110 protein-coding genes (2 of these 110 cut by a window edge) are annotated in these 110,214 nt (G+C 69.2%); 50 read left to right on the top strand and 60 right to left on the bottom strand.

Annotated features, from left to right (window positions below):
* On the bottom strand, positions 1-457 hold the 5' portion of the coding sequence (locus tag AruCF_RS13110) for an ABC transporter ATP-binding protein (RefSeq protein WP_049073475.1). It extends 215 nt beyond the left edge of the window; 457 of the gene's 672 nt are visible here — the first part of the coding sequence; the start codon lies at positions 455-457; the stop codon falls past the left edge of the window.
* On the opposite strand from AruCF_RS13110, the gene AruCF_RS13105 reads away from it, so the two are divergent.
* On the top strand, positions 456-1,115 hold the full coding sequence (locus AruCF_RS13105; RefSeq protein ID WP_049073474.1) for an arylesterase: 660 nt from the start codon (positions 456-458) through the stop codon (positions 1,113-1,115). The genes AruCF_RS13110 and AruCF_RS13105 overlap by 2 nt on opposite strands.
* A 43-nt stretch (positions 1,116-1,158) precedes the next feature.
* Here AruCF_RS13105 and AruCF_RS13100 read toward each other — a convergent pair whose 3' ends face one another.
* On the bottom strand, positions 1,159-3,129 hold the full coding sequence (locus AruCF_RS13100; protein WP_049073473.1) for a SurA N-terminal domain-containing protein: 1,971 nt from the start codon (positions 3,127-3,129) through the stop codon (positions 1,159-1,161).
* A 329-nt stretch (positions 3,130-3,458) separates the two neighbouring features.
* On the opposite strand from AruCF_RS13100, the gene AruCF_RS13095 reads away from it, so the two are divergent.
* From AruCF_RS13095 to AruCF_RS13085, 3 genes are all read left to right on the top strand, one after another.
* Complete coding sequence (locus tag AruCF_RS13095; protein ID WP_049073472.1) at positions 3,459-4,754, top strand: M20/M25/M40 family metallo-hydrolase; 1,296 nt, start codon at positions 3,459-3,461, stop codon at positions 4,752-4,754.
* A 534-nt stretch (positions 4,755-5,288) separates the two neighbouring features.
* Positions 5,289-6,038 (top strand): glycerophosphodiester phosphodiesterase, encoded by a 750-nt coding sequence (gene ugpQ, locus AruCF_RS13090; RefSeq protein ID WP_006388171.1) that lies wholly within the window; start codon positions 5,289-5,291, stop codon positions 6,036-6,038.
* Between the two features lie 12 nt (positions 6,039-6,050).
* Entirely contained in the window at positions 6,051-6,941 is an 891-nt protein-coding gene (locus AruCF_RS13085; protein WP_006388170.1) for a 23S rRNA (adenine(2030)-N(6))-methyltransferase RlmJ, read from the top strand.
* Between the two features lie 63 nt (positions 6,942-7,004).
* Here AruCF_RS13085 and AruCF_RS13080 read toward each other — a convergent pair whose 3' ends face one another.
* From AruCF_RS13080 to AruCF_RS13070, 3 genes are all read right to left on the bottom strand, one after another.
* Positions 7,005-8,441 (bottom strand): dihydrolipoyl dehydrogenase, encoded by a 1,437-nt coding sequence (locus AruCF_RS13080; RefSeq protein ID WP_049073471.1) that lies wholly within the window; start codon positions 8,439-8,441, stop codon positions 7,005-7,007.
* 203 nt (positions 8,442-8,644) lie between these two features.
* Positions 8,645-9,373 (bottom strand): glutathione peroxidase, encoded by a 729-nt coding sequence (locus tag AruCF_RS13075; RefSeq protein ID WP_049073470.1) that lies wholly within the window; start codon positions 9,371-9,373, stop codon positions 8,645-8,647.
* Positions 9,374-9,543: 170 nt separating this feature from the next.
* Complete coding sequence (locus AruCF_RS13070) at positions 9,544-9,744, bottom strand: heavy-metal-associated domain-containing protein (protein WP_049073469.1); 201 nt, start codon at positions 9,742-9,744, stop codon at positions 9,544-9,546.
* 164 nt (positions 9,745-9,908) lie between these two features.
* Here AruCF_RS13070 and AruCF_RS13065 point away from each other — a divergent pair, with 164 nt between their 5' ends.
* Positions 9,909-12,185 (top strand): heavy metal translocating P-type ATPase, encoded by a 2,277-nt coding sequence (locus tag AruCF_RS13065; protein ID WP_049073468.1) that lies wholly within the window; start codon positions 9,909-9,911, stop codon positions 12,183-12,185.
* Between the two features lie 26 nt (positions 12,186-12,211).
* Positions 12,212-12,604 (top strand): Cu(I)-responsive transcriptional regulator, encoded by a 393-nt coding sequence (gene cueR, locus AruCF_RS13060; protein ID WP_020927477.1) that lies wholly within the window; start codon positions 12,212-12,214, stop codon positions 12,602-12,604.
* Between the two features lie 63 nt (positions 12,605-12,667).
* Here the strand turns inward: cueR and rlmD are convergent, their stop codons facing one another.
* The 7 genes from rlmD to surE form a co-directional block, all read right to left on the bottom strand.
* Complete coding sequence (rlmD, locus tag AruCF_RS13055; protein WP_049073467.1) at positions 12,668-14,173, bottom strand: 23S rRNA (uracil(1939)-C(5))-methyltransferase RlmD; 1,506 nt, start codon at positions 14,171-14,173, stop codon at positions 12,668-12,670.
* Between the two features lie 164 nt (positions 14,174-14,337).
* Positions 14,338-15,090 (bottom strand): TorF family putative porin, encoded by a 753-nt coding sequence (locus AruCF_RS13050; RefSeq protein WP_049073466.1) that lies wholly within the window; start codon positions 15,088-15,090, stop codon positions 14,338-14,340.
* 362 nt (positions 15,091-15,452) lie between these two features.
* Positions 15,453-16,061: a hypothetical protein gene (locus AruCF_RS13045; protein WP_049073465.1), complete on the bottom strand. Its 609-nt coding sequence runs from the start codon at positions 16,059-16,061 to the stop codon at positions 15,453-15,455.
* 169 nt (positions 16,062-16,230) lie between these two features.
* Positions 16,231-17,010, bottom strand: a complete 780-nt coding sequence (locus tag AruCF_RS13040; protein WP_049073464.1) for a 3'-5' exonuclease — start codon at positions 17,008-17,010, stop codon at positions 16,231-16,233.
* Complete coding sequence (locus tag AruCF_RS13035) at positions 17,007-17,867, bottom strand: peptidoglycan DD-metalloendopeptidase family protein (protein WP_049073463.1); 861 nt, start codon at positions 17,865-17,867, stop codon at positions 17,007-17,009. The genes AruCF_RS13040 and AruCF_RS13035 overlap by 4 nt, the downstream gene beginning before the upstream one ends.
* A gap of 17 nt (positions 17,868-17,884) precedes the next feature.
* Positions 17,885-18,709, bottom strand: a complete 825-nt coding sequence (locus tag AruCF_RS13030) for a protein-L-isoaspartate(D-aspartate) O-methyltransferase (protein ID WP_049073462.1) — start codon at positions 18,707-18,709, stop codon at positions 17,885-17,887.
* Positions 18,694-19,452 (bottom strand): 5'/3'-nucleotidase SurE, encoded by a 759-nt coding sequence (gene surE / locus AruCF_RS13025; RefSeq protein WP_049073461.1) that lies wholly within the window; start codon positions 19,450-19,452, stop codon positions 18,694-18,696. The genes AruCF_RS13030 and surE overlap by 16 nt, the downstream gene beginning before the upstream one ends.
* A gap of 178 nt (positions 19,453-19,630) precedes the next feature.
* Between surE and plsY the strand changes: the two genes are divergently transcribed.
* On the top strand, positions 19,631-20,272 hold the full coding sequence (gene plsY / locus AruCF_RS13020) for a glycerol-3-phosphate 1-O-acyltransferase PlsY (RefSeq protein WP_049073460.1): 642 nt from the start codon (positions 19,631-19,633) through the stop codon (positions 20,270-20,272).
* 72 nt (positions 20,273-20,344) lie between these two features.
* Here plsY and tsaD read toward each other — a convergent pair whose 3' ends face one another.
* On the bottom strand, positions 20,345-21,376 hold the full coding sequence (tsaD, locus tag AruCF_RS13015) for a tRNA (adenosine(37)-N6)-threonylcarbamoyltransferase complex transferase subunit TsaD (RefSeq protein WP_049073459.1): 1,032 nt from the start codon (positions 21,374-21,376) through the stop codon (positions 20,345-20,347).
* 108 nt (positions 21,377-21,484) lie between these two features.
* On the opposite strand from tsaD, the gene AruCF_RS13010 reads away from it, so the two are divergent.
* A complete protein-coding gene (locus AruCF_RS13010) occupies positions 21,485-22,777 on the top strand; it encodes an NCS2 family permease (RefSeq protein WP_049073458.1) in 1,293 nt (430 codons plus the stop codon).
* An 84-nt stretch (positions 22,778-22,861) separates the two neighbouring features.
* On the opposite strand, the gene AruCF_RS13005 is transcribed toward AruCF_RS13010, so the two are convergent.
* The gene (locus AruCF_RS13005) at positions 22,862-23,218 is read right to left on the bottom strand and encodes a VOC family protein (protein ID WP_049073457.1); all 357 of its coding nucleotides are present in this window, start codon (positions 23,216-23,218) and stop codon (positions 22,862-22,864) included.
* Positions 23,219-23,532: 314 nt separating this feature from the next.
* Here AruCF_RS13005 and AruCF_RS13000 point away from each other — a divergent pair, with 314 nt between their 5' ends.
* Together AruCF_RS13000 and AruCF_RS12995 are read left to right on the top strand one after the other, a co-directional pair.
* Positions 23,533-24,555 (top strand): LLM class flavin-dependent oxidoreductase, encoded by a 1,023-nt coding sequence (locus AruCF_RS13000; RefSeq protein WP_049073456.1) that lies wholly within the window; start codon positions 23,533-23,535, stop codon positions 24,553-24,555.
* A gap of 192 nt (positions 24,556-24,747) precedes the next feature.
* The gene (locus AruCF_RS12995; RefSeq protein WP_049073455.1) at positions 24,748-25,122 is read left to right on the top strand and encodes a thioredoxin family protein; all 375 of its coding nucleotides are present in this window, start codon (positions 24,748-24,750) and stop codon (positions 25,120-25,122) included.
* Between the two features lie 32 nt (positions 25,123-25,154).
* On the opposite strand, the gene AruCF_RS12990 is transcribed toward AruCF_RS12995, so the two are convergent.
* The 7 genes from AruCF_RS12990 to AruCF_RS12960 all read right to left on the bottom strand — a co-directional run bounded on the left by AruCF_RS12990 (position 25,155) and on the right by AruCF_RS12960 (position 32,310).
* The gene (locus tag AruCF_RS12990) at positions 25,155-25,742 is read right to left on the bottom strand and encodes an IMPACT family protein (protein WP_049073454.1); all 588 of its coding nucleotides are present in this window, start codon (positions 25,740-25,742) and stop codon (positions 25,155-25,157) included.
* A 73-nt stretch (positions 25,743-25,815) separates the two neighbouring features.
* Complete coding sequence (locus tag AruCF_RS12985) at positions 25,816-26,631, bottom strand: type 2 periplasmic-binding domain-containing protein (RefSeq protein ID WP_049073453.1); 816 nt, start codon at positions 26,629-26,631, stop codon at positions 25,816-25,818.
* 8 nt (positions 26,632-26,639) lie between these two features.
* On the bottom strand, positions 26,640-27,413 hold the full coding sequence (locus tag AruCF_RS12980) for an ABC transporter permease (RefSeq protein ID WP_049073452.1): 774 nt from the start codon (positions 27,411-27,413) through the stop codon (positions 26,640-26,642).
* Positions 27,410-28,408, bottom strand: coding sequence for an ABC transporter substrate-binding protein (locus AruCF_RS12975; protein ID WP_049073451.1), 999 nt, complete (start codon positions 28,406-28,408; stop codon positions 27,410-27,412). The genes AruCF_RS12980 and AruCF_RS12975 overlap by 4 nt, the downstream gene beginning before the upstream one ends.
* 73 nt (positions 28,409-28,481) lie before the next feature.
* Positions 28,482-29,252 carry an ABC transporter ATP-binding protein gene (locus AruCF_RS12970; RefSeq protein WP_049073450.1) on the bottom strand — a complete coding sequence of 257 codons (771 nt, stop codon included), beginning with the start codon at positions 29,250-29,252 and terminating at the stop codon, positions 28,482-28,484.
* 112 nt (positions 29,253-29,364) lie between these two features.
* On the bottom strand, positions 29,365-30,582 hold the full coding sequence (locus AruCF_RS12965; RefSeq protein ID WP_049073449.1) for an MFS transporter: 1,218 nt from the start codon (positions 30,580-30,582) through the stop codon (positions 29,365-29,367).
* 123 nt (positions 30,583-30,705) lie between these two features.
* Positions 30,706-32,310, bottom strand: coding sequence for an ABC-F family ATPase (locus AruCF_RS12960; protein ID WP_049050954.1), 1,605 nt, complete (start codon positions 32,308-32,310; stop codon positions 30,706-30,708).
* A gap of 259 nt (positions 32,311-32,569) precedes the next feature.
* Here AruCF_RS12960 and AruCF_RS12955 point away from each other — a divergent pair, with 259 nt between their 5' ends.
* The 3 genes from AruCF_RS12955 to AruCF_RS12945 are packed head-to-tail and all read left to right on the top strand — an operon-like array spanning position 32,570 to position 36,110.
* Positions 32,570-34,165, top strand: coding sequence for a CHASE2 domain-containing protein (locus AruCF_RS12955; RefSeq protein ID WP_158324577.1), 1,596 nt, complete (start codon positions 32,570-32,572; stop codon positions 34,163-34,165).
* 6 nt (positions 34,166-34,171) lie between these two features.
* Positions 34,172-34,525: a hypothetical protein gene (locus AruCF_RS12950; protein WP_049073447.1), complete on the top strand. Its 354-nt coding sequence runs from the start codon at positions 34,172-34,174 to the stop codon at positions 34,523-34,525.
* On the top strand, positions 34,512-36,110 hold the full coding sequence (locus AruCF_RS12945; RefSeq protein WP_231133046.1) for a M48 family metalloprotease: 1,599 nt from the start codon (positions 34,512-34,514) through the stop codon (positions 36,108-36,110). Before AruCF_RS12950 ends, AruCF_RS12945 begins: the two co-directional genes overlap by 14 nt.
* Before the next feature lie 36 nt (positions 36,111-36,146).
* Here AruCF_RS12945 and AruCF_RS12940 read toward each other — a convergent pair whose 3' ends face one another.
* From AruCF_RS12940 to AruCF_RS12895, 10 genes are all read right to left on the bottom strand, one after another.
* Positions 36,147-37,196, bottom strand: a complete 1,050-nt coding sequence (locus tag AruCF_RS12940) for an LD-carboxypeptidase (RefSeq protein ID WP_063568983.1) — start codon at positions 37,194-37,196, stop codon at positions 36,147-36,149.
* Positions 37,193-37,684, bottom strand: a complete 492-nt coding sequence (tadA, locus tag AruCF_RS12935) for a tRNA adenosine(34) deaminase TadA (protein WP_049073444.1) — start codon at positions 37,682-37,684, stop codon at positions 37,193-37,195. Before tadA ends, AruCF_RS12940 begins: the two co-directional genes overlap by 4 nt.
* 10 nt (positions 37,685-37,694) lie before the next feature.
* The gene (locus tag AruCF_RS12930) at positions 37,695-38,543 is read right to left on the bottom strand and encodes an HAD family hydrolase (protein WP_063568984.1); all 849 of its coding nucleotides are present in this window, start codon (positions 38,541-38,543) and stop codon (positions 37,695-37,697) included.
* Between the two features lie 114 nt (positions 38,544-38,657).
* Positions 38,658-39,158, bottom strand: coding sequence for a hypothetical protein (locus AruCF_RS12925; RefSeq protein WP_080977571.1), 501 nt, complete (start codon positions 39,156-39,158; stop codon positions 38,658-38,660).
* Positions 39,159-39,373: 215 nt separating this feature from the next.
* Positions 39,374-39,712, bottom strand: a complete 339-nt coding sequence (gene mnhG, locus AruCF_RS12920; RefSeq protein WP_049073442.1) for a monovalent cation/H(+) antiporter subunit G — start codon at positions 39,710-39,712, stop codon at positions 39,374-39,376.
* Positions 39,709-39,990, bottom strand: a complete 282-nt coding sequence (locus AruCF_RS12915) for a K+/H+ antiporter subunit F (protein WP_049073441.1) — start codon at positions 39,988-39,990, stop codon at positions 39,709-39,711. The genes mnhG and AruCF_RS12915 overlap by 4 nt, the downstream gene beginning before the upstream one ends.
* The gene (locus tag AruCF_RS12910) at positions 39,987-40,469 is read right to left on the bottom strand and encodes a Na+/H+ antiporter subunit E (RefSeq protein ID WP_049073440.1); all 483 of its coding nucleotides are present in this window, start codon (positions 40,467-40,469) and stop codon (positions 39,987-39,989) included. Before AruCF_RS12910 ends, AruCF_RS12915 begins: the two co-directional genes overlap by 4 nt.
* Positions 40,469-42,100, bottom strand: a complete 1,632-nt coding sequence (locus tag AruCF_RS12905) for a monovalent cation/H+ antiporter subunit D (RefSeq protein WP_049073439.1) — start codon at positions 42,098-42,100, stop codon at positions 40,469-40,471. The genes AruCF_RS12910 and AruCF_RS12905 overlap by 1 nt, the downstream gene beginning before the upstream one ends.
* Positions 42,097-42,441 (bottom strand): Na+/H+ antiporter subunit C, encoded by a 345-nt coding sequence (locus tag AruCF_RS12900; protein WP_006227452.1) that lies wholly within the window; start codon positions 42,439-42,441, stop codon positions 42,097-42,099. The genes AruCF_RS12905 and AruCF_RS12900 overlap by 4 nt, the downstream gene beginning before the upstream one ends.
* Positions 42,441-45,356: a monovalent cation/H+ antiporter subunit A gene (locus AruCF_RS12895; RefSeq protein ID WP_049073438.1), complete on the bottom strand. Its 2,916-nt coding sequence runs from the start codon at positions 45,354-45,356 to the stop codon at positions 42,441-42,443. The genes AruCF_RS12900 and AruCF_RS12895 overlap by 1 nt, the downstream gene beginning before the upstream one ends.
* 552 nt (positions 45,357-45,908) lie before the next feature.
* On the opposite strand from AruCF_RS12895, the gene AruCF_RS12890 reads away from it, so the two are divergent.
* Positions 45,909-46,895 carry a Bug family tripartite tricarboxylate transporter substrate binding protein gene (locus AruCF_RS12890; RefSeq protein ID WP_049073437.1) on the top strand — a complete coding sequence of 329 codons (987 nt, stop codon included), beginning with the start codon at positions 45,909-45,911 and terminating at the stop codon, positions 46,893-46,895.
* A gap of 517 nt (positions 46,896-47,412) precedes the next feature.
* A complete protein-coding gene (locus AruCF_RS12885; protein ID WP_049073436.1) occupies positions 47,413-48,294 on the top strand; it encodes a hypothetical protein in 882 nt (293 codons plus the stop codon).
* A 120-nt stretch (positions 48,295-48,414) separates the two neighbouring features.
* Here AruCF_RS12885 and AruCF_RS12880 read toward each other — a convergent pair whose 3' ends face one another.
* The 6 genes from AruCF_RS12880 to AruCF_RS12865 all read right to left on the bottom strand — a co-directional run bounded on the left by AruCF_RS12880 (position 48,415) and on the right by AruCF_RS12865 (position 55,072).
* Complete coding sequence (locus AruCF_RS12880; protein WP_049073435.1) at positions 48,415-49,287, bottom strand: DMT family transporter; 873 nt, start codon at positions 49,285-49,287, stop codon at positions 48,415-48,417.
* A gap of 170 nt (positions 49,288-49,457) precedes the next feature.
* Positions 49,458-49,667, bottom strand: a complete 210-nt coding sequence (locus AruCF_RS29145) for a hypothetical protein (RefSeq protein WP_144419126.1) — start codon at positions 49,665-49,667, stop codon at positions 49,458-49,460.
* A gap of 168 nt (positions 49,668-49,835) precedes the next feature.
* Positions 49,836-51,191 carry an ATP-binding protein gene (locus AruCF_RS29910; RefSeq protein WP_254431205.1) on the bottom strand — a complete coding sequence of 452 codons (1,356 nt, stop codon included), beginning with the start codon at positions 51,189-51,191 and terminating at the stop codon, positions 49,836-49,838.
* Entirely contained in the window at positions 51,088-52,464 is a 1,377-nt protein-coding gene (locus AruCF_RS29905) for an AAA family ATPase (protein ID WP_254431198.1), read from the bottom strand. The genes AruCF_RS29910 and AruCF_RS29905 overlap by 104 nt, the downstream gene beginning before the upstream one ends.
* Positions 52,461-53,588 carry a metallophosphoesterase family protein gene (locus tag AruCF_RS12870; RefSeq protein WP_049073433.1) on the bottom strand — a complete coding sequence of 376 codons (1,128 nt, stop codon included), beginning with the start codon at positions 53,586-53,588 and terminating at the stop codon, positions 52,461-52,463. Before AruCF_RS12870 ends, AruCF_RS29905 begins: the two co-directional genes overlap by 4 nt.
* A gap of 182 nt (positions 53,589-53,770) precedes the next feature.
* A complete protein-coding gene (locus AruCF_RS12865) occupies positions 53,771-55,072 on the bottom strand; it encodes a D-amino acid dehydrogenase (protein WP_049073432.1) in 1,302 nt (433 codons plus the stop codon).
* A gap of 135 nt (positions 55,073-55,207) precedes the next feature.
* Here AruCF_RS12865 and AruCF_RS12860 point away from each other — a divergent pair, with 135 nt between their 5' ends.
* The 6 genes from AruCF_RS12860 (at position 55,208) to AruCF_RS29635 (ending at position 59,718) form a co-directional block, all read left to right on the top strand.
* Positions 55,208-55,675 (top strand): Lrp/AsnC ligand binding domain-containing protein, encoded by a 468-nt coding sequence (locus AruCF_RS12860; RefSeq protein ID WP_049073431.1) that lies wholly within the window; start codon positions 55,208-55,210, stop codon positions 55,673-55,675.
* A gap of 108 nt (positions 55,676-55,783) precedes the next feature.
* On the top strand, positions 55,784-56,467 hold the full coding sequence (locus AruCF_RS12855; RefSeq protein WP_054417496.1) for a DUF502 domain-containing protein: 684 nt from the start codon (positions 55,784-55,786) through the stop codon (positions 56,465-56,467).
* 34 nt (positions 56,468-56,501) lie between these two features.
* The gene (locus AruCF_RS12850; RefSeq protein ID WP_049073430.1) at positions 56,502-56,726 is read left to right on the top strand and encodes an RNA-binding S4 domain-containing protein; all 225 of its coding nucleotides are present in this window, start codon (positions 56,502-56,504) and stop codon (positions 56,724-56,726) included.
* Positions 56,723-57,298, top strand: a complete 576-nt coding sequence (locus tag AruCF_RS12845; RefSeq protein ID WP_049073429.1) for a restriction endonuclease — start codon at positions 56,723-56,725, stop codon at positions 57,296-57,298. The genes AruCF_RS12850 and AruCF_RS12845 overlap by 4 nt, the downstream gene beginning before the upstream one ends.
* Before the next feature lie 108 nt (positions 57,299-57,406).
* The gene (locus AruCF_RS12840; RefSeq protein ID WP_049073428.1) at positions 57,407-57,799 is read left to right on the top strand and encodes a DUF2784 domain-containing protein; all 393 of its coding nucleotides are present in this window, start codon (positions 57,407-57,409) and stop codon (positions 57,797-57,799) included.
* An 11-nt stretch (positions 57,800-57,810) separates the two neighbouring features.
* Complete coding sequence (locus tag AruCF_RS29635; RefSeq protein WP_174655157.1) at positions 57,811-59,718, top strand: tetratricopeptide repeat protein; 1,908 nt, start codon at positions 57,811-57,813, stop codon at positions 59,716-59,718.
* Positions 59,719-59,814: 96 nt separating this feature from the next.
* On the opposite strand, the gene AruCF_RS12830 is transcribed toward AruCF_RS29635, so the two are convergent.
* Together AruCF_RS12830 and AruCF_RS12825 are read right to left on the bottom strand one after the other, a co-directional pair.
* The gene (locus AruCF_RS12830; RefSeq protein WP_006385295.1) at positions 59,815-60,942 is read right to left on the bottom strand and encodes an acyl-CoA dehydrogenase family protein; all 1,128 of its coding nucleotides are present in this window, start codon (positions 60,940-60,942) and stop codon (positions 59,815-59,817) included.
* Positions 60,943-61,069: 127 nt separating this feature from the next.
* Entirely contained in the window at positions 61,070-61,516 is a 447-nt protein-coding gene (locus AruCF_RS12825; RefSeq protein WP_049073427.1) for an Rrf2 family transcriptional regulator, read from the bottom strand.
* Between the two features lie 93 nt (positions 61,517-61,609).
* Here AruCF_RS12825 and AruCF_RS12820 point away from each other — a divergent pair, with 93 nt between their 5' ends.
* Positions 61,610-62,569 (top strand): NAD(P)/FAD-dependent oxidoreductase, encoded by a 960-nt coding sequence (locus AruCF_RS12820; protein ID WP_049073426.1) that lies wholly within the window; start codon positions 61,610-61,612, stop codon positions 62,567-62,569.
* A 75-nt stretch (positions 62,570-62,644) separates the two neighbouring features.
* On the opposite strand, the gene AruCF_RS12815 is transcribed toward AruCF_RS12820, so the two are convergent.
* Positions 62,645-64,000: a hypothetical protein gene (locus AruCF_RS12815; RefSeq protein ID WP_080977406.1), complete on the bottom strand. Its 1,356-nt coding sequence runs from the start codon at positions 63,998-64,000 to the stop codon at positions 62,645-62,647.
* Positions 63,997-64,632, bottom strand: a complete 636-nt coding sequence (locus tag AruCF_RS12810; protein ID WP_211485586.1) for a DUF2971 domain-containing protein — start codon at positions 64,630-64,632, stop codon at positions 63,997-63,999. Before AruCF_RS12810 ends, AruCF_RS12815 begins: the two co-directional genes overlap by 4 nt.
* A 90-nt stretch (positions 64,633-64,722) precedes the next feature.
* Here AruCF_RS12810 and AruCF_RS12805 point away from each other — a divergent pair, with 90 nt between their 5' ends.
* Complete coding sequence (locus tag AruCF_RS12805; protein ID WP_049073424.1) at positions 64,723-65,175, top strand: hypothetical protein; 453 nt, start codon at positions 64,723-64,725, stop codon at positions 65,173-65,175.
* Positions 65,176-65,242: 67 nt separating this feature from the next.
* Here AruCF_RS12805 and AruCF_RS12800 read toward each other — a convergent pair whose 3' ends face one another.
* On the bottom strand, positions 65,243-66,256 hold the full coding sequence (locus AruCF_RS12800; protein WP_144419125.1) for an alpha/beta hydrolase family protein: 1,014 nt from the start codon (positions 66,254-66,256) through the stop codon (positions 65,243-65,245).
* A 241-nt stretch (positions 66,257-66,497) separates the two neighbouring features.
* Here AruCF_RS12800 and AruCF_RS12795 point away from each other — a divergent pair, with 241 nt between their 5' ends.
* On the top strand, positions 66,498-67,652 hold the full coding sequence (locus AruCF_RS12795) for a porin (RefSeq protein ID WP_049073423.1): 1,155 nt from the start codon (positions 66,498-66,500) through the stop codon (positions 67,650-67,652).
* 159 nt (positions 67,653-67,811) lie between these two features.
* Here the strand turns inward: AruCF_RS12795 and AruCF_RS12790 are convergent, their stop codons facing one another.
* Entirely contained in the window at positions 67,812-69,056 is a 1,245-nt protein-coding gene (locus AruCF_RS12790; protein ID WP_049077745.1) for a hypothetical protein, read from the bottom strand.
* A gap of 283 nt (positions 69,057-69,339) precedes the next feature.
* Here AruCF_RS12790 and catB point away from each other — a divergent pair, with 283 nt between their 5' ends.
* Entirely contained in the window at positions 69,340-69,990 is a 651-nt protein-coding gene (gene catB, locus AruCF_RS12785; RefSeq protein ID WP_049073422.1) for a type B chloramphenicol O-acetyltransferase, read from the top strand.
* On the opposite strand, the gene AruCF_RS12780 is transcribed toward catB, so the two are convergent.
* From AruCF_RS12780 to AruCF_RS12745, 8 genes are all read right to left on the bottom strand, one after another.
* On the bottom strand, positions 69,965-70,327 hold the full coding sequence (locus AruCF_RS12780) for a winged helix-turn-helix domain-containing protein (RefSeq protein WP_049073421.1): 363 nt from the start codon (positions 70,325-70,327) through the stop codon (positions 69,965-69,967). The two genes, catB and AruCF_RS12780, sit on opposite strands and share 26 nt — an antisense overlap.
* A 21-nt stretch (positions 70,328-70,348) precedes the next feature.
* Positions 70,349-70,654: a DUF4148 domain-containing protein gene (locus AruCF_RS12775; protein ID WP_049073420.1), complete on the bottom strand. Its 306-nt coding sequence runs from the start codon at positions 70,652-70,654 to the stop codon at positions 70,349-70,351.
* A 152-nt stretch (positions 70,655-70,806) separates the two neighbouring features.
* Positions 70,807-72,537 carry an ABC transporter substrate-binding protein gene (locus tag AruCF_RS12770; RefSeq protein WP_049073419.1) on the bottom strand — a complete coding sequence of 577 codons (1,731 nt, stop codon included), beginning with the start codon at positions 72,535-72,537 and terminating at the stop codon, positions 70,807-70,809.
* Between the two features lie 111 nt (positions 72,538-72,648).
* The gene (locus tag AruCF_RS12765) at positions 72,649-72,957 is read right to left on the bottom strand and encodes a DUF2160 domain-containing protein (RefSeq protein WP_047992707.1); all 309 of its coding nucleotides are present in this window, start codon (positions 72,955-72,957) and stop codon (positions 72,649-72,651) included.
* Between the two features lie 16 nt (positions 72,958-72,973).
* Positions 72,974-73,786 (bottom strand): carbohydrate ABC transporter permease, encoded by an 813-nt coding sequence (locus tag AruCF_RS12760; RefSeq protein ID WP_020927431.1) that lies wholly within the window; start codon positions 73,784-73,786, stop codon positions 72,974-72,976.
* On the bottom strand, positions 73,779-74,669 hold the full coding sequence (locus AruCF_RS12755; protein ID WP_006385278.1) for a carbohydrate ABC transporter permease: 891 nt from the start codon (positions 74,667-74,669) through the stop codon (positions 73,779-73,781). Before AruCF_RS12755 ends, AruCF_RS12760 begins: the two co-directional genes overlap by 8 nt.
* The gene (locus AruCF_RS12750) at positions 74,666-75,754 is read right to left on the bottom strand and encodes an ABC transporter ATP-binding protein (RefSeq protein WP_049073418.1); all 1,089 of its coding nucleotides are present in this window, start codon (positions 75,752-75,754) and stop codon (positions 74,666-74,668) included. The genes AruCF_RS12755 and AruCF_RS12750 overlap by 4 nt, the downstream gene beginning before the upstream one ends.
* The gene (locus tag AruCF_RS12745; protein WP_049073417.1) at positions 75,754-76,839 is read right to left on the bottom strand and encodes an ABC transporter ATP-binding protein; all 1,086 of its coding nucleotides are present in this window, start codon (positions 76,837-76,839) and stop codon (positions 75,754-75,756) included. Before AruCF_RS12745 ends, AruCF_RS12750 begins: the two co-directional genes overlap by 1 nt.
* 230 nt (positions 76,840-77,069) lie before the next feature.
* Here AruCF_RS12745 and AruCF_RS12740 point away from each other — a divergent pair, with 230 nt between their 5' ends.
* Positions 77,070-77,861 carry a DeoR/GlpR family DNA-binding transcription regulator gene (locus AruCF_RS12740; RefSeq protein WP_049073416.1) on the top strand — a complete coding sequence of 264 codons (792 nt, stop codon included), beginning with the start codon at positions 77,070-77,072 and terminating at the stop codon, positions 77,859-77,861.
* A 103-nt stretch (positions 77,862-77,964) separates the two neighbouring features.
* Positions 77,965-79,563, top strand: a complete 1,599-nt coding sequence (locus AruCF_RS12735; protein WP_049073415.1) for a glycerol-3-phosphate dehydrogenase/oxidase — start codon at positions 77,965-77,967, stop codon at positions 79,561-79,563.
* Positions 79,564-79,739: 176 nt separating this feature from the next.
* Here the strand turns inward: AruCF_RS12735 and AruCF_RS12730 are convergent, their stop codons facing one another.
* The 3 genes from AruCF_RS12730 to curA form a co-directional block, all read right to left on the bottom strand.
* Positions 79,740-80,354 carry an HD-GYP domain-containing protein gene (locus AruCF_RS12730; RefSeq protein ID WP_049073414.1) on the bottom strand — a complete coding sequence of 205 codons (615 nt, stop codon included), beginning with the start codon at positions 80,352-80,354 and terminating at the stop codon, positions 79,740-79,742.
* A gap of 129 nt (positions 80,355-80,483) precedes the next feature.
* Complete coding sequence (locus AruCF_RS12725) at positions 80,484-81,164, bottom strand: type 1 glutamine amidotransferase domain-containing protein (RefSeq protein WP_049073413.1); 681 nt, start codon at positions 81,162-81,164, stop codon at positions 80,484-80,486.
* 23 nt (positions 81,165-81,187) lie between these two features.
* A complete protein-coding gene (gene curA, locus AruCF_RS12720) occupies positions 81,188-82,225 on the bottom strand; it encodes an NADPH-dependent curcumin/dihydrocurcumin reductase (RefSeq protein WP_049073412.1) in 1,038 nt (345 codons plus the stop codon).
* 121 nt (positions 82,226-82,346) lie between these two features.
* Between curA and AruCF_RS12715 the strand changes: the two genes are divergently transcribed.
* The 10 genes from AruCF_RS12715 to AruCF_RS12670 all read left to right on the top strand — a co-directional run bounded on the left by AruCF_RS12715 (position 82,347) and on the right by AruCF_RS12670 (position 92,455).
* A complete protein-coding gene (locus tag AruCF_RS12715; protein WP_049073411.1) occupies positions 82,347-83,132 on the top strand; it encodes a TetR/AcrR family transcriptional regulator in 786 nt (261 codons plus the stop codon).
* A gap of 2 nt (positions 83,133-83,134) precedes the next feature.
* Entirely contained in the window at positions 83,135-84,106 is a 972-nt protein-coding gene (locus tag AruCF_RS12710) for an HlyD family secretion protein (protein ID WP_049073410.1), read from the top strand.
* Positions 84,103-85,065: an ABC transporter ATP-binding protein gene (locus AruCF_RS12705; protein WP_049073409.1), complete on the top strand. Its 963-nt coding sequence runs from the start codon at positions 84,103-84,105 to the stop codon at positions 85,063-85,065. The genes AruCF_RS12710 and AruCF_RS12705 overlap by 4 nt, the downstream gene beginning before the upstream one ends.
* On the top strand, positions 85,062-86,207 hold the full coding sequence (locus AruCF_RS12700) for an ABC transporter permease (protein ID WP_049073408.1): 1,146 nt from the start codon (positions 85,062-85,064) through the stop codon (positions 86,205-86,207). The genes AruCF_RS12705 and AruCF_RS12700 overlap by 4 nt, the downstream gene beginning before the upstream one ends.
* Positions 86,208-86,215: 8 nt before the next feature.
* Positions 86,216-87,697, top strand: a complete 1,482-nt coding sequence (locus tag AruCF_RS12695) for an efflux transporter outer membrane subunit (RefSeq protein ID WP_083036768.1) — start codon at positions 86,216-86,218, stop codon at positions 87,695-87,697.
* Between the two features lie 143 nt (positions 87,698-87,840).
* On the top strand, positions 87,841-88,560 hold the full coding sequence (locus tag AruCF_RS12690; RefSeq protein WP_049073406.1) for a response regulator transcription factor: 720 nt from the start codon (positions 87,841-87,843) through the stop codon (positions 88,558-88,560).
* Between the two features lie 73 nt (positions 88,561-88,633).
* Positions 88,634-89,122, top strand: coding sequence for a YbaK/prolyl-tRNA synthetase associated domain-containing protein (locus tag AruCF_RS12685; protein WP_049073405.1), 489 nt, complete (start codon positions 88,634-88,636; stop codon positions 89,120-89,122).
* A gap of 79 nt (positions 89,123-89,201) precedes the next feature.
* Positions 89,202-91,130: an FUSC family protein gene (locus tag AruCF_RS12680; RefSeq protein ID WP_235432649.1), complete on the top strand. Its 1,929-nt coding sequence runs from the start codon at positions 89,202-89,204 to the stop codon at positions 91,128-91,130.
* 3 nt (positions 91,131-91,133) lie between these two features.
* Positions 91,134-91,943 carry an NRDE family protein gene (locus AruCF_RS12675; protein WP_049073403.1) on the top strand — a complete coding sequence of 270 codons (810 nt, stop codon included), beginning with the start codon at positions 91,134-91,136 and terminating at the stop codon, positions 91,941-91,943.
* A 77-nt stretch (positions 91,944-92,020) separates the two neighbouring features.
* Positions 92,021-92,455: a peptidase associated/transthyretin-like domain-containing protein gene (locus AruCF_RS12670; protein WP_049073402.1), complete on the top strand. Its 435-nt coding sequence runs from the start codon at positions 92,021-92,023 to the stop codon at positions 92,453-92,455.
* Between the two features lie 71 nt (positions 92,456-92,526).
* On the opposite strand, the gene AruCF_RS12665 is transcribed toward AruCF_RS12670, so the two are convergent.
* Complete coding sequence (locus AruCF_RS12665; protein WP_049073401.1) at positions 92,527-92,901, bottom strand: MAPEG family protein; 375 nt, start codon at positions 92,899-92,901, stop codon at positions 92,527-92,529.
* Positions 92,902-93,128: 227 nt separating this feature from the next.
* On the opposite strand from AruCF_RS12665, the gene AruCF_RS12660 reads away from it, so the two are divergent.
* Positions 93,129-93,980, top strand: coding sequence for a CPBP family intramembrane glutamic endopeptidase (locus tag AruCF_RS12660; protein WP_049073400.1), 852 nt, complete (start codon positions 93,129-93,131; stop codon positions 93,978-93,980).
* 49 nt (positions 93,981-94,029) lie between these two features.
* Here AruCF_RS12660 and AruCF_RS12655 read toward each other — a convergent pair whose 3' ends face one another.
* The 3 genes from AruCF_RS12655 to arfB form a co-directional block, all read right to left on the bottom strand.
* On the bottom strand, positions 94,030-95,088 hold the full coding sequence (locus AruCF_RS12655; protein ID WP_049073399.1) for an alkene reductase: 1,059 nt from the start codon (positions 95,086-95,088) through the stop codon (positions 94,030-94,032).
* A gap of 45 nt (positions 95,089-95,133) precedes the next feature.
* Positions 95,134-95,475, bottom strand: a complete 342-nt coding sequence (locus AruCF_RS12650) for an ArsR/SmtB family transcription factor (protein WP_049073398.1) — start codon at positions 95,473-95,475, stop codon at positions 95,134-95,136.
* A gap of 99 nt (positions 95,476-95,574) precedes the next feature.
* Complete coding sequence (gene arfB / locus AruCF_RS12645; RefSeq protein WP_049073397.1) at positions 95,575-95,991, bottom strand: alternative ribosome rescue aminoacyl-tRNA hydrolase ArfB; 417 nt, start codon at positions 95,989-95,991, stop codon at positions 95,575-95,577.
* 620 nt (positions 95,992-96,611) lie between these two features.
* Between arfB and queE the strand changes: the two genes are divergently transcribed.
* From queE to AruCF_RS12590, 11 genes are all read left to right on the top strand, one after another.
* Positions 96,612-97,244: a 7-carboxy-7-deazaguanine synthase gene (gene queE / locus AruCF_RS12640; RefSeq protein ID WP_049073396.1), complete on the top strand. Its 633-nt coding sequence runs from the start codon at positions 96,612-96,614 to the stop codon at positions 97,242-97,244.
* Complete coding sequence (gene queD, locus AruCF_RS12635) at positions 97,241-97,684, top strand: 6-carboxytetrahydropterin synthase QueD (RefSeq protein ID WP_049073395.1); 444 nt, start codon at positions 97,241-97,243, stop codon at positions 97,682-97,684. The genes queE and queD overlap by 4 nt, the downstream gene beginning before the upstream one ends.
* Before the next feature lie 312 nt (positions 97,685-97,996).
* Positions 97,997-98,470 carry a MarR family winged helix-turn-helix transcriptional regulator gene (locus AruCF_RS12630; RefSeq protein WP_006387237.1) on the top strand — a complete coding sequence of 158 codons (474 nt, stop codon included), beginning with the start codon at positions 97,997-97,999 and terminating at the stop codon, positions 98,468-98,470.
* Positions 98,467-100,518: an FUSC family protein gene (locus AruCF_RS12625; protein ID WP_049073394.1), complete on the top strand. Its 2,052-nt coding sequence runs from the start codon at positions 98,467-98,469 to the stop codon at positions 100,516-100,518. Before AruCF_RS12630 ends, AruCF_RS12625 begins: the two co-directional genes overlap by 4 nt.
* A complete protein-coding gene (locus AruCF_RS12620) occupies positions 100,515-100,727 on the top strand; it encodes a DUF1656 domain-containing protein (RefSeq protein WP_020927916.1) in 213 nt (70 codons plus the stop codon). The genes AruCF_RS12625 and AruCF_RS12620 overlap by 4 nt, the downstream gene beginning before the upstream one ends.
* 2 nt (positions 100,728-100,729) lie before the next feature.
* On the top strand, positions 100,730-101,650 hold the full coding sequence (locus AruCF_RS12615) for an efflux RND transporter periplasmic adaptor subunit (protein WP_049073393.1): 921 nt from the start codon (positions 100,730-100,732) through the stop codon (positions 101,648-101,650).
* Between the two features lie 55 nt (positions 101,651-101,705).
* Positions 101,706-103,127, top strand: a complete 1,422-nt coding sequence (locus AruCF_RS12610; protein ID WP_049073392.1) for an efflux transporter outer membrane subunit — start codon at positions 101,706-101,708, stop codon at positions 103,125-103,127.
* 372 nt (positions 103,128-103,499) lie between these two features.
* Positions 103,500-104,363 (top strand): hypothetical protein, encoded by an 864-nt coding sequence (locus tag AruCF_RS12605; RefSeq protein ID WP_049073391.1) that lies wholly within the window; start codon positions 103,500-103,502, stop codon positions 104,361-104,363.
* Entirely contained in the window at positions 104,347-106,080 is a 1,734-nt protein-coding gene (locus tag AruCF_RS12600) for a thiamine pyrophosphate-binding protein (protein ID WP_049073390.1), read from the top strand. Before AruCF_RS12605 ends, AruCF_RS12600 begins: the two co-directional genes overlap by 17 nt.
* Before the next feature lie 42 nt (positions 106,081-106,122).
* Positions 106,123-107,100, top strand: a complete 978-nt coding sequence (locus AruCF_RS12595; protein ID WP_047990922.1) for a Bug family tripartite tricarboxylate transporter substrate binding protein — start codon at positions 106,123-106,125, stop codon at positions 107,098-107,100.
* A 1-nt stretch (position 107,101) separates the two neighbouring features.
* Complete coding sequence (locus AruCF_RS12590; protein WP_049073389.1) at positions 107,102-107,896, top strand: SDR family NAD(P)-dependent oxidoreductase; 795 nt, start codon at positions 107,102-107,104, stop codon at positions 107,894-107,896.
* A 71-nt stretch (positions 107,897-107,967) separates the two neighbouring features.
* Here the strand turns inward: AruCF_RS12590 and AruCF_RS12585 are convergent, their stop codons facing one another.
* Entirely contained in the window at positions 107,968-108,774 is an 807-nt protein-coding gene (locus AruCF_RS12585) for an IclR family transcriptional regulator (protein WP_020927921.1), read from the bottom strand.
* Positions 108,775-108,856: 82 nt separating this feature from the next.
* Positions 108,857-109,576 (bottom strand): esterase, encoded by a 720-nt coding sequence (gene ypfH, locus AruCF_RS12580; RefSeq protein WP_049073388.1) that lies wholly within the window; start codon positions 109,574-109,576, stop codon positions 108,857-108,859.
* 161 nt (positions 109,577-109,737) lie between these two features.
* Between ypfH and AruCF_RS12575 the strand changes: the two genes are divergently transcribed.
* Positions 109,738-110,214, top strand: the 5' end (the start) of a protein-coding gene (locus AruCF_RS12575) for an amino acid permease (RefSeq protein ID WP_049073387.1). Its footprint extends 1,065 nt past the window's final position; 477 of the gene's 1,542 nt are visible here — the first part of the coding sequence; it begins with the start codon at positions 109,738-109,740; its stop codon lies beyond the right edge, outside the window.

Below are 110,214 nucleotides of genomic sequence, written 5' to 3'. Positions count from 1 at the left end.
ACACGCGCTGCTGCTCGCCGCCGGACAGGGTGCGCGGATAATGATGCAGGCGCGCCCCCAGCCCGACGCGCTCGAGCATGGCCTGGGCCGCCTCGCGCGCCGGCTGACCCGCCAGTTCCAGCGGCAGCATGACGTTTTCCAGCGCGGTCAGGTTCGGCAGCAGCTGAAATGACTGGAACACAAACCCCACGTGATTGGCCCGCAGGCGCGCGCGGCCGTCCTCGTCCAGGGCGAACAGGTCCTGCCCGGCCAGGCGCACGCTGCCCGCGCTGGGAACATCCAGCCCGGCCAGCAGTCCCAACAGGGTGGACTTGCCCGACCCGGAGCTGCCGGTGATGGCCACGGCGCTGCCCGCCGCCACCGTAAAATCGATGTCTTCCAGGATAGACAGCGTCCCGCCGGCATCGGCCACCCGCTTGCCCAGCCCTTTCACCTCGATCGAATTCTTGCTATCCATGCGCCTGATTCCCCTGATTCGCCGTTCACTACTGATATCCACGCTGGCCACGGCCACCCTGATGGCGCCCGCCCACGCTCAGACCGCGCCGGCAGCCCAGGGTTCCGCGCAACGCACCGTGCTGGTGGTGGGCGACAGCCTGGCCGCCGAGTACGGCATCAAGCGCGGCACCGGCTGGGTGCCGCTGCTGTCCGCGCGGCTTTCCGAACAATACCCGAAGTACAAGGTCGTCAACGCCAGCATCAGCGGCGACACCACCAGCGGCGGCGTCGCGCGCCTGCCGGCGCTGCTGCGCCAGCATGAACCGGCGGTGGTGGTGCTGGAGCTGGGCTCGAACGACGCCCTGCGCGGGCTGCCGCTGAACATGACGGAGCAGAACCTGCGCACCATGGCGCAGGCGGCGCGTAAGGCCGAGGCCGAGGTGGTCATCGTCGGCATGCAGATCCCGCCCAACTACGGCCGCGACTACACCCAACGCTTCGCCCAGGTGTTTCCCACCGTCGCCAAAGACGAAAACGCCCGGCTCGTGCCCTTCCTGATGGAAGGTATCGCAACGAACCGGGCGATGTTCCAGGCCGACGGCATCCATCCCAACGAGGATGCCCAGGCCCAACTGCTGGACAATGTCTGGCCGACGCTGCGACCCTTGCTGCGGTGACTTGACGCGGGCCTGGGCGGCCCGCGATCCGCCTCGCGAAAGATCAGCCCGCCGCCTGCTGCGAGGCGTCGCCGCCGCGGATGGCGTCGGCGGCCGCCGGCAGCACCTGCACCTTGTATTCCTCGCGCAGCATGCGCACCAGCGCTTCGTTCTCGGCCTGGCCCCACGCGCCCGCCAATTGCTGCGCCAGGCGTTCCTTGTCGGCGGCCTCGACCGTGCCGGCCTCGACCTTTTCCAGGCGCACCAGCGTGTAATCGGCGCCCGACTGCACGCCGGTGTAGGCCGGCAGCTTGGCGGCCGGCAGGCGCATCACGGCGTCCAGCACCGAGCGCGGCAGGTTCTTGGGATCCTGGCGCGACACCACCAGCGGACCACCGAAGCCTTCCGGCGCCGCGGCGGGGTTGGCCTGATCGGCCGCCAGCGCGGCTTCACCGGCCTTCTTGGCGGCTTCGGCCGAACGCTCGTCCAGCAGCTTGGCGCGGATCGAATCGCTGACTTTCTCCAGCGCCGGCACGTGGGCCGGTTCCACGGCGGCCACGCGCACCGCCAGCATGGTGTCGGGCGACAGCTCGATCACGCCGGAGTTCTGCTTTTCACGCAGCACGTCGGGCGAGAACAGCACCTGGCGCACGCGCGGGTTGTCCAGCAACGCCGCGTCCGGGCTGTCCACGGCGGAACCGGGGCCGGCCTGGTCGGCGGGCAACAGACCTTCGCGCGTCACGCCCGAGGCGGTGCGCAGCTTCAGGCCCACCGCGTCGGCGGCCGGTTGCAGGCTGTCGCGCTGGTCGTAGACCTGCTTGTTCAGCTGGCTGGCCATCTCCGAAAAACGCACGGCGGCCAGTTGCTTGCGCACTTCGGCGGTGATCTGGTCCTTCACCTCGGCCAGCGGCTTGATCGCGGCGGGCTGAATCTCGGTGACCTTGACCACGTGGAAACCCGACGGGCTTTCGACCACGCCCGACACCTGGTCCTTGGACTGACTGAAGATCGCCTTTTCCAGCGGGCCGGACAGCATGCCCGGCGCCAGCCAGCCCAGGTCGCCGCCATTGGCGGCCGAGCCGGCGTCCTGCGAATTCTTGCGGGCCAGCTCGGCGAATTGCGCCGGGTTGGCGGCGGCCTGCGTGGCCAGGGCCTCGGCCTTGGCGCGGGCGGCCTTGCGCGCATCTTCCGAGGCGCCGGCGGGCACTTCGATCATGATGTGGCTGGCGCGGCGGCGCTCGGGCTGGCCGAAGCGGTTCTTGTTCTGTTCGTAATACGAAGCCAGGTCCTCGTCCTTGACCTGCACGCCCTCGGTGGCGGCGGCTTCGTTCAGCACCAGGTACTGCACCTGGACCTGTTCGGGAATCTGCAATTGCTGCTTGTTGGCGTCGTACCAGGCCTGGATGTCGGCCGGGGTGACGGTGACTTGCGAGCGGAAATCGGCGGCGGCGAAGCGGCGCAGTTGCACCGTGCGCTGCTGCGTCAGGGCGGTTTCCAGCGACGCCACCACTTCGGCGGGCGCGCGGGCCGACTGCCCGACCGGTTCCAGCACGCGGGCCACGGCCAGGTCACGGCGCAGGCCGGCCTCGAACGAGGTGGGCGACATGCCCTGCGCCGCCAGCACCTGGCGATAGCGCTCGGGCGAGAAGCGGCCGTTGTCCTGCACTTCCGGAATCGCGGCGATGGTGTTGCGCAGCGTTTCGTCGGACACCGAGAAACGGTTGTCCACGGCCACGTTCGCCAGCAGGCGCTGGTTGATCAGCTGGTTCAGCAGCGCTTCGCGCAGCTGCGGCGTGTCGATCACGGCCGGGTCGAACTGCGCGCCCAGGCGCTGGCGGTATTGCTCCAGCTGGTTGCGGTGCGCCTGGTCGAACTCCGCGCGGGAAATCGGCTGGCCGGCGACCGTCGCCAGTTCCGGCTCCTTGCGCATGAAGCTCTCATAGCCCTGGATCCCGACGAGGAAGAAGGACGGCACAATCAGAAGCAGCAGGATGAACTGCATCCAGCGCCGGTGGCTGCGAATAAATTCGAACATGGAATCCCTGTTGCCGCACTCGGGAGGAAACTTCCGCCCGGGGCGCACGAAAACGCATAAAAAAAGGCGAATCTCATTCGCCCTATTCCCATACCGGTCAAACCGGGTCAGCGGGCGGATTTTAGCATTTCTCATTCGTCCCGCAGCGTCTGCTTACATCGGCCCGCCCGTCGCCTGCGGCGAGGGCTTTTCCCCGCATGGAAGCGGGCCCCGGTCAACCGGGGAAACCCCGGTTCCCGCCTTCCGTCCCCGCTCGTATCGTCAAAGCCGGACCCGACGCCGCGCCGCCGGCTCCCTCCTTCCCCCCTTCCATGCAGAGGTGACTTTCGATGCCGTTCCCGCTCCCACGTCCGCTTGTCCTGCGTGCCGCGCTCGCCCTGGCCTTCCTGGGCGGCGCCTCCTGCGCCGCGCTGGCCGCCCCGGTCGCCGCCGTGCACGACGCCGCCGAGCAACAGAAGCAGGCCATGCTCGACACCATGCGCGACCTGGTCAATATCGAATCGGGCAGCCGGGACGTGGAAGGCGTGGAACGCATTGCCGCCCTCATCGGCGAGCGTCTCAAGGCCCTGGGCGGCAAGGTCGAAATCCTGCAGGCCACCGACATCTCCCGCCTGGACGACACCCCCGAGCGCGTCGGTCCCATGGTGCACGCCGAATTCAAGGGCAGCGGGCAGAAAAAGATCATGCTGATCGCGCACATGGACACCGTCTACCGCAACGGCATGCTCAAGGACCAGCCTTTCCGCATCGACGGCGACCGCGCCTATGGCCTGGGCATCGCCGATGACAAGCACGGCGTCGCCCTCATCCTGCACACCGTGGCCCTGCTGCAAAAACTGGACTTCAAGGATTACGGCACCCTGACCGTGCTGATCAACGGCGACGAGGAAATCAGCTCGCCGGGCGCCCGCGCCACCATCACCCGCCTGGGCGCCGACCAGGACGCCGTATTCTCCTTTGAAGGCGGCGGCGCCGAGGGCCGCCTGACCCTGGCCACCAGCGGCATCGGCGCCGCCTACCTGACCGTGCAGGGCAAAACCTCGCACGCCGGCGCCCGTCCCGAGGGCGGCGTCAACGCCCTGACCGAGCTGTCCCACCAGATCCTGCAACTGAAAGACCTGTCCAAACCCGAGGAAGGCCTGAAACTGAACTGGACCGTGGCCCAGGCCGGCACCAACCGCAACGTCATCCCCGGCCAGGCCACCGCCCAGGCCGACGCCCGCGCCCTCAAGGTGTCCGACTTCGACGCCCTTGAACGCACCCTGCAGGAACGCATCCAGAAGAAACTGCTGCCCGAGGCCAAAGTCAGCGTCAAATTCGAAGTGCGCCGCCCACCGCTGGAAGCCACCCCCGCCTCGCGCGCCCTCGCCAACCACGGCGTCGCCATCTACCAGGAACTCGGCCTGCCCATGAAAGTCATCGACCGCGCCAGCGGCGGCGGCACCGACGCCGCCTTCGCCGCCCTCAAGGCCCGCGGCCCCGTCATCGAAGGCATGGGCCTGAGCGGCTTCGGCGCCCACTCCAACGACGCCGAGTACATCCAGATCCCCTCCATCGTCCCCCGCCTCTACCTGGCCGCCCGCATGATCATGGACGTCTCCCAGGACAAGGCCCCGATGAAATAAGCGCCAGGCGCCTGCGGCTGCGCAACCCTACGAAGGCCGTCCCTGTCCCACCCAAGCAACAGGCTCCCCGCCCGCAAATCCCACCTCCCACGCCAGGGATGCGCCCCGCGAGCAACCACCACGTATGTCCGACAAGGCCGCGCAGGGCGGCCTTGTCGGACGGGCGCCAGCAGATCTTTCCAGCCCCGCCCACTCCTTCCAACGAAGCCCAAGCACACCCCCCACCCCCGCGACGCCCCGAACTTTCCCCACCGCGAGCGGCTGCGGGGCCGTGGCGCGGGGCCGGGGCGTGTAGAGGCGCGCGCGACGGAATCCGAAGGAGCCGCAGGCGACGAGGATGAGCACGCGCTGTCCAGCGCGCAGGCGCCGGACAAGCCTCGTAGCCCCGGCCCCGCGCCACGGCCCCGCAGCCGCGCCAAAAGAACCGAACCCGCGACACAGGCACGAAGCAAGCCCCCAGCACGACAGGAAAGGAACCCCCAGAACAGAGTATCCTTCCACCCTGTCCCAAAGAACCCCAAAAGCATCAAAGAAATGACCGCATCCCTCCCCACCTGGCCCTATTCCCGCCACATCGCCCACCGCGGCGGCGGCCGCCTGGCCCCGGAGAACACCCTCGCCGCCATGCGCGTCGGCGCCGAACACGGCTTCACCATGTTCGAATACGACGTCAAGCTCAGCCGCGACAACGTCCTCGTCCTGATGCACGACGACGACGTCGACCGCACCTCCAACGGCCACGGTCCCGCCGCCGCCAAGACCTTCAGCGAACTGGCGCAACTGGACTTCGGCAGCTGGCACTCCGCCGCCTACGCCGGCGAACCCCTGCCCACCTTTGCCGCCGTGGCCCGCTACACCGTCGCCAACGGCATCGCCAGCAACGTCGAGATCAAGCCCTGCCCTGGCCGCGAAGCCGAGACCGGCGCCGCCGTCGCCCTGGCCGCCCGTGAACTCTGGAAAGGCGCCGCCGTGGCCCCGCTGCTGTCCTCCTTCGCTGAGGAAGCCCTGCAGGCCGCCAAGGACGCCGCGCCCGAACTGCCGCGCGCCCTGCTGGTCGAGAAGGTGCCCGCCGACTGGCTCGACCGCCTGGTCAAATACGACTGCGTCGCCCTGAACATCAACCAGAAGGACGCCACGCGCGAACTGATCGACGCCGTGCACGCCGCCGGCTACCGCATTGCCGCCTGGACCGTCAACGACCCCGAGCGCGCCCGCCTGCTGCTGGACTGGGGCATCGACGGCATCTTCACCGACGAACTGGCCGCCATCCGGCCGGCCGCCTGAGGCCCCCGCCCCGTGTTCAGCTATCGCCACGCCTTCCACGCCGGCAACCATGCCGACGTGCTCAAGCACGCCATCCTGGTCCACACTCTGGACTACTTCAACCGCAAGGACGCGCCCTACTGGGTCATCGACACCCACGCCGGCGCCGGCCTCTACAGCCTGGACAGCGACTGGGCCGCCAAGACCTCGGAATTCGCCGACGGCATCGGCCGCCTGTGGGAACGCGACGACCTGCCGCCCCTGCTGGCCGACTACGTCGCCCGCATCCGCGCCTTCAACACCAACGGCCGCCTTAAGCGCTACCCCGGCTCGCCCTGGCTGACGCTGGACGCGCTGCGCCCGTCCGACCGCCTGCGCCTGTTCGAAATGCACCCGACCGAGATCGACACCCTGGTCGGCAACCTCGAACACATGGACCGCACCGCGCAGCGCCAGACCACCATCTACGGCGACGACGGCTTCGAGGGCGTCAAGGCCCTGCTGCCGCCGCCGACGCGCCGCGGCATGGTGCTGATCGACCCGTCCTACGAGGACAAGAACGACTACCGCCGCACGCTGATCACCGTCAAGGAATGCGTCAAGCGCTTCGCCACCGGCACCATCGCCGTCTGGTACCCGCTGGTGCAGCGGCGCGAGGCCAGCGAAATGGCGCGCCACTTCGAGAACCTCAAGGTCAAGAGCTGGCTGCACGCCACGTTGACGGTCAAGAAGGCCACCATCGACGGCTACGGCCTGCACGGCAGCGGCATGTTCCTGATCAACCCGCCGTGGACGCTGCACGACGCCCTCAAGCAGACCATGCCCTACCTGGCGCGTGAGCTGGGCCAGGACGAACGCGCCGGCTTCACGCTGCAATTCCGCGAGAATCCGTTCCCCGCGCCCAAGAAGCAGTCCGACGACTGATTCCAGGCAGGAACGAAAAAAAGGGCTGCCCCGAGGGGCAGCCCTTTTTCTTGGCAACGGCGTTCAGGCCGCGGCGTCTTCCGCCTCCACCTGGCGCAGCGCCTCCTGCGCCCGCGCCAGCTTGGCTGCCGCGTCGCGCAGCGCCGTGCGCAGGCCTTCCTCGATGACCGGATGGTAGAACGGCATTTCCAGCATGCGCGCCACGGTCAGCTCCTGCTGCACGGCCCAGGCCAGCAGATGACCGATGTGCTCGGCGCTGGGGCCGACCATCTCCGCGCCCAGGAAGCGGCCGCTGGCGATATCGGCGTACACGTGCAGCAGGCCGCGATTCTTCAGCATCACCCGCGAACGGCCCTGGTCGCCGAAGTCGACCTCGCCCGTCACGAAGGTGCCCGGCGTCAGGCGGGCGTGGCCCTGCCCGGCCAGCGCGATCTGCGGATCCGAGAACACCACCGCCAGCGGCGCGCGGCGCAGGCCCTGGCGCACCTCCGGATAACGCGCCGCGTTCTCGCCGGCGATGCGGCCTTCGTCGGCCGCCTCGTGCAACAAGGGCGCGTCGGCGTTGGCGTCACCGGCGATGAAGATCGCCGAATCGCCCGCCTGCATGGTGTCGCGGTCGAACAGTGGTACGCCCTGCGCGTTCAGTTGCAGGGAGGTGTTCTCCAGGCCCAGGCCATCCACGTTGGGGCGGCGGCCGGTGGCCACCAGCGCGTAGTCGAAACGCTCGGTGCGTTCGGTGTTGTCCAGCGCCACGTAGCGCACCTCGACCTCGTCGCCCACTCGCTGGGTTTCCAGCACGCGCGCATCCGGGTCCAGGTAGAACTCCTGCTGGAAGATCTTGCGGGCGCTGTGGCGCACCTGCGGATCGCTGATGCCGCCCAGGCTGCCGCTGACGCCGAACACGCGCACCTCGACGCCCAGCCGCGCCAGCGCCTGGCCCAGTTCCAGCCCGATCACGCCGGGGCCGAACACCGCCACCCGGCGCGGCAGGTCATCCCACGCGAACACATCGTCGTTGAGCACCAGGCGGTCGCCCAGCGCGCGGAATGGCGGCGGCACCGACGGCCGCGAGCCGGTCGCGATCACCACGCGGGACGCATGGATCTCGGTGTGGTCATCGACCCGCAGCACCGTGTCCGATTCAAAGCGGGCGTAGCCGCGGATCTTGTCTTCGGCCGGGATGTTCTCCACGCCCTCCAGCACGAAGCCGACGAAACGGTCGCGCTCGCGCTTGACGCGGTCCATCACCTCTTCGCCGTTGACCGTGACCTCGCCCTCGACGTGCACGCCGAACGGCGCGGTATGCGCCGCCTGATGGGCGGCTTCGGCGGCCGCGATCAGCAGCTTGGACGGCATGCAGCCGACGCGGGCGCAGGTGGTGCCATAAGGACCGCCTTCAATCAGCAGCGCGCGCTTGCCCGCGGCCTTGGCGGCGCGATAAGCGGCCAGGCCGGCGGTGCCGGCGCCCAGGACGGCGATATCGGTGTGCAGAGTCTTCATGAGTGGGATCCCCCGGTGTAGCGTCGAGCAAACATTGTCAAAGGCGGATTCCGCCTTGTTGCGCATCCTCCGGACGAAGCCCGTCCCGCGGCGCCCGCCGGGGCCGCGCGAAGATGCGGAAAAAGGGAAACCGGCGCGCCGGACCGCTCCTTGCGGGAGCGGCCGCGGCAAGGGAAAGGGACCCTGTCCCCTTCCCGCCAGCATCAGGCGAAGTGCGCCTTCAGGTCGTCCAGGCCGCCGATCAGCGAACCGTTGATGAACACCTGCGGAGCGGTGCCCTTGCCCGACACGGCGCCGATCACGCGGCCGCGCACCTTGTTCTCCAGCGGGATCTCGATCGGGGCATAGCCCTTGTCTTCGAGCAGCGCCTTGGCTTCCACGCAGAACGGGCAGCCGGGCTTGGAGAACACCACCACCTGGTCGGGCTTCTTGGCCGTCGGGGCGACGTGGGCCAGCATGGTGTCGGCGTCCGACACTTCAAACGGGTCGCCTTCCTTCTCGGGCTCGATGAACATCTTCTGCACCACGCCGTCCTTGACGAGCATGGAGTAGCGCCAGCTGCGCTTGCCAAAGCCCAGGTCGCTTTTGTCGACCAGCATGCCCATGCCTTCGGTGAATTCACCGTTGCCGTCGGGCAGCAGCGTGATGTTGGACGATTCCTGGTCCTTGGCCCATTCGTTCATGACGAAGGTGTCGTTGACCGACACGCAGACGATGCTGTCGACGCCGGCGGCGGCGAAGGCCGGAGCCAGTTCGTTGTAGCGCGGCAGGTGGGTCGACGAGCAGGTCGGCGTGAAAGCGCCGGGAAGCGAAAAGACCACGACCGTCTTATTCTTGAACAGGTCGTCGGTCGTGACCTTTTTCCAGGTGTTGCCCTCGCGGACGGGGAACGTTACGTTGGGAACACGTTGGCCTTCACGGTTTTGCAGCATGCAATCTCTCCTTGGGGTAGCGGGGTCTTGTTCAACCACCATGGAAAGAATGATAAACGGCAGCTATCAATTATTCAAATTTAATTAACTTAATTGATTGATAGCTTAAATCAATAACCTAATAACCACCGCCAGGCTTCTTCTATCATACGCCTGGCGGCGGCGCGCCCTCACACGCGCTGCGGCTCGTAGCCGGCGTCACGGATCGCGGCCTCGACCTTGTCGGCCTGGTCGGTGCCGCTGATGGTGACGCGATGCGTGGGCAGGTCCACCGCCACGCTGGCGCCCGGCGCCGCCGCCGTCACCGCGCCGGTGATGGTCTTGACGCAATGGCCGCAGGTCATGTCGGGGACTTGGAATTCGATGCTCATGGTGTTCTCCGTGGGGATCAGGGGGATTGCCGCACCGCTTCCGGTGCCAGCTCAACCCCAGCTTAGACCTTCCCATTATAGGAAGGTCAAGCGTAGAATAGTCCTTGACCTTCCCATCATGGGAAGGATGAAACTGAGGCCTTCCCACCTCAATCGAGACTGCCATGAGCGTTGCCAACCCTTCCGTCGAGCTCGAACTTGCCATCGAAGGCATGACCTGCGCGTCCTGCGTGAAGCGCGTGGAAAAGGCCCTGACGCGCGTGCCGGGCGTGGCCCAGGCCCAGGTCAACCTGGCCACCGAACGCGCCCTGGTGGCCTATGATCCGGCCGCGGCCCAGCCCGATGCCCTGGTCGAGGCCGTGGTCAAGATGGGCTACGAGGCCCGTCCGATCGCCGCCCAGGACGACCACGCCGAACGCCAGTCCGAAGCGCGCGACGCCGAGGCGCGGCGCCTGCAGCGCGCCTTCATCGCCGCCCTGGTGCTGACGCTGCCGGTGTTCGCGCTGGAAATGGGCTCGCACCTGATTCCCGCCATGCATCACTGGGTCATGGCGACCATCGGCCAGCAGAACAGCTGGCTGTTGCAGTTCGTGCTGACCACGGCGGTGCTGGCCTGGCCTGGCCGCCATTTCTTCAGCAAGGGGCTGGTGGCCTTGTGGCGGCGCGCGCCCGAGATGAACTCGCTCGTCGCGTTGGGCGCCGGCGCGGCCTGGGGCTACTCGGTGGTGGCGACCTTCGCGCCCGAGTGGCTGCCGGAGGCGGCCCGCAACGTCTATTACGAAGCGGCGGCGGTGATCGTCACGCTGATCCTGCTGGGGCGCACGCTGGAAGCGCGCGCCAAGGGCAAGACCGGCGCGGCCATCAAGCGCCTCATCGGCCTGCAGCCCCGCACCGCGCGCGTCATGCGCGACGGCCAGCCTCGGGACATCGCCATCGAGCAGGTGCGCAAGGGCGATATCGTGATGGTGCGCCCCGGCGAAAAGATCCCGCTGGACGGCGAGATCATCGAGGGTGGCTCGTACGTCGATGAATCGATGCTGACCGGCGAACCGGTGCCCGTGGAAAAGCAGCCGGGCATGCAGGCGACCGGCGGCACGCTCAATACATCCGGCAGCTTCACGCTGCGCGTCACCCACACCGGCGCCGACACCATGCTGGCCCGCATCATCCGCATGGTCGAGGCCGCCCAGGGCGCGCGCCTGCCGATCCAGGCGCTGGTGGACCAGGTCACCGCCTGGTTCGTGCCGGCCGTCATGGGCATGGCGTTGCTGACCTTCCTGGCCTGGTTTTTCCTCGGCCCCACGCCGGCGCTGTCGCACGCGCTGGTCAACGCGGTGGCGGTGCTGATCATCGCCTGCCCCTGCGCCATGGGCCTGGCCACGCCGACCTCGATCATGGTCGGCACCGGCCGCGCCGCCGAGATGGGCGTGCTGTTCCGCCAGGGTGACGCGCTGCAGACGCTGCGCGACGTGCAGGTGGTGGCCTTCGACAAGACCGGCACCCTGACGCTGGGCAAGCCGACCCTGACCGAACTGGAGCCTGCCGCCGGCGTCGATGAACGCGAGGTGCTGCAATGGGTCGCCTCGGTGCAGGCGCGCTCCGAGCATCCGATCGCGCTGGCCATCGTGGCGGCCGCCGTCGAACGCAAGATCGACCTGTTGCCGGCGGAAGGCTTCGCCGCCATCACCGGCGCCGGGGTCGAAGCCAGCGTGGCCGGCAAGCGCGTGCTGGCCGGCGCCGACCGCCTGATGGCCGAGCGCGGCATCGACGTCAGCGCCTTCGGCCAGCGCGCCGAACAATGGGGCAACGAGGGCAAGACGCCGATCTACGTCGCCATCGACGGCCAGGCTGCCGCAATGATGGCCGTGACCGATCCGGTCAAGCCGTCGGCCGTGGACGCCATTGCCGCGCTGCATGCACAGGGCCTGAAGACCGCCATGATCACCGGCGACAACCGCCACACGGCGCAGGCCGTGGCGCGCCAATTGGGCATCGACGAAGTGCGCGCCGAGGTGCTGCCCGACGGCAAGGTCGAGGCCATCGCCGCGCTGCGCGCTGGCGGCCGCAAGCTGGCCTTCGTCGGCGACGGCATCAACGACGCGCCGGCGCTGGCCGCGGCCGACACCGGCATCGCCATCGGCACCGGCACCGACGTCGCCATCGAGGCCGCGTCCGTGGTGCTGATGGCCGACGATCTGCACGGCGTGCCCAACGCCATCGCGCTGAGCCGCGCCACGCTGGCCAACATACGCCAGAACCTGTTCTGGGCCTTCGCCTACAACGCCGCGCTGATCCCGCTGGCGGCGGGCGCCCTGTATCCGGCCTATGGCCTGTCGCTGTCACCGATCTTCGCGGCCGGCGCCATGGCGCTGTCCAGCGTGTTCGTGCTGGGCAACGCGCTGCGCCTGAAGACCTTCCGCCCCCCGCGCGCCGCGCACTGACGCGCCGTTCTTCCAGGAGACCGCATATGAATATCGGACAAGCCGCCCAGGAATCCGGCATCTCGGCCAAGATGATCCGTTACTACGAGAGCATCGGCCTGATCGGCCCGGCGCTGCGCAAGGACTCGGGCTACCGGGTCTACAGCGAGCACGACCTGCACACGCTGCGCTTCGTGCGGCGCGCGCGCGACCTGGGTTTCTCGGTCGAACAGATGAACGAGCTGCTGGCGCTGTGGCGCGACCGCAGCCGCGCCAGCGCCGACGTCAAGCGCATCGCGCTCGAACACGTGGCCGAACTGGAACGCAAGGCCTGCGCCCTGCGCGACATGGCGGCCACGCTCAAGCACCTGGCGCACAACTGCCACGGGGATGATCGACCCGATTGCCCCATCCTGGAAAACCTGGGGCGCTCCCAGTAAGACAAAAGGGCAAGCCAACCGGCTTGCCCTTCTTGCATGCGGCCCGGTCGACGCCGGGGCGGGTCACGCCTGGCTTTGCGCCGGCGTCTCGCCCTCGGCCGCGACGCGGGCGTGGTAGGCCTCGGTGGCCGCCTGCTTGGACGCGGCCTTCTCGGCGGCCGCGGCGGCCTTTTCCGCTTCCGCGGCGGCCGCATCGGCGGCCTGCTGCAAGGCGCGCTGGCGGGCGCGCTCCTGCACTTCGCGCACGCCCTCGGCATCCAGCGATTCGAACACCGCGATCGACTCCACGTGCCCGGTGTGCGGGAACATGTTGATGACCCCGGCGCTCTTGAGCAGGTAGCCGCCCTCGTGCACCATGATGGCGGCGTCGCGCGCCAGCGTGGCGGGATTACAGGACACGTAGACGATACGGCGCGGGCGCTCCTCGACCTTCAGTTGCGACAGCGCCTGTGCCACGGCCTGCGCGCCTTCGCGCGGCGGATCGATCAGCATGCGGTCGAAGAAGCCCAGGCCGCGCAGCCATTCGACGTCCACCTCGAACAGGTTGAGGGTGGCGAAACTGGTGCGCTCGCCCAGCCCGTGGCGCGCGGCGGCCTCGTGAGCGCGGTCGGTCAGCGCCTTGCTGCCCTCCACGCCCACGGCCTCGCGGCCCTGGGTGGCCAGCGGCAGCGTGAAGTTGCCCAGGCCACAGAACAGGTCGGCGACGCGGTCGGTCGGCTGCACTTCCAGCAGCGTGAGCGCGCGCGACACCATGGAACGGTTGATGGCGTGATTGACCTGGGTGAAGTCGGTCGGCCGGTACGGCATGCGCAGGCCGAATTCGGGCATGGTGTAGGTCAGCGCGTCGCGGTGCTCGGGCACCAGCGGATGCACCGTGTCCGGGCCCTTGGGCTGCAGCCACCATTGCACGTTGTGCTTGTCGGCGAAGGCGCGCAGCACGGCGATGTCGTTGTCGGTCAGCGGCAGCAGGTGGCGCAGCACCAGCGCGGTCACGCCGTCGCCCAGCGACACTTCCACCTGCGGCAGGCGGTCGGGCGCGGACATCGACGCGATCATGGCGCGCAGCGGCATCAGCAGGTCGCTGACGTGGCGCGGCAGCACATGGCATTCGCGCATGTCGGCCACGTAGCTGCTCTTGCGCTCGTGAAAGCCCACCAGTACCCCGCCCTTCTTGGGCACCACGCGCACCGACAGGCGGGCGCGGTAGCGGTAGCCCCAGGTCGGGCCATGCAGCGGCGCCAGGATGCGGGCCGGACGCAGCTTGCCGACATGCCAGAAGGTGTCTTCGAGCGACCGCTGCTTGATCGCCACCTGCGTGGACGGTTCGAGATGTTGCATGGCACAGCCGCCACAGACGCCGAAATGCGGGCAGCGCGGCGTCACGCGCTGCGACGAGGGGCGCATCACCTGGTCGACCCGCGCGATTTCGTAGGACGGCTTGCGGCGCACGGTGGTCGCCGTGACCCGCTCGCCGGGCAAGGCGCCTTCCACGAACACGACCTTGCCATCGCGGCGGGCAATGCCCCGGGCTTCCAGGTCCAGGGATTCGATACTCAAAACGTCAGACATCTCACGCAGTCCAGAAAATTCACGCAACCCGGCATTGTAAGAGGATTCGGCAGCGCCCCGCCCGCGTCCGAAAAAAAGGGGGACTTGCCGGAGACGGCCCGCCGGGCAGTCTCCATCAAGCCCCCCAAAGCCGGCGCCGGTGAGGGCGCCGCCACGGATGGGAATCAGAACGAACGCGACACCGAGAACACCGCGCCCAGGCGGCCCGACGGATGGCCGTACTTGGTCGGCAGCCAGTTGTCCTTGGTGGCGCCGACGGCGGCCAGGCCCAGCACCCAGCCCTTCAGGTCCTTGGTGACGCCGAGCTTGTAGTCGACGTAATGGCCGATGGAGTCGCCGTCCATGTTGACCTGGTTCTTGAGCTTCTGGTAACCCAGATGGCCCACCAGTCCCCAGCCGTCGCCCAGGTCGAAGTTGGCGGTGCCGTCCAGGTACCAGGTGCCCTTGCTGTCGGGCGTGCTGAAGAAGTCGCTGGGCGTGTACGAATACTTGAGGGTGTAGTTGGCGTAGGTCGCGGCCAGGTACAGGTCGGTGTTGTTGTAGTTGCCGCCCTTGGGCGAGCTGGAGCCGGGATAGTAGTAGTGCAGCACGCCGGCATCGAGCGTGAAGCCGCCGCCGACGTCGCCCTTCCAGCCGCCGTAGAAGTCCATTTCCAGATTGCCGTCGGTGAAGACGAAGCTGGACACATTGGAGTTCCAGTTGCCCAGGTAGAAGCCGGAGCTGTGGTTCAGATCGAAGCCCAGCTGGGCGGCCGGCCGGAAGTCGGTCTGCGAATAGCCGCGGAAACGGTAGTCGCTGGCGATCGTGGCATTGCCGCTGAGCGAAAAACCGCCGCCCAGGTCGGTGGGTTCGGCCTGTGCCGTTGCAACGAAACAAGCGGCGAGCGCAACGGGCAAGGCTAGCAACGTCTTCTTCATGGTGCGGTGTCCTGATCGGATTTAACGAGGAGGAGGAAGGGCCTTAGGCACATCCGTCGGACCGGTCTTGCAACGGCAGGTAACCGGCTCACCTTCCCTCAAGCAATGTCCGTGCCAGGTTTCATTTACGTGTCAGCCCACTGGCGATGCGCTGAACAGGCGCGCCGTGGCGCACCAGTACGGTGCGCGCCGCCACGCGGGCAGGCGGCGACGCCTCAAAATGGGGCTTGCGCGCCGTCGGGGCATGCGGCGCACAACAAAAACCCCGCCCGCGCGAGGCGGGGCGGGGTTGGACTGGCACCGCTGCCCTTGCCGGGGCGGCGTGGTCCGGCCGCGGACGGCTTGGCCGTCCGATCGGGCGGTCAGTTGGCGGCGGGCGCGGGCGGCGGCGGGGGCACGGCGCCCGGCGCGTTGCCCGGACCCTTGCCGTGGCGCCCTTCCATGCGGGCGTGGCGTTCCTGCATCTTGGCCTGACGCTCCTTGAGCATCTGGGTCACCTGGGCGCGCTGGGCGTCGTTCAGGCTGTCCCACACGGCCAGCCATTGATCGCGGACCTGCTTGGCCTGCGTGCCGAACTGGTCACGCGACTTGTCGGATTGCTCCAGCAGTGCGCGCGGATCGAGCTTGCCGCTATCCAGTTGCGCCTTGAGCAGATCGTGGCGCTGGCCGCCGGAAGCGCGCATGGCTTCGTGCAGGCTGCGCTGGCCGTCCTGCGCGGTCTTGACCAGGGCCTGCTGCTTGTCATCCAGCTTGAGCTGATCGAGCTGCGCCTTGGACACGGGGCCCAGGCCCGGGATCCACAGGCCGTCGCGCATGCCCTTGTGGAAACCGCCACCACGGTGGCCTTCGTGCATTGCGGCGGGACCACCGTCGGCAGGCGCCGCCGCCATGACGGGACCGGCCAGCAAGCCGCCGGTGGCGGCGACCATGGCCAGGGCAGCCAGGTTGGAGCGGAGTGCGAATCGGGACATGTAGGTCTCCTGAAAGTGAAGAAAGCGAGGCCATTGTGCGATCCGCCCGGTTTCATCCAGGTTTCGTCCCCGCAAGCTATGTTTCAGTCGATTGCGCCTGCGCCAGGCGTGAAAACGGGGCCCGGCGGGCCCCGTCTGTCGAGCATGCCGCGCCATCCGCGCGCGCCGCTCAGTTGGCGTCCCAGGCCGCCATGTACTCCTTCCAGTGCGGCGCGTCGCTGGCCGTCAGCGTGTCGCGCACCAGCGCGATCTCGGCCTCGTAGGCCGTGCGGTCGATTTCGCCGCGCAGGAAGCGGAAGCGGCAATACACCAGCCAGGTGTTGACCACGTCCGTTTCGCAATAAGCGCGGACCTCGTCGGCGCGGCCCTGGCTCCAGGCCTCCCACACCTTGCTGCCGTCCATGCCGAGCTTGCCGGGAAAGCCGCACAGCTTGGCCAGTTCGTCCAGCGGCGCGTTGGCGCGGCCGTTGTACTTGGCCAGCAGGTCCATCAGGTCGGTGTGGCGCGAGTGATAACGCGAAATGTAGTTGTTGAACTTGAAATCGCGGTCTTCCTCGCCCATGTCCCAGTAGCGCGGCGCGGGCACGCCCTGGATCAGGCTGCGGTAGTGCAGCACCGGCAGGTCAAAGCCCGAACCGTTCCAGCTGACCAGCTTGGGCGTGTAGCGCTCGATGGTCTTGAAGAAGCCGGCCAGCAGCGCGGCTTCGGGATCGTCGGGCTGGCCCAGCGTCTTGACGCGAAAGCCCTGGTCGTCGCGGAACACGCAGCCCACCACCGCCACCTTGTGCAGGTGCAGCGGCAGGAAATCGTGGCCCACGGCCTCGCGGCGCGCGGTGAGCGCGCGCTCGACCACTTCGGCATCGGGGACGTCGGCGCTCCAGCCGTTGAGCTTGCGCAGGCCTTCCGCGTCGGGAATGGTCTCGAGGTCGAATACCAGGGTGGGCGTCATTTGGCGGGCAGGTACTGCATCGGATCCACGGGAGTGCCCTGGCGGCGGATCTCGAAGTGCAGGCGCGGCGAGGTGGTGTCGCTCTGGCCGATCTCGGCGATCTTGGCGCCGCGCTTGACGTCCTGGCCGGTCTTGACCAGCAGCGTGCGGTTGTGCGCATACGCCGTGATGAAGCCGTTCTGGTGATTGACGATGATCAGGTTGCCCAGGCCACGCACGCCGTTGCCGCTGTACATGACCTTGCCATCCGCGGCGGCGGTGACCGGGTCGCCCAGCGCGCCGGCGATATCGATGCCCTTGCTGTTGTTGTTGAAGCCCTGCATGATCTGGCCACCGGCCGGCCAGGCCCAGTTGATCACGCCGGCATCGGCCGCGCGCGTGGCGGGCTTGGTTTCAGCCGGCGTGGGCGCGGGGGCCGGCGGCGGCAGCGAAGCCGTGGCGGTGCCCGAGGTATCGGCCGGCTGGTCCAGCGGGCGCGGCTGCGCCTTGTTGCTGGCGATGGGCGCCGGTTGCGCGACGCCACCCGACGAACCCGACATCTTCAGCACCTGCCCCACCGAAATCTGGTTGGGATCGCTGAGGTTGTTCCAGCGCTTGATGTTCTCGACATCGACGTTGTTGGCGCGCGCGATCTTGTAGAGCGTGTCGCCCGGCTTGACGACATAACTGCCACCCGGCTGGGCGGCGGCGGACGGCTGGCCGCCGGCCAGGTCGACGACCGGCGCGCGCGTGCCCTTGGATGCGCAGCCGGCCAGGATGGCCAGGCTGAGGACGCCGGCCACAAAAATCGGGCGGCGCAGGCGCGTCATGGACACGCCGAGGTTCATATCGGTCAGTTGCAACTGCCCGTTGAGCATACGTTTCTCCTGTTTGCTCAAGATTGTATTCCGGCACGCAGCGGCACAAAGCGCACGGCCTCTAATTCAGTTCGTTTCCAGCTGGCCGCGCCGGTGCGTTCGATGAGCACCAGGCGCTGGTTGGCGCCCCCTTCGGGAGCGATCAGGCGGCCGCCCGGCGCAAGCTGCTGCAGCAGCGCTTGCGGGATGGTCAGGCCGGCGGCAGCCACAACGATAGCATCGAACGGCGCCACGCCGGGCAGGCCCAGCATGCCATCGCCGTAGATCAAGCGGATGCGGGTGGTGAGCCGCAAGGCGCGCAGATGTTCGCGCGCCAGCTCGTACAGGCCGCGGATGCGTTCGATGGAATGCACCTCGCGCACGAACTGGGCCAGCACGGCGGCCTGGTAGCCGCAGCCGGCCCCCACTTCGAGCACGCGGGTGGGCGTGCGGTCTTCGCAGATGGTGGCGATCATGCGCGCCACCACCCACGGCTGCGAAATGGTCTGCGAATGGCCGATGGGCAGGGCCGCATCTTCGTAGGCGCGGCTGGCCAGCGCCTCGTCGACGAACAGATGGCGCGGCACCGCGGCCATGGCGTTGAGCACGCGCTCGTCGGTCACGCCCTGGACACGCAGGCGCTGCACCATCGCCTGGCGCAGCCGATCGGAGTTGAGCCCGAGGTTCCCGCCCGCCGACGGCGTGGGCGCCTTGGCCTGGCTTTGCAGCGTGGCGGCCGAGACGCGGGTGTTGCTGTTGGCCGGGGTGACGCCGGGGCTGAGCCGGCCGGAGTCGTAGCGCACCGGGCTGGGCCGCCCGGGCACCGCCTGGGAGACGTCCGGCTGGCTTATGCGTCGGCGCATAGCGGCTCCGCCCAGGTCCGGATTTCGTCGAGCTGGCTGTGCTGGGTCAGGTCCAGCCGCAGCGGCGTGACCGACACCATGCCTTGCGCCACCGCGTGGAAGTCGGTGCCGGGCGCGGCGTCGGCCGCCTGCCCCACCGGGCCGATCCAGTAGACCGGATCGCCATAGGGGGTGGTGGTGCGCACCACCGGCTGCGACGGATGGCGCTTGCCCAGGCGCGTGACCTGGAAGCCGTGCATGTCGTCGAAGCGGCGGCTGGGGATGTTGACGTTCAGCAGCACCGGCGCGGCCAGCGGCTGCGCCAGGTGGCGCTCGACCACCAGGCGCGCGGCGCGGGCGGCGGACTCGATGTGTTCCCAGCCCTTCTCGGCCAGCGAGAAGGCGATGGCCGGGATGCCGAACAGGTAGCCTTCGCTGGCGGCCGCCACGGTGCCTGAATAGAGCGTGTCGTCGCCCATGTTGGCGCCGTTGTTGATGCCCGACACCACCAGGTCCGGGCGCGTGTCCATCAGCCCGGTCAGGGCAACGTGGACGCAGTCGGACGGCGTGCCGTTGACGGCGATGAAGCCGTTGGAGGCGGTGCGCACCGACAGCGGACGGTTCAGCGTCAGGGAATTGGAGGCGCCGCTGTGGTTGGTCTCGGGCGCGACGACGGTCAGGTCGCCCAGGCCTTGCAGCGCCTTGACCAGCGCTTCGAGCCCGGGGGCCGAGTAACCATCATCGTTCGAAACCAGAATTCGCATTGTGCATCCGAAAGAAAATAAAACACGGGTGGACCGGCTGGATTGTACCGTCCGCGGAAGGCGCCGGCATGTCCGGCCGTCCCCCCGCCGCGCCAGGGGCCGCCCCCGGCCCGGGCGACCGGGGTAGAATCCGCAGCCACCGAGACAATTGCACTCATAACAACGGATATCCTTACCCATGGCGATCACCGAACCCTCCCTGGCGTTCTCCGCGGCGCTCATCCTGCTGGCCTACCTGATCGGCTCCGTGCCTTTCGCCGTGGTGGTCAGCAAGCTCATGGGGCTGCAGGACCCCCGCAGCTACGGCTCCAAGAACCCGGGCGCCACCAATGTGCTGCGCACCGGCAACAAGACCGCCGCCGCGCTGACCCTGCTGGGCGACGCCGCCAAGGGCTGGTTCGCGGTCTGGCTGGCGCAGCGCCTGGCGCCCGGCATCGCCCCTGGCCCGCTGGCCGCGGTGGCCGTGGCGGCCTTCCTGGGTCATCTGTACCCGATTTTCCTGGGATTCAAGGGCGGCAAGGGCGTGGCCACCGCGCTGGGCGTGCTGGTCGCCATCCAGCCGTGGCTGGCGGTCGCCACGGCGGCTACCTGGCTGATCATCGCGGTGTTCTTCCGCTATTCCTCGCTGGCCTCGCTGGTGGCCGCGTTCTTCGCGCCGGTCTACTACGTATTCGGCTCCGGCCTGGCCTGGTACGCCCAGCCGGCCATGGGCATCGCCCTGGCCATCATTGGCGTGCTGCTGTTCTACCGCCACCGCGCCAACATCACGCGCCTGGTGCAAGGCACCGAAAGCCGCATCGGCGGCGGCAAGAAGAAGTGATCCGCGCGCCGGCACGGGCGGCGCGCCCGGAATAACAAAAGGGGGCCGAGGCCCCCTTTTTCATTGTCCGTCTCAGGCGATATCGGCCAGGTCCCAGCGCGGCCGCACCGTGAAGCCGTGGGCGTCCGGGTCCAGCGTCACCAGCCCCGCCTTGACCCGCTCGGCCGCCGCGAAGGCGATCATGGCGCCGTTGTCCGTGCACAACGACAGCGGCGGGAAATACGCCTGCGCCTTCAAGGGCTTGAGCGCGGCGGCCAGCCTGGCGCGCAGCATCTGGTTGGCGCCGACCCCGCCGGCCACCACCAGGCGGCGCAGGCCGGTCTGCTTCAAGGCGCGGATCGACTTGGCGGCCAGCACCTCGACGATCGCGGCCTGGGTCGCCGCGGCCAGGTCGGCACGGGTCTGTTCGTCCAGCCCGCCGTCCTGCTCGGCGGCCTTGACCCGGGTCAGCACGGCGGTCTTCAGGCCGCTGAAGCTGAAATCCAGGTCGCCGCTGTGCAGCATGGGACGCGGCAGGTCGAAACGCGCGGCATCGCCCTGCTCCGCCAGCCGCGCCAGCGCGGGGCCACCCGGGTAGCCCAGCCCCATCAGCTTGGCGGACTTATCGAAGGCTTCGCCGGCGGCGTCGTCCAGGGTTTCGCCCAGCAATTCGTAGCGCCCTACCCCGTCCACCCGCATCAATTGCGTATGGCCGCCGGACACCAGCAGGGCCACGAAGGGGAAATCGGGCCGCGGGTCGGCCAGCATCGGCGACAGCAGGTGGCCTTCCAGGTGATGAATGGCGATGGCGGGCAGGCGGCGCGACCAGGCGAACGATTGCGCCACGCTGGCGCCCACCAGCAGCGCGCCCGCCAGCCCGGGCCCGGCCGTATACGCCACCGCGCCAATGTCCGACATTTCCAGGCCCGCCTCCTGCAGCACCTGGCGGGTCAGCGGCACCACGCGCCGGATATGGTCGCGCGAGGCGAGTTCGGGCACCACGCCCCCGTATTCCTGGTGCATGGCGATCTGGGTGTGCAGCGCGTGCGCGAGCAGGCCGCGTTCCGTACAGACGGCTGCGACGCCCGTTTCGTCGCAGGAGCTTTCAAAGCCGAGAATAATCATGGCGGCAGAGTTTACAACTGATGCGAAAATACGCCCGTTTACAAAATGACCGGGGGCGCCCAAGCCCCCTTCTCACCAACCAAGCCTGCAAGCACCCTGGGGACAAGAATGCTGGAGAAGCTATTCAACCTGCGTGAACACGGCACGACCGCGAGAACCGAGATCGTGGCCGGCCTGACGACATTCCTGACGATGTCGTACATCATCTTCGTGAACCCGGACATCCTGTCGTCCACCGGCATGGACCGCAGCGCCGTGTTCGTCGCCACCTGCCTGGCGGCCGCGCTGGGCTCGCTGGTGATGGCGCTGATCGCCAACTGGCCGATCGGCATGGCGCCCGGCATGGGGCTGAACGCCTTCTTCGCCTTCACCGTGGTCAAGACCATGGGCTACACCTGGGAGCAGGCGCTGGGCGCCGTGTTCATCTCGGGCGTGATCTTCCTGATCCTGACCATCTCGGGCATCCGTGTCTGGCTGGTCAAGGGCATCCCGCATTCGCTGCGCAGCGCCATCGCCGCCGGTATCGGCCTGTTCCTGGCCATTATCGCGCTGTCCAGCGCCGGCATCGTGGTGGCGCATCCCGCGACCAAGGTGACGCTGGGCGACCTGACCACGCCGGGGCCGCTGTTCGCCATCCTCGGCTTTTTCATCATCGCCTCGCTGGACGCGCTGCGCGTGCGCGGCGCCATCCTGATCGGCATCCTGGTGGTCACGGTGCTGTCGATGGCGCTGGGCTACAACGAATTCAAGGGCGTGTTCGCCGCGCCGCCGAGCCTGGCGCCGACGCTGTTCAAGATGGACATCCTGGGCGCGCTGCACACCGGCTTCGTGCACGTCATCCTGGTGTTCGTGCTGGTCGAAGTGTTCGACGCCACCGGCACGCTGGTGGGCGTGGCCAAGCGCGCCGGCCTGATGCCGGAGGGCCGTCCCAACCGCCTGGGCCGCGCGCTGTTCGCCGACAGCACCGCCATCGTCGCCGGCTCGATGCTGGGCACCAGCAGCACCACCGCCTACGTCGAAAGCGCCTCGGGCGTGCAGGCCGGCGGCCGCACCGGCCTGACCGCGCTGGTGGTGGCCCTGCTGTTCCTGGCCGCGCTGTTCATCTCGCCCCTGGCCGGCGCCGTGCCCGCCTACGCCACCGCGCCCGCCCTGCTCTACGTGGCCGGCCTGATGATGCGCGAGCTGATCGACATCGACTGGAACGACGTCTGCGAAGCCACCCCGGCCGCGTTGACCGCGCTGGTGATGCCGTTCACCTATTCCATCGCCAACGGCATCGCCTTCGGCTTCATCAGCTACGTGGTGCTCAAGACCGCCACGGGCCGCGTGCGCGACGTGCATCCGGCCACCTGGCTGGTGGCGATCCTGTTCGTGATCCGCTACGCGTTCTTCCCGGAATAACGCCGGCAAGGCATGCATGCAAAACCGCCGCGCTTCCGGTCCGGAAGGCGGCGGTTTTTTCATTGCCGGCGCTCGTGCCTGCCGTCAGGCCGTGGCCGTCCAGACCGCCAGCTCATAACCGTCCAGGTCGGTGAAGTGGAAGCGGCGGCCGCCGGGGAAATCGAAGGCCTCGCGGCTGATGCGGCCGCCCGCCGCCGTCACCCGGCGCTGCGCGTCGCCCAGGTCGTCGGCGTACAGGATCACCAGCGGCCCGCCCGGGCGCACCGGCTCTCCGGTGGTGAGGCCGCCCTTCAGCCGGCCGTCGGTGAATTCCGTGTAGGTTGGCCCGTAGTCGGTGAACGACCAGCCGAAGGCCTCGCCGTAGAAGCGCTTGCTGCGCGCGATGTCCGCGACGTTGAATTCGATGTTGTCGATCTGGTGGTTGTTGCCGGTGGCGCCCATGCGTGTCTCCCGCGGATATTGAAGAAAACCGCATCATCCCCGATTCGCGGGGCCATGTCTTGGGGCGGGCGTGGGGCCATGGGAACAATGCTTGCGGAGTCGAAATGACCACCATACCGGCACCACCGCCAGGGTGCCGGGCCGTCCGGCGAATCGTCGTCATTGAGCCCGGCTATCAACCCGCCGGCCCGCATGGTTGCTGGCGGGAGCGGTTGAATTCGCCGATACACTCCCCATGTATATAAGACCATGGAGCCGACCTTGTCCCACCACCACCCGCATTCCTGCCTCCGCGGCCACCGCGAGCCCCGCGTATGAGCACCCTCGCCCGCATCCCCTTCTCGGTGCTGGACCTGGCGCCGATCGTGCAAGGCCGCGACGCCGCCGACGCCTTCCGCAACAGCGTGGCGGTGGCGCAGCATGTCGAACGCCTGGGCTACAAGCGCTTCTGGCTGGCCGAGCACCACAACATCAACGGCGTGGCCAGCAGCGCCACGGCGGTGCTGATCGGCCACATCGCCGGGCACACCTCGACCCTGCGCGTCGGCTCGGGCGGCGTGATGCTGCCGAACCATGCGCCGCTGATCATCGCCGAGCAGTTCGGCACTCTCGAAACGCTTTACCCCGGCCGCATCGACCTGGGCCTGGGCCGCGCGCCCGGCAGCGATGGCGCCACCCAGCACGCGCTGCGCCGCGGCCCGCGCAGCGGCCTGGAATTCCCGGCGCTGGTCGAGGAGCTGCGCGGCTTTCTCGCGCCCTCGCGTCCCGGCCAGCCGGTGCGCGCGATTCCCGGCGAAGGCCTGGATATCCCCATCTGGCTGCTGGGTTCGAGCGATTTCAGCGCGCGGCTGGCGGCCGAACTGGGCCTGCCGTTTTCCTTCGCCGGCCACTTCTCGCCGGAAGGCATGGCGGCCATGCGCCTGTACCGTCACCTGTTCAAGCCGTCCGAGACCCTGACCCGTCCCTACGCCATGATCGGCGTGCCGGTCGTGGCCGCCCCCACCGACGAAGAGGCGCAGCGCCTGTCCACCACGCAGCAGCTCAAGTTCCTGTCGCTGGTGCGCGGCAACCGCCTGCAACTGCAGCCGCCGGTCGACAGCATGGACGGGCTGTGGAACGAATGGGAGCGCGAGGCGGTCAATCAAAGACTGGGCGCCGCGATCGTTGGCGGCCCCGAAACCGTCAAGCGCCGCCTGGAGGCCCTGGTGGCCGAGACGGAAGCCGACGAAGTCATGATCGTGTCGGATTTTTACGATATTGCCGACCGCCTGCGTTCCTTCGAGATCGTTGCGGCCCTCAAACAGGGCGAAGGCGTACCCACGACAACCGCGGCCTGAGGCCGGCGGCCGCGCGCCGCCAGCCTTGCCCAGCCGCAGACTGCGCTCACCATGGCGCCAACCATTGCGACCCGGCCGGTCCCCGCTCTACTATGGACTGGCAATACCGCGTCGCCACCTCCGGTGCGAGCCTGACCGCCCCCGCGCCGCCGATACCGACACTTTGCGCCGCGCCTGCGGCAAGGATCCAAAATGAGTATTGTTGAACTCACCAAAGACAGCTTCCAGGAAGCCATTACGCCGGACGGCACCCTGATCGTGGACTTCTGGGCGCCCTGGTGTGGCCCCTGCCGCGGCTTCGCGCCGGTTTTCGAGCAGGCCGCCAACGAGCATCCCGACGTCACCTTTGCCAAGGTCAACACCGACGTCGAACAGGAACTGGCCGGCGCGCTGGGCATCCGCTCGATCCCCACGCTGATGGTGTTCCGCGAAAAAGTGCTGCTGTTCTCGCAGCCGGGCGCCCTGTCGGGCGGCCAGCTCAACGAGCTGCTTGCCAAGATCAAGGAGGTGGACATGGAAAAGGTCCACCAGGAAATCGCGGCCGCCCAGGACAGCCAGGACGCGTGATGGACAAGGGCCCTGCGGGGCCCTTGTGCGTTTTACGCCAGTTGTTCCCAGGCCGAGCGGCCGCGCGTGATGTTGGCCGCCGTCCTCTCCAGATCGGCGACCGCATCGCGCGGCGCCGTGAAGCGCAACGCGACGCCGTCGGCGCCGAAATCCTCCTGCACGATCACCGCGCCGGCCTGCGCCAGCCGCGACTTCAAGAGCGGCAGCTCGGCAAAACCGCAGGCGCACGCCACCGTGGCCAGGTCCACGATCTCGGCGCGCGGCCCGTTGCGCAGGCAGTTGGCGGCGCAACCGCCATAGGCCCGCACCAGTCCGCCGGCGCCCAGCTTGACGCCGCCGAACCAGCGCACCACCAGCACCGCCACGCGGTCCATGCCCTGCCCTTCGATCGCCTGCAGGATCGGGCGTCCGGCCGTGCCGCCGGGCTCGCCATCGTCATTGAAGCGGTACTCCTGGCCGATGCGGTAGGCCCAGCAGTTATGGGTGGCCTCGGGGTCGCTGTGCGCGGCGAAGAACGCCATGGCCTCGTCGATGCTGGAGACGGGCGCGGCGTGCGCGACAAAGCGGCTTTTCTTGATGTCTTCCTCGTGCGAGCAGACGGCGGTCAAGGTGGTGGTCATAGCGCGCCATTGTAAAGGCCGCGCCTCCCGGACCCGCGCGGCCCGTGCGGACGAAGCCGGCGCCGCGCGCGCCTCAACCGTGGCAGTCGGCGACTTCCTGGTCCAGATAGACGTCGAAAGCCACGTCGCGCGCCCACTTGGCCGGCAGCGCTTTCCAGGCGCCGGCCCGCGCCCATTCGCGCATGCGCTCGGCCAGCCAGGCCTGGCCGGCCGTGTCGGCCGCCGGCAGCAGCCAGACGCGTTCATGGCGCGCGCCATCGGCGGCGAGCGTGGCCGAGAACTTTTTCCATTCGGGAAAGCGCATCAGCGGTTCCCAGACCACGTCATCGATCAGGCCGATGTCGCAGCTGCCTTCGCGCACCGCCACCAACGCATCCGACGGCGCCCGGTAGGTGCGCACCACCGCGCCCCAGCTTTGCGCCAGCGCCTGCGCGCCGACCGCGGCCTCGGCCATGCAGACGCTGCGGCCGCGCGCATCCCCGCCCTGTCGCATGTGCGTGTCACTGCGGATTACCGCCTTGGGCCGCGCGGCATAGCCGGTTGCCACCGTCGCCAGTTCGCTCGGCAGCCCCGGCGGCGGCTGCGCGCGGTCTGCCAGCACCACGTCCACGTCGCCCGCGGCCAGCAGGCGGGCCGCATCGGCGGCCGCCACTTGCCGCAGGCGGAATGGCACGCCCAGTTCCTGCGCCAGCTTCTCGGCCATGGCGTGATCCAGCCCTTCGGGCGTACGGATCTTGGCGCCGGCCTCGGGCGCGGGCGCCAGATACGGCACGCCCACCACCAATTCACCGCGCTGGCGCGCGGCGCCCAGGCCATCGGCCGGCGCCGCGCCGCTCGCCGCGCAGAGCAAGGCCGATACGCCGATCAGGAGACGAAGCGCGCGCCGCATCCCGAACCTCACACGTATTGGTAGCGCAGCAGCCGGTGCTTGAGGTTTTCAAGCACGAACTGGTCGATCAGCGCGGCCAGCACCGCGATGACCAGGATGTTGGTCATGACGCCGGTCATGTCGGCAATTTCGCCCGAATAGGCCAGCGAGCGGCCCAGGCCCTTGCCGAAGCCGATCAGCATCTCGGCCGAGATCAGCGCGCGCCACGCATTGCCGAACGCCAGCTGGGCGCCGGTGATCAGCTCGGGCATGACGGCCGGCAGGTACACGCGCTTGACCAGGCCCCAGGGCGTGGCGCCCATGACGCGGGCGGCCGAGACGTGCACGCGCTGCACCGACTCGGTGGCGTTCATCACGCTCAGGGCCGCCGGGAAGAACGCCGACAGCGCCACCACCACAATGATCGGCGTGCTGCCGAAACCCATCACGATCAGGAACAGCGGCACCCAGGCGATCGACGGAATCGATTGCAGGATGACGATGGCGCTGCGCAGCACTTCGCGAAAGAAGAACAGCACCGCCGCCACCAAGCCGAAACCGATGCCCGCCGCCAGCGCCAGGCCGTAGCCCGCGCCCAGCCGGCCCAGCGTGCCCATCAGGCTCTGGTGGAACGATTGCTTGCCCAGGTCTTCGAACAGGCGTTCGAGCACCGCCGGCACGCCCGGCATCAGGAAATCGGGCAAGGCGAACGCCGCCGCCTGCCACAGCGCCAGGATGAACAGGACGCCCAGCACGCCCGCCAGATGCTTGCGGGCGCCGGTCACACGGGTCGATGCGCTCAAAGCTTGCGAGCCTCTTGCCAGGACAGGTCGACGATGCTGGAGACGTCATACGGCTTGCCGTCGCGCGTCTTGAGCGAGCCCTGGGCCTGCAGGATGTCGGCGATCTCCTGCATGCGCTTGGTGTCCTTCTCGGTCAGCTTGGGCGTGAACACCTGCGTGCTGATGGCCTCGGCAATCACGGTCTCGCGCGGCAGCTCGCCACGGTTCAGGGTCTTGAGCGTGGGCTCGGCGATAAAGTACGAGGCGATCAGCTTGGAGGCCTGGGCCGGCTCCTTTTGCAGCAGCGCGATGGCCTGGTTCTGCGCGTCCAGCGCCTTCCAGACGTCGTCCTTGCGCTTGGCCAGCGTCTCGCCCGAGGTGATCACCACCATGCACGGGAACGGCCAGGCCTGGCCCACTTCGTAGATCTGCTTGACCGGCGCCACCAGTTGGGCGATACGGTCGTAGGGTTCGAACAGGAAGGCCGCGTCGACGCGCTTGCCCACCAGCGACTGCACCGCCACCGCCGGGCTCACGCCCATCACGTTGACGTCGTCCGCGCCCAGGTTGCCCTGCTTGAGCACCACCCCCTTGAGCACCACGTCGGCGGTGCTGCCCTCGGCCTGCGAGGCCAGCGTCTTGCCCTTCAGGCCGGCGATGTCCTTGATGCCCGAGTCGTCGCGCACGATCAGCGAGTGGTAGCCCTGCTGCGCGCCGCCCACCACCTTCAGGTCCGCGCCCTTGGAGGCCCAGGCCACGGCATTGGTGAAGCCCAGCACGCCGATGTCCAGCTGGCCGCCGACGATGGCCTTGATCAGGTCGGTGCCCGACTTGAACTCGATCAGCTCGGCATCCAGGCCGGCCTTCTTGTAGTAGCCGCCCTCCTGCGCCACGATGGCCTGCGCGTCGTCCATCACGCGCAGGTAACCGACGCGGAATTTCTCGGCGGCCATGGCGGGCGCCGCGGCCAGGAGCGCCGCGGCCAGCGGCAGGGACAGCCATTGCTTGAATTTCATGGGAAAGGCTCCAGGGAATCGAGGGTGGCCGACGCCCAGCGGCGCCGCCCGTGAACCGGAAAATCGAAGGGGATCAGGCGGCTAGCGCCAGATCGGAATGCGGCGCCGCGCCGTCGACCGCGATGCCGAGCAGGCGCAGGATCTCGCGCTTCTCGGCGGCCAGATCGGACAGGTCGTGGCTCTTGGCGCGGTGCGCCAGGTTGAATTCGCGCAGCACGCGCGCCGGACGCGGGCTGAACACCACGATGCGGTCGGCCAGGAACAGCGCCTCGTCGACGTCGTGGGTCACCAGCAGCACGGTGGGTTTTTCCTGCGCAATCAGCTGGCGCAGCACGTCCTGCAGCGCCAGACGCGTCAGCGCGTCGAGCGCGCCGAAGGGTTCGTCCATCAACATGGTCTGCGGCTGCGCGATGAAGGCGCGGGCCAGCGCCGCGCGCTGGCGCATGCCGCCGGACACCTGGTGCGGGTAATAGTGTTCGAAGCCGGCCAGGCTGACACGCGCCAGCCACTCGCGCGCCGCCTCGCGGGCGCGCTTCTTCGGGGTCTTCTGGAATTCCAGCGCCAGCGCCACGTTGTCTTCCAACGTCAGCCACGGATACAGCGCATGTTCCTGGAACACCAGCGTGCGGCTGGGATGCGGGCCGGTCACGGCCTTGCCGTCGGCCAGCACCTGCCCTTGCGTGGGCTTTTCCAGACCGGCCGCCAGGTGCAGCAGGGTCGACTTGCCGCAGCCCGACGGGCCGACCAGCGCGACCAGCTCGCCGGTCTTGAATTCGCTGGTGAAGCCGTCAACGACCGACAGGTCGCCGAAGTGCTTGTGGACGTGGTCGAAAGTCAGGTTCATGGAACGAATCGTGGGCGCGCGTGGGGAACGGGCCTAATCTAACAATTCGTTATATGAATCCAAACGATCAATATAGAATGTTCTTAAGACTTGCGGTTATAAACAAAGCACATCAGGCCGCCGCCTGCGCGCGGCTGGCGTGGCGCTGCAGTCCGAATGCGATCAGGAAGCCGAGCAGCACCGCCACCGCCGCCGACAGGAAGATCGCCGGATAGCCGAAACCGCCGGAGATATAACCCGCCACCGGACCGGTCGTGCCCAGCGCCAGGTCCAGGAAGGCCGAATAGGCCCCCAACGCCGCGCCGCGGCTGCCGGCCGGCACGCGCGCCACGGCCTCGACGCCGATGGCCGGGAACACCAGCGCGAAGCCGCAGCCGGTCAGGGCCGCGCCCACCAGCGCGGCGCCGGGATTGGGCGCCAGCCACAGCAGCGCCAGGCCCGCCGCTTCCACCAGAAACGACACCTGCGCCACCTTGAAGCCGCCAAAGCGCGTGATGGTGCCGGCGAACAGCAGGCGCACCCCGATGAAGGCGCAGCCGAACGCGCTGAGCGCGTGCGCCGCCCCCTCCCACGAGAAGCTGGCGTAGTACAGCGCCACGAAGGCGGCCAGCGTGCCGAAGCCGACCGAGCCCAGCCCCAGCGCCATGCCGTGCGGGAACACCCGCAGCACCACGCTCTTGAAGGCCATGCGATGCCCGCCGACGATGGCCACCGCGGCCCGCGCCAGCGCCAGCCCCAGGCCGGCCAGGCCCAGCAGCAGCACCGCGCCGCCCAACGCGCCCATGCTCCATTCGGTTTCCAGGTAGACGCCCAGCGGCGCGCCCAGCGCCAGCCCGCCGTAGGTGCAGATGCCGTTCCAGGAGATCACCCGCGCCGTGTGCAGCGGACCGACCCGGGCAATCGCCCAGGTGGCCGAGCCGGTGCCGATCCAGCTTTCGCCAAAGCCCAGCGCCAGCCGGCTGACGATGATGGCGCCCAGGCTGAGCCAGGCGCTGCGTTCAAAGGCATAGGCCAGCAGCAGGAACACGCCGCTGGCGGCGCAGGCCGCCATGCCGATGACCACGGTCTGCTTGGGGCCGACGGTGTCGGCCATGCGGCCGGCGTGCGAGCGGCTCAGCAGCGTCGCCACGTACTGCACGCTGATGGCCAGCCCCGCCAGCACCGAGCCGTAGCCGAGCTGGCCGTGCACGTAGCCAGGCAACACCGCCAGCGGCAGGCCGATGGCGAGATAACAGATGAAGGTGAAAAAGGCGATCGCGACGATGCGCGCGGTCAAGGCGAACGTCCCGATGGGCTGGCCATCGGGCGTGGTATGCGGTGTGGGAGACATGTCGAACGGGGTGGAACCTGGCGCAACGGGCCAGGGTTTACCCGGATGATAGCCCAGCAGGATTGCGGCAGGCTGAACGCGCGCCAGCCCGCCGCGTGGGCGCGGGGCTCAAGGCCCCGGTTGTCAGGCTTCGATGCCGCGCGAAGACAGGTAGTCTTCGTAGCCGCCGCGGTAGTCGACGATCTCGCCCGAGGGCAGGATCTCGATCACGCGGGTGGCCAGGCCGGACACGAACTCGCGGTCGTGCGAGACGAACACCAGCGTGCCTTCGTACTTTTCCAGCGCGAACTGCAGCGATTCGATCGATTCCATGTCCAGGTGGTTGGTCGGCTCGTCGAGCAGCATGACGTTGTGGCGGCCCAGCATCAGGCGGCCGAAGGTCATGCGGTTCTTTTCGCCGCCGGACAGCACCTTGGGCGCCTTGGGCAGGTCGTCCGCCGAGAACAGCAGGCGGCCCAGCACCGAACGGATCGACTGGTCGTCATCGCCCGGCTGGCGATGGTCGCCCATCCAGTCGAGCAGGTTGATGTCGGTCTGCAGGAACTGATCCGACACGTCCTGGGCCATGTAGCCCAGGTCCGCGTTTTCCGACCACTTGACGCTGCCGGCGTCCGGCGCCAGGTCCGTGGCCAACAGGCGCAGCAAGGTGGTCTTGCCAACGCCGTTGGCGCCGATGATGGCGATCTTCTCGCCGGCATCGACCATGGCCGAGAAGTTGCGGATCACGGGCGCGTCGTAGGACTTGGACAGGTTCTCGACCGTGACCGCCAGGCGGTGCATGACCTTGTTCTGCTCGAAGCGGATGTACGGGTTCTGGCGCGACGACGGCTTGACCACGACCTGCTCGGCCTTGATGCGGTCGATCTGCTTCAGACGCGAGGTGGCCTGGCGCGACTTGGACTTGTTGGCGGCGAAGCGGCGCACGAAGTCCTGCAGTTCGGCCACGCGCTCCTTGGCCTTGGCGTTGTTGGCCACCAGGCGCTCGCGCGCCTGGGTCGAGGCCAGCATGTAGTCGTCGTAGTTGCCCGGGTAGATGCGGATCTCGCCATAGTCCAGGTCGGCCATGTGGGTGCAGACCTGGTTCAGGAAGTGGCGGTCGTGGCTGATGATGATCATCGTGCTCTGGTAGCTGTTGAGCACGTTTTCCAGCCAGCGGATGGTGTTGATGTCCAGGTTGTTGGTCGGTTCGTCCAGCAGCAGCACGTCCGGGTTCGAGAACAGCGCCTGCGCCAGCAGCACCCGCAGCTTCCAGCCCGGCGCCACTTCGCGCATCGGCAGGTTGTGCTGGTCCACAGCGATTTCCAGGCCCAGCAGCAGCTCGCCGGCGCGGGCTTCGGCGGTGTAGCCGTCATATTCGGCGAACTTGGCTTCCAGGTCGGCCGCGCGCATGTAGTCGTCTTCCGACGCTTCCGGGTTGGCGTAGATCGCGTCGCGCTCGGACATCGCGGCCCACATCTCGGTGTGGCCCATCATCACCACGTCCAGCACGCGCAGGTCCTCGAAGGCGAACTGGTCCTGGCGCAGCTTGCCCAGGCGCACGCCCGGCTCCAGCGAGACGTTGCCGGCCGACGACTCCAGGTCGCCGCCGATGATCTTCATGAACGTCGACTTGCCGGACCCGTTGGCCCCGATCAGCCCGTAGCGGTTGCCTTCCCCGAACTTGACGCTGACGTTCTCGAAAAGGGGCTTGGGACCGAACTGGATGGTGAGATTGGCGGTGGATATCACGGTGGTGTCTTGGGGGGAGTCTTGGTTTTGAGGTCGCGCAGCGGCCAAAGCGGATGCGGCGAAACCCGATAGTGTACCAAGCCCATCTATCCGGAGCTTGCCAGGCAAGCGCACGGGCGTGGCGCTCGGGCTCCCGCCGAGTGCCATTTATTATCTTAAAGTAAAAATTTGTATTAAATGAGGTACCATTGCGCCCTCGACACGCGCGCTTCCTGCCCGCCGGGCCATGGAGGCTGATTCAACCCCTCGCCGCCGTCCCGTGAACGATTCGCCCCCGCCTTCCGGAAACGTCAGGTTCTATTTCCGCTCATTGATCATTGCCGCGCTGGTCGCGATCACCATGCTGTGGGCGACGCCCCGACTGACGCCCAGTTCGGATCTGCTGACCTACGCCATTGCCCGCCTGCAGGCGCGGCTGGTGGGCGGCTATTACAGTCCCGCGCATCGCAACGACACCACCGTGGTGCTGATCGACGACGATTCGCTCGATCCACAGAAAGGCGCCTGGCCCGTCTCCTACCGCACCCACGCGCGCTGGCTGCGCAATATCGGCCTTATCCACAAGCCTCGCGCCATCTTCCTGGACATTACCTTCGGCCGCGAACGGGACGACCCGACCTTGCCGGAGCTGGTCTCCGCCCTGTGTGACCTGCGCGATGCCGGCGTGCCGGTATTCCTGGCCGCGCTGCCTGGCGACGATGGCGGCCTGCGGCTGCGCGATGGCCTGGCCACGCCGCCCGGTGAGCCGCCCTGCTTCACGATGGTGGACGTGCGCTACGCCGCCAGCAAGGTCGACCGGCTGGTCTGGAGCTATCCGCTCTGGTCCGAAGGCGGCACGCGCAGCGCGGCGCTGGCCATGGCCCAGGACGCCGCCGGTATCCCGCTGACCCGCGGTGGCGAAGCCATGGCTCTGACCTGGGGGGTGGACAACCTGGACCAGCGGCGTTTCTCGCCCGACTGCCGCCAGGCGCGCGGCGGCTATCCGGAAATGCTGCCGGGCTACGTGCGCCGGCTGCTCAATGGGTCCGAGGCGGACAAGCCGATCTGCCCCTACACGCGCACGCTGACGCTATCGGAACTGCGCGCCGCCGACGCCGACCAGGCACGCCTGCAGGATCTGCTCACCGGGCGCTACGTCATGATCGGCGCGGCGTTGAGCGGTTTCAACGATACCGTGCTGTCGCCGGTGCACGACGTGATCCCGGGCGTGTTCATGCATGCCATGGCGCTGGACAACTTGCTGACCTACCGCGACCACTACAAGCGCGCGCTGGAATGGGAAATCTGGCCGCCCAATGTCCTTTGGCTGCTGGGCATCCCCATCGTCATGGCCGCGCATTTCCTGCATTGGTTGGCGCAATGGCTGGTGCTGCGCCTGCGTGGGCTCACGCCCTGGACCCGCCGCTGGCTGGTGCCGCCGCAACAGTGGCGCTTCTCGGCGGCGCCGCTCGCCGATGGCGCCGCCGACCCGCCACCGCCGCTGCGCGCGCTGAGCACGGCCCACGGACCGCTGGCGCAGGGCCGCCTGCTCAGGTCCGTCTTCGCCGACCGCGCCTCCCGCCGCTGGCTGTCGCTCAAGACCGCTGAAAAACTGGTGATCGTGGCCGCCCTGACACTGCGCAAGGCGGCCACCATCCTGCTGTCCTCGATGGTCGTCATGTACATCGTGCTGGTCGCTCAGGAATGGGTGGACGTCGGCACCCTGCCCATTGTCGACCTGGCGGTCATGGCGCTGGCCGCGCACTGGCTCGGCTGGACCGATACCGTCACCAAGTTTCTCGGCGGCAAGCCCAAGGCGGACGCGACCACGCCGCCCCCGGCGCCCCCGCAACCTTCCGCCAAACCTCAGGAGTAGAACCGCATGATCCAGCCTTCCTCCATGATTGCCGCCGCCCTCGCGGCGCTGGCCCTGTACGGCGCGCCGGCCCTGGCGGCCGACCAGATCGTCGGCGCCAGCCTCAAGCCGCTGCCGCTCTATGCGCAGCCGGGCGGCGGAACGCCGGTCGCCAAATCCGATGGCCAGGGCATGCCGTGGCCGGTACTGGAAAGCCGCGAAGAGTTCTACCGGGTGACGGTGGACGGCGCCGACTACTGGGTGGACAGCATGCAGGTGCGCGTGGCGCGTAATTCGTCGGCGCAGTGCGGCCCGGTGGTCAAGCGCGTGCCCGGCCCCACCGGCTCCACCGCCGGCGCCGGCGAAAATGCCTGCCGCTGACATGGCGATGCCCTTCCATCACGCGCCCCGCCTCGCGGCCCTGACCCTGGCGATGGCTCTGGCCGGCTGCGCCAACATGCCCGGCGCCGGCCTGTCGTTCAAGACCGGGGAATTGCCGCCCGCCCCCACCGACCGCAAGTGGCCCGACGCCGACCGCGACGCCCGCAATCAGCGCGCGCAACACATGGGCCTGGTTGCCATGCCCGAGATGCAGGGCTACCTGAACGGCCTGCTCGGCCGCATCAAGGATGCCGCTGGCGTGCCCGGCTGGCCGGGTGCCGTGTACGTCACCGCGTCCCCAGCCCTGGAGGCCTACAGCACTGGCGCGGGCAATATCTACCTGTCGATCGGATGGCTCTCGTCTGCGGAGTCCGAGGACGAGATTGTCGCCATCCTGTCGCACGAATTTGGCCACATCTACCTGGACTATCACCAGCTGGAAGCGGCCAATACGACCAGCGACCAAGTCGCCACGCTGGCGGCGCTGGGCGTGGCCCTGGCGCAAAAGGCCGGCAGCGCGACGGGCTGGAGCCCGGTGGACAGCGTGATCGCTTCCTATGCCTTCGGCAAGGACGTGTTGGTCCCTGCCTGGAACCGGCAGCAGGAGGAAAACGCCGATCGCTTCGGCGCCACCGTCAGCCTGCGGCTGGGCTATTCCTACACGCAAGGGTTCAAGGCCTTCCTGGAGCGTCAGGCCACCTGGGAAACGGACAACGCCAGGATCCAGGAAGAAGACCGCAAGCGCATGGTCGAGCAGATCAAGCAGGCCGCCGCGCAGGATGCGCGCAAGCAGGCCACGGCCTCGGGCAACAAGGTCGCGCCGCTGACCGAGATGCAGGCGTCGCTGAGTTCCGGCCTCGCTGGCGCCAGCGAAGACCTGCGCAATGGCCTGGACGACATCTGGAAGAAGCTGACCGTCAGCCATCCCAGCACCGAAGCGCGGCTGACCTCGTTGACCGGGCAGGTCACGCCGCTGATGGCCGGCAAGCCTCGCCCCGCGGCCACCATCGCGCCGTGGAACAAGGCGCGCGCGCAACGTCGCAGCGCGACCGTGCTGAAGAACTATCAGAGCGCCAACGCCGCGCAACAGGCGCTGCAGGCGCAGGACTATGTCCAGGCGCGCAAGCTCGCGGCCCAGGCCGCCTCCGGCCCGACCGCACAGCAGGCGTTGCCGCTGCTGGCGCTAAGCATGGCGCAAGGCGAACCCGGCAAGCCGTCCGCCCGCGCCGCCGCCCTGCTGGACCGCAACCTGCAATCCGAGGGCGACCGCGCCTGGCGCATTTATGTCCTGCGCGCCAACAATCTGCTGGGCTCCGGCCAGCGCGCACCCGCCACCGCGGTCATGAACCAGGGCTTCGAGTACTTCAAGGATGCCGGCCTGGCCTGGCCGGAGGCCATTGCCTTCTACGGGCAGACCGACAGCTGGGACAGGGCGCGCAAGCTGGCGCAGGAATGCGCGTCGCGCTTTCCCAGCTATGCCGGCGCCTGCAACAAAGCCGCGCAGACACCCGCCGAGCAGGCCGAGGCCAAGCGCCGCGGCGAGCAGAAGGCGCAGTCGTTGGTCGACAGGCTGTTCAAGAAGTGAAGCACGCCACGCGGCGGGCCTTCCGGCCCGCCTGCGTCAGTGATGGTGTTCGTCCAGCACCAGGTGGGCCAGGCCCTTTTCGGTGGCGATGCCGACCTTCTGGCCGATCGGCAGCGTCGCCTTGGTGGCCACGTGGCCGTACGGCAGGCCGGTCACCACCGGCACCTTGACCGTCTTGCGCAGCCAGGCCACTACTTCGTGCAGGTCGTAGCCCTTGTCGTGCGGCGCCAGCTTGTAGTCCGAGAAGCGGCCCAGCACGATGGCCTTCTGCTTGCCCAGGATGCCCGCCTGCCACAGCTGGATCAGCATGCGCTCGATGCGGTACGGATGCTCGGCCACGTCTTCCAGGAACAGGATGCCGCCGCGCACCTTGGGCATGTAGGGGGTGCCCACCAGCGAGGTCAACATCGCCAGGTTGCCGCCCCACAGGATGCCGCGGCAATCGACCGGGTCGGCGTCCTGGGTCTCGAAGCTGAGGATTTCCAGTTCGCCGCGCATCACTTCACCGAACAGCGCTTCGGTCAGGTCGTCGACCTTCTTGCCGCCGAAGTCGTAGATGGCGGTGGCGCCGGTGTAGCTGACCGCGCCGGTCTGCGCCAGCAGCGCCAGGTTGAAGGCGGTGAAATCGCTCATGCCGACGAAGCGCTTGCCGCTGTCGGCCATGGCCTTCCAGTCGATCGCGTGCAGCAGCCGGCCCATACCATAGCCGCCGCGCGTCACCATGACGATCGGCAGTTTCTGCTTGGCGGCGCGCGTCAGGCTGGCCAGGCGCTGCGCGTCGGTGCCGGCAAAGCGCTGGTGCTCGGCCAGCGCGGTGCGGTCCAGCGCGGTCTTGAAGCCCTGCGCGGCCAGGCGCTCGCGCGCCAGTTCGACGGTCTGCGGATCACGCACCGCCGACGACGGCGAGATCAGGTAGATGCCGCGGGCGTCCGGGAAGCCGTGGACGTGGCCCGGCTCGTGGTCGTGGCTGTGGTCGTGGCCGCAGGCCTCGTCGCATTCGTGGTCGTGATCGTGGCTGGCGTGGTCATGCGCCGGGGCGGCGGCCGCCTTGGCGGCGCGCGCCTTGGCGCCTCGGGTGTTGCTCATGCGATGGATTCCTTGGCGCGGCGTTCGCGGAAGAACCGGCGCAGCAGCTCGCCGCAGGGTTCCGCCAGCACGCCGCCGGTGACTGAAGTGTGATGATTGAGTTTGGGCACCGAGCCCACGTCCAGCACGCTGCCGCAGGCGCCGGTCTTGGGGTCGTAGGCACCGAACACCACCCGCGCCAGGCGCGCGTGCAGCATGGCGCCGATGCACATGACGCAGGGCTCCAGCGTGACGTACACGGTGATGCCCGGCAGGCGGTAGTTTTCCAGCGCGCGCGCGGCGACGCGCAAGGCGACGATCTCGGCGTGCGCGGTGGGGTCGTGGTCGATGATGGTGCGGTTGTAGCCGCGCCCCAGGATGTCGCCCTGGGCCGAAACCACCAGCGCGCCCACCGGCACCTCGCCGATGTCATAGGCCGCCCGCGCCTGTTCCAGCGCCAGCGTCATGAACTCGGCATCCTGCGCGGTCCAGGGCGGCACGGCCGCCATGGCAAGCGGCTCAACCACGGTACACCCGCGATTTGAGCGCGATGCGGCCGGCCAGGCTGGTCACGGCCTCTTCCAGCCATTGGTAGAGTTCGGCGTTCTCGTCGTAGCGCGCCTGGTTCAGGTTCGACACCCGGCCTTCCTCGATGAAGCCCCAGGCGCGGCTGCGCTTGTCGCGGTGCTTCGGATCCCAGACGCCGAAGGCGTAGCCGCCGGCGCGCCGGATCAGCGAGAAGCACGGGATGTCGGTGTAGCCGTCGCCGACGAACACCATCTGGTCGAACGGCACCCGCAGGCGGTCCTCGGGCACCTTGCGGTTGACCTCGAACGGCTTGTTGCGGAAATCGCGGCCGATGATGCCCTTCTGGATGTGGAACAGGTAGCGCGTCTTGTCGGTGAAGCTGACGATGCGGCGCGGAAACTCGATGCCGCCGTCGGCGCCGTAGGTGAATTCGGAGGCCCAGATCTCGGTGAACTCGTGCGCGATGGGCGTGGAGCGGACCACGTCGCCGATGCCGCTGGAGATCAGGTAGAACTCCAGCTGCACCTGCGGCTGCGCCGCCCGCACCGCGGCGCGCAGGCGCTGGAACAGCGTGCCCACGCCATCGTGCAGTTCGAGTCGCGCGCCCCAGTCGCGCAGGCGCTGCTGCGTGATGAGGCCATGCGTGCCAGCGCGCGAGAGCTGGATCATCTGGTAGAGGTAGGCCGGGACCGGGTCCCAGTCCTGGTTGGACAGCAGCGGGTCGACCTGGTCTTTCCAGAAGGACGCCGTGTCCACCCCGATGCTGTCCAGGAAACCGGACGTGCTGTCCGAGGCCAGCGTGTCGTCGAAGTCGAAAATCAGGGCGATGACGTCGGACATGGATATGCGTAAGTAAGGGCGACAGCCGCCATTTTGCCTGATTGTGGCGGCGGCCGGGCCCCGTGGCCGCGGGGAAAGGACGCGCCGCGCCCTCCCCTGGCCCGCCCAGCGCGGTTACTGGCGCATCGGCGCGGGCGGCGGCGCCATGCCCGGGGCCGGCGCCATGCCGGGCGCGGTGGCCGGCGGCGGAGGCGGCGGCACCGTGCCGGCGGTGCCGGCCGGCACCTGGATCACGGTTTCACGCAGCACGCCGCCGCCCTGCACGCTGCCGCGCACCTGGGTCGGCGAGGTCATCTGCGTGATGCAATCCTGGCGCGAATCGGCCGGCAGGCGGTTGCAGCGATCCAGCATGTTCTGCTGGTGCTGGTCGGTGGTGCCATCGCTCAGTTGCTTGCGCATGGCTTCCTGGCGAGCGGCGCCAGCTTCGCGCATGCAGGCGGCGCGGTCCTGTCCGGTGCTGCCGTTCTTGCAAGCCGCCACATCCTGTTCGTATTGCGCCTGGATGCCGGCGCGACCGATCGGGTCGGCCGCCTGCGCCGCTCCCGCGGCCAGCATCAGGCCTGCCGCGTAAAGGGATGCCGCAAGGCGTTTGGTGTGCATGGGACGTACATTCATGGCCAGCTCCTTGAAGAAAAGAAGATTGAACCCGGACGGCGCGGCCTCGTGGACCGGCGCCATCTGCTTGATACAACTATCCCACGATGACGCGACGGGGACATGTCCAGCAACGTGCAATCGTAAGCCGAAGTTTCCGATGCTGCGACGCAATATTCATTGCGCCCGCGCAACTTGTCCCCAGATGGCCTGTGTTCTGTCCCTTTCTTGCCCGCCTAGCGCGCGTCCAGGTCGGCGTCGGCCTTGGTCAAACGGTTACGGTATACCGCGGCGCGCATCAGCAGCATCGCCGTCACCGGCGACGAGACGACCAGCAGCAGCGTGATGATCACTTCGTGGAACACCGGCCGCGCGGACAGCACCGAGAACACCAGGATCGAGGCGGCCAGCACGCAGCCGCAGCCCATCGTGTTGCCCAGCGTCGGCGCGTGGATGCGGGCGTAGAAGGTGCGAAAGCGCAGCAGGCCGGCCGAGCCGGTCAGGGCCAGCAGGCCCCCCAGCACCAGCAGGATGCTGGCCGGGATGCTCGCCCACAGCGGAAGGGTCTCGATCATGGCTCGATCACCTCGCCGCGCAGCAGGAAGCGGGCCATGGCCGTGGAGCCCACGAACCCGAACAGCGCGATCAGCAGCGCAATGTCGAAATACACCGACGTGCCCGAGCGGATGCCGAACACCAGCATGGTCAGCATGCCGTTGATGTACAGCGTGTCCAGCGCCAGCACGCGGTCCTGCGCGGTCGGGCCGCGCAACAGGCGAATGGTGGCGAACACCATGCCCAGCGCGAAGCACACCAGGGCAAAGGACGCCGCCCAATACAGTATGGCGTTCATTCGAATATCTCCATCAAGGGGCGCTCGTAGCGGTCTTGCACCAGGCGCACCCAGTCTTCCTCGTTCTGCAGGTCGAGCACGTGCAGCTTGAGGCGGTGGTCATCGCCCAGTTCGACCCAGACGGTGCCGGGCGTGTAGGTGACGATGCAGGCCAGCATGGCCAGGCCGTGCGGGTCGCGCATGGTCAGCGGGATCTTGATGAACCCGGGCGAAAAATCATTGGGCCGCGGGTTCAGGATCAGCTTGCCGACCGCGATGTTGGATTTGATGATGTCGGCCGTCACGTGCAGGAACAGCGGTATCGCTTTCCACAGGCGCCGCGGCCGCGCCTTCAATGGCCGCAGGCGCGAGGCGGCCCAGGTGAACCACAGGGCCAGCGCCACGCCCAGCGCGATCTGGCCGGCCGACAGGCTTTCGTTCAGCACCAGCCACAGGACGAACAGGAACACCGGCAGGAAGAGGAAATACAGTCGGCGCATCAGCTTCCTCCTTGCGCGGCGCGCACCGTCTGCGCGGACATGACGGCGTCGATATAGCTCTTGGGCTGGTCCAGCGAACGCGCGGCATCGTCCAGGTAGGCCGACACCGGGCCGGCGCCGGCCGCCAGGCCCACGCACAGCAGCAGCAGGACCGCGACCGGCCCCGCCTCGATCAGCCGCAGGCGCGGCGTGCTGCGGTCGTCGCTGGCCCAGAACACGCGGATGCCGGTGCGGCCCAGGCCGATCAGGCCCGCCAGACCGGACACCAGCACCGCGGCCACCAGGATCCAGGCATCCATCGGCGGCGCCGATTCGTTGGCCGCCGAGACCGCCGCCGACAACAGCGAGAACTTGGCCACGAAGCCCGACAGCGGCGGCAAGCCGGTCACCAGCAAGGCGCAGCAGATGAACGCCAGGCCAAGAAAGGCCATGGCCGCCGGAATGGCGACGCCAACCACGTCATCGGAACGATTCACCGAGGTCGGATCGTCCAGGTCGAAGGCGTCCAGCGTCACCGCCAGCACGTTGGCGCCGAAGCTGCGGGTGCGTTCGATCAGTTCGGCCAGCATGAAGAAAGCGCCCGTGGTCAGCACCGAACTGATCAGGTAGAACAGCGCCGGGCCGGTCAGCGTCACGCCGGGCATGCCCAGCGCCGTCAGCAGCGTGCCGGCCGAGACGATGACGCAATAGCCCACCATCTTCTCGAGCTGCTGCGTGGCCAGCAGGCCGAGGCCGCCGAACAGCAGCGTGGCCAGGCCGGCCGCGAACATCCAGTCCAGGCTGAACGCCGCCGGCGCGCCGCTCGGCAGCAGCAGCGAACCAATGCGCAGCAGCGCGTAGATGCCGACCTTGGTCATGATCGAGAACATGGCCGCGATTGGCGCGCCGGCCGAGCCGTAGCCCTTGACCAGCCAGAAGTTCAGCGGCCAGGCGCCCGCCTTCACCAGGAAGGCCACGCCGAGAATGGCGGCGCCGGCCTCGAACAGCATGCGGTCGGAACCGGTCAGATTGCCGGCGCGCAGGGCCAGGTCGGCCATGTTGAGCGTGCCGCTCACGCCATAGATCAGCGCGATGCTGATCAACAGCAGGAACGAGGCCACCAGGTTGACCGCGATGTACTGCAGGCCGGCGCTGACACGCGCCACGCCCGAGCCGTGCAGCAGCAGGCCGTAGGACGCGGCCAGCAGCACTTCGAAAAACACGAACAGGTTGAAGAGGTCGCCGGTCAGGAAGGCGCCATTCAGGCCCATCAGCAGGAACTGGAACAGCGAATGGAAATGCACCCCCGCACGGTCCCAGCGCGCCAGCGCATAGGTCAGCGTGGCCAGGCCCAGCACCGCGGTCAGGGTCAGCATGACCGCGGCCAGGCGGTCCACCACCAGCACGATGCCGAACGGCGCGGGCCAGTCGCCCACCAGGTACACGCCGACGCCGTCCGGCCAGACGCCCGGCACCCCGCCCCCGGCGACCGCCAGCAAGGCGATGGCCGCGGCCAGTTGCGCCAACGTGGACAGCACGGCGATGGTGCCGCGCGCATAGCGGCTGGTGTCGGCCAGCAGCAGCATCACCGCGCCGGCCAGCAGCGGCGTGATGATGGGCAGGATAGGAAGATGTTGCAGCCAGAAACTCAAGATTGGGACTCCCGTCCATCGACGTGGTCGGTGCCCGTCAAGCCGCGCGAAGCCAACAGCACCACCAAAAACAGCGCGGTGGTGGCAAAGCCGATCACGATGGCCGTCAGCACCAGGGCCTGCGGCAGCGGATCGGCATACCAGGAAGGATCATGGGCCATGGCCGGATCCACCACCGGCGGCCGGCCCGAGGTCAGGCGGCCCATGCCGAAGATGAACAGGTTGACCGCGTAGGAGACCAGCGACAGGCCCATGATGAACTGGAAGGTGCGCGGCCGCAGCAGCAGCCAGACCCCCGAGCCCGCCAGGACGCCGATCGCGACGGCGTAAATCAATTCCATCAGGCTTCCCCCGTTTGTGCGGCGGCCGCCTGGCTTTCGGCGACAGCCTTGCGTTGCGCGCGCAGCGATTGGTGAGCCAGCGCCACCAGCACCAGCACGGTGGATCCGACCACCAGCATATAGACGCCCAGGTCGAACAGCAGCACGCTGGACAGGTGCACGTGGCCGACCAGCGGCAAGGCGACGTCCCAGGCCAGCGCGGCCAGGAATGGCTTGTAGGCCAGCCAGGCGGCCACCGCCGCCGTGCCGGCGAACAGCAGGCCGATGCCGATCCAGTTCTGCGGGTTCAGGCGGCTGCGCGACTCGACCCAGTAGACCCCGCCCACCATGTACTGCAGGATCACGGCGGTGGCGAAGACCAGGCCGCCGACGAATCCGCCGCCCGGCTGGTTGTGGCCGCGCAGCAGGAAATACACCGAGATCAGCGCCGCGGTCGGCAGCAGCAGGCGCACCAGCACCGTGGGCACCATCATCGGACCGGTCGGCACCACCGACTTGATGTCGGGCGCGGCCGGCACCGGGCCGTCCTGGTCGATCTGCTGGCGCGGCAGGTCGGCGCTCTCGGGCGCCGGACGGAAGCGGCGCAGCAGCGCGTATACCGTCAGCGCCACGATGCCCAGCACGGTGATTTCGCCGAAGGTATCGAAGCCGCGGAAGTCCACCAGGATCACGTTGACCACGTTGGTGCCGCCGCCGTCGGGCAGCGCGCGGTCGACGAAATACGAGGAGATGGTGTCGGTCTGCGGCCGCACCAGCACCGCATAGGCCAGCGCCGCCATGCCGGTGCCGGCGGCGGTGGCCAGCAGCAGGTCGCGCAGGCGGCGGCCACGGGCCCGCAGCGTGGCGCCCAGGCCCTCATCCTCGTCCTGCGCGATACGGCGCGGCAGCCAGCGCAGGCCCAGCAGCAACAGCACCACGGTCACCACTTCGACCGACAACTGCGTCAGGGCCAGGTCGGGCGCGGAGAACCAGACGAACGTGAGACAGGTCACCAGCCCCGCGCCGCCGGCAAGCGCCAGCGACGCCAGGCGGTGGTACTTGGCCTGGTAGGCGGCCGCCACGGCGCAGACGCAGCCCACCAGCCACAGCAAGGCGAACGCCGGGTCCACCGCGGCGGCGCGGCCGGTGCCGTCCAGCCAGCCGCCGGCGCGCAGCGGCAGCCAGGCCACGAACAGCGTGCCCAGCACGATCAGCACCATCTGCACCTGCAGGCGCGACGACGCCAGCCAGCGCAACAGCCATGCGGCGGCTACGCTGGAGCCGTCCAGCAGCGCTTCGAAAGAACGACGGCCGTCCAGGCGGTAGATGAACGGCACCCGGCCCGGATTGGCGCGCTGGTGCGCGCGCAACGCCAGGTACAGGATCACGCCAGCGGTCATGGCCACGAAGCTCATCACCAGCGGCAGGTTGACGCCATGCCACACCGCCAGGCTGTATTCGGGCATGTCGGCGCCCAGGATGCTTTGCGCGGCGGTGGCCAGGAACGGGCCGAGCGTCAGGCCCGGCAGGATGCCCACCACCAGGCACATCAGCACCAGCAGGCCGCTGGGCAGCAGCATCCAGCCGGGCGGCTCGTGCGGCGCCCGCGGCAGGTCGGTCGCCGGCGGGCCGAAGAACACCTGCAGGATGAAGCGCAGCGAATAGGCCACGCTGAAGGCGCCCGCCACCGTGGCCGCCAGGGGCAGGCCCACTTTCGTGATCATGTCGCCGCTGACGAAGGTCGTCTCGGCGAAGAACATTTCCTTGGAGATGAAGCCGTTGAGCAGCGGCACCCCGGCCATCGAGGCCGCCGCCACCATGGCCAGCGTGGCCGTGATCGGCATGGCCTTGTACAGACCGGACAGCCGGCTCAGGTCGCGCGTGCCGGTCTCGTGGTCGACAATGCCCGCCGCCATGAACAGCGAGGCCTTGAAGGTGGCGTGGTTGACCATGTGGAACACCGCCGCCACCAGCGCCAGCGAGCTGTTCAGCCCCAGCAGCAAGGTGATCAGGCCGAGGTGGCTGATGGTCGAATACGCCAGCACCCCTTTCATGTCCTGCTGGAAGATGGCGGCATAGCCGCCCAGCACCAGCGTGATCAGCCCGGCGCCGCCGATGATCCAGAACCACTCATCGGTGCCCGCCAGCACCGGCCAGAAGCGCGCCAGCAGGAACACCCCGGCCTTCACCATGGTGGCCGAATGCAGGTAGGCCGACACCGGCGTGGGCGCGGCCATGGCGTTGGGGAGCCAGAAATGGAACGGGAACTGCGCGCTCTTGGTCAGCGCGCCCAGCGCCACCAGCACCAGCACGGCGGGATACCAGGGGTCGGCGCGCACCAGGTCGCCGGCGGCCAGCACGCGGTCCATGTCGTAGCTGCCGACGATGTGGCCCAGGATCAGCACCCCGGCCAGCAGGCACAGGCCGCCCGCGCCGGTCACCGTCAGCGCCATGCGGGCGCCGCGGCGGGCATCCAGGCGGTGGTGCCAGTAGGCGATCAGCATGAACGAGGCCAGGCTGGTCATTTCCCAGAACATGACCAGCTGGATCAGGTTGCCCGACAGCACCACGCCCAGCATGGCGGCCATGAAGGCCTGGAAGAAGGAGAAGAAGCGCGGCACCGGGTCTTCCGGCGACATGTAGTAGCGCGCGTACAGCACCACCAGCGCCCCCATGCCGGAGACGATCAGCGCGAACAGCCAGGCGTAGCCGTCCATGCGCAAGGTGAACTGCAGCCCCAGGGCGGGCGCCCAGGGCATGTCGACGCGGATCACTCCGCCGCCGGCGACCTGTGGATAGAGACTGGCGACCAGAACCGCGCAAACCAGGGCGATGATGCCCGCCAACCAGGCCTCGGCATTGCGGGCGTTGGAAGGCAGCAGCGCGGCGCACAGGCTGCCGGCAAACGGCAGAGCGAGGATCAGTATCAGCGACATGGCGTTCCGAGAATGTCCGGGCCCCCTCCCGCCAGCGCGACAGCGAGAGACGAAACGAACCGGGGATTGAATAACGGACGGAACCCTGGCCCGGTGCGTCGCTGCACTACACGTTGCCCCGCGGGGACATCAACCAACGCCCCATTGAACGGCGCAGACAGAAACAAACGCAATAGCTTTCTTGCAAGACCGGCCAAGAATCTCATCCGAAAAATATCAGATTCTTGTAAGTTATGCAGAGATTTATGCGCGTACCGAGGGGATGACGACATGATCGCTGCGCAATCATTACGCAGCGATGACGACCCCATTTTCATTCAAGTTATTGTCAGCATACGTTTTTTTGCAACAACGCCGCTTATCGCCCCCGCATCCTGGCGGCGAAAAATACCCCCACGCGATGCAGGGGGAATCCCGATTGACCGGGCCACCGTAACTGTGTGGAATGGCGCCCACGAAGCGTCGGCCAGGCCAGCATCCGAGCCCGGCGCGCTTCACCGACGCCGGCCATCGTAGCCGGCCGGCTCGGATTCAATAATATGGAGAAGACTCTTGACCGTGCTGTCCCAAGCCAAGGCCGTCCTGGCCACCGCCCTCGCCGGCCTCTGTCTCAGCGGCGCCGCGCAAGCCGCTGACGCCTACCCGAACAAACCCATCCGCCTGATCGTGCCGTTCGCGGCCGGCGGCACCACCGATATCGTGGCCCGCGTGGTGGCCGAAGGCCTGGGCCGCGAACTCGGCCAGGCGGTGGTGGTGGAGAACCGCGGCGGCGGCGGCGGCTCGATCGGCGCCGACGCGCTGGTCCGCTCCGCCCCGGACGGCTATACCCTGGGCGTGGCCACTGTCAGCACCATGGCCACCAATCCGGCCACCAACCCCAAGAACCCGTACAACCCGCTCAAGGACTTCGCACCCATCACCAATATGGTGAACGTGCCCAATGTGCTGACGGTGAACCCGTCGGTGCCGGCCAAGAACATGGCCGAGTTCATCGCCCTGCTCAAGGCCAACCCCGGCAAGTACAGCTACGCCTCGTCCGGCGCTGGCGGCATCGGCCACCTGGATGGCGAACTGTTCAAGTCGCTCACCAAGACGGACATGGTGCACGTGCCCTATCGCGGCTCGGGTCCGGCACTCAATGACGTGATCGCCGGCCAGGTCAACGCCCAGTTCGACAACCTGCCCTCGTCCATGCCGCACATCCAGGCCGGCAAGCTGCGCGCCCTGGCCGTGGCGGCGCCCAAGCGCCTGCCCACCCTGCCGGACGTGCCGACCTTCTCGGAAGGCGGCCTGCCGGAAATGGACAACATGGCCTGGTACGGCCTGGTCGCGCCCGCCGGCACGCCCCAGGCGGTCATCGATCGCATCCACGACGCCACCGTCAAGGCGCTGAAGGATCCGAAGATCATCCAGCGCCTGGCCGACGGCGGCTCGCTGGTCGACGGCAACACGCCGGCGGAATACGCCGCGCAGATCAAGCGTGAACTGGAACTGCGCCAGCGCATCGCCAAGGAACGCAACATCCAGTCGACCAACTGAGGCTTGTCACGCGGCATCGCCGCGTGACCCGGGCGCCAGCCCGTCTGCCCGCCGCCACGCCGTGCCGGCGGGCCCTTTCCGAGGCCGCCGGCTCAACGCGCACCCTGCGCGGCGCCAGATTCGGACCGTCCCACGCCCCATCGGCGATCGCCGGGCAGATGACGCGCCCGCGCTCTGCTACCATTTCGCCCGTGCGAATCGATTTCTCCCATCCTTCCGACACCGCTTGCGTGCTTTGCGCCCTGCGCTCGACCCTGTTGAGCTCGCAGGAAGTCGCCGCGCGTTCCGCCTACGCGCGTTCCAAGCCCGGCTAATCGCCGGCATCCCCCCTTCCCGCTTTCCGTCACCGGCCCGCCGCCGGCCGCCCGCACGCCCGTACCCTTGTTGCGCGCGGCGCGGTTCGAGGCCGGCCGGCGCGACCGCCCTGCCGCATGGCCGGGCGGTCTTGCCACGTTTTCCGTCCGCGCGCCGACTATGACCGGCGGGCGGCGCCACGCCTTGATTGCCACCGAACGCCATGCAACTCACCAAGAAATTCGTCAAAGCCAAGAACCCCTGCGCGGGCGGCTACAAATGGTTCCTGCGCGACCACAACGGACAGGGGGACTATCAGGCCGTCCTCGATGCCCTGGTGGCCGACGGGCGGGTCGGTGACGCCTGCTGGCTGCTGGACCAGTTCGGGCCGACCGACGCGGTGTTGAAGCTGGACACGCTGGACGCCCACGCCATCGTCTTCGCCGGCACGCTGGAAGTGCGCATGGGCATCAACGTCGACAGCGTGGTGCGGGCCGGACGCAGCATCATCACCGGCGGCGGCATCCGTGCCGGGGAATCCATCGTGGCTGGCGAGAACATCACGGCCGGCGCCAACATCGCCAGCGCCGGCGATCTGCGCGCGGGCGGCGACGTGTCCGCCGAATGGGGCATCGAGGTCGCCGCCGCCTTCGACTGCCGCGGCAACCTGCGCGCCAAGTGGGACATCTGCGCCGGTCAGGACCTGGCCGTGACCGGTCACTTGCGGGCCGGCCAGGACGTGCAGGTGCAAGGCGCCCTCAAGTGCGGCCAGGGCATCAAGGCCGGCGGCGGCGTGCAGGCCGCCAAGGACATCGATGCCGCCTGCGGCATCCAGGCCGGCGCCAGCATCGTCTGCGGCGGCCACCTGGCCGCGGGCTGGGGATTGATCGCGGGCGAAGACATCCGCGCCGACGGCTCGATCCGCGCCGGCGAAGGCGTGCAAGCCGACGGCTGCATCGAAGCGGGCGACGGCCATGGCGTCTATGCCGGCCTGAACGTGCGCCTGGACGCCTGGGCGGTCTGCGCCCGGGTCCAGGCGCGCGAACGCCCGGCGCAGCTGGTCAGCGGCCACTGGGCTGGCCAGGAAGAAGCCGCGCACGCGTAGCCGGACGAAGCGGCAGGACGGCCACGCCCCGGCGCGCGCCGCCGCCCCGCCCACGGGCGCGATGCGCCCCGGGGTATGCGCCGCGCGGCGAACATCCCGCCACGCGACGGCAAACCGCGATCAGCCGCCCGAGCGCGCCGCCGGCGTGCGCAACACCAGCATCAGCCCCAGCAGGATCCCCGCCATGCCACCCAGGCTCAGCAGCGACAGGCGGTTGCCCAGCACCAGGTAATCCAGCGCCGCGGTGCCGGCCGGCACCAGGTAGAACAGGCTGGTGACGTTGACCAGGTTGCCGGACTGGATCATGCGGTAGAACAGCAGCGTCGCGCCGACCGAGATCACCAGCCCCATCCACAGCAGCGGCAGGATGAAACCCACGCTCCAATCCACGTGCAGCGGCTGGAACGGCGCGAACAGCAGGCACAGCGCCAGGCTGGCCACGTACTGCAGCGGCATCACGTCCGTCGGCGCCTGGCGCACGCGCTTTTGCAGGATGGCGCCGGCGGTCATGCTGAGCAGCGCCGCGAACGCGAAGGCCATGCCGGCGAGCGAGAAACGCGCCATGCCGATGCTCTGGAACATCACCATGCCCAATCCGCACAGGGCCAGCAGCAGCCCCGCCAGCCGCAGCGGCGGAAAGCGGCGCTCGAGCAGCGCCAGGGTCAGGATGGGTTGCGCCCCCAGCAGCGTGGCCAGCACGCCCGGCGTGATGCCGTGGTCCAGCGCCAGCAGATAGCAGATGGAATAACTGCCGATCAGCAGCAGCCCGGTCAGCGCGACGATGCCGCGCGTGCCCGGCGCCGGCAGCCAGCGCCGGCGCCCAACGCAGAGCGCCAGCAGGACGGCCAGCGCCAGGACGAAGCGCCACAGCAGGAAACCTAAGGCCGAGGCGTGCGCCAGGCCCCATTTGGCGAAGATCGCGCCGCCGCTCCACAGCAGCACGAACAAGGAAGTGGAGCCGTAGGCGGCCCACGCATTGCGATTGAAAGACATGAAGATTTCTACCTGTCGGGTATGGAACAGGCTCCCGCGGCGCGCACGCGTCTTGCGGCGCGCGAACGGATCAGGCGTGGACGCGCGGCGGGCGGGCGCGAACGCAAACGCGTCGGCGCATCAGCGCGGCGGATCCAGGCGATAAGGCGGGAGCGGGAAGTGTGCGGCGGTCAGCCGACGACGGCGACCACGGGCGGATAAGCGCCCGCGACACCGACGACGACATCGCACGGCGGCGACGCCACCGGCGGCGATACGACCGTCGAGACGACAGGAGAAACAACGGGGGGCGACACGGCATGCCGCCGGCTTGCGCGCAGGCCGGCGCCGGCTGCGCGGGCAGCGAAGGCGGATTCGGCGGAAGGCGTGAAGTCGGGCATGTGAAGCGCGTCGGGTTCGGTGATGAACCCGTGTAGGCTACCGGCGCCGCGCGCCAGCGTCAAGTTGCGGGGCGCCCGCACGCGTCCGGCGACGCGCTTGACGACACCGGTCCGCCCGTGCGGGGGCGGTTTGCACGTGCGGACGCGGCTCGCACCGCCGCCAAGGCGTCAAGCGCCGATGCGGCGCTGCTCGACGCCCAGGTCGCGCCAGGCCTCGCCGTGGCAGGTGAACATCAGGATCTGGTGGCGCGTGGCGGCATCGAACAGCGCGCGCTTCATCAGGTCGCGACGGTCGTCGTCGGTGTGCACCAGCGCATCGTCCAGCAACAGCAGCGTCGGCCGTCCGGCCTCGCGCAGCAGGTCGGCGTAGGCAAAGCGCGCCAGGATGCCCAATTGCTCGCGCGTGCCGAAGCTGAGCGCGTCCAGCGGGTCCTCGCCGCCCGCGCGCTGCAGGGCCGCGGGCAGCAGCGCCTCGTCCAGGCGCAGCGCGGACTCGGGGAACAGCAGCGCCAGATAGTGGCTCAGGCGGCGCGCCAGCGGCGCCTGCAGGCGCTGGGTGGCGGCGTCGCGCTTGCCGGCCAGCAAGGTGGACAGCAGTTCGAGCGCCTGCGCGCGGCGCTGGAATTCGTCGCGGCGGCGCTGCAGGCGCTCGCAGGCGGCCTCGGCCTCGGACAAGCGTTCGCCCAGGCCCTGCGCGCCGGCCTGCTCCAGCTTGCCCAACAACTGCTGGATCTCGCTGTGGCGTTTGTGCTGGGCGTCGCGTTCGATGGCGGCGGACCTTTCGTAGCGCTGCGCGTCCTGTTCCAGCAGTTCCGGCCGCAGCGCTTCCAGCGCGGCCTGCGCCTGGCGCAGGCGTTGTTCGAGCAGGTCGTGGCCGCTGCGGGCCTCGGCCAGCCGGCCGGCGCGGGCCTGGCGCTGCGCCGCGCGTTCGGGCGATTGCAGGTCGGCGCCGCGCGCGGCGGCCTGGGTTTCGAGTAGCTGGGCGCGGGCGCTGTCGGCATCCAGGGCGCGCTGCGCGGCCGCCAGGGCCTGCTCGGCCTGCGCCGCGCTGGCTTCGGCATCGCGCAGCGCCTGGCGCGCGGCGGGCGCATCGGCATCGCCCGCCTCAGCCGCCGGCGGCAGCAACGCCAACCGCTCGGCCAGTTGCGCGCGCCGCGCCTGGGCTTCGTTGCGTTGCCCGCGCAGTGCGTCCACGCCCTTGGGCGCATGGATCGCCAACGTCTTGCGCATGGCCTCCAGTTCGCGTTGCAAGTCGACGCCGCGCGCATGGCGTTCCTCGGCCTCGGCCACGTGCGCCACACCCAGGCGCGACAACAAAGCCGCGCTGGCCGCCTGTACGTCGGCCAGTTCCCGCTTGAGCGCCGGCAGGTCCTGGCCGCCCGGCTCGATGCGCAGCCGGCCCAGGCCGGGCAATTCAAGTTCAGCCGCCGCGGTCAGCAGCAACTCGCCGCTGCCGGCCAGCGCGGCGCCGTCCAGCCGGGCCTCGCGGCCCGCGTCCAGCGCATACGACAGGCGCGTGGCGATGGCCTGCTGGCGCAGTTGCAGGTCGCCCAGCGCGCGTTCGCGCTTGCGCAAGGCCTGGATGTCGGCGTCGGCGATTTCGATGCGCACGGCCTCGGCCTTCAGGATCGAGCCCTGCTCGATCAGGCGGGTGCGTTCTTGCGAGCGCGCCGTCCAGGCGCTCGATGTCGCGCGCCAGTTGGCCGAGCTGGTGTTCGAGGTCGCGGCGGTCGGCCACCGCCTGCACCGCGGCGACCCGCTGGCGCGCCTGTTCGGCGGCGGCAGCGTGCGTGTCGCGCAGCGCGCGGGCGCGGGCCAGCGGCTCCTGGGCCTGCTGGACCGCGGCGCGGGCGGCCCGCGCCTGCGCCACCAGGGCCTGCAATTCGGTTTCGTCCTGCTGGTCGCGGCGCACCTGTTCCTGCAGCACGGCCAAGGTTTCGGCCGCCTGGCGCTGTTCGCGTTGCAGCCCTTCGAGCGCCTCGCGTTCCTTGGCCACGGCCGCGAGCCGGGCGCGCGCCTCGGCGGCGCGGGCCTCGAAGTCCTTCCAGGGCTGGTCGGCCTCGGCGCGCGCGTGTTCGGCGCGCAGCGCGGCCAGCCGGTCGACATCGGCGTCGAGCTGGGCCTTGGCCTGGGCGCATTGGTCGCGCTCGGCCTGAGCGGCGGCGAGCGCGTCCTCGGCGTCCTTGTAGATGCCCTTGGGGCGGCCGTTGCGCGCATCCAGCAAGGCGGCGCGCTCGGCAGCGACGCGCTCGTAGAGCCGGTCGCCGTCGCCGGAGGCCAGCTCGCCCGACAACTGCGTCAGGGCCTCGCGCAGATGCCCGCCGGCGTGACCAGCGGCGGTTTGCAGATTCTGGCCGTCGCCCTGCTGGATCCAAAGCAGGCCCGGCACGCCGGCCAGATCGGGTTTGCTCTGGCCGCGCGCGGCCAGTTCGAAGCCCAGCAACGCGGCCAGTGCGTTCTCGGCTTCCTCGCCGTCCAGGCGCTGGGCGCCGTCGTCGATCAGCAGTTCGCAGCGGGCCCGCGACAGGAAGTGTTTTTTCAGCAGGTAGTCGTGTCCCGCATGGCTGAATGCCAGTTCGACGCCGGGCCGCGCGCCGCTCTCACCGCGCGGCGCCAGGTCGGACACGGTGCGGGTGCTGTAGCGTTCCAGGAACGCGGCGCGGATGGCCGCGGCCACGGTGCTCTTGCCGGCCTCATTCGGACCGACGAACAGGTTCAGGCCGTCCTGCAAGCCATCCAGCACCAGGGGCTGGCGGAACTTGCGGAATTCTTCCAGGGCGATGCGCGTGAGCTTCATTGCGCGCCTCCCGCCGCCGCGCCTTCGCGCTGGAACCGCAGCAGCAGCCGCAGGGCCTCGCCGGCCACCGCCGCCTGGTCGGGATCGGCCTGCATGGCCTGCAGTTGCGCGGCCACTTCGCCGACATAGCCGCTCGCGCCCAGTTGCGCCAGGTCGGCCTCGTCGGGTTCGAGCAGCAGGCCGGAGAAATCCGGCAGCACCGCCCTCGCCTGCGCCGCCGCCTGGTCCACGGCGCGTTGCAGCGCCTCCCAGGTCGGCACGTTGACGTGGCCCTGCAGTTCCAGCCGCAGCACGTCTTCGGCGCGCAGCGCCGCCAGGCGGTCGGCCAGCGCCTGGGCGTCGGTCGGCAGGCTCAGGGTTTCGGTCCAGGCGGACCAGCGGTATTTGCCGGTGGGCACGCGTTCGACGCGTGGCGGGGCCCCCGGCGCATCGATGCGCACGTCCAGCGCGTAGCCGGGTTCGTTGCCGCGAAAGCGGTCTTGCTCGGGCGTGCCGGCGTACCAGGTGCGTTCGTCGATGGCCAGGCAGCCGTGCCAATCGCCCAGCGCCAGGTAGTCGAGCCGCGCGCGGGCGGCGCGGTCGGGCGCGATGGGGTTGGTGGCGTCGATGGTGTCGGGCAGGCGGCCGGCCACGCTGCCATGGGCCAGGCCCACGCGGACGCGGCCGGGTTCGGATTCGAGCGCGTCGAAGGCCTGGGTGACGTCGTCGTAGGTATGGCGCTGGGTCAGCGGCGCGGCCAGCACCGCGAGGTTCTGCGCTGGCAGGTCGACCACGCCAGTACGCAACGGCACCCGCACGTTGGGCGGGATGCAGCCCAGTTGCGCGGCGCGGCTCCAGACGCTGTCGGCCAGCGCCGCGTCGTGGTTGCCGGCGATCATGACCCACGGCCCGGCGTAGGCGGCCAGCGCGGCGAACAGGCGGCGAATGGTGCGGTCGGACACGGCCTGGGTGTCGAACACGTCGCCGGCTACCAGCACCGCGTCGACCTGGCGCTCGGCGGCAAGCGCGGCGATGCGCGCGACGACATCGAAGCGGGCCTCGGCCAGCAAGGCGGCGTCATCGGTTTCGAATTGGCCGTACTGACGGCCGATCTGCCAATCGGCGGTATGCAGGAAATGGGTCATGCCGCCGATTGTAGAGGCCGGCGCCGTTTCCCTGTGGCGTCAACGGGCCTGAAAGTGTCGCGGCAATGTCGCGCCGCGCCCGATGGAACAACGGCCCGGCCGGCATCGTGCGCCGGGCGGGCCGTCGGGACGCCGGCTTGTGGCCGGCGCGGGAGGAAACGGGTTCGGAAAACAGGCCGGAATCAGGCGCCCTTGCCGTCCAGCACCAGCGGCCGCTCGGCCGAGGCCTGGCGGTCGTAGCGCGACAGCGCCAGGCCGTCGGTACGGATCTGCGGCCGCTGGCCCAGCACCTGGTCGGCCACCAGCTTGCCGGAGCCGCAGGCCATGGTCCAACCCAGCGTGCCGTGGCCGGTGTTCAGGAACAGGTTGCCGTAGCGGGTCGGGCCGACCACGGGCGTGCTGTCCGGCGTCATGGGGCGCAAGCCGGTCCAGAACTCGGCGCGGGCCACGTCGCCGCTGCCGGGGAACAGATCGTTGACCACCAGTTCCAGCGTCTTGCGGCGCGCGTCCTTCAGGCGCAGGTCGAAGCCCGACAGCTCGGCCATGCCGCCGACGCGGATGCGGTCGTCAAAGCGGGTGACGGCGATCTTGTAGGTCTCGTCCAGGATGGTGGAGACCGGCGCGGCGGCCTCGTCCTTCATAGGGATGGTCAGCGAATAGCCCTTGACCGGGTACACCGGCAGGTCCAGGCCGAGCGGCTCCAGGAAGCCGCGGGTGTAGCTGCCGAAGGCGGCGACGTAGCGGTCGGCCGTCAGCACCTCGTTGCCGACACGCACGCCGGTCACCTGCCCGCCGGCGGTGTTCAGGCCCGTGACGGACTGGTTGTAGCGGAACTCCACGCCCAGCGCCGCGGCCATCGCGGCCAGGCGGGTGGTGAACAGGCGGCAGTCGCCGGTCTCGTCGTTGGGCAGGCGCAGGCCGCCGGCCAGCTTGTGCAGCGAGCGCGCCAGCGCCGGCTCGGCGCTCACCAGGCGGTTGCGGTCCAGCAGCTCGTAGGGCACGCCGACCTCTTCCAGCACCGCGATGTCGCGGCGCGCGGCTTCCATCTGGGCCTCGGTGCGGAACAGTTGCAGCGTGCCGCGGGTGCGCTCTTCATAATGGATGCCGGTGTCGGCGCGCAGTTCGCGCAGGCAGTCGCGGCTGTATTCGGCCAGGCGCAGCATGCGTTCCTTGTTGACCGCGTAGCGCTCGGCCGAACAGTTGGCCAGCATCGCCGCCATCCACTTGAGCTGGTAAAGGCTGCCGTCCAGGCGGATCGCCAGCGGCGCGTGCTTCTTGAACAGCCACTTGATGGCCTTCAGCGGAATGCCGGGCGCGGCCCAGGGCGTGGAATAGCCCGGCGACACCTGGCCGGCGTTGGCGTAGCTGGTCTCCTGGGCGGCGCCGGGCTGGCGGTCCAGCACCGTCACTTTGGCCCCCTGGCGGGCCAGGTAATAAGCGGTGGTGGTGCCGATGACGCCGCTGCCGAGGACGATGACGTGCATGATTCGTTCCGAAGTTTGGATTTGGTCAGGAATTTCGGTAGTCTATGAGCCTCATCACAGTGAAAATCACTGAAGATTTTTATTCGGCAGTGGTTTTTCCCGGCCCAGCGCCTTTTTTCGACCGCCAGAAGTGAAATGCGCGATCTCGACCGTATCGACCTGAAAATCCTGGATATCCTGCAGCGGGAAGGCCGTATTTCCGTCACGGAACTGGCCGAGCGCGTCAACCTGTCGGCCACGCCCTGCTCCGACCGCATCAAGCGCATGGAGCGTGAAGGCGTGATCTCCGGTTACCATGCGCGCGTCAACCCGGCGGCGCTCGGCAAGAACCTGCTGGTGTTCCTGGAGATCAAGCTTTCGGCCAAGTCCGGCGACGTGTTCGACAAGGTCAAGAAAGAGCTGCTGTATGTGCCCGAGGTCATGGAGTGCCACCTGGTGTCGGGCGACTTCGACTACCTGGTCAAGGCCCGCCTGACCGAGATGAATGAATACCGCCGTCTTCTTGGCGAGATCCTCAAGCGCCTGCCCGCGTCGGCCGAATCGCGCAGTTATGTGGTGATGGAGGAGATCAAGGAGACGCTATACCTGCCCGTTGACCGGTAGCAATTCCCGCGTCTTGTTACCGGACTTTGCGCCGCCTGCTGCTATGCTTTCGGCCCTTCCGGTCCGCCGGCGCGCAGGACCCGACCCCGATTTCCTGGCTTCATGACTATGACCCGTCTCTACAAGTACTTCTTCCGCGGCCTGATCACCGTGCTGCCGCTGGCGCTGACGATCTACCTGCTCTACATCTTCCTGGCCTGGACCGAGGCGGTGGCGCTGACCTTCCTGCGCCCGTTCATCGGCGGCTTCTACTTTCCCGGCCTGGGGCTGCTGCTGGGCATCCTGGGCATCCTGGCGATCGGCTACCTGGTGTCCAAGGAGCGCGTCAAGCGCGTGATGGCGCTGTTGGAAATGCCATTCACCAACCTGCCGGTGGTCAAGAGCATCTACTCGTCGCTCAAGAGCTTCGCCGACTACTTCTCGCCCAGCTCCAAGGCCACCGCCCAGCAGGTCGTGATCCTGCGCATCCCGGGCCAGCAGCTGGAGCTGGTCGGGCTGGTGACGCGCCGCAACCTGGAAGGTCTGCCGGAGGGCTTCACGCAGGGCGACCGCGTGGCCGTGTACCTGCCGATGGGCTATATGATCGGGGGCTATACCGTGTTCGTGCCGCAGGAATGGGTGCAGCCGATCCAGATGTCGGTCGAGGAAGCCATGCGCTCGTCGCTGATTGCCTGGATGGCGCGCGCCGAAACCCCCAGCGACCGCCCCGTGGCGCCGGCCGACGTGCCGCCCATGCCCCCCGCGCCGCCGGCCCCGCCCGCTGGCGGCAACGCCCCCGGCGGCCAGGCCTGAACCACCCGATCTCCATTCAACGCCCGTCTGTTCCATGCCCATCATCGAATTCACGCTTGCCGAAGGCAGCCCTTTTATTGAAGTCAATCAGCTGCTCAAGGCCACCGGCGTCTGCGACAGCGGCGGCGCCGGCAAGATGCTGGTGGCCGAAGGCCACGTGAGCGTGGGCGGCGTGGTCGAAACGCGCAAGACGGCCAAGATCCGTCCCGGCCAGATCGTCACCTGCGGCGACGTGCGTATCGTGGTGCGCGCGTCATGAAGTTCAAGATGTCGCAGAACTCCATCTTCGCGGTGCTGCTGCGCTCGCCGTGGTGGATGAGCGCCGGCGTGGCGCTGCTGCTGTCGGTGGGCGGGTTCGCCGCGCTGCCGCTGGAGTATGCGGCCATGGGCGTGTTCGCCGCCGTGCCGTTCGCGGTGATCGCCATCATGGCGGCCTACAAGCAGTTGCGCGCGCCGTCGGGCGCCCGCGTCGAGGCCGTGGCGCAGGCCGCCGCGGCCATGTCGTGGCAGCAGTTCGCCGCCACGGTCGAGGCCGGCTTTCGCCGCGATGGCTGCGAGGTCGAACGGCTGCACGGCCCCGGCGCCGATTTCGCCTTGACCAAGGACGGCCACGTCGCCATGGTCAGCGCCAAGCGCTGGAAGGCCGCGCGGGTCGGCGTCGAGCCGCTGCGCGAACTGCAGGCGGCGCGGGAAAAGCGCGGCGCGCGCGAAGCCATCTACATCGCGTTGGGCGAAGTATCCGACAACGCCCTGCAATACGCCCGCGCCGAGGGCGTGTCGCTGATGACCGCGCCGGAACTGGCCAAGCTGCTGCGCGACCTGAAACCCTGACGACCGGCGCCGGCGCCATCCGCGCCCGGCGCCCCTTCCGCCCGTCGCCACGGACGCGTCGGCCCCGTCGCCCCGACAAGAGCGGATGCCCACCGGAGGAATGCCCGCATGATCCCTTGCCTGCTGGCCGACGCCGTCCTGATCATTCACGGCCTGTTCGTCGCCTTCGTGGTGTTCGGCGGCCTGCTGGCGCTGTGGCGCTGGCGCCTGGCCTACTTGCACCTGCCGGCGCTGGCCTGGGGCGCGATGGTCATCGGCATGGGCTGGATCTGCCCGCTGACGCCGCTGGAAGTGTCGCTGCGCCAGCAGGCGGGCCAGCAAGGCTATGCCGGCGGCTTCATCGAGCACTACATTCTGGCGCTGATCTACCCGGACGGCCTGACGCGCGGCGTCCAGGTCGCGCTGGCGCTGCTGCTGGTCGCCGGCAACCTCGTCATCTACACCCTCTGGGCGCGTCGCCGCCTTGCCCGCCGCGTCCGCGCGGCGGGCGCCCGAACCTAGGAACCGACCCGATGAGCTTTCTGAAGAAACTGCTCGGCGAGCAAGCCGCTCCCGCCGACGCGCACGCCAATCAGCCCGCGCCGCAGCCCGCCGATACGGCGGCCTCGGACACACAGGCGCCGCAGGAGGCCGACATGATCCGCGCCTACGACGCCTACGGCCGCGAGATTTTCGTGCCGCGCGACCAGTGGCGCGACAACGTGCTGGCCGGCGCCATCGAGCGCCACTGGGACGACGCCGACGCGCTCGCCGGCCTGATCATCCAGTCGCTCGGCGACGGCTTCATCGATGAAATGGTCAAGCCCGCCGACCGCCTGGCCGAACTGCAACCCGGTGCCGAGCGCGGCGTGGTGCTGCAGGCCATCGTATACATGAAGACCGGCCGGCTCGACGACGCCGAACGCGTGCTGCGCGATTTCATGGCCGCGCACGGCGAGACCGGCATTGTCCTGACCAACCTGGCCAAGATCCAGGACGAGCGCGGCGACGAGGCCGGCGCCCTGGCCACGCTGTGGCATGCGCTGGAGCTGGATCCCAACCAGGACAACGGCCTGGGCTGGTACGAGGCGATCCACCGCGAACACGGCGGCGACGCCGCCGGCGTGGCCGCCATGCGCAAGGTCGCCGCCCTGCCCGGCAGCTGGCGCGCGCAACTGTGGCTGGCGCACGGTGAGCTGGGCTCGCACAACCTGTCCGGCGCGCTCGCCATGTATGAAGAATCGCTCGCCCGCGCCGGCACGCCCGCGCCCGCCGACCTGCTGGCGCAGATGAGCGGCGACCTGGGCAACGCCGGCGCGATCGAGCCGATCGTGCAACTGGCCGGGCCGCGCTTCGAGGCCGCCCACCACGGCATCCAGGTCGGCAACAACCTGATCCGCGCCTGCGTCGAACTGGGCCGCCACGACGAGGCCCGCGCCATCCTCGACCAGCTCTACGCGCAGCAGCGCCCCGACTGGAAGGACAACCTGGCCTATTGGGACACCGAACTGGCGCGGGCCGCGCTGGGTGACGGCGCCACCGAACCGGCGCAGATGCGGCTGGCGATGCTGCTGGGCCGCGGCCCGGTCTGGCTGACGCCCGATTCGCCCGCGGCGGCGCTGTTCACGCCGGTGACGCCCGACTGTCCGCTGGTGTCGTTCCTGGGCGGCTCGGCCGAGATCGGCGACGCGCCCGAAGGCGCCGAGCGGCAACTGGCCGACGCCACCGGCCGCCTGAGCCGCGCGCTGCCGCTGTACTTCAACGAACAACTGGCGCTGCGCTGCGGCCTGCGCACGCAGACGCTGGTGCCGTGGCTGACCGAGCCGCATCCCGGCTTCCTGCTGAGCGGCGCGGCCTGGGACGACACCGACGCCATCGGCTACGCGCAGCAATGCGAGGCGCAAAGCGATTACGTGGTGATCTCGCACCTGGTCACCGTGGCCGAGCCGTGGCGCGCCGAGGTGCGCCTGGTGCGCACCGAGGACGCCGAGTGCATCGGCGCGCTGTCGGCCGAATTCCCGATGGCCGATCCGACCGCCGCGATCCAGCGCCTGACCGAGGACCTGGTGGCGCTGGTCGGCCGCGCCACCGCGCAGGCGCCGCTGGCGGCACCCGCCAACTACACGGTGCCGGACGGCGCCGCCTTCCCGTACTACCTGTTGCGCCTGGAACAGTTGCTGGCGGTGCGCTGCAACGGCGCCGACCCGGACCAGCCGGGCCAGCTCAATGGCGAACGCGAGATCATTGACGGCAACCTGCGCCAGTGCCTGGACTTCCCGCGCAGCGTCAACGCGCGCCTGCTGCTGGCGCAGACGGTGCGCGCCATGAAGAAGGTGCGGCCGGACGTGGCGGGCGAGTTCGAGGAAAAGATCGCGCGGTTGCAACGCGAGCAGCCGCTGGAAGCGCCGGCGCAGGCCGTGGTGCAGGCCCTGTTGGACTGATACCCCGGCAGGCCCTGCCGGTGCACGGCGTCAACCAGGCCGCCGACGCCTGCGGGCCGCCCGCCTCGGCGGCCCCCGCCCGCGCCTCGCGCCGTTCTACAAAGCGCGCGCGATCACCAGCCGCTGGATGTCGCTGGTGCCTTCGTAGATCTGGCACACGCGCACATCGCGGTAGATGCGCTCCACCGGGAAGTCGGCCAGGTAGCCATAGCCGCCCAGCGTCTGGATGGCGGCCGAGCAGACCTTCTCGGCCATCTCGGAGGCGAACAGCTTGGCCATCGAGGCCTCGGTCAGCGCCGGCCTGCCGGCCTCGCGCAGCGCCGCCGCGTGCAGCACCATCTGCCGCGCCGCGTGGATCTGCGTGGCCATGTCGGCCAGCCGGAACGACACCGCCTGGTGCTCCATGATGGGTTTGCCGAAGGCCTGGCGGTCACGGGCGTAGTCGCGCGCGCATTCGAACGCCGCGCGCGCCATGCCGACCGACTGCGAAGCGATGCCGATGCGGCCGCCCTCCAGGTTCGACAGCGCGATCTTGTAGCCCTCCCCCTCCTCGCCCAGCCGCCACGCGGCGGGAATGCGCATGTCCTCGAAGGCGATCTGGCAGGTGTCGGACAGATGCTGGCCGAGCTTGTCCTCGACCCGCACCACCTGGTAGCCCGGGGTGTCGGTCGGCACGATGAAGGCCGAGATGCCGCGCTTGCCGGCCTGCGGATCGGTCACCGCGAACACGATCACGAGCTGCCCGGTGCGGCCCGAGGTGATGAACTGCTTGGCGCCGTTGAGCACGTAGTGGTCGCCGTCGCGCACCGCGCGGGTGCGCAGGCTGCTGGCGTCGGAGCCGGCCTGCGGTTCGGTCAGGGCGAAACCGCCGATGGCCGCGCCGGTGGCCAGCGGCCGCAGGAACTGGTCCTTCTGCGCGTCGCTGCCGTACTTCAGGATCGGCATGCAGGCGACCGAGTTGTGCACGCTCATGATGGTCGAGCAGGCGCCATTGCCCGCCGCGATCTCTTCGAGCGCCACCGCGTACGACAGGTAGCCGCTGGCGTTGCCGTCCCATTCCTCCGGCACCAGCATGCCGAAGAAACCCAGGTCGGCCATCTCGCGGATGGCGTCGGCCGGATAGTGGTGTTCGCGGTCCCAGCGTTCGGAATTCGGCGCCAGGCGTTCCTGGGCGAAACGGCGCGCCATGTCCTGCACGCTGAGCTGTTCTTCGGTCAATAGCATGTTCGATGTCTCCTGGTCGGGCAGTGCCGGACTGGCGCGGGTGGCCGCCGTCCGTGTTCTCTGGCGCGGGCCGGCGTCCGGGATGCGGACACGGCACGATTGCGAGGATACACCGCCGCTCTACCCGCTAGCGCTCCGTGCGGTGCGGATGCAGCTTGAGCCGTTCCTGGAAGTCCCGCGCCAGCTGGTCAATACGGATCGTCGCGAAGCGTTCCAGCAGCAGCCGGCGCGACTCGGCCATCGCGCCTTCCAGCCCGGCGTTGACGGCCTGCTCCACCAGGCACTTCGGTTCGCTCTGGTCCAGCCCGAGCGCGAAGATCGGCGGCTCGCCCAGCGCCTGGTAGACGTCCAGCAAGCTCAGCTCGGACAACGGGCGCGTCAGCACCCAGCCGCCGCCGTGGCCCTTTTCCGATTGCACATAGCCGCGCTCGCGCAGGCCGGACATCATGCGCCGCACCACCACGGGATTGGTGTTGAGCATCTTGCCGATGGTCTCGGAGGTCAGCGGCGCGTCCTGCTCCGCCATGTGCAGCAGCACGTGCAGCATGCGGGACAGGCGGTTATCGCTGCGCATGGAAAGACTCCTGGTTCATGGTTTGAAACATTATAAGTTGCGTGACCGGGCGGGATCGCCGTATCATGCAACTTTTAAAGTATCGAGATAGCGATGAAGCCCGAAAAACTGCCCCCCTGCTACGACGCCATCATCATCGGCGGCAGCTTCGCCGGCCTGTCGGCCGCCATGCAACTGGCCCGCGCCCGCCGCCGCATCGCGCTGGTGGATGCCGGCCTGCCGCGCAACCGCTTTGCCGCGCATTCGCACGGGTTCCTGGGCCAGGACGGCAAGACGCCGGCCGAGATCGTCGCCGTCGGGCGCGCCCAACTGGGCGCCTACCGCACCGTGGACTTCATCGACGGCGCCGCCGCCAGCGCCGCCGGCGAATCGGGGCGCTTTCTCGTCACCATGGAAGATGGCCGCGAACTGCGCGGCGCCCGCCTGATCCTGGCCATCGGCGTGCGCGACGAACTGCCCGCGCTGCCGGGCCTGCGCGAACGCTGGGGCCAGACGGTGCTGCACTGCCCCTACTGCCATGGCTATGAAGTGGCCGACCAGCCGCTGGGCGTGCTGGCCGCCCACCCCATGTCCTCGCACCAGGCCGCGCTGCTGCCCGACTGGGGCACGACCACCTATTTCACCCAGGGCGAGTTCGAGCCGGACGCCGAACAGGCCGCGCTGCTGACCGCCCGCGGCGTGCGCATCGAGCGCACCCCGGTGACGCAGTTGCTCGGTTCGGCGCCACGCATCGACGCGGTGCAGTTGGCCGATGGCCGCCGCCTGCTGGTCAATGCGCTGTTCGTCGCCAGCCGCGTTCACATGGCCAGCCCGCTGGCAATGCAGCTGGGCTGCGCCTTCGACGAGGGCTTGCTGGGGCCTTACCTGCGGGTCGACGATTTCAAGCAGACCACGGTGCCGGGCGTGTACGCCGCGGGCGATGCCAGCCTGCAGATGGGCAATGCCACGCTGGCCAGCGCCTCGGGCGTGATGGCTGGGATCGGCGTGCACCAGTCGCTGGTGCGCGATGACCCCGTCAAGTGCTGGCGCGCGCAGGCCAGCCGGCCGGTGTAGGCATGCGCGCGGTCCGCGTCGCGTACGCAGTGAAAGGCGCGGCGGGGATCCCGGCTGATGCCGGCGGCGCGACGTTCAGGTGCATTGCCACAGATGCGCGCTGACGCGGCAGTGGCCGCACCAGAAGCTGTAGTTGCAGCCGCCGCTGCCCCACATCCAGTCGCCGCCGTCCGCCTGCGGCAGGTCGGAATCGAGCTGCATCGCGAACGACATGCGCTGGTCGCAATCCGGACAGGCGGGGTAGTCCGCCGACTGCACCCAGCTGGGCGGGCCGCCGACACGGCTCAGGTTCTGGCGGCCGTTGGAATCGCCCCAGTCCTGCCAGGCCCAGCGCGACGGGGCCTGGAACAGGGCCACGTCGGCCTCGCGCAGCGGTTCGGCGGGAAACTCCGGCGTCACCGGCTCGGCCCGGCGCTGCGACGGATGCGCTTGCGGCGCGCCGTCGCCGTCGTGTTGGAAGAAGAGGATCGGGCCGTCCTGTTCCCACCCCTGGCACGACAGGCAGGTGGCCAGCGTCAGCGGTGTGGCGCAATCGATACCGGCCACCTCGGGCCGCGGCAAGGTCAACAGGCGATGCAAGGGTCCATGGCACAGGCCGCAGGCGGCCGCGAGCGTGCCGCCCATGCGGCCCGCCGTCACGGTGGCCATCGGCGACGCGGGATCCGGCGCCGGCGAACCCCAGGTGGGATGCAGGCGCTGGATCTCGCGCCGCCACGCGGGTTGCGAGGCCGTCATCTGCTTGCGTTGCGCCGCGTCGAAACGGATGTGCAGGGGCTGCTCGCCATGCAGCGCGCGCGCCTGGCCGTCGTCGTCGGCATAGCCCACTTCCATCAGCCAATAGATGGCGTCGGGATCCACGCCGCCCCCGAAGCCCTGGCGCCACGCGCGCAACACCGTCCGCGGCTGGCGCGAGTGCAACAGGGCGCGGGCGCGCAGTTGGTCCGGGGAATCCGCTTCGATCGTCTGCGGCAGTTGCGCCAGCCACGCCCGCGCCGTCTCGGCGTCCAGCGCGCGCCACGCCCGGTCGATATTGAAACGCGGGCCGCCCGCGCCGGCTTCCGCCATGGCCAGCAGCGCCGGCCAGTGGCCCGCGAACAGCTGCGGCCATTGCAGCGCGGCTGAATCCAGCACTTCCGCCACGCCTTCCGAGGCCGGCCCGCGCAGCGCCCGCTGCCACGCCTGCCGCAACGTGGCGGCATAAGTGGCGTCGTCCATCAGGTCGAGCGCGGCGTCGATGAAGGTGGCGTGCTTGAGGCCGCGATCCAGGAACCGCGTGACCAGTTCCCCCAGCGCCGCCGGGTCATCGCGGCGCAGCCGCAACACCTGGCCCATGGGGTCGTTGTTCGTCCAGCCCAGCCGCTCAAAGGCGTCGATGATCTGCGCCGGCGACAGCGCGGCCTGCGCGGCCATCTTGTCGTTGCCGTCCGTCATGCGGGCTCCTTGCGGCCGGCGCTGGCGAATTTCTTCCAATCCTCGTTCTCGACCAGCGTCGAGCGGAACACGCGCAGTTTCTCGCAGCCCTTGATCGACTTCAGCACCTTCTTGACCTGATCGCACACGGTGGCCGGCAGCCACGGGCTGAGCGTGACGCGCTTGATGGTCGCGGGTGCCACCGGAATGCGCAGCACCGGCGTGTCGCGCGTCCTGCGGCAGACGAACAGGCGGAATTCCTTTTCATCGCGGAAGGCGTGGCGCTTGAGGAACGGCAGGTCGGCCTCGACGGGCGGCTGCTCGCGCAGCGACTTGATGGTGCGGTACTGCACCGCCTCGGCCCGCAGGTCGGGCACGGCTTTGACCTGCTCGATCAGCTTTTCCTTGTCGAACTCGATGCAGACCCCGCCGCTGCCGTGCGAGAACACGCGCCAGTGGTGATAGGTCTCGGAGGCCTCGGCCAGGCACAGCGCGTAGATGCCCTGCAGGCGCTTGGCGCGGGCGTATTCCTCGATGTAGAACGAGTCGTTGCGGTCGTCCCACGCCTTCGGATTGAGCAGCGCCAGTTCGCCTGTCTGCAGGTAATCGATCAGGTAGGGAAGCTCGGTGTATCTGCGCAACGAGGTGGCCAAGGCGGTGCTCCGGTGTGTACCCAGCCGCCAGTCTACCCGCATCGCCGCCGGCACGACGTTACACTGGCCGCTTGCCAAAAAGGAGACCCCATGCAGCAGAACAATGGTGAAGGAAGGCAAGCTCCGCGGCGCCACGCGCCTACCAGTCAGCGGTTCTGGTACATCGTCCTGGCGGGCATGCTGATCACCCTCAGCTATGACCTCATGCCGCTGCTGCGCGGCCAGCTCTCGCCCCTGCTCAAGCTGATCGTGCCCGGACTGCTGCTGGCCGGGCTATACCGTGGCAGCGAATGGGCGCGATGGCTGCTGATGGTATTGCTGCTGGGATTCGGCGTGCTGGTCATGTACCTGACGACCTCGCTGATGCCCTACTCGGTCGACATCTGGCTGCACCGCTTTGTGTGTAGTGTCGCCATGTTGGCGACGGGGCTGTACCTGGCGCTGGCCAGGAAGGACTCCCAGCGCTATTGCAGCTACGTGGCGTTTCGCGACGGCCCCAAGGCCGCGGCCAGGAAGCGGGCCGCCGCCGACGCCCGCCGCTAGCGCCCGGCACGCCGGGACGCACGGCCGTCAACCGCTCACGCCGGCAGGCCGGCGCGTCCCCGGGCGGTCAACGCAACGCGGTCTTGAAGAACGCGACCACCGCCGCGTTGAAATCACGGTGCCACGCCGCGCGGTCGAAACCCGGCGCATCGTGGCAGATCTCCGGCATGGCCTCGGCCTGCGCGGCCGAGCACGGCGCCAGGAAGGCGAAATGCCCGGCGCCAGCCACCGGGTGGAACTCGGATGCCGGCAACCCCTGGCGCACCGCCTCGACACTGGCCGGCGTGACGCCGTCGCCGCCCAGCGCCGATGCCCACAACTGCACCGGCGCCGACACCGCCTTGAGCGCGTCGGCGCTGAAGGCGTTGAGCGGGTCGGCGATGACCAGCGCCTTGATGCGCGCATCCTTCACATAGGGTTGCGCCGGCACCTTGCCGTCGCGGATGTCGCGGCACATCGGCAGTGACGGTTCGTCGCCGCAGAGCGCCAGGCCGCGCGTGAAATCGGGCGTCGCGCCGGCCAGCACCAGCCCCGTGTAGCCGCCGCGCGAAAATCCGAAGAAACCCACCGCGCCGTCCAGTTGCGCCCGCTGCGGCCAGGCGCCGGCCAGATAGTCGATCAGCCGCTTGATCTCGCGCGGCCGGGTCGAGAAGATCGACAGATAGCCCTGTCGCGAGCGGTCCACCGCGTTGTCGCCGACGTGGTTGATCGCCGCCACCACGAAGCCGGCGTCCGCCAGCGCCGCGGCGGTGTCGTGATGGCCCAGGTACGAGCCGGCCGATCCGTGCGACATGACGATGAGCGGCTTGCGTCCCTCGGTCATCGGGCAGTCCGGCGTTGCCGCGAGGGTGACGCGGCCGATGGCGACCTCGCGCGGCGGCGCGGCGCACGGATACCAGATGCCGCCCTGCAGGGCCGGGCCGTTCATGTCCATCGGCAGGTTCAGGCGCTGGAAACCGGCGGCGTGCGCGTTGGCGCCAAGCGCCAGCGACAGGCCGACGCAGGCGCGCGCCAGGCGCGGGCCGGCGGCGGTGGCGGAAAAACAACGGGAAAACGCGGAGCGAATGGAAGCGAGGCGCATGCGGGCAGGCGGAATCGGAGGGGATCGGATGGCGCGCCGCAGGGACGCGCTGGGTGACGCGCCGCGCTGGCGCGGTTAGCAGGAAATGATGACGGCGGCCAGGCCGCGGCGTGATCGGAATTGTCATTTTAATGTCCGCGAACTGTCGAAGCGGCGCGCCCAGACTGTCTTTCGCCGCGCGCCCGCTGGCCGAGCCCGCGCCGCGTGGCGCAATCGAGTCATCCCGTCTACGGAGTCATCCATGAAAAGAATATTCGTCGCCGCGGCCGCTACGGCCCTGTCCGGCGCGGCGGCCGCGCAAACGTCCGTCACGCTCTATGGCGTCATCGACACCGGCATCGGCTATGCCAATGTCGATGGCAGCTACACCGACCCGGCCACCGGCCGCCGCAGCAGCATCGACAGCAGCCGCCTCGGCACCACCACCGGCACCACGGCCGGCTCGCGCTGGGGCCTGCGCGGCAAGGAAGACCTGGGCGACGGCCTGTACGCGGTCTTCCAGCTGGAGTCGGGCTTCGACAGCCGCAACGGCAATTCGCTGCAGAGCGGCCGCCTGTTCGGCCGCGAAGCCACCGTCGGCCTGGGCAGCGCCGAGTGGGGCGAAGTGCGGCTGGGCCGGCAGTACAACGTCGCCACGCGTTATTTCGGCGGCATGCTCGGGCCCGCCTTCGGCGGCGGCTTCAACCAGCTGAACACCGGCGGCGGCCTCGGCTTCAGCTCGGCCTACTTCCCGCGCTACGACAACCTGGTGGTGTACGAGACGCCGTCGATGGGCGGCTTCAAGGCGGCCGTCGGCTACGCCTTCAACGTCGACGACCAGAAGACGGCCCAGACCGGCTTCGCCACCGCCGACAACACCCGCGCCATCACCGCCGGCCTGCGCTACGACAACGGTCCGCTGATGGGCTTTGCCACTTATGACCAGCTGAACGCCTCCAACAAGCTGAGCCAGGGCCAGGTCGACGCGACGCCGCGCTCGTACATCGTCGGCGGCTCGTACGACTTCGAGGTCTTCAAGGTGGCGCTGGCGTACAACCGTCTCACCGACGGCTGGTTCGCCGGCAAGAGCCTGCCCGGCGGCGCCGGCATCGGCGGCTTCACCGGCACGCCGTCCTATGCGTTCTCCAAGGGCTTCCGGTCGAATTCGTACATGCTGGCGGTGGCGGCCCCGGTCGGCAAGTCGGGCGGCGCCTTCGCCTCGTGGCAGCGGGCGGACGCGAACAGCAAGCAGCTCACCGGCGGCGACTCGGCCAGCAACACCTACAGCCTGGGCTACAACTACAACCTGTCCAAGCGCACCGATCTGTATGCGGTCGCCTCGTACACGACCAACTGGGCGTTCCTGGACAACGCCAAGGCGACCGAAGTGAATCTGGGGATACGCCACCGCTTCTGATCGCGGACGCGTCGATTCCCCTTGCGCAAGTTCCCGTTGATGACGCCCGCCTCCGCGAAGGGATGGGTGGTTTGTCGCCGCGCGTTTCCGGGTCCGTCCGGGGACGCGCGTTTTTTTGCGCGGCGCGGCGCGAGACCTCGCAGACGCGCTTGCCGCGCCCTAGACCTCCTCGATCACCGCCGTGGGCGCGAACGGCGTGCCCAGCCCCAACGCGCGATAGATGCGCTCCAGGATGCGCTGGCGCCGCGTCGGCCGGCCCATGCGCCAGCGCGTATCCAGAATCAGCAGCGGCAAGGCGACGCACAGCCACGCCGCCAGCAGAAACACGAACGTCACCGCGGCCAGTTCGGGCGCCGTCTCGCGGCCCGAGGGCGAGTCAGAGGAAGACAGCACCGCCACCACCACCAGCCAGCACACCAGGAGCAGGATCGCCAGCAAAGACAGCATCGGCACGCGCTGCCTCAGGCCCACGCCCACGGGCGCGATGTCGGTGAAAGCGGCGCGGAAATAGTGGTGACAGACATAGACGCGGCCGTCTTCCCGGTTGCGCAGGCCGTAGACCAACTGCTCGGGACCGGCGCCGGCGATGTGGCCGGCGTAGGCGGCCACCTCCACCTGGTCGCCCTCGGCCAGGAACGGCAGCACGTCGCCGAAATTCTCGGCGACGTACATGATGAAGCGGCGCGCGCCGACCTGGAAGCGATAGACGCCATAGCTGGGTGTCGTGCGCATTGACGGCCTGGCCTCATGCGTCAGCGATGCCAGGGCGCCACGTATCAGCAGGATCTCGGGCGCCGCGTCGGTAATCAGCGTCTCGCCCTCGCCTTGCGGGCGCGAGACGGACGCTTGCGCTGGCGGCGCGACATGGCGCACGGGGGTCCGCAGCAAGTCGCGGTACAGCGCTTCGCTGCGCAGGATCGCTGCCCGGTGCCGCCGGTTGTCCCATAGGCCGTACAGCGAGAAGCCCGCCAACAGCACGGCAACCAGCGCCACCGTCAGCGCCAGCACGAGCAACAGGACCTGCGCGAACGATGACAGGTCCAGCAGGCTGGCGCCGGCGCCGGCCACCGCGGCCACGGCCAGGCTGATGCCGATGCCGCGCCATCCCCGGCGGCGCTGGTCCACATAGTAGCGCGGCGGGATGCCCCGGCCCTGCCCCGCGTTCAACCAGGAAAAGTGGCGCAATCCCCCAGGTCCGCCTTCGAGCACGCCGACGCGCACCGGCGTGGCCTGTTGCCGCAACCCTTGCAGCGTGCGGATATCGGCCGGGTCATCGAAGGTGCCGTTGACCGCCACGCCGTTCACCCGCAACCACACCTGGCCGCGGACGAGAGGCACCGCGACCCGCATCGCGTCGATGGGGCCTTCGACCGTTGCGGCCACCGTGTTGGTGCGTCTGGACATGCGTGCTGACGGGCCGCAACGCGGGCGGCCGATGTTGAAAGCGCCCAGCATACCGCAAGCCTGCGCGGGCACGGGCGAGGACGATGTTTTCAATGACGGTTTTGCATCCATCGGATTCGACCGCCATCGACGGCCGTGCCCTCGTGTCCGCCACCTGCGCCGCGGTCCGCGCGCGGGCAAGGCGATGCGCGCCGGCCCGCGATTGTGCGATCATCGACGATTGCAAGCCGCTGCGCCAGCCGCCACGACACCGCGCGAGCCGGAGCCGGCCACCGAGGCCCTCATGACCAATCACTTCGAAAGCCCCTTCAAAGGCAAGCTGCTCTCCGACGACGTCACCAACAGGAACATCAAGGTCGGCCGCTACAGCTACTATTCCGGCTATTACCACGGCCACTCGTTCGACGACTGCGCGCGCTATCTCATGCCGGACCGCGACGACGTGGATCAGTTGATCATCGGCAGCTTCTGCTCCATCGGCTCGGGCGCCGCCTTCATCATGGCGGGCAACCAGGGCCACCGGTACGACTGGGCGTCGTCGTTCCCGTTCTTCTACATGAGCGAAGTGCCGGCGTTCGCGCAAGCACGCGACGCATTCCGGAAAGCCGGCGACACCGTCATCGGCAACGACGTCTGGATCGGTTCCGAAGCCATGATCATGCCCGGCATCACGATCGGCCACGGCGCCGTGATCGGCAGCCGCGCCCTCGTCACCCGGGACGTTGACCCCTACACGATCGTCGGAGGTAATCCCGCCAAGCCCATCAGGAAGCGCTTTGCCGACGACGACATCGCCCTGCTGCTGGAAATGCAGTGGTGGGACTGGACGGAGGACAGCCTGGCCGGCGCCATGCCGCTGCTGTGCTCGGGCGACATCAAGGGCCTGCACCGGTATTGGCGCGACGGCGTCACAGCGGCCCCGCGGCCAGCATGAAGCTGCCGCCGCGGATCACGTGCAGCAAGCGCGGCCGGCTGCCGCCATCGACCTTCCTGCGCAGGCGGCGCATGGCGATCGCGACGGCCTGGCACTTGACGTGTCCCGCGCCCAGGCCGGGCGCCCGGGCCTTCCAGACCGACTCGGCCAATTGCCAACTGGTGAACACCGCGCCCGGCCTGCCCATGAGCATGGCGAGCAGCCCGAACTCCTTCGGCGTCAACAGCAGCGGCTCGCCATCCCGGTACGCGCGACAGCGCAGCAGGTCCAGCTCCAGGTCCGCGAATTGCAGCCTGTCGCCGGACTCGGGCATGCACGTCAACGAAACGTGGCCCATTTCGGCCTGACTCCGGCGCCGTTATCGGCGCAGTTCGTTCTGGCGCTGCACTTCGGCCTGGTAGTCCGGGCCCGAGCGCAGCCGCACATACTCCGAGAACGCCGCCTTGTACTCGGGACTGTAGATGTCCGGCGTGGCCTCGCCGCGCCAGAACCGGTCCACGCCGGCGCGCTTCCACAGCGCCAGGTCGGCCAGCACCTCGGCACGCGAGAGCGACGCGCCGTAGGGGCTGGTCAGGGCCGTGGACTGCGCCTGCTGGGCCAGCGCCGTGCCGGAAACACCCGCCGCCAGGGCCAGGATCAGTGCGGTTTTACGAAGAATCTGCATGCTTCACTCCTATGAATCGTGGGGGGTACTGCACGGGATTCATTCTAGGAAGGCGATGCGGACAGAAAGCGGATAAGGGGATTACGTTTTTGCAATGAAAAAGCGCCACGGAAGCCGTGGCGCTTCGAGATGACGAAGATATCGCGCGGTGCCTACCGCACCTTCCCTTCCTTCCAGGCTTCCAGCAGCTTTTCGTACGCCACCGTTTCGCCCTTGGGCTTTTCATTGGCCAGCTTCTTCCACGGCGCATGCTGATCCGACAGCCATTTGTTCGGATCGCCCTTGGCGTTCAGCTTGGGCGCGCATTGCGCCATGCCGGCCCGCTCCAGCCGCGCCATCACCTGGTCCATTTCGTTGGCCAGGTTGTCCATCGCGGCCTGCGGCGTCTTTTCGCCGGTGACGGCGGTGGCGACGTTCTTCCACCACAGTTGCGCCAGCTTGGGATAGTCGGGCACGTTGTTGCCGGTCGGCGTCCAGGCCACGCGCGCGGGGCTGCGGTAGAACTCGATCAGGCCGCCGTAGTTGGCCGCGTTCTTGCTGAAGTAGTCGCTGTGGATGTCGCTGTCGCGGATGAAGGTCAGGCCGGTGATCGACTTCTTCAGCGACACCGTCTTGGCCGTGACGAACTGGGCGTAGAGCCAGGCGGCAGCCATCTTGTCGGGGTTGGTGGACTTGAAGAAGGTCCACGAGCCCACGTCCTGGTAGCCGTTCTGCATGCCGTCCTTCCAGTACGGGCCGTACGGCGACGGCGCCATGCGCCACTTGGGCGTGCCGTCCTCGTTGACCACCGGCAGGCCCTTCTTGGTCATGTCGGCGGTGAAGGCCGTGTACCAGAAGATCTGCTGCGCGATCTGGCCCTGCGCCGGCACCGGACCGGATTCCGAGAAGGTCATGCCCATGGCCTGCTGCGGCGCGTACTTCTTCATCCAGTCGACGTACTTGGTCAGCGCGTAGACCGCGGCCGGACTGTTGGTGGCGCCGCCGCGCGCCACCGAGGCGCCCACCGGCGTGCACTTGTCGTCGGCCACGCGGATGCCCCACTCGTCCACCGGCATGCCGTTGGGCAGGCCCTTGTCGGCGGCGCCGGCCATCGACAGCCACGCGTCGGTGAAGCGCCAGCCCAGCGACGGGTCCTTCTTGCCGTAGTCCATGTGGCCATAGACCTTCTTGCCGTCCAGCTCCTTGACGTCGTTGGAGAAGAAGTCGGCGATGTCCTCGTAGGCGGACCAGTTGGTCGGCACGCCCAGCTCGTAGCCGTACTTGGCCTTGAACTTGTCCTTCAGGTCCTGGCGCGCGAACCAGTCGGCGCGGAACCAGTAGACGTTGGCGAACTGCTGGTCGGGCAGCTGGTACAGCTTGCCGTCCGGCGCGGTGGTGAATTTGGTGCCGATGAAGTCCTTCAGGTCCAGGCCCGGGTTGGTCCATTCCTTGCCGGCGCCGGCCATGTAGTCGGACAGCGGCAGGATGGCGCCGTAGCGGTAGTGGGTGCCGATCAGGTCGGAGTCGGAGATCCAGCCGTCGTAGATGGACTTGCCCGACTGCATCGAGGTCTGCAGCTTCTCGACCACGTCGCCTTCCTGGATCAGGTCGTGGTTGACCTTGATGCCGGTGATCTCGGTGAAGGCCTTGGCCAGCACCTTGGACTCGTACTCGTGGGTGGTGATGGTTTCCGACACCACGTTGATTTCATTGACGCCCTTGGCCTTGAGCTTGGCGGCGGTCTCGATGAACCACTTCATCTCGGCCATCTGCTGGTCCTTGGACAGGGTCGACGGCTGGAATTCCGAATCGACCCACTTCTTCGCCTCCGGCTCGCCGGCCCAGGCCCCTGACGTACCGATCAGGGCGATGGCGGCCGCCATGGCGTGCATGCGCAATTTCATGACCTGTCTCCTCGATAAGTCCTCCCCTGTGGTGCTGCGGACTTCTGGCCGGGGAAGACACTGGCCGATCGTCCTTCCAAACCGCTGATATCGCGCGGGGTCTGCGCCCCGTCAGCCTTTCCTCATGATGAAGGCCAGCAGCAGCATGGACAGCACGAAGCTGATCCACACCGATGGCGGCTCATCCAGCGAAAACCATTCCACCGCCTTCTGCCCGAACCCCAGGAACGCCAGGTTGAGCCAGGCCGCGGCCATCAGGCCGATGAAGAGGCGGTCGCCCCGGGTCGTGCGCAGCGGCAGGAAGCCCTTGCGCTCGACCGTGGGCGATTTCAGTTCCCAGACCGTCATGCCCACCAGCATCAGCACGATGCAGGAGAAGAACACGGCGACGGGGGTGGTCCATACCATCCAGCTGAACATGTGGCGCCCTCCCCCCTCAGACCCGGCCCATCGCGAAACCCTTCGCGATGTAGTGCCGCACGAACCAGATGACGATGCCGCCGGGCACGATGGTCAGCACCCCGGCCGCCGCCAGCACGCCCCAGTCCATGCCCGAGGCCGAGACCGTGCGCGTCATGGTGGCGACGATGGGCTTGGCGTTGACCGAGGTCAGCGTGCGCGCCAGCAGCAGCTCGACCCAGCTGAACATGAAGCAGAAGAACGCCGCCACGCCCACGCCCGACTTGATCAGCGGCAGGAAGATCGTCAGGAAGAAGCGCGGGAACGAATAGCCGTCCACGTAGGCGGTCTCGTCGATCTCGCGCGGCACGCCCGACATGAAGCCTTCCAGGATCCACACCGCCAGCGGCACGTTGAACACCAGGTGCGCCAGCGCCACCGCCAGGTGCGTGTCCATCAGCCCGAACGAGCTGTACAGCTGGAAGAACGGCAGCAGGAACACCGCCGGCGGCGTCATGCGGTTGGTCAGCAGCCAGAAGAACACGTGCTTGTCGCCGATGAAGCGGTAGCGCGAGAACGCGTACGCCGCCGGCAGCGCCACGGCCAGCGAGATGACCGTGTTGATGACCACGTAGATCAGCGAGTTGATGTAGCCCGAATACCAGGCCGGATCGGTGAAGATGGTGCGGTAGTGCTCCAGCGTGAACTCGCGCGGCCACAGCGTCAGGGTGCTGACGATCTCGGTATTGGTCTTGAACGACATGTTCAGCATCCAGTACAGCGGCAGGATGGCGAACACCAGGTACAGCGCCAGGAAGGCGCCGCGCCACCAGGTGGATTGCTCACGCATTGGCGCGCTCCTCGTCGAAACCGCCGGTGGTGCCGGCGCGCTGCATCCAGTTGTACAGAATGAAGCAGAGCAGCAGGATGATCAGGAAGTAGATGATCGAGAACGCCGCCGCCGGGCCCAGGTCGAACTGGCCCACGGCCTTCTGCGTCAGGTACTGCGACAGGAAGGTGGTGGCGTTGCCCGGCCCGCCGCCGGTCAGCACGAACGGCTCGGTGTAGATCATGAAGCTGTCCATGAAGCGCAGCAGCACCGCGATCATCAGCACGCCGCGCATCTTGGGCAGCTGGATGTAGCGGAACACCGCCAGGCGCGAGGCGCCATCGATGCGCGCGGCCTGGTAATAGGCGTCGGGAATGGCGCGCAGGCCGGCATAGCACAGCAGCGCCACCAGCGGCGTCCAGTGCCAGACGTCCATCACCAGCACCGTGACCCAGGCGTCCAGGTCGTTGCCGGTGTAGTTGTAGTCCACCCCCAGCCACGACAGCGTCGCCCCCAGCAGGCCGATGTCAGTGCGGCCGAACACCTGCCAGATTGTGCCCACCACGTTCCACGGGATCAGCAGCGACAGCGCGATGATGACCAGCACCGCCGAGGCGCGCCAGCCGCTGGCCGGCATCGACAGCGCCAGCAGGATGCCCAGCGGGATCTCGATGGCCAGCACCGCCAGCGAGAAGCCGATCTGGCGCAGCAGCGCGCCGTGCAGTTCCTCGTCCTGCAGCACGGCGGCGAACCATTCGGTGCCGACGAACACGCGGCGCTCGGGCGAAATGATGTCCTGCACCGAGTAATTGACGATGGTCATCAGCGGCAGGATGGCCGAGAACGCCACGCACAGCACCACGGGCAGGACCAGGAACCAGGCCCGGTGATCGATCGGTTTCATCGGATCAGCTCCTCGTCGCGGTAGAAGCAGGTATGCGGATTGAGCGCCGACAGCCAGACCGTGGCGCCGGGCGCGATGGATGCCGCCTCGGTGCCCAGGCGGGCGCGCAGCGGCGCGCCCTCGAAGTCGGCCAGCAGCAAGGTGTAGGTGCCCACGTCCTGCACCCGTTGGACCGTGGCCGGGATGGCGCCGGGCGCGTTGGCGTCGGCCAGACGCAGGTATTCCGGGCGCACGCCCAGCTTGACCGGGCCGGCGTCGGCCAGCCTGGCCGCCATCGCATCCGGCACGCCGTCGACGCGGCGCTGGCCCACCATCAGGCCGCCGTCGCGCCACTGCGCCGGCAGGAAGTTCATGCCGGGCGAGCCGATGAAATGGCCGACGAAAGTGTGTGCCGGCCGCTCGAACAGGTCGTCGGCGCTGCCCACCTGCACCGCGCGGCCGCGCGCCATCACCATCACCTGGTCGGCGAAGGTCAGCGCCTCGGTCTGGTCGTGCGTGACGTAGATCAGCGTCAGCTTGAACTCGTGGTGGATTTCCTTGAGCTTGCGGCGCAATTCCCACTTCAGTTGCGGGTCGATCACGGTCAGCGGTTCGTCGAAAAGCACCGCCGACACGTCGTTGCGCACCAGGCCGCGGCCCAGCGAGATCTTCTGCTTGGCGTCGGCCGTCAGGCCGCTGGCGCGGCGCTCCAGCACGTGCGACATCTCCAGCATCTCGGCGATGCGGCCGACGCGTTCACGGATCTGCTTGGCCGGCACGCCGCGGTTGCGAAGCGGGAACGCCAGGTTCTCGGCCACGGTCATGGTGTCGTACACCACCGGGAATTGGAACACCTGGGCGATGTTGCGCGCCTGCGGCGTCTTTTTGGTGACGTCCCGGCCGTCGAACAGGATGCGCCCATGCGAAGGCCGCAACAGGCCCGAAACGCAATTGAGCAAGGTGGTCTTGCCGCAGCCCGAGGGCCCCAGCAAGGCGTAGGCGCCGCCGTCGCGGAAGGTGAACTTGAGCGGCAGCAGCGCGTAGTCCTCGTCGGCCTGGGGGTTGGCGACGTAGGAATGGGAGAGGTCCAGCTCGATCTGCGCCATCAGGCGATCCCTCCGCTGGCGTGGGGCCGCGCGGGGGCCGCCAGCAAGGCGCCGTCGGCGCCGAAGGCGTAGGTCTGGGCCGGGTCGAAGTACAGCGTCAGGCGCTGCTCCAGCGTGTAGCGATGCACGCCCGGCAGCTGCGCGACCACGTCGCCGGCGGCCGTTTCGGCGTGCACGAAGGTGTCGGACCCGGAGATCTCGGCCAGCTTGACCACGCCGTCCAGGCCGATGTGGCCAGGGCGCGCCGCAATGTCCAACGCACCCGCCCGCAAGCCGGCGGTGAGCGCCCCGCCCGCGCCCGGCGGCAGTGGCCGCGCGACCGCGATGCCGCCCTGCAGCGTGAAGCCGTCGGCGCCGCGCTGCGCGGCAAACAGGTTCATGGGCGGATCGCTGAAGGCGCGCGCCACCCGGATCGAATTGGGCCGGTGGAAGACCTCGGCGGTCGGGCCGTACTGCAGCAGTTCGCCCGCGTCCAGCACGGCGGTGTGGCCGCCCAGCAGCAGCGCCTCGCCCGGCTCGGTGGTGGCGTAGACCACGGTCGAGCGGCCCTCGGCGAACAGGGCCGAGAGCTCGTCGCGCAATTCCTCGCGCAGCTTGTAGTCCAGGTTGACCAGCGGTTCGTCCAGCAGGATCAGCGGCGCGTCCTTGACCAGGGCCCGCGCCAGCGCCACCCGCTGCTGCTGCCCGCCGGACAGTTCAGACGGATGACGGGCCAGCAGGTGGTCGATGTGCAGGCGCGCGGCCATGGCCCCGACCTTGTCGGCGATACCCGACGCGCCGCGCAGCTTGAGCGGCGAGGCGATGTTGTCGAACACCGTCATGGACGGATAGTTGATGAATTGCTGGTACACCATGGCGACGTTGCGCTGGCGCACCGGCACGCCGGTCACGTCGGCGCCGTCGGCCAGCACCCGGCCCTCGGTGGGCCGGTCGAGCCCGGCCATGATGCGCATCAGCGATGTCTTGCCTGCCAGGGTCACCCCCAGCAACACGGTCATGGCGCCTGGCACCGGGGCCAGGCTCATGGGATACAGGTGCGTCTGCGAGCCGGCTCGCAACGCAATCCTGTCCAGGGTCAGCTGCATCTGGTCTCCTCTGCCTTTAATACGTCCCCGGTTTATCAACCGGACTTCGGTACATCGGGTACAGCGGCCCTGCGAGCGCGCAAGAACGCGCCGGTTCGGGTTTTTCTTTCAGATCGCTTTCGTTTTTTGTGCGTTTTACTCAAGAAGCGAAAAAAATACAATCTTGCAGCGCGTCATTATTTTTCGCTTTTGTTGTTTTATGATGCGACTGTGACACTCCATACGCCAACATGACACTCAATCCCAGACAAAGCGCCTTGATCGAAATGGTTCGAGCCCAGGGCTCGGCCACGATCGAAGAGCTGGCCAAACGCTTCGACGTCACGCTGCAGACCGTGCGGCGCGACGTCAACATCCTGTCCGAGGCCGGCCTGCTGTCGCGCTTCCATGGCGGCGTGCGCATCGAAGCGTCGACCATCGAGAACATCGCCTACCGCAAGCGCCAGGGGCTGCACGCGGCCGGCAAGCAACGCATCGCCGAGGCCGTGGCCCGCGCCGTGCCCGATGGCTGCTCGCTGATCCTGAACATCGGCACCACCACCGAGGCCATCGCCCGCGCCCTGCTGCGCCACCGCGGCCTGCGCGTCATCACCAACAACCTGCACGTGGCCGACATCCTTTCCGACAACCCGGATTGCGAAGTCATCGTCGCCGGCGGCGTGGTGCGTTCGCGCGACCGCGGCATCGTCGGCGAGGCCACCATGGACTTCATCCGCCAGTTCCGGGTCGACATCGGCCTGATCGGCATTTCCGGCATCGAGTCCGACGGCACGCTGCGCGACTACGACTTCCGCGAAGTGCGCGTGTCCCGCACCATCATCGAACAGTCGCGCGAAGTATGGCTGGCGGCCGACAGCAGCAAATTCAAGCGCCAGGCCATGGTGGAACTGGCGCACATCTCGCAGATCGACCGCTTCTTCACCGACGCGCATCCGCAGGAACCGCTGGCGCAAGTGCTGCTGGACGCCGGCGTGCGCTGCGAAGTGGCCGCCGCGCCGAACGCGGCCAAGGTACCCGCCTGACCGGCTTGACCCGGCCCGCGGCACGGCGCTTGCGCCGCGCCCGGCCGGCACGAAAAGAAACGAACACCGCACCGAACCCTAGCGGCCCCGCCGCCCCACGCATATGAACCAACCGCTCGCCACCGTCACCCCGCCCGACCGCAATCGCCTGCTGGCGCAACTGGACAACACGCCCGCCTGGGACGTGATCGTCATCGGCGGCGGCGCGACCGGCCTGGGCACCGCCGTCGACGCTGCCAGCCGCGGCTACCGCACCCTGCTGATCGAGGCGGCCGACTTCGCCAAGGGCACCTCCAGCAAGGCCACCAAGCTGGTGCACGGCGGCGTGCGCTACCTGGCGCAGGGCAACATCAGCCTGGTGCGCGAAGCGCTGCACGAACGCGGCCTGCTCAACCGCAACGCGCCGCATCTGGTGTGGCCGCTGGGCTTCGTGGTGCCGGCCTACAACCTGCTGGACCAACCCTTCTACGGCATCGGCCTGAAGATGTACGACATGCTGGCCGGCAAGCTGAACCTGTCGCCCAGCCGCTGGCTGTCGCGCCGCGACACGCTGGCCAACGCGCCGACGCTGGCCGAGAACGTCAACGGCCGCGGCCTGAAGGGCGGCGTGCTGTACTACGACGGCCAGTTCGACGACGCGCGCCTGGCGCTGAGTTTGATGCGCACCCTGTTCGACCTGGGCGGCACCGCGGTCAACTACGTGCGCGCCACCGGCCTGACCACCACCGGCGGCAAGGTCGACGGCGTCACGGCGCAGGACGCGCTGGGCGGCGCCAGCTTCACGCTGCGGGCGCGCTGCGTCATCAACGCCACCGGCGTCTGGGTCGACAGCGTGCGCCGCATGGAAGACAAGAACGCGCCGACCATGGTGGCGCCCAGCCAGGGCGTGCACCTGACGCTGCCGCACGATTTCCTGCCCGGCAAGCGCGCCATCCTGATCCCCAAGACCGACGACGGCCGCGTGCTGTTCGTGGTGCCGTGGAACGGCCACACCATCGTCGGCACCACCGACTCGCCGCGCAACGACCTGCCGCTGGATCCGGAAGCCGGCGCCCAGGACGTCGATTTCATCCTGAGCACCGCCGCGCGCTATCTCAGCCGCAAGCCGACCCGCGACGACGTCACCAGCGTCTGGGCGGGCCTGCGGCCGCTGGTCAAGGCCACCGGCGACGCCTCGACAAAATCGCTGTCGCGCGAGCACACCATCCTGGTGTCGCAGGCGGGGTTGGTGACCGTGACCGGCGGCAAGTGGACCACCTACCGCCGCATGGCGCAGGACGTGGTCGACACCGCGATCCAGCACCAGTTGCTGACGCAGGCCAGCTGCCGCACCGAGTCGCTGGCGCTGCATGGCGCCAACGGCCTGGCGCCGTCCCAGGAACACGCCGGCACGCCGGACAGCTACTACGGCAGCGACCTGCCCGTGCTCAAGGCCCTGCCCGGCGCCGAGCGCATGCTGGTCAAGAGCAGCGGCCTGTCCGAAGCCCACGTGCGCTTCGCCGCGCGCTTCGAGCTGGCGCGCAGCGCCGAGGACGTGCTGGCGCGCCGCAACCGCGCGCTGTTCCTGGACGCCGAGGCCGCCATGCTGGCGGCGCCCGAAGTGGCGCGCATCCTGGCCGAGGAACTGGGCCACGACGCCGCCTGGCAGCAACGCACGCTGCAGGAGCTGGCCGGCGTGGCGGCGCACTACCGCCTGAAGTGAGGCGCTGAGGTGAGGCGCTGAATTCACACGCTGAATTCAAACGCTGAAGTGCCGCGCTGAAGCGGCGCGCGCGGGCGCGCCGTGATCGTCCCCACCCGCAACACCGCGCCCGCATGGCGCGGCGTTGTCGCATGGGGCCGGGGCAGCATCACACGACAAGCAGCCCCGCACAGGCCCTAGGGCACGCGCAGCGGGCTGGACTGGATCATGGTCTCGAACACGCGCAGCAGGTCGGGATCGCACTTGGATCCCGCTTCCACATTGAGGATGCGCATGATCTCGGCGTGCGTGCGCGCCGGATGATAGGGCCGCGCGTCCCCGAGCGCGTCGTAGGAATCGGCCAGTGAAATGATGCGCGCGTGCAGCGGGATGTCGTGGCCCGCCAGCCCCTCGGGATAGCCCGAGCCATCGAAATGCTCGTGGTGGTGGCGCACGGCCAGCGCGATGCGCTCGCGCTGCGGCATGTCGCTCTGCAGGATGATGTCCGCGCCGACGGCGGCATGCGACTTCATGATTTCCCAGTCTTCTTTTTCGAGGCGCCTGGGCGAGAACAGCACACGATCGGGCGTGCCGATCTTGCCCACGTCGTGCAGGCGGGCGGCAACGGCGACGGCCTGCTGTTCATCGTCGTCCAGGCCGCAGGCCCGGGCCAGCGCCACGCTCAGGGCGACGACGCGGTGGCAATGGCGGCCGGTGGCGGCGTCGCGGGCCCGCATGGCGGCGAACAGCGCCGCTTCGCAAGATCCGGCGGGAAACGCGGCGTCCGCGCTTGGGGGTACATCTGGAGGCATCGGTGTGAGCGCGCGCGGTTGCAACGGAACCGCGCGCTTGTGTCAGAAAGTATCAATTCTGACACAAGCGCGTGCGATTTCGGCGCGGTCGGCGCCTGCGCGCCGCCAGATCGGCGCTCGGCTACGCGGTCAACCCTTCAAGCGCTCCAGCAGCGCCTGCGCCACGCCGACCGACGAGGCCGGGTTCTGCCCCGTGATCAGCAGGCCATCGGAAACCACGTGCGGCTGCCAGTCGGCGCCCTTGCTGTAGAGGCCGCCCAACAGCGCCAGTTCATCTTCCACCAGGAAGGGCACGACGGCGGTCAACTGCACCGCCGCTTCTTCCGTGTTGGAAAAGCCGGTCACCTGGCGGCCCTGCACCAGCGGCTTGCCGTCGGCGGTCTTGGCGTGGCGCAGCACGCCCGGCGCGTGGCAGACCGCCGCCACGGGCTTGCCCGCCGCCAGCATGGTCTCGATCAGCGCCACCGACTTGGGGTCTTCGGCCAGGTCCCATAGCGGGCCGTGGCCGCCGGGATAGAACACCGCGTCGTAATCGGCGGCCTGCATCTCGGCCAGCCGGCGCGTGTTGGCCAGCCGCCGCTGCGCCTCGGCGTCCTGGCGGAAACGGCGCGTGTCATCGGTCTGGGCGTCGGGATCGTCACTCTTGGGATCGAGCGGCGGCTGCCCGCCCTGCGGCGAGGCCAGCGTCAGCGTGGCGCCCGCGTCCAGGAAGGCGTAGTACGGGGCGGCAAATTCCTCCAGCCAGAAGCCGGTCTTGCGGCCGGTGTTGCCCAGCGTGTCGTGGGAAGTCAGCACGATCAGGATATTCATGTTGCGCTCCTCATGTTGCGTTCCTATTCATCCGGCCCGACGCGCACGATGCGCTTGCCGGCGTTCTCGCCCTTGAGCAGGCCCATCAGCCCGCGCGGCGCGTTCTCCAGGCCATCGACCACGTCTTCGCGGTACTTGATGCGGCCGTCGCGCAGCAGCTCCTGCATGGCCGCGCGGAACTCGCCGAAACGCGGCGCGTATTCGTTGAAGATGATGAAGCCCTGCATCTTGATGCGCTTGGTCAGGATGGTGCGCATCAGCAGCGGCAGGCGGTCGGGGCCGTCGGGCAGGCTGGTGGCGTTGTAGGCCGAGATCAGGCCGCACACCGGCACCCGCGCGCGCGGATTGAGCAGCGGCAGCACGGCATCGAACACCGCGCCGCCGACGTTCTCGAAATACACGTCGATGCCCTGCGGCACCGCCTTGGCCAGCAGGTTGGCCATGGCCGGATCGCGGTGGTCGATGCAGGCGTCAAAGCCCAGTTCCTCGACCACGTAGCGGCATTTGTCGGGACCGCCGGCGATGCCGACCGCCTTGCAGCCATGGATCTTGGCCAGCTGGCCCACCACCGCGCCGACCGCGCCGCTGGCGGCGGCCACCACCACGGTTTCGCCGGCCTTCGGCTGACCGATGTCCAGCAGGCCCATGTAGCCGGTGAAGCCGGGCATGCCCAGCACGCCCAGCGAATACGACGGACGCTCGGGCGCCGAGCCCAGCTTGAGCAGGCCGCTGCCGTCGGAGACGGCGTAGTCCTGCCAGCCCGACTGGGACAGCACCCACTCGCCCACCGGATAGTCGGCGTGGCGCGAGGCCACCACCCGGGCCACGGTGCCGCCCACCATGGGCTGGCCGACCTGCACCGGCTCGGCGTATGAGGGCGCGTCGCTCATGCGGCCGCGCATGTAGGGATCGAGGGAAAGATAGACCGTGCGCAGCAGCAGCTGGCCCGGCCCGGGTTCGGGGACCGCGCCGGTTTCCAGGCGGAAATCGCTGTCGGCGGGTTCGCCGCGTGGCCGCGAGGCCAGGACGATGCGGCGGTTGAGGGAGGACGATTGCGGCATGGCGTGCTGACTCCTTCTGTTCCGGTTCGGCCATTACACCACCCCAGCCGCGCCGGCCGTCGGCCGACCCTGCCGGCTGCTCCCCCTTTTAATTAATTAAATACTTAATTAGAATCTGCCCATGCCTGCCAAGTCTTCCCCCGCGCGCCGTCCCGGCCGCCCCGCCCGTCCCGACAGCGCCGCCGTGCGCGACCAGCTGCTGGACATCGCCACCGACCTGTTCGCCACCCAGGGCGTGGCCGCCACCCGCCTGGCCCACATCGCCGAACGCGCCGGGTTCACCTCGGCCATGCTGCACTACTACTTCAAGAGCCGCGACCAGTTGCTGGACGCCGTGGTGCTGGAACGGGTGGTGCCGGTCATCGGCTACGTCTGGAGCCCGGTGCCGCAGACGGCGCGGCGCCTGGACGGTTCGGCCGACACGGCGCGCATCGTCATCACCGAGATCGTCTCGCGCATCGTGCGCTGCGGCACCGACCGGCCCTGGCTGCCGGCCCTGTGGATGCACGAGGTCGTCAACGAAGGCGGCCAGTTGCGCGAGCGCGTGCTGCGCCACCTGCCGGCCCAGCGCCTGCAGGTGTTCGCCGGCCTGATCGCCGACAGCCAGCGCGCCGGCGCCATCACCCCGGGCGTGGAGCCGCGGCTGGTGTTCCTGTCGATCCTGGGCCTGACGCTGCTGCCGCTGGCCACGTCCAGCCTGTGGCGCCGCATCTGGCAGAACGATCCGCGGGTCCAGGCCATCGACCACGACGCCATTGCCGCGCACGCCATCGCCATGCTCACGGGCGGGCTGTTTTCCCCGCCAGCCCCGGCGCCCGACGCCCCCGGCACGCCCGCCGCGCCGGCACAGCGGACCCGGCGCGCCAAGCCGGCCGCCATCACCGAACCGCCCGCCACAGGACGCTGACCATGCGCACCCCTTCCCTCCCGCGCTACGCGCTGCCCGTCGCCGCCGCGCTCGGCCTGTCGCTGCTGGCCGCCTGCGGCAAGCGCGACGATGCCGTCTACCAGGGCTATGTCGAGGGCGAATATCTGTACATCGCCTCGTCCGAGGCCGGCCGGCTCGATACGCTGTCCGTGCAGCGCGGCCAGCAGGTCACCGCCGCCGCGCCGCTGTTCGCGCTGGAGGCGACGCGCGAAACCGCGGCGCGCGACCAGGCCGGCGCGCAGTTGGCGGCGGCCAGCGCCCAGCTGGAAGACATTGCCACCGGCAAGCGGCCGCCCGAGGTCGATGTCGCCCGCGCCCAGCTGGCCCAGGCCGAGGCCGCCAGCCGGCGCTCGGCGGCGCAACTGGCGCGTGACACCGCGCAGTTCCGCGCCGGTGGCGTGGCGCGGGCGCAGCTGGACGACAGCCGCGAGCAGGCCCAGTCGGATGCCGCACGCGTGCGCGAGCTGCGCGCCCAGCTGGAAGTGGCCAACCTGCCCGGCCGCCAGGACCAGCGCCGCGCCCAGGCCGCCCAGGTCGAGGCGGCGCGCGCGACGCTGGCGCAGGCCGACTGGACCCTGGCGCAGAAACACCTGGCGGCGCCCGCCGCCTCCCTGGTGTTCGACACGCTGTACCGCGTGGGCGAATGGGTGCCGGCCGGCAGCCCGGTGGTCAGCCTGCTGCCGCCCGGCAACATCAAGGTGCGCTTTTTCGTGCCGGAGAGCGTGATCGGCACGCTCAAGCCCGGGCAGCAGGCCATGGTGCGTTGCGACGGTTGCGGCGACCCGGTGCCGGTGCGCATCGACTACATCTCGCCGCAGGCCGAGTACACGCCGCCGGTGATCTACAGCCGCGAAACGCGCGGCAAGCTGGTCTACATGGTCGAGGCCCGCCCCGCGCCGGACGCGGCCACGCGGCTGCATCCGGGCCAGCCGGTCGAGGCGGCGCTGCAATGAACGGCGCCCCCGCCCGCCCCGCGGCCGAGCCCGGCTACGTCATCGACGTGCACGGCCTGAACAAGCACTTTGGCAACAAGCACGTGGTCAACGACGTTTCGCTGCAAGTGCGCGAAGGCGAGATCTTCGGCTTTCTCGGCCCCAACGGCAGCGGCAAGACCACCAGCATCCGCCTGATGTGCGGCCTGCTCACGCCCGACTCCGGCAGCGGCACCTGCCTGGGCTACGACATCCTCAAGGACAGCGCCGAGATCAAGCGCCACGTCGGCTACATGACGCAGAAGTTCTCGTACTGGGACGACCTGACCATCCGCGAGAACCTGGACTTCGTGGCCCGCATGTACGGCATGCCGAACCGCCGCGAGACCGTTGACCGCGCGCTCGAGGACCTGGGCCTGCAGACCCGCGCCAACCAGCTCACCGGCGCGCTGTCCGGCGGCTGGAAGCAGCGCCTGGCGCTGGCCGCCTGCCTGCTGCACGAGCCGCGCCTGCTGCTGCTGGACGAGCCCACCGCCGGCGTCGACCCGACCGCGCGGCGCGACTTCTGGGAACAGCTGCACGAGCTGGCCGCGCGCGGCATTTCGGTGCTGGTCAGCACCCACTACATGGACGAGGCCGAGCGCTGCCACAAGCTGGCCTACATCTCGTACGGCAAGCTGCTGATCCAGGGCACCGCCGACGAAGTCATCGCCCAGCAGCGCCTGACCACCTGGGCCATCCACGGCCATGACCTGGTGCCGCTGGCGCAGCGGCTGCGCGGCGCGCCGGGGGTGGACCAGACCGTGGCCTTCGGCACCGCGCTGCACATCAGCGGCCGCGACGCCGCCGTGCTCGAACGCACCTTGCGAGACGTCGTGGCCGGCCAGGACCTGCGCCTGGAACGCATCGACACCAGCCTGGAGGATGTCTTCATCTACCTGATGAACCGCTCCGACGACAACTACGCGAGCGCGGCATGAGACGCCACCTGGAGGGCTTCTCGTGGTCGCGCTGGTGGAGCATGGTGCTCAAGGAATTCCTGCAGCTGCGGCGCGACCGCATCACCTTCGGCATGATCGTCGGCATTCCGATCATGCAGCTGGCGCTATTCGGCTACGCCATCAACACCAACCCCAAGCAACTGCCGACCGCCATCATCGTGGCCGACCACAGCCCGTTCACGCGCAGCTTCGTGGCGGCGATGACCGCGTCCGACTACTTCGACATCGTCGAGACCCTGCCCGACGAAGAGGCCGGCCGCGCCGCGCTGGCGCAGGGCCGGGTGCTGTTCGTGCTGACCATTCCACCGGACTTCTCGCGCCAGTTGCTGCGCGGCGAGCGGCCGGCGCTGCTGATCGAGGCCGACGCCACCGACCCGATGGCCACGGGGCTGGCGATCGGCTCTGCCACCCAACTGGCGCAGGCGGTGGCGCGCAAGGACCTGACCGGCCCGCTGGCGCACCTGGCGGGCGGCCAGCCGCCGTTCGACGTGCGCGTGCACCAGCTCTACAACGAAGAACAGATCTCGCAATACAACACCGTGCCCGGCCTGATGGGCGTGATCCTGACCATGACGCTGGTGATGATGACCGGCCTGGCCATGACGCGCGAACGCGAGCGCGGCACCATGGAAAACCTGCTGGCCATGCCGGTGCGGCCGCTGGAGGTGATGACGGGCAAGATCGTGCCCTACATCGCCATCGGCCTGATCCAGGCCACCATCATCCTGCTGGCGGCGTATTTCGTGTTCCACGTGCCGTTCCTGGGCAACCTGGTGACGGTGTACGTAGGCGCGCTGATCTTCGTGGCGGCCAACCTGACCGTCGGCATCACGCTGTCGTCGCTGGCGCAGAACCAGCTGCAGGCGATGCAGCTGACGATGTTCTATTTCCTGCCCAACATGCTGCTGTCCGGTTTCATGTTCCCGTTCCTGGGCATGCCCAAGTGGGCGCAGTACCTGGGCAACCTGCTGCCGCTGACGCACTTCAACCGGCTGATCCGCGGCATCCTGCTCAAGGGCAACGGCTGGTGGGACCTGTGGCCCACCATCTGGCCCATGCTGCTGTTCACCGTGGTCGTCATGACCGCCGCCGTGAAGTTCTACCGCCGCACCCTGGATTGAAGGCCGCCATGCCCCGCCCCCACCTGCCCTTCGCCCGCCGCGCCGCGCTCGTGGCCGCCTGCGCCCTGTTGCCCGGCTGCGCCGTCGGGCCGGACTTCGAGCGCCCCGCCGCGCCGCCGGTCGCCGCCTACACGTCGCCGACCGACAGCGCCGCCCCCGCCAGCGGCGCCCAACCGCGCCTCACCGACGCCGACATCCCGGCCCAATGGTGGCGCCTGTTCCGCTCCGACGCGCTGGACACGCTGGTGCGGCAGGCGCTGGAGGCCAGCCCGACCCTGGAACAGGCCCGCGCCCGGCTGCGCCAGGCCGGCGAGGATCTGAACGCGGAAACCGGCGGCCGCCTGCTGCCGGCCGTCGACGCCAACCTGTCGGCGACCCGGCAGAAGGTCGATCCGTCCGCCTTTGGCGTGCCGGTGACCGAGCAGCCCGCGCCGTTCACGCTCTACAACGCCTCGATCGACGTGTCCTATACGCTCGATGTGTTCGGCGGCAACCGCCGCGCGCTGGAGGGGCTGGCCGCGCAGGTCGACTACCAGTCGCACGAACTGCAGGCCGCGCGCATGACGCTGGCCGCCAACGTCGTCACCACCGCCATCCGCCAGGCCGACCTGGCCGCGCGCCTGGCCGACACCCGCGAGCTGCTGGCGGCCCAGCAGCGCCAGCGCGACATCATGGCGCAACGCCTGCGGGCCGGCGGCATCGCCGAGGCCGACCTGCGCAACCAGGAACTGCTGCTGGCACAGACCGCCGCCACCGTGCCGCCGCTGGAATACCAGCTGGCCCAGGCCACGCACCAGCTGGCCACCTACCTGGGCCAGCCGCCCGCCGCCTGGCAGGCGCCGCCGCTGCGCCTGGCCGACCTGGCGCTGCCGGCCGAGATTCCCACCGGGGTGCCGTCGGCGCTGACCCGCCAGCGGCCCGACATCCTGGCCGCCGAGGCCCTGCTGCACCAGGCCTCGGCCAACGTCGGCGTGGCCACCGCCAACCAATACCCGCGCTTCACCCTGACCGCCAGCTTCGGTTCGCAACGCACCCGGGCCGGCGATATCACCGATGGCGTCAATGCCTGGAACCTGGGCCTGGGGCTGGCGCAACCGCTGTTCCATGGCGGCGAACTGCGCGCCCGCAAGCGTTCGGCCGAGGCCGCCTACGAGGCGGCGGCGGCCGGTTACCGGCAGACAGTGCTGGACGGTTTCCGCCAGGTGGCCGACGCGCTGCGCGCGGTGCAGGCCGACGCCCGCGCCTATGAGGCCTACGACACCGCCTGGCGGCGCGCCGACGACGCCGCGCGCATCGCCGGCGAACGCTACCAGGCCGGCGGCATCAGCCACCTGGCCCTGCTGGACAGCCAGCGCCAGCTGCTGCAGACGCGCATCGCCCGCGGCGCGGCCGACGCGGCGCGCTACGCCGACACCGCCGCCTTGCTGCAGGCGCTGGGCGGCGGCTGGTGGAACGAGCCGCCGGACAGTCCGGCCGCTCCCGCCCGATAGCCCGCAAACCCGCGCCAATACATACATTCCACGGCCATGTCCGAGAATTCGGGTCAGAAAGTGGCGTTGTGCGGCGTTTAGGAATCCGTTGTATCCGATGCATCATGCATGCGCTGAAGCTGCACTGATCCCGACAACGATTCATGAATGACCTACTAGACCTGATCGTCTTCTCGCCCGACTCCCGCCAACGCGCGCACCGCAGCGATGCCCTGGCGGGCATGGGCTTCTCGCCCCGCGGTTGCGAGGACTCCAACGGGCTGTTCCGGCTGTTCCAGGCGCGGCGCACGCCGCTGCTGGTGATGGAGGCCGAACTGACCGACCTGTGCATGGCCGTCGCCGGCCTGCGCGCCATGGACACCACCGCCGGCATCGTCGCCGTGTCTACCTTCGATTCGCCCGAAAACCGCATCCTCGGCCTGCACTGCGGCGCCGATGCCTGCTTCCCGACCGACGTGGCCACCGCCGAGATCGCCGCCGCGCTGCAGGCGCTGGTGCGCCGCGTGCCGATCAGCGGGCGGCGGCCGGCCGATGCCGATGCGCGCGCCGGCGCCACTACGCCAGCCGAGGCCACCGGTAAGTGGCAGTTCCAGGATGCCGCCTGGACCCTGGTCAGTCCGCGCGGCACCCGCCTGCCGCTGACCCAGGCCGAACGCGACTTCCTGCTGAAGCTGACCACCAGCCCCGACAAGCGGATGCCGCGTGGCGACCTGCCGGCCAGCGATCCGCAGGCCGGCCGCGATTCGGTGCGACGCACCGACGTGGTCGTCAGCCGGCTGCGCCGCAAGGCCCACGAAACCAATATGGAACTGCCGATCCGCACCGTCTGGGGCTGGGGCTACGCCTTCACCGGCGACATTTGAGGCGGGCGGCGTATCATGCGGCATGGCCCGCCGGATTCCCGGCGCTGACCTTGCCAACCCACCATTTCCCGCCATGGAAGTCTACGACCGCCTGCAGGCCCTGCTGACCGAGCATCAGGCCCGCTACCGCCTCATCTCCCACCCCGCCGCCGGGCGCTCGGTGGAAGTCGCCGCCGTGCGCGGCACCGCCGTCAGCCAGGGCGCCAAGGCGCTGGTCTGCCGCGTCAAGATCTCATCCAACCAGCGCCGGAACGTGCTGGCCGTGTTCCCCGCCGACCAGCAGGCCGACCTGGAAGCCATCGCCCGCGCGGCGGGCGGCAAGAAGGCCTCGCTGGCCTCGCAGGACCTGGCGCGCGAGCTGACCGGCTGCGAGATCGGCGCGATCCCGCCCTTCAGCTTCAACCCCGACCTGCACCTGCTGGTGGATCCCACCCTGCGCCAGCGGCACGATGAAATCGTGTTCAACGCCGGCCGGCTCGACGCTTCCATCCTGATGGCCACCGCCGATTATTTCCGCCTGGCCGCGCCGCAGGAAGCGCCGCTGATCAAGGGCCAGGGTTAACCGGCCCGGGACCGCCGTGCCGCACTCAGCCGCCTCCCGCGAAAACCGCCGCGCGCGCGCCTCCAACATGCGCTGGCTCATGAGCCTGGCGCACATGGAACCGTCGCCGGTCAGTCGCTGGGTCGCGCTGCGCGCCGCGGTGGCCATCGGCCTGCCGACCGCCGCCGGCCTGGCGCTGGACCAGAGCGCGGCCGCCGCGCTGGTGGCGCTGGGCGCCTTGCCCGCCATCACCGGCGATAACGGCGGCCCCTACCGCAACCGCGCGCTATCCATCGGCAGCACGGTGTTCGGCGGCGCGCTGGGTTACTTCCTGGGCACGCTGCTGTCCGGCCACGGCCTGCTCACCGCCGCCGGCATGACGCTGCTGGTGCTGGCAGCCAGCCTGGTCGGCACCTTCAACAACATCGCCGCCGTCGCCACGCTGCAATTCGCCACCTACGTGATCGTCGGCGCCAGCCTGACGTCGCCGCTGCCCCCCTGGCTGCCGCCGGCGCTGGTGGGCGCGGGCGGCCTGTTCGGCCTGGCGCTGACCCTGCTGGGCTGGGTAGTGAACCCGATCGCGCCCGAACGGGCGGCGGTGGCGCTGGCCTATCGCAAGCTGGCGGCCATGTTCGCCGCCATCGGCACCTCGCGCATCATGACGGCGCGGCGCGACATGGAAGCCGCCATGGCCGGCGCCTACGACACGGTGCTGGCGGCCCGGCGCCGCGCCGCCGGCCCCTCGCCGCGACTGGCCCGACTGGCCGCGCAATTGCAGGCCTGCACACCGCTGTCGGACGCGGCGCTGGCGCTGGCGCGGGCGGGCCGGGTGCTGCCGCCCGCGTGCGCGCGGGCCATGAACCGGCTGGCCGACCATGTCGAGAACGCCACGCCGCTGACGCCCGGCGACGACATCGCGGCCGTGCGCCGGGCCGGCGCCACGGCGCTGGCCGACGCGCTGGAGCAGGCGCGGCCGTTGCTGGAAGGCAGCGGCCCGGCGCGGCCCGACGCTTTCCCGGCCCTGCCGCCGGCGCGTCCGCGCACGCCCTGGCGGGTGCTGGCGCGCACCTACCGGCCCGGCCCGACCACGCTGCGCTACCTGACGCGGCTGGGCCTGTGCCTGATCGTTGCCGAGGCGGTGGCGCGCACGCTGGCCTTGCCGCGCTCCTACTGGGTGCCGCTGATCGTGGTGGTGGTGTTCAAGCCCAATTTCGGCTCGGTCTTCGCCCGCGCGCTGCAAAGCTGCGCCGGCAGCGTGGTGGGCGTGGCGATCAGCGCCACGGTGCTGGCGCTGGACCGCAGCGGCGTGGTCAGCCTGCTCACCGTGACCGCCCTGGCGGCCTTGCTGCCGTGGTCGATCCGCCGCAACTACGGCCTGTTCTCGGCGATCCTGCTGCCCATCCTGATGCTGCTGATCGGCGCGCTGCAGCCGGGCAGTTGGCCGATCGCGCTGGCGCGGCTGGAGGACGTCGCGGTGGCCGCGGCCATCGTGCTGGCGGTGGGCTACCTGCCCTGGATGCGGATCGAGCGCCACAACCTGGACCAGGCCGTGGCCACCGCCATGGACACCCTGGCCGCCTACCTGAACACCGTGTTCCAGGCCGATTCGGCGGCCCGCCACGACCTGCGCACCCAGGCCTATGCGCGCCTGTCCGACCTGCGCATCGCCTTGCAGCGCGGCCTGTCGGAACCCCGGCTGGTCAGCCGCCGCGCGCTGGCCTGGTGGCCGGTCGAAGTTGCCCTGGAACGCGTGGCCAACGCGGTCTCCGACAGCGCCTGGTCGCTGCCCGCGGGCCAGCCGCCGCCCGACCCGGCGGCGGTGGCGCGGCTGGCCGAGACGCTGCAGGCCATGGCGCGGGCCGTGATTCAAGGCATGGCGGTCCCCGCCGCGCCCGTGACGACCGACACGCCCGCGCTGCGCGAAGCCGCCAGCGCCATCGAAGCCCTGCGCGCGACCCTGGCCGGCCCCGGCTTCGCGGCCGAACCGGGCCGTGTTCGCCCGCCTTCCCCGACCACCCAACCGGACTGAACCATGTGCCTTGCCGTCCTCGCCCTGCATACCGTGCCGGGCATTCCCGTCCTGATCGCCGCCAATCGCGATGAATTCCACGCGCGGCCGACGCTGCCGGCGGCGCAGTGGGCCGACGCCGCCCACGTGTACGGCGGCCGCGACGCGCTGGCCGGCGGCACCTGGATGGGCGCCACCACTGGCGGGCGCTATGCGCTGGTCACCAATTTCCGCGAGCCCGGCCGCGTGGTCGCCGACGCCCCCTCGCGCGGCACCCTGGTCGAGGACTTCCTGCGAGGCCGCGCGCCAGCCGCCGACTACATTGCCGCCGCCCATGCCGCCGGCCAGGCCTACAACGGCTTCAACCTGATCGTCGGGGACGCGCAGGGCGCCTGGTACGCCAGCAACCGCGACGGCGCGCCGCGGCCGCTGGCGGCCGGCGTCTATGCCCTGTCGAACCACCTGCTGGATACCCCCTGGCCCAAGCTGGCGCGCACCAAGGCCGCCTTCGAGCGGGTGCTGGCGCATGCTCCCCAGCCCGACCTGCCGGCGTTGTTCGAGGCGCTGGCCGACCGCAGTCCGGCCGACGACGCCGACCTGCCCGCCACGGGCCTGCCGCCGGATCGCGAAAAACTATTGAGCAGCCCCTTCATCGTCAGTCCGAACTATGGCACCCGCAGTTCCACCGTGCTGACACTGCGCGACGACGGCACCGGCCAGCTAGTCGAAAAACGCTTTGCGCCCGACGGCGCCGCCAATGGCGAGAGCGTCCTGGCGTTCGCCTGGCGCGATCCCGGCGCGAGCGATACGCTTGGATCGTCCACGCCCCGGTAAAACGGACAGCGCCGGCGAACTCGGCGCGCATATGCCGGTCGAATTTCCTGCGTGATCATCCCTTCAAGGAGAATTGCATGAACAAGCGCATCGAACGTTGCACCCTGGCCGCCGCGATGGCCGTGGGCACCATGGCCCTGGCCGGCTTCCTGACCGCCGCGCAGGCGGCGCTGCCCGCGGTGCAGCACCAGGGCAGCGTGGAATACGTCAGCGGCGGCATCGGCCTGGACGAATCCGAAGCCATGAAAGCCGCCGCCAAGGACTACCCGCTCTCGCTGACCTTCGCCGCGCAGCGCGACGGCAAGGCCGACTACGTGGCCAACGTCGCCGTCGTCATCAAGGATGGCCATGGCAAGCAGGTGCTGCAGGCCGAGTCCCAGGGCCCCTACATGCTGGTCAAGTTGCCCGCCGGCAGCTACAAGGTCTCGGCCACCTTCAACGGCAAGGCGCAGGAACGCGAAGTCAACGTGCAGAACAGCGGCACGGCGCGCGCCGTGTTCGAATGGAAGTGAAACCCTGATGGCCATGCCGCCTGGCCAGGCGCGCGGGGCGCCCGGTGCCAGGCCGGGACCGCGCGGGCGCGCTAGACGCCCGAAAACAGGATGGCGATGACAAAGCCCACGCTGATCGTCCAGACCAGCGAGCGCAGCGCGCCCCAGCCCGCCAGGTACATCGCCAGGTAGCCCAGGCGCACGCCCAGCCAGCAGGCCATCAACGTGGCCACGTGCGCGGGCGCCGCCTGGTTGTACAGCGCGAACAACACCGCCGCGTAGAAGAACGGCAGCGCTTCGAACGTGTTGGCCTGCGCCGCGTTGGCGCGCGCGCGCCAGCCTTCCTGCCGCGCCAGCCAGGCGCGCGGATCATTGTTGTCGAACTTCCTGCCGCCCGCCTTGGCGACGATCGTGCAAACGAACGGCAGGATCGCCGCCGCCAACATCAACCATGCGATCAATTTCATTGCTGCTCCTTGCGCGGAACGAGCCTCTTCCCGCCACCGGACGGGACGCGCCGCTGCGGCATGGTCGCCCGAAAGCGCGGAAATGAAAAGCGGCCGGCGCAAACGGCAAATGCCTATCGGCCGACCGCAAACGCGGCCTCACCCTCCGGCGCTTACACTTGCGGCTTTGGCGCCTCCCGCGAACGCGATGCCGGTGACGCGCCGCCCGTTGTCTCGCAGGAAGAACCATGCCCCTCGCCTCTCCCGGCTCCCTGATGTTCCTGGCCGCCGTCCTGCTGTGGCTACCTGCCACCCGCCGCTGGGCCCTGCTGCCACTGGCGCTCGCCTATGCCTGGGCCTGGACGCAGGGCGGCATCGAGCCCGTGGCGCTGGCGTGGCCCGCGTTGCTGGCGCTGGCCGCAGTGTTGGCGCGGCCGACCATGGCGGCGCCCGCTCGCGCCACTGGCCATGCGCTGTTCCTGATGCTGGCGGTGCTGCTGTTCCTGCACTGGCTGCCCGGCTACCACAACCCGCTGGTCATCCCGCGCGCCGCGCTGACGCCCGATGCCGTGCCCTTCGCCATGTACCTGAACCTGGACAAGCCGCTGGTGGCGTTCTGGGTTGTGCTGGTCGCCGCGCCCGCCATGGCCGGCGCCAGCGCGCGCGCCACGCTCACGGCGGCGCTGGCCGCGTGCGCCGGCGCGATCGTGGCCTGCCTGGGGCTGGCCCTGGCGCTGGGGGTGGTGGGATGGGCGCCGAAGTGGCCCGACTCGGGCTGGCTATGGCTGATCAACAATGCGCTGCTGGTGACGCTGGCCGAGGAAGCCCTGTTCCGCGGCTACGTGCAGGAACGGCTGACGCGCGCCTGGCGCGGCCGCCCCTGGGGCGCCTTGGCCGCGCTGCTGGTCGCCGCGCTGTTGTTCGGGCTGGCGCACTATGCCGGCGGCTGGCAATGGATGCTGCTGGCCGGCATCGCCGGCGTTGGGTACGGCATGGCCTACCGCCACGGGGGCCTGGCGGCCGCCGTGCTGGCCCACCTGGGCCTGAACGCGGCGCACTACGGTCTGTTCACCTACCCGATGCGCGCCGCGCTGCATTGAAACGCCCATGCCGCTGCCGACCCGTCGTGGCCGGCAACGGCGCGGCGCTTCAGGCCGTCGCCAGGGCCGGATAGTCGGTGTAGCCTGCCGCGCCGGAGGCGTAGAAGGTCGACGAATCCGGCGCGTTCAATGGCGCGTTCAGCGCAAAGCGGCGCACCAGGTCGGGATTGGCGATGAATTGCACGCCGAACGCCACCGCGTCGGCGCGGCCCGCGGCAATCGCCGCCTCGGCCGATTCGCGCGTGAAGCCTTCGTTGGCGATGTACACGCCGCCGAACGATTCCTTGAGCTGCGGCCCCAGGCTGTCGGCGCCCTCATGTTCGCGCGCGCACAGGAACGCCAGGCCACGGCGGCGCGCCGCCCGCGCCACGTAGTTGAAGGTCGTGGCCGGGTCCGAATCCCCCATCGAGTGGGCATCGCCACGCGGCGACAGGTGCAGGCCGACGCGGCCGCCGCCCCATACGCTGACGCACGCATCCACCACTTCCAGCATCAGGCGCGCGCGCGCTTCGAGCGAACCGCCATAGCCGTCGGTGCGATGGTTGGTGCTGTCCTGCAGGAACTGGTCCAGCAGATAACCATTGGCGCCGTGGACTTCGACGCCGTCGAAACCGGCTTCTTGCGCCAGTTGCGCGCCGCGGCGATAGGCCTCGACGATGCCCGGGATCTCATCGGTCTCGAGGGCGCGCGGCACCACGTAACCGCGCTTGGGACGCACATGGCTGACATGGCCGCCGGCCGCGATCGCGCTCGGCGCCACCGGCAGTTCGCCATTGAGGAACACCGGGTCCGAAATGCGGCCCACGTGCCACAGCTGCGCGAAGATGCGGCCGCCGGCCTCGTGCACCGCCGACGTCACCTTGCGCCAGCCCTTGACCTGTTCCTGCGACCACAGCCCCGGCGTATCGGCATATCCCACGCCCTGCGGCGTCACCGAGGTGGCCTCGGTCAGGATCAGGCCAGCGGACGCGCGCTGGACGTAGTACTCGACCATCAGGTCGTTCGGCACCCGGCCCTCGCTGGCGCGCTGGCGCGTCAACGGGGCCATGATGATGCGGTTGGGCAGGGTCAGTTCCCCCACTTGCAAGGGTTCGAACAGCAGGCTCATAACAATCCTCGTGCCCGGCGGGCGGGCGTGGGTAGCGGCGGCAGGCTACATGTCTTGATTCAATTGCCGCAGGAACGCGGCAATCACGGGTTCATTGCGACGGAAGAACACCCACTGCCCCACCTTGGTGGCCGAAATCAGCCCCGCGCGCTGCAGCACCGCAAGGTGCGAAGACACGGTGGACTGCGACAGCCCGCAGCGCCCATCGATATGGCCCGCGCACACCCCGTGTTCGAAGGTATGCCCTGGACGCTCCTCGAAGTGCGCCTGCGGCGTCTTCAACCACCCCAAAATCTCGCGGCGCACGGGATTGGCCAACGCCTTGAGAATGGCGTCGACATCGATCTCCGTGGTGGCCTCGGTGGCGGGGGCAGCAGTGGTCGTCATATTGAAATATCGCAATTTATCGAATCTTATATCGAGACATCCCGATATATCGTTATACCCCTGCCGGCCGAGGGGCCTTCTTCGGAATCCGAGGGCCCCTCACTCCCCCTGCACCCGCCCGCGCAACCGCTTCACCTCGCCATGCAGCACCTTGCGCTGCACCCGCCGCCGCTGCGACGCCCGCGTCGGTTTCGTCGCCCGCCGCGGCTTCTCCACCTTCGCCGCCGCCCGCACCATGTTCACCAGCCGCTCGATCGCCTCCGCCCGGTTCTTGTCCTGGCTGCGGAACGACTGCGACTTGATGACGATCACCCCCTCCTTGGAAATGCGATGGTCGCTCATCGCGCACAACGCATCCTTGATATCCGCCGGCAACGACGACGCCCGCACATCGAACCGCAGATGCACCGCGCTCGACACCTTGTTGACGTTCTGCCCGCCCGCGCCCTGCGCCCGGATCATCGAGAACTCAATCTCGCGCTCGTCGATATAGAGAGAATCTTGAACATGAAACATAGCGCGAGAGTATATAAGCCTTCGCCAGGCGATAAACCCTCCGCTCCCCCCACCGCATGGCGTGAAAATCCCTCACGCCCCCCTCGTGGCGCAAGCACATCCGGCAACAGCCCCCCAACCACCGTCCCACCCAGATCCGCCCCCCCCCTCGCGCATCCGCCACGCCTGCGCGCCAGCGAACCCCGCCCAACCCCCCACACCGCGTATGCCTGGAGCGGCCGCCCGGGCGGCCACTCCAGGCGGGCCCGGCAAGACTCTCCAGAACCCTGAAGCCCCGCAGCGCCACGCACCCAGACATTCGCAGCCCTGGGCGCGGGCGGGTCGGGAGGCGGGCAACCTCGATGCGCCCGAGGGAATCCGTAGGCAGCCGCCGTCAGGCGGCAACGAGGATGACGCAGGGGCAGTCCGGAGCGAACGCTCCGGACCGCAATCGTGGGCGCCCGCCTCCCGACCCGCCCGCGCCCAGGGCGACCTACGAAGCCCCCGGCAACGTCACGCAACCGCCCCACCAAACGAGAAAAAGCCCACGACATCAAGGACATCCCAGCCCCCGCAACCAAGACCGACTAAAATAATGCCCTTTTGCCCCTCCCTGGCGCGCCGCCCAGCGCCACTCCCCCATGACCTACACCGCCAAAGAAATCTTCAAAACCCTGCAAGGCGAAGGCGCCCACGCAGGCCGCGCGGCGGTCTTCTGCCGGTTCGCGGGCTGTAATCTCTGGAGCGGCCGCGAAAGCGACCGCGCCAGCGCCGCCTGCACCTTCTGCGACACCGACTTCATCGGCACAGACGGCGACGGCGGCGGCAAATTCGCCACCCCCGAGCTGCTCGCCGACGCCATCGAAGCCGCCTGGGGCCCCGACACCGCCAACCGCTACATCGTCTTCACCGGCGGCGAACCCCTGCTGCAACTGGACGAAGCCCTGCTGGCCGTCGTCCACGCCCGCGGCTTCACCGTCGCCATCGAAACCAACGGCACCGTCCAGCCGCCCCCCGGCATCGACTGGATCTGCGTCAGCCCCAAGGGCACCGCCCCCGTCGTCATCGAACGCGGCAACGAACTCAAGCTGGTCTACCCCCAGGCCAACGCCCTGCCCCCGCGCTTCGAACACCTGGACTTCGACCACTTCTTCCTGCAACCCATGGACGGCCCCGCCCGCCTGGCCAACACCGAACAGGCCGTCCAATACTGCATGCAGCACCCGCAATGGCGCCTGAGCCTGCAGACCCATAAATACATAGGCATTCCATGATTTCCGTGACCCGCAGGCTTGAATTCGACGCCGGCCACCGCATTCCCGACCACCGCAGCCAGTGCCGCAACCTGCACGGCCATCGCTACGTGCTCGAAATCACCCTGACCGGCGACGTCGTCCAGGCCCCGGGTGAATCCGACAACGGCATGCTGATGGACTTCGCCGACATCAAGCGCATCGCCAAGACGCATATCGTCGACGTGTGGGACCACGCCTTCCTGGTGTATGAAGGCGACACCGCCGTGCGCGGCTTCCTCGACTCGATGCCCGACCACAAGACCGTGGTGCTGGACCGCATCCCCACCGCTGAAAACCTGGCTGCCATCATCTTCGAGATCCTGGCGCCGCACTATCACGGCCACTACGGCGCCGACCTGCGCCTGACCCGCGTGCGCCTGTACGAAACGCCCAATTGCTGGGCCGACTGCAACGGTTGATCGCCCAGGGCGGCCGGCCTGGCCGCCCCGCGAGCCGGCGCGACAGCAGGCGCTTGCCGCCTGGCGCGACCACGCATGCCGCTCGCCGGTTTTCCCGGCAGGCATGGGCGATGCCGACGCCAGATGACGCCCGGCTCCCGGTGGCCCCGGCACCCGGCATGACGCGCCCCGCCGCATCAACGCCGCCCCTCGCCGCCCCGCCTTTCCATCCACGGAAAACCCGCCCCTGATTTTCCCGATTGAAAAAATCAATGGAGATCTTCGCCATTTTCAATTAATAGTAAGCTAATAGATAGGATACAATCGATTTCCATGGACACCCCCACTGACTCCCAACTCATGGCCACCACCGCCAACCTGATGGTGCTGTCGCGCGCCTACCGCGGCGCCGCCGACAAGGCCCTGGCCGACTACGGCCTGTCGCAAGCCACCGCCTGGCCCGTGATCCTGGCCGGCCGGCTGGGCGACGGCGTGCGCCAGGGCGCGCTGGCCGAGGCGCTGGGGGTCGAGGGCCCGTCGCTGGTGCGCGTGCTTGACCAACTGGTCGCCGCCGGCCTGATGGAACGCCGCGAAGACCCGCACGACCGCCGCGCCAAGACCCTGCACCTGACCGACGCCGGCCACGCCCTGCGCAAGCAGGTCGAGGACGTGCTGGTGGAACTGCGCCGGCGCCTGTTCGACGGCGTCAGCGAAGCCGACCTGCAAGCCTGCCTGCGGGTGTTCGACGCACTCAAGGCCGCGCTGGGCCGCAGCGCCGCCGGGGCCCAGGAGGACCCGCGGCCATGAAACTGCCCAACGTCCGCGAGACGATCTTCTCCCTCAAGAGCTACCTGAGCGCCATCATGGCGCTCTATCTTTCGTACAGCATCGGCCTGCCGCGCCCGTTCTGGGCCATGACCACCGCCTACATCGTGGCCCAGCCCTGGTCGGGCGCGGTGCGCTCGAAGGCGCTGTACCGCCTGGTCGGCACCTTCTGCGGCTCGGCCATGACCGTCTACATGGTGCCGCGCCTGTCCAATTCGCCCGTCGTCATGACCGCCGCCATGGTGGCCTGGGTCGGCTTCTGCCTGTACCTGTCGGTGCTGGACCGCACGCCGCGCTCGTATCTCTTCATGCTGGCCGGCTACACCGCTGCCATGATCGGCTTTCCCAGCGTCACCGACCCGTCGCAGGTGTTCGACACCGCGCTGGCGCGGGTCGAGGAAATCAGCCTGGGCATCGTCTGCGCCACGCTGGTCCACAGCATCGTGCTGCCGCGCGGCCTGGCGCCCGCCCTGACCTTGCAGCTGGACAAGGCGGTGCGCGACGCCAAGCTCTGGATCCACGACACCCTGAGCGGCAAGACCACGGAACAAAAGGACCGCGACCGCCGCGAACTGGCCAACGACATCACCCAGTTGCGCCTGCTCTCGACCCACGTGCCGTTCGACACCGGCAACCTGCGCTGGACCGCCGGCGCGGTGCGCGCCATGCAGGACCAGATCGCCGCGCTCACGCCCGCCGTGTCCGCGGTCGAAGACCGCATGCGCGCCCTGCAGGCCAACGGCCAGACGCTGCCGGAGCCGGTCTCGCAAGTGCTGGCCGACATCTCCGAATGGATCAACGCCGGCGCCAAGGCCACCCACGAAACCGCCGTGCAGTTGCGCGCCGCCGTCTCGCGCCTGACGCCCGCCATCGACAGCCGTTCCGGCTGGCGCGACGCGCTGCTGGCCAGCCTGATGACGCGGCTGCGCGAGCTGATCGACACCTACGACGAATGCCTGGCGCTGCGCCGCGAGATCCGCGCCGGCCTGGCCGGGGCGCCGCTGCGCGGCACGCGCGCCCCCGTCCGCACCGCGCCCAGCCGCGCCCTGCACCGCGACCGCGGCATGGCGCTGCTGTCGGCCGCCGCCGCCGGCGTCGCCATCTCGGTCGTCTGCCTGTTCTGGATCGGCACGGCCTGGAGCAACGGCGCCACCGCCGCCCTGATGGCCGCCATCTTCAGCTGCTTCTTCGCCTCGCAGGACAACCCGGTGCCGGGCATCATGCAGTTCCTGACCTACACGGTGTATTCGATCCCGCTGTCGGCGCTGTACCTGCTGGGCATCATGCCGGCCATCCATTCGTTCGAGATGCTGGCGCTGGCGATGCTGCCCACCGCCTTCGTGCTGGGCATCTTCATCGCGCGGCCGGCCTCCACCGGCAAGGCCATGGCGGTGCTGTTCGGCTTCCTGGGCACCATGGCGCTGCAGGACACCCACACCGCCGACCTGGTGTCGTTCATCGACACGCAGGTGGCGCAGTGCATGGGCGTGGCCACCGCCGCCATCATCGCCGCCATCTTCCGCACCGTCAGCGCCGACTGGAGCGCGCGCCGCATCCAGGCCGCCAACTGGAACGAACTGGCCACGCTGGCCAGCTCGCCGCGCGCCCCGGCCCGCCACACTTATGCCGCCCGCATGCTCGACCGCATCGGCCTGCTGCAGCCGCGCCTGGCCATGGCCAAGCGGCCCGACGACCTGGTCGCCGCCGACGCGCTCAAGGACCTGCGCGTGGGCCGCGACATTACCGAACTGCAACGCGCCCGCCGCCACCTGCCCATGGCCGACGCCACCATCGCGCCGGTGCTCGACAGCCTGGCGCGCTTCTTCCGCCAACGCTCGGCCTGGCGCGGCGGCGACAAGGCGCCGGAAATGCTGGCGCAGATCGACCGGGCCCTGGCCAGCGTCAGCGCCACGCCCGGCACCGTCGCCGCGCGCGACCGCGCCGTGGTGGCCCTGGTGGGCCTGCGCCGCGCCTTCTTCCCCGACGCGGCCGATTACCAACCCGCCCATCCCACGCTGGAAACACCATGATCGGCGAATTCAACCTCTATGGCATCTACTTTCCCTGGCTGCTGGTGCTGGGCGTGGTCACCCTGGGCGTGGCCTGGGCCGTGCGCCGCGTGCTGGCGCGCGCCGGGCTGTATCGCCTGGTGTGGCACCCGGCGCTGTTCGACCTGGCGCTGTTCATCGTGCTGCTGTATGGCGTCTCCCTGATTTCCCCTTATTTTCTGCAGAGATAGGTATGAAACTCCCCAATGCCCTGCGCCCCGCCGCCATCGGCAAATTCGCGGTGACCGCCGCCGTGGTCGCGGCCGCCGTCTACGCCGGCTGGCAGCTGTGGGTGCACTATGAAGTCGAGCCCTGGACCCGCGATGGCCGCGTCAAGGCCTACGTGGTGCAGGTGGCGCCGGACGTGTCCGGCCTGGTGACCGCCGTGCCGGTGCACGACAACCAGGACGTCAAGGCCGGCGACGTGCTGTTCGAGATCGACCGCGCGCGCTTCCAGCTGGCCTACGACCAGGCCGAAGCGTCCGTGCGTTCGCAACAGGTGGCGCGCGAACAGGCGCTGCGCGACGCCAAGCGCAACCGCTCGCTGGGCCAGTTGGTGGCCGCCGAGGCGCTGGAACAGAGCCAGACCAAGCTGCAGCAGACCGAGGCCGCGCTGGCCCAGGCCGAGGTGCAGTTGAACACCGCGCGCCTGAACCTGGAGCGCAGCCGCGTGCTGGCCGTGACCGACGGCCGCGTCACCAACCTCGACCTGCGCGCCGGCTCGTACGCCAGCGCCGGGCGCGGCGTGATGGCGCTGGTCGATGCCAGCTCGTTTTACGTCGAAGGCTATTTCGAGGAAACCAAGCTGCCCGGCATCCACGAGGGCGACCCCGTCACCGTCACGCTGATGGGCGACAACCGCCAGATCCGCGGCCACGTCGAGAGCATCGCGCTGGGCATTGCCGACCGCGACCGCAGCACCGGCGCCAACCTGCTGCCCAACGTCAACCCGACCTTCAACTGGGTGCGCCTGGCGCAACGCATCCCGGTGCGCGTGAAGATCGACGAAGTCCCCGCCGGCGTGCGCCTGGTGGCCGGCCAGACCGCCACCGTGGCGGTCGGCGCCGCCGCCGCGCCCGCGCAGACGCGGACCGACGCGCGCCAACCCTCTTGAGCGCGCGCCTTCACCCACCCGTCAACCACTTAGACAACGCCAAGCCGTAACCGCCATGAACACCAGATTCCTCCTGCCGCTGATGCTGTCCGCCGCGCTGGCCGGCTGCGCCGCCGTGGGCCCTGACTACCAGGTGCCCGCCGACGCGGCCGCCGCCCGGCCAGGCGCGCAGGCGCCATTCGCCGAGGCGCGGGAAGGCGTGTTCCAGCGCGACCAGGTGCCCGGCCACTGGTGGCGGCTGTACAACGATCCGGTGCTGGACGGTTTGGTGGAAAAGGCCCTGGCCGCCAACACCGATCTGCGCGTGGCCAGCGCCAACCTCGAACGCGCCCAGGCCGCCGTGCGCGAGACCGAGGCGCAGCAGCAGCCCAGCCTGGGCGTGAACGCCTCGCCCACCTTCGGCCACGTCTCCGGCATCCAGGAACTGGCGCCCGGCATCGATCCGCCCAACCGCTGGTCGTACTCGGCCGGCGCCAGCATGTCGTACCAGGTGGACCTGTTCGGCCAGATCCGGCGCGCCGTGGAAGCGGCCGGCGCCGATGCGCAGGCGGCCCAGGCCGCCTATGACGCCACCCGCGTCACCGTGGCGGCCGAAACCGCGCGCGCCTACGCCAACCTGTGTTCGGCCGGCATGCAATTGGCCTCGGCCGAGCATTCGGTGAAAGTGCAGCAGGAATCGCTGGACGCCGTCAGCCGCCTGCAACGCGCCGGCCGCGGCACCGCGCTGGACGTGACCCGCGCGCGCAGCCAGCTGGAACAATTGCGCGCCGGCCTGCCGCCGTTCCAGGCGCAGCAACGCACCGCGCTGTACCGGCTGGCGGCGCTGACCGGCCAGACCCCGGCCGAGATTCCGACCACGCTGCTGCAATGCGCCGCCGCGCCGCAACTGAGCCAGACGATTCCGGTGGGCGATGGCGCCGCGCTGCTGCGCCGCCGTCCCGACATCCGCCAGGCCGAACGCGCGCTGGCCGCCGCCACCGCGCGCATCGGCGTGGCCACGGCCGACCTGTATCCCAAGATCACGCTGGGCCTGTCCGGCGCCTCGGGCGGGCCGGCCGCCATGTTCGGCGACCGCGGCACCTTCAGCTGGAGCGTCGGTCCGCTGATCTCGTGGACGCTGCCCAACACCGGCGCGGTGCAGGCGCGCATCGCCGAGGCCGAGGCCAACACCAAGGCCGCCGTGGCGCGCTTTGACGCCTCGGTGCTGAATGCGCTGCGCGAAACCGAGAGCGCGCTGGTGGTGTACGCGCGCCAGCTCGATCGCCAGGCGGCGCTGCAAGCGGCGCGCGACCAGGCGGCGCAGGCCGCCTCGCAGGCGCGCCAGTTGTTCCAGTACGGCAAGACCGACTACCTGACGGTGCTCGACGCCGAACGCACGCTGGCCAGCAATGAAAGCGCGCTGGCCGCCGGCCAGGCCGAACTCAGCAACGACCAGATCGCCGTGTTCCTGGCGCTGGGCGGCGGCTGGGAAAAGTAGACGCGGCAGGCGATACCCGGGCGGCCAGGCTGCCGCCCGCCTGTTGTTATCCTCCGGCGCTTGGCGCCGTCCTCCCCGAACGGGCCAACGCGCCCGCTTCCCTGGGCTGCGCGCCCTTCCCCCTCCCTCCTTCGCATGGATCGCGCCGCGCCCGCGATGCGCGGCTGTGCCACGCGTCGGCGCGCCTGCCTCCCCGATGGATGCCGTCCCCTCATTTTCAAATAGCTTCCACAATATGGAGACAGGATTGTTGGCGCCGCCCATGGCCTCTTAGAATCAGTCTCACATCATTATTCCAATTCAAGCAGAGACAGATCGATTTCCCGGCGACCTCCCGTCGCGCCATCAGGAATCAAGACAAACATCCATAATATGGAAGAACAGAACAACACCGAACCCGCCCGCGTGATGGACAGCATCACCAAGCTGCGCGCCGAAGACGCCGGCCGCGTGGTGATCGCCGGCTCCCATGGCGGCAGCTACGCCGCCTATTGCGCCGCCCGCGGCCGGGTGCGCGCGGTGGTGCTGAACGACGCCGGTGTCGGCTGGCAACAGGCCGGCATCGCCGGGCTGGACGAACTGCAGCAATGGGGCGTGGCCGCCGCCACCGCCGACTACCGCAGCTGCCGCATCGGCGACGGCGCCGACATGGCGCGCCACGGCATCATCAGCCACGTCAACGGCCTGGCCCATGCGCTCGGCTGCCGGCCCGGCATGGCCGTGGCGCAGGCCGCGCGGCGGCTGGCCGATGCCGACATGGCGCCGACCTGGCCGGCGCCGCGCCACGAGGCCCGCACCGTCCTGGCCACGGCCGAGGACGGCACGCCGTGCGTGATCGGCGCCGACTCGGTCTCGCTGCTGGAGCCGGCCGACGACGGCCTGATCGCCGTCACCGCCTCGCACGGCGAACGGCTGGCGGGCCTGGCCACCGACGGCGTGCGCCCCCGCCCCTGGCTGGTGACCTTCAACGACGCCGGCATCGGCAAGGACAGCGCCGGCATCGGCCGCCTGCCCCTGCTGCAGCAGCGCGGCATCGCGGCGCTGACCGTGTCGGCCCACAGCGCCCGCATCGGCGACGCGCGCTCCTGCTACGAGGACGGCGTGGTGTCGTGCGCCAACGCCCGCGCCCGCGAACTCGGCTGCCGCATCGGCGCCCCCCTGAAATCCTTTATCGACGCCCTGCTGGCCGGGCGCGCAACCCACCTGGAGCATTCCCCGCATGTCGGAAACCCTTGAAATCACTGGCGGCGAAGCCATCGCCCGCATGTTCGCGGCGCATGACGTCGGCCTGATGTTCGGCATGGGCGGCTTCCAGCTGCTGCCGTTCTACGACGCGGTGCGGCGCCTGAAGCTGAACCACAACCTGATCAACGACGAACGCTGCGCGGTGTTCGCCGCCGACGCCTACACCAAGGTCAGCGGCCGCCCCGCCGTGTGCGACGCCACGCTCGGCCCCGGCGCCACCAACCTGGTCACCGGCCTGGCCGAGGCCTACAACGCCGGCACCGCCATGGTGGCGCTGGTGGGCGACTCGCACCGCATGCATTCGTGGAAGAACATGACGCAGGAAGCGCGCCAGCTGGAAGTGCTGCGCCCCGTGGTCAAGGACGTGCTGCGGGTCGAGAAGATCGAGCGCATTCCCGAACTGGTTCGGCGCGCCTTCGCGGTCGCCACCAGCGGCCGGCCCGGCCCGGTGGTGCTGGACGTGCCCGAGGACATCGCGCATGAAGTCCACGCGTTCGACGCCGCCGCCTTCCACGCCAGCGAGACCTACCGCCGCGCGCCCGCGCTGCGCTGCCGCCCGGATGCCGACGCGCTGGCGCAGGCCGCCGCCATGCTGGCCGGCGCCGACCGCCCGCTGATGCTGTGCGGCGGCGGCGTGCACATCAGCGACGCCGCCGAGGCGGTGCAGGATTTCGCGCGGCGCTACAACATTCCGGTCGCCCACACCATGAGCGGCAAGGGCGCCATCGCCTGCGACGATCCGCTGAACGCGGGCCTGTTCGGCCGCTACAGCCGCATCGCCAACGACCTGATCGCCAAGTCCGACTGCCTGTTCGTGGTCGGCTGCAAGCTGGGCGAAGTGGCCACGCGCCGCTATGACCTGCTGGCCACCGGCGCGCCCATCATTCACCTGGATATCGTGGCCGAGGAATTCGACCGCACCACCACGCCGGCGCTGCGGCTGTGGGGCGACGCCCGCGCCACGCTGGCCGAACTGGACCAGGCCCTGGCCGCCCAGCCCGATAACGGCGGCGCCCGCCGGGAAGGCTACGCCGCCGAAGTCGGCCAGGCGATGCACACCTGGCGCGAATCGGTGCGCGCCAAGCTGACCTCGGCCGACCGGCCCATCGGCATGGCGCGCCTGATGCACGAGATCAACGCCAGCCTGCCCGAAGACGGCGTGCTGGTGGCCGACGGCGGCTTCGCCGCGCACTGGGGCGGCCTGCTGTTCGACACCAAGCGCGCCGGGCGCGGCTTCGTGCCGGACCGGGGCTTCGCGTCGATCGGCTACGGCATCCCCGGCGCCATCGGCGCGGCCGCCGCCGCGCCCGGACGGCAGGTGGTGAGCCTGACCGGCGACGGCGGCTGCAACATGTCGCTGGGCGAGCTGGAAACCGCCGTGCGCATGGGCCTGGCCTTCACCCTGGTGGTGGTCAACAATGCCGCCTCGGGCTATATCAAGGCCTTGCAGCACCTGATGTACGGCAGCGGCAGCTACCAGTCGTCCGACCTGGCCGAGACCAACTACGCCAACGTGGCGCGGGCGCTGGGCTGCAACGGCATCCGGGTGGAGGACCCGGCCGAGATTCCCGCCGCGCTGGCCGCCGCCTACGCCTGCAAGGACCGCCCCACCGTGCTGGACGTGGTGGTGACGCGCGACCCCGCGCACATGCTGCCCGGCGTGGACAGCCGCGCCGCCAAGATCAAGCCGGGCGACCGCATCGCCTGAGCCTGAATAACAACACAGACATTCCAAGCGAGGAGACAACCCATGAAGATCCGTACCTGGCTGACCGTGGCGGCCGCCGCCCTGGCCACCGTGCTGGCGCCGTCCGCCGGCGCCCAGAGCAACTATCCCGACCGTCCGATCCGCCTGATCGTGCCCTTCCCGCCCGGCGGCACCTCGGACGTGGTCGGCCGCATCTTCGCCGAGGCGCTGGGCAAGCAGATCGGCCAGCCCGTGGTGGTGGAAAACCGCGGCGGCGCCGGCGGCACGGTCGGCTCGCGCGCCGTGGCCAGCGCGCCGGCCGACGGCTACACGCTGCTGCTGGGCACCTCCAGCACCAACGGCACCAACTCGGCGGTCTACAAGAACCTGCCGTACGACGCGGTCAAGGACTTCACCCCGGTCACGCAGATCATCCGCGTGCCGGGCGTGATCGTGGTCAACAAGGACTTCCCGGCCAAGGACTACGCGTCCTTCGTGGCGCTGATCAAGGGCGCGCCGGGCAAGTATTCGTATGCCTCGTCGGGCAACGGCGGCGCCACCCACATGGCGATGGAGTACTACAAGTCGCTGTCGGGGCTGGACATGATGCACGTGCCGTATCGCGGCACAGGCCCGGCGCTCAACGACGTCATCGCCGGTCAGGTACCGATCCTGTGGGACACGGCGGCCTCGTCGATGGCGCACATCCAGTCCGGCAGCCTGCGCGCCATCGTGGTGGCCGCGCGCAAGCGCCTGCCGCAACTGCCCGACGTGCCCACCTTCGCCGAGGTCGGCCTGCCGACGTATGACGCCGAGATGTGGAACGGCCTGCTGGCCCCGGCCGGGCTGCCCGCGCCGATCCTGGCCAAGCTGGGCGAGGCCTCGCGCCGCGCGCTGGCCGACCCCGAGGTGCAGGCCAAGTACGCCGGCGTGGGCGCCTACGTGGTGGCCGACAAGCCGGAAGCCTTCGCCGCGATGATCAAGGAAGACGTGGCCAAATGGAAGAAGGTGGCCGAGTTCGCGCACATCTCGGTGGACTGACATGGGCCAGCGCATGCAAGGCAAGACCGCGCTGGTGTTCGGCGCGGGTTCTTCCGGCCCGGGCTGGAGCAACGGCCGCGCCGCCGCCGCGCTCTATGCCCGCGAAGGCGCCCACGTGTTCGCGGTCGACCTGCGCGCCGATTCGGCCGAGGAAACCCGCCGCATCATCGCCGAGGAAGGCGGCCGCTGCACCGCGCTGGCGGCCGACGTGACCGACAGCGCGCAGATCCTGGCGGCGGTGCGGGCCATGCAGGCCGAGGCCGGCCGCATCGACGTGCTGCACAACAACGTCGGCATCACCGAGATGGGCGACCCGATCGAGGCCAGCGAGGAGAGCTGGCACCGCGTCATGGACACCAACCTGACCGGCGTGTTCCTGACCTGCAAGCACGTGCTGCCGGTGATGCTGGCCCAGGGCGGCGGCAGCATCGTCAACATCTCGTCGCTGGCCTCGATCCAGGTCAACACCTACCCGTACACCTCGTACTACGCCGCCAAGGCCGGCTTGAACCACCTGACCCGGGCGCTGGCGGTGCGCTACGCGCCCGACAACATCCGCGTCAACGCGGTGCTGCCGGGCGTGATGGACACGCCGCTGATCTACACCCAGATCGCGGGCCAGTTCGAGGACGTGGAGGAAATGCGTCGGCGCCGCCACGCCGCCAGCCCGATGGGCCGCATGGGCGACGCCTGGGACGTGGCGCACGCGGCGCTGTTCCTGGCCAGCGATGAAGCGAAGTACATCACCGGCGTGTGCCTGCCGGTGGACGGCGGCAAGTCCTGCGCGGGGCGATAGCCGGCGTAGCCGGCGTAGCAGGCCTGCAGGCACCGGCGCGGATGCCAGGACGCGCGCGATCGCGCCGCGTGTCAGGCCGGACGCGGCGCCAGTTCGGCGCCCAGTTCCGTGGCGGCGCGTTGCAGCGCCGCCACCACTTCCTGCAGCCGCGCCCCCGACAGCCGCGAGCGGATCGCGGCCACGCTGAGCGCGGCCACCACGTGCTGCTCGCGGTCATACACCGGCACGCCCACTCCCAGCATGTCCGGGATGATGCGCCCCGGGTTCAGCGCATAGCCATTCTTGCGGGCCGCGGCGATGTCCTCGCGCAGCATGGCGGTGGACGGCAGGTCGGGCGCGGCCGAGGCGTCGTAGCGCGCCAGCACCCGCTCGATGTCGTCGTTAGGCAGGAACGCCAGCAGCGCCAGGCTGCCCGCCCCCACGCCCAGCGGCCGGCGGTGGCCGACCTCCAGCGTCAGGATCTTGATGGGGAAATCGCCCGTCTTGCGGTCGACGCAGACCGCCTCGTGGCCCGACCGCACCGACAGGAAGCTGGTGTCGCCGGTCGATTGCGCCAGCCGCAGCACCGCCGATTCGGCGATCGCCTTGATGCCGTGGCGGCTTTCGGCCGCCAGCCCCAGGATGTACGACTCGCGGCCCAGGCTGTAGGTCTTGAGCTTGGGATTGAGCGCCAGAAAGCCCTCTTGCAGCAGGGCCGACAGCATGCGGTGCGCGGTGGGCGGCGTCAGGCCCAGGTCGCGCGCCACGTCGGTCAGGCCGACCCCGCGCGCGGGCGCGGCGCCCACGTACTTGAGGATGCGCAGCACGCGGAAGATGCTCTGCGCGCCGCCGACCGGATCGGCGTCGCGCGCGGCGGCGGAGGATTTGGCGGGGCTCATCCGGGCAGGCTCGGCCGATGGGATTCAGCGGCGGAATTGATCAGGCCGACATGGTATCCGCAAATACCGGCGTCGCGCGCCTTCAATGCAGCGTGGTGCCGTCGGGCGGCGACTGGTTCAGGCCCAGCGCAGCTTCCCAGCTGCGCAGCGGCACGCAGGTCTGCAGCCGCACGATGGCGCGCTGGATCAGCGCCGGATGCAGTTCGTGGCCGACGTGCGTGGCCACGTCGATGGTGGAATCGCCGTGCAGCTCGTCCAGCCGGGCCTGCGCGGCCTGGATCAAGGCCACCGGCATGACCGGGTCGTCGGCGCCGTGCAGCAGGTGCAGCGTGGTGTACTGCGGCGCGGCCTTGGGCAGTTGCGCATAGCGGCCCGAAAAGGCGATCACGCGGCCGGCCATGCCGTCGTGCGCCTGCACCAGTTCCAGCGCCATGATGGCGCCCTGCGAGAAACCGGCCAGCGCGGTGTCGGACTGCAACAGGCCGAAGCGGGCCTGGGCCGCCTTCACGTAGGCCTCCAGCGGCGGCAGGGCGTGGGCCACGCGCTCGGGCCGGTTGTCCTCGGACACGCCGCGCACCGAGAACCATTGACGGCCCGCGCCGCCGCCGTCGAAGGGCTCGAAGCCCTCGGGAATCAGCACCGCCGACGCGGGAAAGGCGGCGCGCACCGCCTCGGCCAGCGGCACCAGGTTGGCGGGCGTGCCGCCGACGCCATGCAGCAGGATGAACAACTGCCGCACCTCGGTGCCGGGCTCGGGCAGGAATTCGATTTCGTGGGGGGACGCGGGGGAAGAAGTGGCCATGCTACGGCTCCGGACAGGCACTGGATGGCCCCATTGTAAAATGCCCGTCATACGCAATCCTAGGCAAAGCGCCCCCCGGGCCGGCTCCTGCCCCCGGTGTCCACAAGGCGCTAGCGGGTGGTCGTGGCCGGCGCAGCGTTTTGCATCAACCTGTGCATTCCATGAAAACACCGACGACAGACTCGGGAACCCCACCGGCCGGCAAGAACCAGTTGCACCGCGTGCTCAAGGCGCGCCACCTGACCATGATCGCCCTGGGCGGCGCCATCGGCACCGGCCTGTTCATCGCCTCGGGCGCGGCCATCGCCCAGGCCGGCCCGGGCGGCGCGCTCACGGTCTACCTGCTGATCGGCCTGATGGTCTATTTCATCATGACCAGCCTGGGCGAACTGGCCACCTTCATGCCCGTGTCGGGCTCCTTCTGCACCTACGCCTCGCGCTACGTGGACGGCGGCTTCGGCTTCGCGCTGGGCTGGAACTTCTGGCTCAGCTGGGCCACGGTGGTGGCGGTGGACGTGGTGGCCGCCCAACTGGTGATGGCGTACTGGTTCCCCGATACCCCCGGCTGGACCTGGAGCGTCGCCTTCCTGGCACTGACTTTCGGCCTGAACGCCTTCTCGGCGCGCAGCTTTGGCGAG

Source organism: Achromobacter ruhlandii (assembly GCF_002082135.1).
Taxonomy (GTDB): domain Bacteria; phylum Pseudomonadota; class Gammaproteobacteria; order Burkholderiales; family Burkholderiaceae_B; genus Achromobacter; species Achromobacter ruhlandii.
Note: the sequence above shows the minus strand (reverse complement) of the source record. Positions and strands in the feature narration are given on the sequence as shown.

Excerpts from the sequence above, each read along its gene's own strand:
- AruCF_RS13105 (WP_049073474.1), top strand. The coding sequence starts at position 456 with ATGCGCCTGATTCCCCTGATTCGCCGTTCACTACTGATATCCACGCTG.
- AruCF_RS13100 (WP_049073473.1), bottom strand. The coding sequence starts at position 3,129 with ATGTTCGAATTTATTCGCAGCCACCGGCGCTGGATGCAGTTCATCCTG.
- AruCF_RS13095 (WP_049073472.1), top strand. The coding sequence starts at position 3,459 with ATGCCGTTCCCGCTCCCACGTCCGCTTGTCCTGCGTGCCGCGCTCGCC.
- ugpQ (WP_006388171.1), top strand. The coding sequence starts at position 5,289 with ATGACCGCATCCCTCCCCACCTGGCCCTATTCCCGCCACATCGCCCAC.
- AruCF_RS13080 (WP_049073471.1), bottom strand. The coding sequence starts at position 8,441 with ATGAAGACTCTGCACACCGATATCGCCGTCCTGGGCGCCGGCACCGCC.
- AruCF_RS13075 (WP_049073470.1), bottom strand. The coding sequence starts at position 9,373 with ATGCTGCAAAACCGTGAAGGCCAACGTGTTCCCAACGTAACGTTCCCC.
- AruCF_RS13070 (WP_049073469.1), bottom strand. The coding sequence starts at position 9,744 with ATGAGCATCGAATTCCAAGTCCCCGACATGACCTGCGGCCATTGCGTC.
- AruCF_RS13065 (WP_049073468.1), top strand. The coding sequence starts at position 9,909 with ATGAGCGTTGCCAACCCTTCCGTCGAGCTCGAACTTGCCATCGAAGGC.
- cueR (WP_020927477.1), top strand. The coding sequence starts at position 12,212 with ATGAATATCGGACAAGCCGCCCAGGAATCCGGCATCTCGGCCAAGATG.
- rlmD (WP_049073467.1), bottom strand. The coding sequence starts at position 14,173 with ATGTCTGACGTTTTGAGTATCGAATCCCTGGACCTGGAAGCCCGGGGC.
- AruCF_RS13050 (WP_049073466.1), bottom strand. The coding sequence starts at position 15,090 with ATGAAGAAGACGTTGCTAGCCTTGCCCGTTGCGCTCGCCGCTTGTTTC.
- AruCF_RS13045 (WP_049073465.1), bottom strand. The coding sequence starts at position 16,061 with ATGTCCCGATTCGCACTCCGCTCCAACCTGGCTGCCCTGGCCATGGTC.
- AruCF_RS13040 (WP_049073464.1), bottom strand. The coding sequence starts at position 17,010 with ATGACGCCCACCCTGGTATTCGACCTCGAGACCATTCCCGACGCGGAA.
- AruCF_RS13035 (WP_049073463.1), bottom strand. The coding sequence starts at position 17,867 with ATGCTCAACGGGCAGTTGCAACTGACCGATATGAACCTCGGCGTGTCC.
- AruCF_RS13030 (WP_049073462.1), bottom strand. The coding sequence starts at position 18,709 with ATGCGCCGACGCATAAGCCAGCCGGACGTCTCCCAGGCGGTGCCCGGG.
- surE (WP_049073461.1), bottom strand. The coding sequence starts at position 19,452 with ATGCGAATTCTGGTTTCGAACGATGATGGTTACTCGGCCCCCGGGCTC.
- plsY (WP_049073460.1), top strand. The coding sequence starts at position 19,631 with ATGGCGATCACCGAACCCTCCCTGGCGTTCTCCGCGGCGCTCATCCTG.
- tsaD (WP_049073459.1), bottom strand. The coding sequence starts at position 21,376 with ATGATTATTCTCGGCTTTGAAAGCTCCTGCGACGAAACGGGCGTCGCA.
- AruCF_RS13010 (WP_049073458.1), top strand. The coding sequence starts at position 21,485 with ATGCTGGAGAAGCTATTCAACCTGCGTGAACACGGCACGACCGCGAGA.
- AruCF_RS13005 (WP_049073457.1), bottom strand. The coding sequence starts at position 23,218 with ATGGGCGCCACCGGCAACAACCACCAGATCGACAACATCGAATTCAAC.
- AruCF_RS13000 (WP_049073456.1), top strand. The coding sequence starts at position 23,533 with ATGAGCACCCTCGCCCGCATCCCCTTCTCGGTGCTGGACCTGGCGCCG.
- AruCF_RS12995 (WP_049073455.1), top strand. The coding sequence starts at position 24,748 with ATGAGTATTGTTGAACTCACCAAAGACAGCTTCCAGGAAGCCATTACG.
- AruCF_RS12990 (WP_049073454.1), bottom strand. The coding sequence starts at position 25,742 with ATGACCACCACCTTGACCGCCGTCTGCTCGCACGAGGAAGACATCAAG.
- AruCF_RS12985 (WP_049073453.1), bottom strand. The coding sequence starts at position 26,631 with ATGCGGCGCGCGCTTCGTCTCCTGATCGGCGTATCGGCCTTGCTCTGC.
- AruCF_RS12975 (WP_049073451.1), bottom strand. The coding sequence starts at position 28,408 with ATGAAATTCAAGCAATGGCTGTCCCTGCCGCTGGCCGCGGCGCTCCTG.
- AruCF_RS12970 (WP_049073450.1), bottom strand. The coding sequence starts at position 29,252 with ATGAACCTGACTTTCGACCACGTCCACAAGCACTTCGGCGACCTGTCG.
- AruCF_RS12965 (WP_049073449.1), bottom strand. The coding sequence starts at position 30,582 with ATGTCTCCCACACCGCATACCACGCCCGATGGCCAGCCCATCGGGACG.
- AruCF_RS12950 (WP_049073447.1), top strand. The coding sequence starts at position 34,172 with ATGATCCAGCCTTCCTCCATGATTGCCGCCGCCCTCGCGGCGCTGGCC.
- AruCF_RS12945 (WP_231133046.1), top strand. The coding sequence starts at position 34,512 with ATGCCTGCCGCTGACATGGCGATGCCCTTCCATCACGCGCCCCGCCTC.
- AruCF_RS12940 (WP_063568983.1), bottom strand. The coding sequence starts at position 37,196 with ATGAGCAACACCCGAGGCGCCAAGGCGCGCGCCGCCAAGGCGGCCGCC.
- tadA (WP_049073444.1), bottom strand. The coding sequence starts at position 37,684 with ATGGCGGCCGTGCCGCCCTGGACCGCGCAGGATGCCGAGTTCATGACG.
- AruCF_RS12930 (WP_063568984.1), bottom strand. The coding sequence starts at position 38,543 with ATGTCCGACGTCATCGCCCTGATTTTCGACTTCGACGACACGCTGGCC.
- AruCF_RS12925 (WP_080977571.1), bottom strand. The coding sequence starts at position 39,158 with ATGAATGTACGTCCCATGCACACCAAACGCCTTGCGGCATCCCTTTAC.
- mnhG (WP_049073442.1), bottom strand. The coding sequence starts at position 39,712 with ATGATCGAGACCCTTCCGCTGTGGGCGAGCATCCCGGCCAGCATCCTG.
- AruCF_RS12915 (WP_049073441.1), bottom strand. The coding sequence starts at position 39,990 with ATGAACGCCATACTGTATTGGGCGGCGTCCTTTGCCCTGGTGTGCTTC.
- AruCF_RS12910 (WP_049073440.1), bottom strand. The coding sequence starts at position 40,469 with ATGCGCCGACTGTATTTCCTCTTCCTGCCGGTGTTCCTGTTCGTCCTG.
- AruCF_RS12900 (WP_006227452.1), bottom strand. The coding sequence starts at position 42,441 with ATGGAATTGATTTACGCCGTCGCGATCGGCGTCCTGGCGGGCTCGGGG.
- AruCF_RS12895 (WP_049073438.1), bottom strand. The coding sequence starts at position 45,356 with ATGTCGCTGATACTGATCCTCGCTCTGCCGTTTGCCGGCAGCCTGTGC.
- AruCF_RS12885 (WP_049073436.1), top strand. The coding sequence starts at position 47,413 with ATGCAACTCACCAAGAAATTCGTCAAAGCCAAGAACCCCTGCGCGGGC.
- AruCF_RS12880 (WP_049073435.1), bottom strand. The coding sequence starts at position 49,287 with ATGTCTTTCAATCGCAATGCGTGGGCCGCCTACGGCTCCACTTCCTTG.
- AruCF_RS29145 (WP_144419126.1), bottom strand. The coding sequence starts at position 49,667 with ATGCCCGACTTCACGCCTTCCGCCGAATCCGCCTTCGCTGCCCGCGCA.
- AruCF_RS29905 (WP_254431198.1), bottom strand. The coding sequence starts at position 52,464 with ATGAAGCTCACGCGCATCGCCCTGGAAGAATTCCGCAAGTTCCGCCAG.
- AruCF_RS12870 (WP_049073433.1), bottom strand. The coding sequence starts at position 53,588 with ATGACCCATTTCCTGCATACCGCCGATTGGCAGATCGGCCGTCAGTAC.
- AruCF_RS12865 (WP_049073432.1), bottom strand. The coding sequence starts at position 55,072 with ATGCACGTCATCGTCCTCGGCAGCGGCGTCATCGGCACCACCACCGCT.
- AruCF_RS12860 (WP_049073431.1), top strand. The coding sequence starts at position 55,208 with ATGCGCGATCTCGACCGTATCGACCTGAAAATCCTGGATATCCTGCAG.
- AruCF_RS12855 (WP_054417496.1), top strand. The coding sequence starts at position 55,784 with ATGACCCGTCTCTACAAGTACTTCTTCCGCGGCCTGATCACCGTGCTG.
- AruCF_RS12850 (WP_049073430.1), top strand. The coding sequence starts at position 56,502 with ATGCCCATCATCGAATTCACGCTTGCCGAAGGCAGCCCTTTTATTGAA.
- AruCF_RS12845 (WP_049073429.1), top strand. The coding sequence starts at position 56,723 with ATGAAGTTCAAGATGTCGCAGAACTCCATCTTCGCGGTGCTGCTGCGC.
- AruCF_RS12840 (WP_049073428.1), top strand. The coding sequence starts at position 57,407 with ATGATCCCTTGCCTGCTGGCCGACGCCGTCCTGATCATTCACGGCCTG.
- AruCF_RS29635 (WP_174655157.1), top strand. The coding sequence starts at position 57,811 with ATGAGCTTTCTGAAGAAACTGCTCGGCGAGCAAGCCGCTCCCGCCGAC.
- AruCF_RS12830 (WP_006385295.1), bottom strand. The coding sequence starts at position 60,942 with ATGCTATTGACCGAAGAACAGCTCAGCGTGCAGGACATGGCGCGCCGT.
- AruCF_RS12825 (WP_049073427.1), bottom strand. The coding sequence starts at position 61,516 with ATGCGCAGCGATAACCGCCTGTCCCGCATGCTGCACGTGCTGCTGCAC.
- AruCF_RS12820 (WP_049073426.1), top strand. The coding sequence starts at position 61,610 with ATGAAGCCCGAAAAACTGCCCCCCTGCTACGACGCCATCATCATCGGC.
- AruCF_RS12815 (WP_080977406.1), bottom strand. The coding sequence starts at position 64,000 with ATGACGGACGGCAACGACAAGATGGCCGCGCAGGCCGCGCTGTCGCCG.
- AruCF_RS12805 (WP_049073424.1), top strand. The coding sequence starts at position 64,723 with ATGCAGCAGAACAATGGTGAAGGAAGGCAAGCTCCGCGGCGCCACGCG.
- AruCF_RS12800 (WP_144419125.1), bottom strand. The coding sequence starts at position 66,256 with ATGCGCCTCGCTTCCATTCGCTCCGCGTTTTCCCGTTGTTTTTCCGCC.
- AruCF_RS12795 (WP_049073423.1), top strand. The coding sequence starts at position 66,498 with ATGAAAAGAATATTCGTCGCCGCGGCCGCTACGGCCCTGTCCGGCGCG.
- AruCF_RS12790 (WP_049077745.1), bottom strand. The coding sequence starts at position 69,056 with ATGTCCAGACGCACCAACACGGTGGCCGCAACGGTCGAAGGCCCCATC.
- catB (WP_049073422.1), top strand. The coding sequence starts at position 69,340 with ATGACCAATCACTTCGAAAGCCCCTTCAAAGGCAAGCTGCTCTCCGAC.
- AruCF_RS12780 (WP_049073421.1), bottom strand. The coding sequence starts at position 70,327 with ATGGGCCACGTTTCGTTGACGTGCATGCCCGAGTCCGGCGACAGGCTG.
- AruCF_RS12775 (WP_049073420.1), bottom strand. The coding sequence starts at position 70,654 with ATGCAGATTCTTCGTAAAACCGCACTGATCCTGGCCCTGGCGGCGGGT.
- AruCF_RS12770 (WP_049073419.1), bottom strand. The coding sequence starts at position 72,537 with ATGAAATTGCGCATGCACGCCATGGCGGCCGCCATCGCCCTGATCGGT.
- AruCF_RS12765 (WP_047992707.1), bottom strand. The coding sequence starts at position 72,957 with ATGTTCAGCTGGATGGTATGGACCACCCCCGTCGCCGTGTTCTTCTCC.
- AruCF_RS12760 (WP_020927431.1), bottom strand. The coding sequence starts at position 73,786 with ATGCGTGAGCAATCCACCTGGTGGCGCGGCGCCTTCCTGGCGCTGTAC.
- AruCF_RS12755 (WP_006385278.1), bottom strand. The coding sequence starts at position 74,669 with ATGAAACCGATCGATCACCGGGCCTGGTTCCTGGTCCTGCCCGTGGTG.
- AruCF_RS12750 (WP_049073418.1), bottom strand. The coding sequence starts at position 75,754 with ATGGCGCAGATCGAGCTGGACCTCTCCCATTCCTACGTCGCCAACCCC.
- AruCF_RS12745 (WP_049073417.1), bottom strand. The coding sequence starts at position 76,839 with ATGCAGCTGACCCTGGACAGGATTGCGTTGCGAGCCGGCTCGCAGACG.
- AruCF_RS12740 (WP_049073416.1), top strand. The coding sequence starts at position 77,070 with ATGACACTCAATCCCAGACAAAGCGCCTTGATCGAAATGGTTCGAGCC.
- AruCF_RS12735 (WP_049073415.1), top strand. The coding sequence starts at position 77,965 with ATGAACCAACCGCTCGCCACCGTCACCCCGCCCGACCGCAATCGCCTG.
- AruCF_RS12730 (WP_049073414.1), bottom strand. The coding sequence starts at position 80,354 with ATGCCTCCAGATGTACCCCCAAGCGCGGACGCCGCGTTTCCCGCCGGA.
- AruCF_RS12725 (WP_049073413.1), bottom strand. The coding sequence starts at position 81,164 with ATGAATATCCTGATCGTGCTGACTTCCCACGACACGCTGGGCAACACC.
- curA (WP_049073412.1), bottom strand. The coding sequence starts at position 82,225 with ATGCCGCAATCGTCCTCCCTCAACCGCCGCATCGTCCTGGCCTCGCGG.
- AruCF_RS12715 (WP_049073411.1), top strand. The coding sequence starts at position 82,347 with ATGCCTGCCAAGTCTTCCCCCGCGCGCCGTCCCGGCCGCCCCGCCCGT.
- AruCF_RS12710 (WP_049073410.1), top strand. The coding sequence starts at position 83,135 with ATGCGCACCCCTTCCCTCCCGCGCTACGCGCTGCCCGTCGCCGCCGCG.
- AruCF_RS12705 (WP_049073409.1), top strand. The coding sequence starts at position 84,103 with ATGAACGGCGCCCCCGCCCGCCCCGCGGCCGAGCCCGGCTACGTCATC.
- AruCF_RS12700 (WP_049073408.1), top strand. The coding sequence starts at position 85,062 with ATGAGACGCCACCTGGAGGGCTTCTCGTGGTCGCGCTGGTGGAGCATG.
- AruCF_RS12695 (WP_083036768.1), top strand. The coding sequence starts at position 86,216 with ATGCCCCGCCCCCACCTGCCCTTCGCCCGCCGCGCCGCGCTCGTGGCC.
- AruCF_RS12690 (WP_049073406.1), top strand. The coding sequence starts at position 87,841 with ATGAATGACCTACTAGACCTGATCGTCTTCTCGCCCGACTCCCGCCAA.
- AruCF_RS12685 (WP_049073405.1), top strand. The coding sequence starts at position 88,634 with ATGGAAGTCTACGACCGCCTGCAGGCCCTGCTGACCGAGCATCAGGCC.
- AruCF_RS12680 (WP_235432649.1), top strand. The coding sequence starts at position 89,202 with ATGAGCCTGGCGCACATGGAACCGTCGCCGGTCAGTCGCTGGGTCGCG.
- AruCF_RS12675 (WP_049073403.1), top strand. The coding sequence starts at position 91,134 with ATGTGCCTTGCCGTCCTCGCCCTGCATACCGTGCCGGGCATTCCCGTC.
- AruCF_RS12670 (WP_049073402.1), top strand. The coding sequence starts at position 92,021 with ATGAACAAGCGCATCGAACGTTGCACCCTGGCCGCCGCGATGGCCGTG.
- AruCF_RS12665 (WP_049073401.1), bottom strand. The coding sequence starts at position 92,901 with ATGAAATTGATCGCATGGTTGATGTTGGCGGCGGCGATCCTGCCGTTC.
- AruCF_RS12660 (WP_049073400.1), top strand. The coding sequence starts at position 93,129 with ATGCCCCTCGCCTCTCCCGGCTCCCTGATGTTCCTGGCCGCCGTCCTG.
- AruCF_RS12655 (WP_049073399.1), bottom strand. The coding sequence starts at position 95,088 with ATGAGCCTGCTGTTCGAACCCTTGCAAGTGGGGGAACTGACCCTGCCC.
- AruCF_RS12650 (WP_049073398.1), bottom strand. The coding sequence starts at position 95,475 with ATGACGACCACTGCTGCCCCCGCCACCGAGGCCACCACGGAGATCGAT.
- arfB (WP_049073397.1), bottom strand. The coding sequence starts at position 95,991 with ATGTTTCATGTTCAAGATTCTCTCTATATCGACGAGCGCGAGATTGAG.
- queE (WP_049073396.1), top strand. The coding sequence starts at position 96,612 with ATGACCTACACCGCCAAAGAAATCTTCAAAACCCTGCAAGGCGAAGGC.
- queD (WP_049073395.1), top strand. The coding sequence starts at position 97,241 with ATGATTTCCGTGACCCGCAGGCTTGAATTCGACGCCGGCCACCGCATT.
- AruCF_RS12630 (WP_006387237.1), top strand. The coding sequence starts at position 97,997 with ATGGACACCCCCACTGACTCCCAACTCATGGCCACCACCGCCAACCTG.
- AruCF_RS12625 (WP_049073394.1), top strand. The coding sequence starts at position 98,467 with ATGAAACTGCCCAACGTCCGCGAGACGATCTTCTCCCTCAAGAGCTAC.
- AruCF_RS12620 (WP_020927916.1), top strand. The coding sequence starts at position 100,515 with ATGATCGGCGAATTCAACCTCTATGGCATCTACTTTCCCTGGCTGCTG.
- AruCF_RS12615 (WP_049073393.1), top strand. The coding sequence starts at position 100,730 with ATGAAACTCCCCAATGCCCTGCGCCCCGCCGCCATCGGCAAATTCGCG.
- AruCF_RS12610 (WP_049073392.1), top strand. The coding sequence starts at position 101,706 with ATGAACACCAGATTCCTCCTGCCGCTGATGCTGTCCGCCGCGCTGGCC.
- AruCF_RS12605 (WP_049073391.1), top strand. The coding sequence starts at position 103,500 with ATGGAAGAACAGAACAACACCGAACCCGCCCGCGTGATGGACAGCATC.
- AruCF_RS12600 (WP_049073390.1), top strand. The coding sequence starts at position 104,347 with ATGTCGGAAACCCTTGAAATCACTGGCGGCGAAGCCATCGCCCGCATG.
- AruCF_RS12595 (WP_047990922.1), top strand. The coding sequence starts at position 106,123 with ATGAAGATCCGTACCTGGCTGACCGTGGCGGCCGCCGCCCTGGCCACC.
- AruCF_RS12590 (WP_049073389.1), top strand. The coding sequence starts at position 107,102 with ATGGGCCAGCGCATGCAAGGCAAGACCGCGCTGGTGTTCGGCGCGGGT.
- AruCF_RS12585 (WP_020927921.1), bottom strand. The coding sequence starts at position 108,774 with ATGAGCCCCGCCAAATCCTCCGCCGCCGCGCGCGACGCCGATCCGGTC.
- ypfH (WP_049073388.1), bottom strand. The coding sequence starts at position 109,576 with ATGGCCACTTCTTCCCCCGCGTCCCCCCACGAAATCGAATTCCTGCCC.